Annotated in this window: 103 protein-coding genes, 1 tRNA gene and 1 pseudogene (1 of these 105 running past the window's edge); 49 read left to right on the top strand and 56 right to left on the bottom strand. The window is 65.6% G+C overall.

Going from position 1 to position 114,146, the window contains the following annotated elements; genetic code table 11:
• Window positions 1–329: 329 nt before the first annotated feature.
• The 10 genes and pseudogenes from msrQ to C4S70_RS08565 form a co-directional block, all read right to left on the bottom strand.
• Window positions 330–935 (bottom strand): protein-methionine-sulfoxide reductase heme-binding subunit MsrQ, encoded by a 606-nt coding sequence (gene msrQ, locus C4S70_RS08520; RefSeq protein ID WP_104007702.1) that lies wholly within the window; start codon window positions 933–935, stop codon window positions 330–332.
• Window position 936: 1 nt separating this feature from the next.
• Window positions 937–1,836 (bottom strand): protein-methionine-sulfoxide reductase catalytic subunit MsrP, encoded by a 900-nt coding sequence (msrP, locus tag C4S70_RS08525; RefSeq protein ID WP_104007703.1) that lies wholly within the window; start codon window positions 1,834–1,836, stop codon window positions 937–939.
• A 56-nt stretch (window positions 1,837–1,892) separates the two neighbouring features.
• The gene (locus C4S70_RS08530; protein WP_104007704.1) at window positions 1,893–3,386 is read right to left on the bottom strand and encodes an FMN-binding glutamate synthase family protein; all 1,494 of its coding nucleotides are present in this window, start codon (window positions 3,384–3,386) and stop codon (window positions 1,893–1,895) included.
• Window positions 3,387–3,548: 162 nt separating this feature from the next.
• Window positions 3,549–4,190: a NapC/NirT family cytochrome c gene (locus C4S70_RS08535; protein ID WP_104007705.1), complete on the bottom strand. Its 642-nt coding sequence runs from the start codon at window positions 4,188–4,190 to the stop codon at window positions 3,549–3,551.
• A 30-nt stretch (window positions 4,191–4,220) separates the two neighbouring features.
• Entirely contained in the window at window positions 4,221–4,574 is a 354-nt protein-coding gene (locus C4S70_RS08540) for a nitrate reductase cytochrome c-type subunit (protein ID WP_235003765.1), read from the bottom strand.
• Window positions 4,575–4,680: 106 nt separating this feature from the next.
• The gene (gene napH / locus C4S70_RS08545) at window positions 4,681–5,604 is read right to left on the bottom strand and encodes a quinol dehydrogenase ferredoxin subunit NapH (protein WP_104007707.1); all 924 of its coding nucleotides are present in this window, start codon (window positions 5,602–5,604) and stop codon (window positions 4,681–4,683) included.
• Complete coding sequence (gene napG, locus C4S70_RS08550; RefSeq protein WP_104007708.1) at window positions 5,601–6,422, bottom strand: ferredoxin-type protein NapG; 822 nt, start codon at window positions 6,420–6,422, stop codon at window positions 5,601–5,603. Before napG ends, napH begins: the two co-directional genes overlap by 4 nt.
• A gap of 30 nt (window positions 6,423–6,452) precedes the next feature.
• A pseudogene (gene napA / locus C4S70_RS08555) lies at window positions 6,453–8,954 on the bottom strand (nitrate reductase catalytic subunit NapA).
• Between the two features lie 14 nt (window positions 8,955–8,968).
• Window positions 8,969–9,238, bottom strand: a complete 270-nt coding sequence (locus C4S70_RS08560) for a chaperone NapD (protein ID WP_200822745.1) — start codon at window positions 9,236–9,238, stop codon at window positions 8,969–8,971.
• Window positions 9,232–9,798 carry a ferredoxin-type protein NapF gene (locus tag C4S70_RS08565; protein WP_235003766.1) on the bottom strand — a complete coding sequence of 189 codons (567 nt, stop codon included), beginning with the start codon at window positions 9,796–9,798 and terminating at the stop codon, window positions 9,232–9,234. Before C4S70_RS08565 ends, C4S70_RS08560 begins: the two co-directional genes overlap by 7 nt.
• 404 nt (window positions 9,799–10,202) lie before the next feature.
• Between C4S70_RS08565 and C4S70_RS08570 the strand changes: the two genes are divergently transcribed.
• A complete protein-coding gene (locus tag C4S70_RS08570) occupies window positions 10,203–10,910 on the top strand; it encodes a Crp/Fnr family transcriptional regulator (protein ID WP_104007709.1) in 708 nt (235 codons plus the stop codon).
• A gap of 52 nt (window positions 10,911–10,962) precedes the next feature.
• Here the strand turns inward: C4S70_RS08570 and clpB are convergent, their stop codons facing one another.
• A complete protein-coding gene (clpB, locus tag C4S70_RS08575; protein ID WP_104007710.1) occupies window positions 10,963–13,584 on the bottom strand; it encodes an ATP-dependent chaperone ClpB in 2,622 nt (873 codons plus the stop codon).
• A 215-nt stretch (window positions 13,585–13,799) separates the two neighbouring features.
• On the opposite strand from clpB, the gene C4S70_RS08580 reads away from it, so the two are divergent.
• The 3 genes from C4S70_RS08580 (at window position 13,800) to C4S70_RS08590 (ending at window position 16,384) form a co-directional block, all read left to right on the top strand.
• Complete coding sequence (locus tag C4S70_RS08580; protein ID WP_104007711.1) at window positions 13,800–14,072, top strand: hypothetical protein; 273 nt, start codon at window positions 13,800–13,802, stop codon at window positions 14,070–14,072.
• 72 nt (window positions 14,073–14,144) lie between these two features.
• Window positions 14,145–14,840 (top strand): orotidine-5'-phosphate decarboxylase, encoded by a 696-nt coding sequence (gene pyrF / locus C4S70_RS08585; RefSeq protein WP_104007712.1) that lies wholly within the window; start codon window positions 14,145–14,147, stop codon window positions 14,838–14,840.
• Between the two features lie 290 nt (window positions 14,841–15,130).
• Entirely contained in the window at window positions 15,131–16,384 is a 1,254-nt protein-coding gene (locus tag C4S70_RS08590; protein ID WP_104007713.1) for a DNA polymerase IV, read from the top strand.
• Window positions 16,385–16,390: 6 nt separating this feature from the next.
• Here the strand turns inward: C4S70_RS08590 and C4S70_RS08595 are convergent, their stop codons facing one another.
• A complete protein-coding gene (locus C4S70_RS08595; RefSeq protein WP_104007714.1) occupies window positions 16,391–17,251 on the bottom strand; it encodes an N-formylglutamate amidohydrolase in 861 nt (286 codons plus the stop codon).
• 148 nt (window positions 17,252–17,399) lie between these two features.
• On the opposite strand from C4S70_RS08595, the gene C4S70_RS08600 reads away from it, so the two are divergent.
• The 4 genes from C4S70_RS08600 (at window position 17,400) to C4S70_RS08615 (ending at window position 19,559) form a co-directional block, all read left to right on the top strand.
• A tRNA-Val gene (locus C4S70_RS08600) sits at window positions 17,400–17,474 on the top strand.
• 76 nt (window positions 17,475–17,550) lie between these two features.
• Window positions 17,551–17,676, top strand: coding sequence for a type B 50S ribosomal protein L36 (gene ykgO / locus C4S70_RS08605; protein ID WP_008562923.1), 126 nt, complete (start codon window positions 17,551–17,553; stop codon window positions 17,674–17,676).
• A 195-nt stretch (window positions 17,677–17,871) separates the two neighbouring features.
• A complete protein-coding gene (locus C4S70_RS08610) occupies window positions 17,872–18,885 on the top strand; it encodes a Fe(3+) ABC transporter substrate-binding protein (protein ID WP_104007715.1) in 1,014 nt (337 codons plus the stop codon).
• Window positions 18,886–19,016: 131 nt separating this feature from the next.
• Window positions 19,017–19,559, top strand: a complete 543-nt coding sequence (locus C4S70_RS08615) for a helix-turn-helix domain-containing protein (RefSeq protein WP_104007716.1) — start codon at window positions 19,017–19,019, stop codon at window positions 19,557–19,559.
• 4 nt (window positions 19,560–19,563) lie between these two features.
• Here the strand turns inward: C4S70_RS08615 and C4S70_RS08620 are convergent, their stop codons facing one another.
• The 10 genes from C4S70_RS08620 to C4S70_RS08665 all read right to left on the bottom strand — a co-directional run bounded on the left by C4S70_RS08620 (window position 19,564) and on the right by C4S70_RS08665 (window position 31,427).
• Entirely contained in the window at window positions 19,564–21,231 is a 1,668-nt protein-coding gene (locus C4S70_RS08620) for an ABC transporter permease (protein ID WP_235003767.1), read from the bottom strand.
• A 107-nt stretch (window positions 21,232–21,338) separates the two neighbouring features.
• On the bottom strand, window positions 21,339–22,559 hold the full coding sequence (locus tag C4S70_RS08625) for a phenylacetate--CoA ligase family protein (protein WP_104007717.1): 1,221 nt from the start codon (window positions 22,557–22,559) through the stop codon (window positions 21,339–21,341).
• A gap of 92 nt (window positions 22,560–22,651) precedes the next feature.
• On the bottom strand, window positions 22,652–23,488 hold the full coding sequence (locus C4S70_RS08630) for an ABC transporter ATP-binding protein (protein WP_104007718.1): 837 nt from the start codon (window positions 23,486–23,488) through the stop codon (window positions 22,652–22,654).
• 116 nt (window positions 23,489–23,604) lie between these two features.
• A complete protein-coding gene (locus tag C4S70_RS08635; protein WP_104007719.1) occupies window positions 23,605–24,891 on the bottom strand; it encodes an ABC transporter substrate-binding protein in 1,287 nt (428 codons plus the stop codon).
• 79 nt (window positions 24,892–24,970) lie between these two features.
• Window positions 24,971–26,047 carry a branched-chain amino acid ABC transporter permease gene (locus C4S70_RS08640; protein WP_104007720.1) on the bottom strand — a complete coding sequence of 359 codons (1,077 nt, stop codon included), beginning with the start codon at window positions 26,045–26,047 and terminating at the stop codon, window positions 24,971–24,973.
• Between the two features lie 3 nt (window positions 26,048–26,050).
• Window positions 26,051–26,314, bottom strand: a complete 264-nt coding sequence (locus tag C4S70_RS08645) for a hypothetical protein (RefSeq protein WP_104007721.1) — start codon at window positions 26,312–26,314, stop codon at window positions 26,051–26,053.
• Between the two features lie 45 nt (window positions 26,315–26,359).
• On the bottom strand, window positions 26,360–27,346 hold the full coding sequence (locus C4S70_RS08650) for a branched-chain amino acid ABC transporter permease (RefSeq protein ID WP_104007722.1): 987 nt from the start codon (window positions 27,344–27,346) through the stop codon (window positions 26,360–26,362).
• Window positions 27,347–27,375: 29 nt separating this feature from the next.
• Window positions 27,376–28,197 (bottom strand): ABC transporter ATP-binding protein, encoded by an 822-nt coding sequence (locus C4S70_RS08655; protein ID WP_104007723.1) that lies wholly within the window; start codon window positions 28,195–28,197, stop codon window positions 27,376–27,378.
• A gap of 90 nt (window positions 28,198–28,287) precedes the next feature.
• Window positions 28,288–29,271: a class I SAM-dependent methyltransferase gene (locus C4S70_RS08660; protein WP_104007724.1), complete on the bottom strand. Its 984-nt coding sequence runs from the start codon at window positions 29,269–29,271 to the stop codon at window positions 28,288–28,290.
• Window positions 29,268–31,427 carry an AMP-binding protein gene (locus C4S70_RS08665; RefSeq protein WP_104007888.1) on the bottom strand — a complete coding sequence of 720 codons (2,160 nt, stop codon included), beginning with the start codon at window positions 31,425–31,427 and terminating at the stop codon, window positions 29,268–29,270. The genes C4S70_RS08660 and C4S70_RS08665 overlap by 4 nt, the downstream gene beginning before the upstream one ends.
• Before the next feature lie 235 nt (window positions 31,428–31,662).
• On the opposite strand from C4S70_RS08665, the gene C4S70_RS08670 reads away from it, so the two are divergent.
• The 6 genes from C4S70_RS08670 to C4S70_RS08695 all read left to right on the top strand — a co-directional run bounded on the left by C4S70_RS08670 (window position 31,663) and on the right by C4S70_RS08695 (window position 37,508).
• Complete coding sequence (locus C4S70_RS08670) at window positions 31,663–33,564, top strand: hybrid sensor histidine kinase/response regulator (RefSeq protein WP_104007725.1); 1,902 nt, start codon at window positions 31,663–31,665, stop codon at window positions 33,562–33,564.
• Window positions 33,561–34,262, top strand: a complete 702-nt coding sequence (locus C4S70_RS08675) for a response regulator transcription factor (RefSeq protein WP_104007726.1) — start codon at window positions 33,561–33,563, stop codon at window positions 34,260–34,262. Before C4S70_RS08670 ends, C4S70_RS08675 begins: the two co-directional genes overlap by 4 nt.
• Before the next feature lie 43 nt (window positions 34,263–34,305).
• On the top strand, window positions 34,306–34,536 hold the full coding sequence (locus C4S70_RS08680) for a WGR domain-containing protein (protein WP_104007727.1): 231 nt from the start codon (window positions 34,306–34,308) through the stop codon (window positions 34,534–34,536).
• A 105-nt stretch (window positions 34,537–34,641) separates the two neighbouring features.
• A complete protein-coding gene (locus C4S70_RS08685; protein WP_104007728.1) occupies window positions 34,642–35,292 on the top strand; it encodes a histidine phosphatase family protein in 651 nt (216 codons plus the stop codon).
• A gap of 13 nt (window positions 35,293–35,305) precedes the next feature.
• A complete protein-coding gene (locus C4S70_RS08690) occupies window positions 35,306–36,361 on the top strand; it encodes a saccharopine dehydrogenase (protein ID WP_104007729.1) in 1,056 nt (351 codons plus the stop codon).
• 4 nt (window positions 36,362–36,365) lie between these two features.
• Window positions 36,366–37,508: a saccharopine dehydrogenase family protein gene (locus tag C4S70_RS08695; protein WP_104007730.1), complete on the top strand. Its 1,143-nt coding sequence runs from the start codon at window positions 36,366–36,368 to the stop codon at window positions 37,506–37,508.
• Window positions 37,509–37,670: 162 nt separating this feature from the next.
• Here C4S70_RS08695 and C4S70_RS08700 read toward each other — a convergent pair whose 3' ends face one another.
• From C4S70_RS08700 to C4S70_RS08730, 7 genes are all read right to left on the bottom strand, one after another.
• Window positions 37,671–38,000, bottom strand: a complete 330-nt coding sequence (locus C4S70_RS08700) for a DUF3775 domain-containing protein (protein WP_104007731.1) — start codon at window positions 37,998–38,000, stop codon at window positions 37,671–37,673.
• Window positions 38,001–38,146: 146 nt separating this feature from the next.
• Entirely contained in the window at window positions 38,147–39,400 is a 1,254-nt protein-coding gene (locus C4S70_RS08705; RefSeq protein WP_104007732.1) for a DNA recombination protein RmuC, read from the bottom strand.
• Complete coding sequence (gene mutL, locus C4S70_RS08710) at window positions 39,397–41,256, bottom strand: DNA mismatch repair endonuclease MutL (RefSeq protein ID WP_104007733.1); 1,860 nt, start codon at window positions 41,254–41,256, stop codon at window positions 39,397–39,399. The genes C4S70_RS08705 and mutL overlap by 4 nt, the downstream gene beginning before the upstream one ends.
• A 55-nt stretch (window positions 41,257–41,311) precedes the next feature.
• Window positions 41,312–42,241 carry a metal ABC transporter permease gene (locus tag C4S70_RS08715; RefSeq protein WP_104007734.1) on the bottom strand — a complete coding sequence of 310 codons (930 nt, stop codon included), beginning with the start codon at window positions 42,239–42,241 and terminating at the stop codon, window positions 41,312–41,314.
• Window positions 42,238–43,443: a metal ABC transporter permease gene (locus tag C4S70_RS08720; protein WP_104007735.1), complete on the bottom strand. Its 1,206-nt coding sequence runs from the start codon at window positions 43,441–43,443 to the stop codon at window positions 42,238–42,240. The genes C4S70_RS08715 and C4S70_RS08720 overlap by 4 nt, the downstream gene beginning before the upstream one ends.
• Before the next feature lie 6 nt (window positions 43,444–43,449).
• Window positions 43,450–44,253 (bottom strand): metal ABC transporter ATP-binding protein, encoded by an 804-nt coding sequence (locus C4S70_RS08725; RefSeq protein WP_104007736.1) that lies wholly within the window; start codon window positions 44,251–44,253, stop codon window positions 43,450–43,452.
• A 4-nt stretch (window positions 44,254–44,257) separates the two neighbouring features.
• The gene (locus C4S70_RS08730; RefSeq protein ID WP_104007737.1) at window positions 44,258–45,223 is read right to left on the bottom strand and encodes a metal ABC transporter solute-binding protein, Zn/Mn family; all 966 of its coding nucleotides are present in this window, start codon (window positions 45,221–45,223) and stop codon (window positions 44,258–44,260) included.
• Between the two features lie 169 nt (window positions 45,224–45,392).
• On the opposite strand from C4S70_RS08730, the gene deoC reads away from it, so the two are divergent.
• Both deoC and C4S70_RS08740 read left to right on the top strand, forming a co-directional pair.
• On the top strand, window positions 45,393–46,382 hold the full coding sequence (gene deoC / locus C4S70_RS08735) for a deoxyribose-phosphate aldolase (protein WP_104007738.1): 990 nt from the start codon (window positions 45,393–45,395) through the stop codon (window positions 46,380–46,382).
• Window positions 46,383–46,430: 48 nt separating this feature from the next.
• Window positions 46,431–48,773: an aldehyde dehydrogenase family protein gene (locus tag C4S70_RS08740; RefSeq protein ID WP_104007739.1), complete on the top strand. Its 2,343-nt coding sequence runs from the start codon at window positions 46,431–46,433 to the stop codon at window positions 48,771–48,773.
• Between the two features lie 135 nt (window positions 48,774–48,908).
• Here C4S70_RS08740 and C4S70_RS08745 read toward each other — a convergent pair whose 3' ends face one another.
• The 9 genes from C4S70_RS08745 to C4S70_RS08785 all read right to left on the bottom strand — a co-directional run bounded on the left by C4S70_RS08745 (window position 48,909) and on the right by C4S70_RS08785 (window position 58,876).
• On the bottom strand, window positions 48,909–49,250 hold the full coding sequence (locus C4S70_RS08745) for a hypothetical protein (protein WP_104007740.1): 342 nt from the start codon (window positions 49,248–49,250) through the stop codon (window positions 48,909–48,911).
• Window positions 49,250–50,221: a DnaJ C-terminal domain-containing protein gene (locus tag C4S70_RS08750; protein WP_104007741.1), complete on the bottom strand. Its 972-nt coding sequence runs from the start codon at window positions 50,219–50,221 to the stop codon at window positions 49,250–49,252. The genes C4S70_RS08745 and C4S70_RS08750 overlap by 1 nt, the downstream gene beginning before the upstream one ends.
• Before the next feature lie 105 nt (window positions 50,222–50,326).
• On the bottom strand, window positions 50,327–51,646 hold the full coding sequence (locus C4S70_RS08755; protein ID WP_104007742.1) for a M16 family metallopeptidase: 1,320 nt from the start codon (window positions 51,644–51,646) through the stop codon (window positions 50,327–50,329).
• Window positions 51,643–53,004, bottom strand: a complete 1,362-nt coding sequence (locus C4S70_RS08760) for a M16 family metallopeptidase (RefSeq protein ID WP_104007743.1) — start codon at window positions 53,002–53,004, stop codon at window positions 51,643–51,645. Before C4S70_RS08760 ends, C4S70_RS08755 begins: the two co-directional genes overlap by 4 nt.
• Window positions 53,005–53,096: 92 nt before the next feature.
• On the bottom strand, window positions 53,097–53,615 hold the full coding sequence (locus tag C4S70_RS08765) for a DUF3035 domain-containing protein (RefSeq protein WP_104007744.1): 519 nt from the start codon (window positions 53,613–53,615) through the stop codon (window positions 53,097–53,099).
• Between the two features lie 53 nt (window positions 53,616–53,668).
• Window positions 53,669–54,169 (bottom strand): signal peptidase II, encoded by a 501-nt coding sequence (lspA, locus tag C4S70_RS08770; protein WP_104007745.1) that lies wholly within the window; start codon window positions 54,167–54,169, stop codon window positions 53,669–53,671.
• Between the two features lie 4 nt (window positions 54,170–54,173).
• Window positions 54,174–55,763: a bifunctional phosphoribosylaminoimidazolecarboxamide formyltransferase/IMP cyclohydrolase gene (gene purH / locus C4S70_RS08775; RefSeq protein ID WP_104007746.1), complete on the bottom strand. Its 1,590-nt coding sequence runs from the start codon at window positions 55,761–55,763 to the stop codon at window positions 54,174–54,176.
• Between the two features lie 21 nt (window positions 55,764–55,784).
• A complete protein-coding gene (locus tag C4S70_RS08780; protein WP_104007747.1) occupies window positions 55,785–57,530 on the bottom strand; it encodes a heparinase II/III family protein in 1,746 nt (581 codons plus the stop codon).
• An 80-nt stretch (window positions 57,531–57,610) separates the two neighbouring features.
• Window positions 57,611–58,876, bottom strand: coding sequence for an RsmB/NOP family class I SAM-dependent RNA methyltransferase (locus tag C4S70_RS08785; RefSeq protein WP_104007748.1), 1,266 nt, complete (start codon window positions 58,874–58,876; stop codon window positions 57,611–57,613).
• Window positions 58,877–58,973: 97 nt separating this feature from the next.
• Here C4S70_RS08785 and C4S70_RS08790 point away from each other — a divergent pair, with 97 nt between their 5' ends.
• The 5 genes from C4S70_RS08790 (at window position 58,974) to C4S70_RS08810 (ending at window position 63,203) form a co-directional block, all read left to right on the top strand.
• Entirely contained in the window at window positions 58,974–59,171 is a 198-nt protein-coding gene (locus C4S70_RS08790; protein WP_104007889.1) for a DUF1674 domain-containing protein, read from the top strand.
• Window positions 59,172–59,238: 67 nt separating this feature from the next.
• Window positions 59,239–59,805, top strand: coding sequence for a helix-turn-helix domain-containing protein (locus C4S70_RS08795; RefSeq protein ID WP_104007749.1), 567 nt, complete (start codon window positions 59,239–59,241; stop codon window positions 59,803–59,805).
• A 137-nt stretch (window positions 59,806–59,942) separates the two neighbouring features.
• Window positions 59,943–61,130 carry a glycine C-acetyltransferase gene (locus C4S70_RS08800; RefSeq protein ID WP_104007750.1) on the top strand — a complete coding sequence of 396 codons (1,188 nt, stop codon included), beginning with the start codon at window positions 59,943–59,945 and terminating at the stop codon, window positions 61,128–61,130.
• 8 nt (window positions 61,131–61,138) lie between these two features.
• The gene (tdh, locus tag C4S70_RS08805; RefSeq protein WP_104007890.1) at window positions 61,139–62,170 is read left to right on the top strand and encodes an L-threonine 3-dehydrogenase; all 1,032 of its coding nucleotides are present in this window, start codon (window positions 61,139–61,141) and stop codon (window positions 62,168–62,170) included.
• 76 nt (window positions 62,171–62,246) lie between these two features.
• On the top strand, window positions 62,247–63,203 hold the full coding sequence (locus C4S70_RS08810) for a PLP-dependent cysteine synthase family protein (RefSeq protein ID WP_104007751.1): 957 nt from the start codon (window positions 62,247–62,249) through the stop codon (window positions 63,201–63,203).
• Between the two features lie 4 nt (window positions 63,204–63,207).
• On the opposite strand, the gene C4S70_RS08815 is transcribed toward C4S70_RS08810, so the two are convergent.
• Together C4S70_RS08815 and C4S70_RS08820 are read right to left on the bottom strand one after the other, a co-directional pair.
• Window positions 63,208–63,936, bottom strand: coding sequence for a metallophosphoesterase (locus tag C4S70_RS08815; protein ID WP_104007752.1), 729 nt, complete (start codon window positions 63,934–63,936; stop codon window positions 63,208–63,210).
• Between the two features lie 41 nt (window positions 63,937–63,977).
• Window positions 63,978–64,898, bottom strand: a complete 921-nt coding sequence (locus tag C4S70_RS08820) for a LysR family transcriptional regulator (RefSeq protein WP_104007753.1) — start codon at window positions 64,896–64,898, stop codon at window positions 63,978–63,980.
• Between the two features lie 135 nt (window positions 64,899–65,033).
• On the opposite strand from C4S70_RS08820, the gene C4S70_RS19065 reads away from it, so the two are divergent.
• Together C4S70_RS19065 and C4S70_RS08825 are read left to right on the top strand one after the other, a co-directional pair.
• Entirely contained in the window at window positions 65,034–65,171 is a 138-nt protein-coding gene (locus C4S70_RS19065) for a hypothetical protein (protein ID WP_235003768.1), read from the top strand.
• 1 nt (window position 65,172) lies between these two features.
• On the top strand, window positions 65,173–65,460 hold the full coding sequence (locus C4S70_RS08825; protein ID WP_235003769.1) for a hypothetical protein: 288 nt from the start codon (window positions 65,173–65,175) through the stop codon (window positions 65,458–65,460).
• Between the two features lie 15 nt (window positions 65,461–65,475).
• On the opposite strand, the gene serA is transcribed toward C4S70_RS08825, so the two are convergent.
• Together serA and C4S70_RS08835 are read right to left on the bottom strand one after the other, a co-directional pair.
• On the bottom strand, window positions 65,476–67,071 hold the full coding sequence (serA, locus tag C4S70_RS08830) for a phosphoglycerate dehydrogenase (RefSeq protein ID WP_104007754.1): 1,596 nt from the start codon (window positions 67,069–67,071) through the stop codon (window positions 65,476–65,478).
• A 101-nt stretch (window positions 67,072–67,172) separates the two neighbouring features.
• Window positions 67,173–68,327: a phosphoserine transaminase gene (locus C4S70_RS08835; protein WP_104007755.1), complete on the bottom strand. Its 1,155-nt coding sequence runs from the start codon at window positions 68,325–68,327 to the stop codon at window positions 67,173–67,175.
• Between the two features lie 159 nt (window positions 68,328–68,486).
• On the opposite strand from C4S70_RS08835, the gene serB reads away from it, so the two are divergent.
• The 11 genes from serB (at window position 68,487) to C4S70_RS08890 (ending at window position 81,191) form a co-directional block, all read left to right on the top strand.
• The gene (gene serB, locus C4S70_RS08840) at window positions 68,487–69,365 is read left to right on the top strand and encodes a phosphoserine phosphatase SerB (protein WP_104007756.1); all 879 of its coding nucleotides are present in this window, start codon (window positions 68,487–68,489) and stop codon (window positions 69,363–69,365) included.
• Window positions 69,366–69,519: 154 nt separating this feature from the next.
• Complete coding sequence (locus C4S70_RS08845) at window positions 69,520–70,209, top strand: TetR/AcrR family transcriptional regulator (protein ID WP_160114859.1); 690 nt, start codon at window positions 69,520–69,522, stop codon at window positions 70,207–70,209.
• Entirely contained in the window at window positions 70,206–71,240 is a 1,035-nt protein-coding gene (locus C4S70_RS08850) for an alcohol dehydrogenase catalytic domain-containing protein (RefSeq protein ID WP_104007758.1), read from the top strand. Before C4S70_RS08845 ends, C4S70_RS08850 begins: the two co-directional genes overlap by 4 nt.
• An 80-nt stretch (window positions 71,241–71,320) precedes the next feature.
• Window positions 71,321–72,196 carry a branched-chain amino acid ABC transporter permease gene (locus tag C4S70_RS08855; RefSeq protein WP_104007759.1) on the top strand — a complete coding sequence of 292 codons (876 nt, stop codon included), beginning with the start codon at window positions 71,321–71,323 and terminating at the stop codon, window positions 72,194–72,196.
• 4 nt (window positions 72,197–72,200) lie between these two features.
• The gene (locus C4S70_RS08860) at window positions 72,201–73,298 is read left to right on the top strand and encodes a branched-chain amino acid ABC transporter permease (RefSeq protein ID WP_104007760.1); all 1,098 of its coding nucleotides are present in this window, start codon (window positions 72,201–72,203) and stop codon (window positions 73,296–73,298) included.
• Window positions 73,295–74,059 carry an ABC transporter ATP-binding protein gene (locus C4S70_RS08865; protein WP_104007761.1) on the top strand — a complete coding sequence of 255 codons (765 nt, stop codon included), beginning with the start codon at window positions 73,295–73,297 and terminating at the stop codon, window positions 74,057–74,059. The genes C4S70_RS08860 and C4S70_RS08865 overlap by 4 nt, the downstream gene beginning before the upstream one ends.
• Complete coding sequence (locus C4S70_RS08870; RefSeq protein WP_104007762.1) at window positions 74,056–74,829, top strand: ABC transporter ATP-binding protein; 774 nt, start codon at window positions 74,056–74,058, stop codon at window positions 74,827–74,829. The genes C4S70_RS08865 and C4S70_RS08870 overlap by 4 nt, the downstream gene beginning before the upstream one ends.
• Before the next feature lie 5 nt (window positions 74,830–74,834).
• Window positions 74,835–76,727 carry an AMP-dependent synthetase/ligase gene (locus tag C4S70_RS08875; protein WP_104007891.1) on the top strand — a complete coding sequence of 631 codons (1,893 nt, stop codon included), beginning with the start codon at window positions 74,835–74,837 and terminating at the stop codon, window positions 76,725–76,727.
• 28 nt (window positions 76,728–76,755) lie between these two features.
• On the top strand, window positions 76,756–77,916 hold the full coding sequence (locus tag C4S70_RS08880; protein ID WP_104007763.1) for an ABC transporter substrate-binding protein: 1,161 nt from the start codon (window positions 76,756–76,758) through the stop codon (window positions 77,914–77,916).
• A gap of 114 nt (window positions 77,917–78,030) precedes the next feature.
• Window positions 78,031–79,116 carry a DUF2855 family protein gene (locus C4S70_RS08885; protein WP_104007764.1) on the top strand — a complete coding sequence of 362 codons (1,086 nt, stop codon included), beginning with the start codon at window positions 78,031–78,033 and terminating at the stop codon, window positions 79,114–79,116.
• Window positions 79,113–81,191, top strand: coding sequence for a molybdopterin oxidoreductase family protein (locus C4S70_RS08890; RefSeq protein ID WP_104007765.1), 2,079 nt, complete (start codon window positions 79,113–79,115; stop codon window positions 81,189–81,191). The genes C4S70_RS08885 and C4S70_RS08890 overlap by 4 nt, the downstream gene beginning before the upstream one ends.
• Window positions 81,192–81,581: 390 nt before the next feature.
• On the opposite strand, the gene C4S70_RS08895 is transcribed toward C4S70_RS08890, so the two are convergent.
• The 6 genes from C4S70_RS08895 to C4S70_RS08920 all read right to left on the bottom strand — a co-directional run bounded on the left by C4S70_RS08895 (window position 81,582) and on the right by C4S70_RS08920 (window position 88,381).
• The gene (locus C4S70_RS08895) at window positions 81,582–82,361 is read right to left on the bottom strand and encodes a carnitinyl-CoA dehydratase (RefSeq protein ID WP_104007766.1); all 780 of its coding nucleotides are present in this window, start codon (window positions 82,359–82,361) and stop codon (window positions 81,582–81,584) included.
• Window positions 82,358–84,391, bottom strand: a complete 2,034-nt coding sequence (locus tag C4S70_RS08900) for an acetate--CoA ligase family protein (protein ID WP_104007767.1) — start codon at window positions 84,389–84,391, stop codon at window positions 82,358–82,360. Before C4S70_RS08900 ends, C4S70_RS08895 begins: the two co-directional genes overlap by 4 nt.
• A 278-nt stretch (window positions 84,392–84,669) precedes the next feature.
• Complete coding sequence (locus C4S70_RS08905) at window positions 84,670–85,833, bottom strand: acyl-CoA dehydrogenase family protein (RefSeq protein WP_104007768.1); 1,164 nt, start codon at window positions 85,831–85,833, stop codon at window positions 84,670–84,672.
• 30 nt (window positions 85,834–85,863) lie between these two features.
• Window positions 85,864–86,571: an HAD-IA family hydrolase gene (locus C4S70_RS08910; RefSeq protein ID WP_104007769.1), complete on the bottom strand. Its 708-nt coding sequence runs from the start codon at window positions 86,569–86,571 to the stop codon at window positions 85,864–85,866.
• A gap of 6 nt (window positions 86,572–86,577) precedes the next feature.
• Window positions 86,578–87,591: a sterol desaturase family protein gene (locus tag C4S70_RS08915; protein WP_104007770.1), complete on the bottom strand. Its 1,014-nt coding sequence runs from the start codon at window positions 87,589–87,591 to the stop codon at window positions 86,578–86,580.
• A gap of 34 nt (window positions 87,592–87,625) precedes the next feature.
• Entirely contained in the window at window positions 87,626–88,381 is a 756-nt protein-coding gene (locus C4S70_RS08920; protein ID WP_104007892.1) for a class II aldolase and adducin N-terminal domain-containing protein, read from the bottom strand.
• A 97-nt stretch (window positions 88,382–88,478) separates the two neighbouring features.
• Between C4S70_RS08920 and C4S70_RS08925 the strand changes: the two genes are divergently transcribed.
• From C4S70_RS08925 to C4S70_RS08935, 3 genes are all read left to right on the top strand, one after another.
• Window positions 88,479–89,372, top strand: coding sequence for a LysR substrate-binding domain-containing protein (locus C4S70_RS08925; protein WP_104007771.1), 894 nt, complete (start codon window positions 88,479–88,481; stop codon window positions 89,370–89,372).
• A gap of 82 nt (window positions 89,373–89,454) precedes the next feature.
• A complete protein-coding gene (locus C4S70_RS08930) occupies window positions 89,455–90,597 on the top strand; it encodes a DUF819 family protein (protein ID WP_160114860.1) in 1,143 nt (380 codons plus the stop codon).
• A gap of 1 nt (window position 90,598) precedes the next feature.
• Entirely contained in the window at window positions 90,599–92,023 is a 1,425-nt protein-coding gene (locus tag C4S70_RS08935; RefSeq protein ID WP_104007773.1) for a pyridoxal phosphate-dependent decarboxylase family protein, read from the top strand.
• Window positions 92,024–92,118: 95 nt separating this feature from the next.
• Here C4S70_RS08935 and C4S70_RS08940 read toward each other — a convergent pair whose 3' ends face one another.
• The 3 genes from C4S70_RS08940 to C4S70_RS08950 all read right to left on the bottom strand — a co-directional run bounded on the left by C4S70_RS08940 (window position 92,119) and on the right by C4S70_RS08950 (window position 97,597).
• Window positions 92,119–95,727 carry a hydantoinase B/oxoprolinase family protein gene (locus C4S70_RS08940; RefSeq protein WP_104007774.1) on the bottom strand — a complete coding sequence of 1,203 codons (3,609 nt, stop codon included), beginning with the start codon at window positions 95,725–95,727 and terminating at the stop codon, window positions 92,119–92,121.
• A gap of 103 nt (window positions 95,728–95,830) precedes the next feature.
• The gene (locus tag C4S70_RS08945; protein ID WP_104007775.1) at window positions 95,831–96,715 is read right to left on the bottom strand and encodes a LysR family transcriptional regulator; all 885 of its coding nucleotides are present in this window, start codon (window positions 96,713–96,715) and stop codon (window positions 95,831–95,833) included.
• A gap of 426 nt (window positions 96,716–97,141) precedes the next feature.
• A complete protein-coding gene (locus C4S70_RS08950) occupies window positions 97,142–97,597 on the bottom strand; it encodes a VOC family protein (RefSeq protein ID WP_104007776.1) in 456 nt (151 codons plus the stop codon).
• A gap of 120 nt (window positions 97,598–97,717) precedes the next feature.
• On the opposite strand from C4S70_RS08950, the gene ade reads away from it, so the two are divergent.
• The 12 genes from ade (at window position 97,718) to C4S70_RS09010 (ending at window position 108,232) form a co-directional block, all read left to right on the top strand.
• Entirely contained in the window at window positions 97,718–99,523 is a 1,806-nt protein-coding gene (ade, locus tag C4S70_RS08955; RefSeq protein ID WP_104007777.1) for an adenine deaminase, read from the top strand.
• A complete protein-coding gene (locus C4S70_RS08960; protein ID WP_104007778.1) occupies window positions 99,520–100,983 on the top strand; it encodes an AMP nucleosidase in 1,464 nt (487 codons plus the stop codon). The genes ade and C4S70_RS08960 overlap by 4 nt, the downstream gene beginning before the upstream one ends.
• 133 nt (window positions 100,984–101,116) lie before the next feature.
• Window positions 101,117–101,404, top strand: a complete 288-nt coding sequence (locus tag C4S70_RS08965; RefSeq protein WP_104007779.1) for an HU family DNA-binding protein — start codon at window positions 101,117–101,119, stop codon at window positions 101,402–101,404.
• Window positions 101,405–101,551: 147 nt separating this feature from the next.
• Window positions 101,552–102,439, top strand: a complete 888-nt coding sequence (locus C4S70_RS08970) for a cation diffusion facilitator family transporter (RefSeq protein WP_104007780.1) — start codon at window positions 101,552–101,554, stop codon at window positions 102,437–102,439.
• A 68-nt stretch (window positions 102,440–102,507) separates the two neighbouring features.
• Window positions 102,508–103,395 (top strand): DMT family transporter, encoded by an 888-nt coding sequence (locus C4S70_RS08975; RefSeq protein ID WP_104007781.1) that lies wholly within the window; start codon window positions 102,508–102,510, stop codon window positions 103,393–103,395.
• 67 nt (window positions 103,396–103,462) lie between these two features.
• Entirely contained in the window at window positions 103,463–104,077 is a 615-nt protein-coding gene (locus C4S70_RS08980; RefSeq protein WP_104007782.1) for a ribonuclease D, read from the top strand.
• Window positions 104,074–105,036 carry a KpsF/GutQ family sugar-phosphate isomerase gene (locus tag C4S70_RS08985; RefSeq protein WP_104007783.1) on the top strand — a complete coding sequence of 321 codons (963 nt, stop codon included), beginning with the start codon at window positions 104,074–104,076 and terminating at the stop codon, window positions 105,034–105,036. The genes C4S70_RS08980 and C4S70_RS08985 overlap by 4 nt, the downstream gene beginning before the upstream one ends.
• 14 nt (window positions 105,037–105,050) lie before the next feature.
• On the top strand, window positions 105,051–105,650 hold the full coding sequence (locus C4S70_RS08990; protein WP_104007784.1) for a hypothetical protein: 600 nt from the start codon (window positions 105,051–105,053) through the stop codon (window positions 105,648–105,650).
• Window positions 105,651–105,653: 3 nt separating this feature from the next.
• Window positions 105,654–106,148, top strand: coding sequence for a lipopolysaccharide transport periplasmic protein LptA (gene lptA / locus C4S70_RS08995; RefSeq protein WP_380218876.1), 495 nt, complete (start codon window positions 105,654–105,656; stop codon window positions 106,146–106,148).
• On the top strand, window positions 106,148–106,906 hold the full coding sequence (lptB, locus tag C4S70_RS09000) for an LPS export ABC transporter ATP-binding protein (RefSeq protein ID WP_104007786.1): 759 nt from the start codon (window positions 106,148–106,150) through the stop codon (window positions 106,904–106,906). Before lptA ends, lptB begins: the two co-directional genes overlap by 1 nt.
• 238 nt (window positions 106,907–107,144) lie before the next feature.
• Window positions 107,145–107,714, top strand: coding sequence for a ribosome hibernation-promoting factor, HPF/YfiA family (gene hpf, locus C4S70_RS09005; protein ID WP_104007787.1), 570 nt, complete (start codon window positions 107,145–107,147; stop codon window positions 107,712–107,714).
• Between the two features lie 53 nt (window positions 107,715–107,767).
• Window positions 107,768–108,232 (top strand): PTS sugar transporter subunit IIA, encoded by a 465-nt coding sequence (locus C4S70_RS09010; RefSeq protein ID WP_104007788.1) that lies wholly within the window; start codon window positions 107,768–107,770, stop codon window positions 108,230–108,232.
• A 183-nt stretch (window positions 108,233–108,415) separates the two neighbouring features.
• Here the strand turns inward: C4S70_RS09010 and C4S70_RS09015 are convergent, their stop codons facing one another.
• The 5 genes in view from C4S70_RS09015 to galU are tightly spaced (at most 45 nt apart) and all read right to left on the bottom strand, a layout consistent with a single transcriptional unit that may run on beyond the window.
• The gene (locus C4S70_RS09015; protein WP_104007789.1) at window positions 108,416–109,849 is read right to left on the bottom strand and encodes a nodulation protein NodH; all 1,434 of its coding nucleotides are present in this window, start codon (window positions 109,847–109,849) and stop codon (window positions 108,416–108,418) included.
• Window positions 109,850–109,855: 6 nt separating this feature from the next.
• Window positions 109,856–111,553, bottom strand: coding sequence for a DUF5927 domain-containing protein (locus tag C4S70_RS09020; RefSeq protein WP_104007893.1), 1,698 nt, complete (start codon window positions 111,551–111,553; stop codon window positions 109,856–109,858).
• 20 nt (window positions 111,554–111,573) lie between these two features.
• The gene (locus C4S70_RS09025) at window positions 111,574–112,584 is read right to left on the bottom strand and encodes a glycosyltransferase family 2 protein (RefSeq protein WP_104007790.1); all 1,011 of its coding nucleotides are present in this window, start codon (window positions 112,582–112,584) and stop codon (window positions 111,574–111,576) included.
• Between the two features lie 45 nt (window positions 112,585–112,629).
• On the bottom strand, window positions 112,630–113,862 hold the full coding sequence (locus tag C4S70_RS09030) for a glycosyltransferase family 4 protein (protein ID WP_104007791.1): 1,233 nt from the start codon (window positions 113,860–113,862) through the stop codon (window positions 112,630–112,632).
• 22 nt (window positions 113,863–113,884) lie between these two features.
• Window positions 113,885–114,146, bottom strand: the final stretch of a protein-coding gene (gene galU, locus C4S70_RS09035; RefSeq protein WP_104007792.1) for a UTP--glucose-1-phosphate uridylyltransferase GalU. 632 nt of this gene lie beyond the right edge of the window; only the last 262 of its 894 coding nucleotides appear in the window; its start codon lies beyond the right edge, outside the window; it ends in the stop codon at window positions 113,885–113,887.

Here is a 114,146-nt window from a genome sequence, read left to right on the forward strand (position 1 = left end):
TGTCCAACCCGCGATCCCCTCAAGACCCTCGCCTCTCAGGCCCGCCGGCCGTCCCAACCGCGCCTCAGCGCCGCCGGTGAGCGCGTATTTACGGATTGCCCCCGGCACCTGCAAGCCCCTTTTTTGCGTTCAGCGCAAAAAATTCGAGATTTTTTGAATTATGTCGCAATTTCAATTAGTTAGACGGCCGAAAACATTCCCCGAGCGCCTTGGCGTTGCTGACGAACTGCGCCAGGGCAACCGCCCGTGCGCCGCTCCGGCGCGTTATCCACAGGACTTTCCACAGAATCCGGGTCCAAACCCTACCGAGTCAGGTGAATCGCTCCCTCTCAGACCCGACTCGGGCGCCCGAACGGCCTGAGCCGCAGCATGAGCAGGAAGGAGATGGCCGCGAGCCAGGCAATCGGTTGAATCGGCAGCCCCTTGACCAGCGTCGCATAATGCAACCCCGCCAACAGCACCGCCGGATAGACCAGCCGGTGCAGCCGCCGCCAGCGCACCGGGCCGAGCCGCCGCAGGCTGCGATCGTTCGACGTCGCCGCGAGCGGGATCAGCAGAACGAAGGCAGCCATGCCGATTGTCACATAGGGCCGCTTGACGATATCGGCCCAGATCAGGGGCAGGCTTTGCACATCCAGCACCAGCCAGACCAGAAGGTGGACACAGACATAGCCAAAGGCCAGCAGCCCGACCGCCCGGCGGAACCGCAGCAGGTTCACCCCCGCCAGCCGCCGCGCGGGCGAAATCGCCAGACCCGCCACGAGCAGTTTCAATGCAAACAGACCCAACGCGCGTTCGAGTTCGCGGATCGGTTCAACCCCGAGACCACCCGTCGCGCCCTGCCAGAACAGATAGGGCGCATAAAGGCCGCCACAAAGATATACCGCCCAGATCGGGATGCGGCGCAGCCGGTCGTTGATCCAGACCACCACCACGTCAGTAGTTCTTCTTGAGGTCCATGCCCTCGTAGAGCGATGCGACCTCGGCTTCGTATCCGTTGAACATCAGCGTCGGCTTGCGGCGCGAGAACAGCCCGCCGCCGATGCGCCGCTCGGTCGCCTGGCTCCAGCGCGGGTGGTCCACGTTCGGGTTCACGTTGGCATAGAAGCCGTATTCGTCCGGGCCGATCGTGTTCCAGGTGGTGGGTGGCTGCGTATCGGTCAGCGTGATGCGCACCACCGACTTGATCGACTTGAACCCGTATTTCCAGGGTACCACCAGCCGCAGCGGCGCGCCGTTCTGGTTGGGGAGGGGCTTGCCGTAGATCCCGGTCGCCATGATGGTCAGCGGATGGCGGGCTTCGTCCAGCCGCAGCCCTTCGACATAGGGCCAGTCGAGGATCGGCAGGCGCTGGCCCGGCATCTCGGTGGGCCGGAACAGGGTTTCAAAGGCGACATAGCGCGCCCCGTCCTGCACCCCGGCCAGATCCAGCAGATCGGCCAGTTCGAACCCGTTCCACGGCACCACCATCGACCAGGTCTCGACGCAGCGAAAGCGATAGATGCGTTCCTCCATGGTCATCTTCCGCATGATCGTGTCGAAGTCATAATCGCCGGGACGGTCCACCATGCCGTCGATGCGCACCGTCCAGGGTCTGGTGGTCAGAGCGCCCGCATTCTCGGCCGGGTCGGACTTGCCGGTTCCGAATTCGTAGAAATTGTTGTAGCTGGTAATCTCTTCCCAGCTGTTGGGCTCCAGCGTCTCGGCCCGCCCCGGCCCGACCATCGCCGCCAGCCCCGCACCCGCAAGCCCGCCAATGATCTGCCGCCGGTTCAGCCAAGCGGTTCGGGGGGTGACGTCTTCATGGGTCAGATCGTTCCTCCAGCGATGGGCCATGCTGTCTCCTGCAGTTTGTCATCTCTGGATATACGAGAGAAAGCGACACGGACGAGTCACGTTTCAGCGACCGGCCTGTAGCCTGGGACAAGCTTGTCCATCGGAACCGAACGCCCGTCGGGCTGGACAATCCGCACATGACGTCGCCGCAGCAGGCGCGGTTCGGCCACGCCGACCGAATGCGCTATCGTTTCGACCTCGCTGATGAGACCGCGCGCATAGTTGGCGACACGCCGATACTTTGCCTCGGCCACCAGCCCCTTTTGCAGGGCCGGATCATGGGTGGTGATGCCGGTGGGACAGGTGTTGCGGTTGCATTTCAGCGCCTGGATGCAGCCCAGCGCAAACATGAACCCGCGCGCGGATGTCGCGAAATCCGCCCCGGCCGCCAACGCCCAGGCCACATCGCCGGGATTGATCAGCTTGCCGCTGGCGATCAGGCGAATCCGGCCCTTCAGCCCGTGTTCGTCGCGCAGGTCCGCCACCATCGGCAGAGCCTCGCGGATCGACATGCCCACAAGGTCGATCAGCGGCATGGGCGCGGCACCGGTCCCACCTTCACCACCATCCAGCGTGATGAAATCCGGCGCACAGGCAGCTCCGCGCGCCTTGATGAGTTCGAAAAACTCGCGAAACGCCTCTTCGGACCCCGCAACCGTCTTGATTCCCACTGGCTTTCCCGTGACTTCGCGGACGTGGCAGACCAGATCCAGAAGGTCGTCGAAACTGTCCACCTCTCGGTGGCGGTTGGGCGACAGGCTGTCCCGACCGGGCTGGATCCCCCGGATGCGGGCGATCTCTTCGGTCACCTTGGCGCCGGGCAGGATGCCGCCCTTGCCCGGCTTGGCGCCCTGAGCCAGCTTGATCTCGAACATCCGGACCTGTTCATGCGCGCCCACCTCGCGCAGCTTGTCATCGTCCAGGCCGCCCTCGGCATCCCGGACCCCGTATTTGGCGGTGCCGATCTGGAAAACGATATCGCACCCTCCGGCAAGATGGCAGGGGCTGAGCCCGCCCTCGCCCGTGTTCAGCCAGATCCCCGCCTCTTTCGCCCCGTGGCTGAGCGCATCCACCGCCGGTTTCGACAGCGCGCCATAGCTCATGCCCGAGATGTTGAAGAAGGACGGTGCCAGATAGGGTTCGCGCGCCTCCGGCCCGATCAGCAGCGGTTCGGCAATGGAGAACTGATCGTGCAGCGGCGGGAACGGGTCATTGACGAAGATCGACGTCCCCGGAACGGCCAGACTGCGGGTGGAACCAAAGGCAACCGTGTTGCCGCGCCCATCGGAGGCGCGATTGACCCAGTCCCTCTGCGCGCGGTTGAAGGGCAGCTCTTCGCGATCCATGGCAAAGAAATACTGGCGAAAGAATTCGCCGAGTTGCGTGAATAGGTGCCTGAACCGGCCGATCACCGGATAGTTGCGCCGGATCGCGTCCGCCTTCTGGGATCGGTCGATGACGAACAGGACGGCCACCGCCAGCGCGGCCAGACCGGCGGCGAAAATGAACAGAAAGGCCAGAAACTCAACGATGCTGAACGCAGATCCCATGATTTTCCCGGCCCTCGCGTTTGGAAAGATGTTCCGTGCCACAGTGTTCCCGCCCGGCCGGCAAGGCAAGTCACAGGTTGCGGAACCGCGGTCCGGAGCGACCGCGGAATCGAACGGGCCCGGACCGGGTGGTCCCAGCCCGCGCCTGACGTTGCACAGAGCTTACTTGCCCTCGACCTCGGCCACGACTTCCTTGTAGGCGTCAAGATAGTTCTTGGGCAGCCTGTGTGCGATGCCCTGGTGGCAGTCGATGCAGGTCTTGCCCTCGTCCATGGCCTGCTCGTGGCTCTTGGCCGCGCGGTTTTCCTGGGCCGTAAAGTCCATGAACTCGAAGCTGTGGCAGTTGCGGCACTCCTTGCTGTCGGTCTTCTTCATCCGCTTCCACTCGCGCTTGGCCATGGTAACGCGGTGCTCTTCGAACTTCTCGGGCGTCCAGATCGACCGCGTGACGAAGTGGCCCCACAGTTCCTTGGACGCCTGGATCTTGCGGATCACCTTGGGCCCCCAGTCCTTGGGAACGTGGCAGTCGGGGCAGGTGGCGCGCACGCCGGACCCGTTGTTCTGGTGCACGCTGCCTTGATATTCGGCATAGACGTTTTCCTCCATCTCGTGACACGAGATGCAGAAGGATTCGCGGTTCGTCATCTCCAGCGCCCAGTTGAAGCCGCCCCAGAACAGCACGCCGACCACGAAACCCACGATCAGCAGGGTTCCCGCCGCGATCGCCACCGCCGGTCTGGTGAGAAAGCTCCAGGTGCGCCGGATCGGGCCCGGGCGATCACCCTTGTTCATGTTGTCCGACATTTTTCCTGTCCTCGCGGTCTGTGGCCTGCATCAGTTTCTGGCGGTCGATTCAAAGGTGTTTTCGACCAGTTCGGGTGCGTCCGCCTGGGGCACGTGACACTGGTTGCAGAACCAGCGGGTTCCGGCGACCCGGTCCAGCTGGCGGCCTTCGCGGTCCATGTAGTGGGTCATGGACAGGGTCGGTGCGCCGCGTTCGCCGGCCACGGTCCAGTCATGGCAGGTCAGGCACTGGTTTGTGCGCAGGTCGATCTGATAGCGCGCGATGCTGTGCGGGATCAGCGGCGGCTGCTGCCGGTAGCTGCGCGAAAACCGTTTTTCGTCCTGGTGATAGATTTCCGGAACGGTACCTTCGCTGTCGATCGGCGCGATCCGCAGGGCGCGCACCGGCGAATTGGCGGACTGGGCAAAGGCGAAACCGGCGGCCAGCAGGGCAGAGGCCGTCAGGGTGCTTATGAGAGTGGTTTTTTCATGAGCTTACTCCGTTGCTTGCTCAGGCGGCGCGGCTGGCACCGGGCGTAGGTTTCGATCTGGCCCGATCGTCACGGGCGGGTGCCGGCGTGGCGTCGAACCGATGGGTAAAGGCGAAGACGTCCATGGCGCAGACGTCGATGCAGCGACCGCAATTGGTGCAGTCGTGCGAAAGGATGATGGGCGTGTCGCCGTCTTTCCCGCGCAGGGCGGGGGTGATGACGTGCATCTCGGGGCAGACGGCGAAACAGTCCATGCAGTCGTCGCAGGCGGCGCGGTTGGCGGCACTGACCCGCAACAGGGATTTCGCGCCCAGCAAGCCATAGAAGGCGCCCACGGGGCACAGGTGCCCGCACCAGCCGCGGCGAGACAGGAACACATCGAACAGGAACACCGCGACGACAAAGGTCCAGGCAAAACCCATGCCGAAGATCAGGCCACGATGCAGCATGGAAATAGGGTTCACGAACTCCCACGCGATCGTGCCGGTCAGGGCGCTGACCGCCAGCACCATCGCCAGCACCCAGAGCCGGGTGCCGCGCTTGGGCTGCCAGCCCTTCTGCATCCCCAGTTTCTCGTGCGCCCAGTGGGCTGCGTCGGTCACCGGGTTGATGGGGCAGACCCAGCTGCAATAGACCCGCCCACCGATCAGAGCATAGGCCACCGCGACGATGACCGCACCGATCAGCGCGGTCAGTTCCGGCCAGTGTCCGGCGACCATCGACTGAACCGTGATGAAGGGATCGGTCAGCGGCAGGATGCCAAAGGTCAGCGAGCCGCTGAGATTGCCCTTGACCCACCAGATGCCAAACCACGGCCCCAGCAGGAAAAGCGAGAGAAAGAACAGCTGCGACAGCCGCCGCAGGATCAGGAACCGATGCGCACGAAGCCAGCCGAATTTCTCGACGGCTTCCTGTCCGACGGGAAGACGGGCCTTGTCGTTCATGGGCGCGCTCCCGGCACTTTGAAAGCCGGCTCGAAGCCGCCCGGCGTTTCCAGATTGTCGGTGCCCGGCCCCGGTAGACGGTCGGGCAGGTCGGTGATCCCCTCGACCAGCGGACCGCCGGCCTTTTCCTTCTCTTCCCAGCCCAACCGGTAGTGTTCCGCCGCTTCGGCGCGGGCCAGCCGGGCGGGCAGCACCTTGATCGCGGCCTCGGGCAGCACGCAGGACTTTTCGCACTTGCCGCAGCCGGTGCAGGCGTCGGCGTGAACCGTCGGCATGAAGATCGCGTGATGGCCCGAGCGGGGGTTGTGCTGAAGCTCCAGCGTGATCGCCTCGTCGATCACAGGGCAGACGCGATAGCAAACGTCGCAGCGCAGGCCCAGCGCGTTCAGGCAGTGTTCCTCGTCCACCAGAACGGCGGTGCCCATGCGGGCGTCGTCGATATTCGTCAGGCCCTTGTCCAGCGCCCCGGTCGGGCATGCAGCGACGCAGGGGATGTCGTCGCACATCTCGCAGGGCACGTCGCGCGCGGTGAAGAACGGGGTGCCCGTGGCCGGCCCGTCCTCGCCCAGTTCGGCCAGTTTCAGCGTGTCATAGGGACAATCCCGCACGCACAGACCGCAGCGGATGCAGGCAGCCAGAAAGTCGTCCTCGGGCAGGGCCCCCGGCGGGCGCAGCGCCTCGGCCGGCAGGGCGCGGGCGTCCGAGATCAGCCAGGCCAGCCCCATGCCCGCCACCGCGCAGCCCGCCAAGCCGCGCGCCGAATCCTTCAGGAAACGGCGCCGGTCGATCGGCGAGTTTATGCGTTTCGCGGCGGACATGGGTTTCTCTTTCGTCCCTCAGAGTTCAGATCAGGCGCGTTCGACCTTGCAGGCGCATTTCTTGAAGTCCGTCTCCTTCGAGATCGGACAGGTCGCGTCCAGCGTCAGCTTGTTGGTCAGCTGGCCTTCGTCGAACCACGGGAAGAACACCACCCCGCGCGGCGGTTTGTTCCGGCCGCGGGTTTCGACCCGGCTCGGCACCTCGCCGCGACGGGTCGAGATCACGATCTGCTGACCGCGCTTCAGACCGCGGTCCTTGGCGTCCTCGGGGTGCATGTAGACCACGGCCGCGGGGAAGGACCGGTGCAGTTCCGGCACCCGCCGCGTCATCGAGCCCGAATGCCAGTGCTCGAGCACCCGGCCGGTGACCAGCCAGAGGTCGTATTCCTCGTCGGGGCTCTCCGCAGGCGGCTCGTAGGGGGCAAAGATGATGTTCGCGCGGCCGTCGGGTTTGCCGTAGAACTTCACGCCCTCGCCCGGCTTGACATAGGGGTCATAGCCCTCGCGGAAGCGATAAAGCGTCTCCTTGCCGTCCACCACGGGCCAGCGCAGACCGCGGGTCTGGTGATAGACATCGAAGGGGGCCAGGTCATGCGCCTTGCCGCGCCCGAATTCGGCATATTCTTCGAACAGCCCCTTCTGGACGTAGAACCCGAAATGGTGGCTTTCGTCGTTGTCAAAGCCCTCGGGCAGTTCGTTCAGCGGATACTTGTTCACCTTGCCGTTGGCAAAGAGCACCTCGAACAGCGTCTTGCCGCGCAGCTCGGGCTTCTGGCTCAGCAGCTCCTCGGGCCAGACCTCGTCGGTGGTGAACCGCTTGGAGAACTCCATCACCTGCCAGACATCCGACCGGGCCTGACCCGGCGCCTTGACCTGCTGGCGCCAGAACTGGGTGCGGCGCTCGGCGTTGCCATAGGCGCCTTCCTTTTCGACCCACATCGCCGTGGGCAGAATCAGGTCGGCCGCCATGGCGGTCACTGTCGGATAGGGATCGGACACGACGATGAAGTTGTCGGGGTTGCGATACCCGGGCCAGGTTTCCTCATTGAGGTTCGGCGCGGCCTGCACGTTGTTGGTGCACTGCACCCAGTAGCAGTTCAGCTCGCCATCCTTCAGCTTGCGGTTCTGCAGCACCGCGTGGAAGCCCGGCTTGGCCGGGATGGTGCCCTTGGGCAGGCCCCATTTCTGTTCGCAGATGTCGCGGTGCGCTTCCTTCATCACCACCATGTCGGCGGGCAGGCGGTGGGCAAAGGTGCCAACCTCACGCGCGGTGCCGCAGGCAGAGGGCTGTCCGGTCAGCGAGAACGGCGAGTTGCCGGGCTCGGCGATCTTGCCGGTCAGCAGGTGCACGTTGTAGAGCAGCCCGTTCACCCAGGATCCGCGGGTGTGCTGATTGAAGCCCATGGTCCACAGGCTCATCACCTTGCGGTTCGGGTCGGCATACTGCTTGGCCAGCCGCTCCAGCTTGGCCGCCGGCACGCCGGACATTTCCGACACCTTTTCCAGCGTGTATTCGCTGATAGCCTCGGCATATTCCTCGAAGCTGATCTTGGTCAGCTTGCCATGCTTGCCCGAATGTGCCGGGTTTGCGGCGTTCTGTTCGCGCGGGTCGTTGGGGCGCAGACCGTAACCGATGTCAGTTGCGGTCTTGGTGATGTTGACGTGGTTCTTGACGAACTCCTCGTTTACCGCGCCCGACTGGATGATGGAGTTGGCGATGTAGTTCAGGATCGCCAGGTCGGTCTGCGGCGTGAACACCATGGCATTGTCGGCCAACTCGAAGCAGCGATGTTCGAAGGTGGACAGGACATGCACCTCACAGCCCGGCTTGGTCAGGCGGGTGTCGGTCAGACGCGACCACAGGATCGGGTGCATCTCGGCCATGTTCGACCCCCACAGCACGAAGGTGTCGGCGTGCTCGAGGTCGTCATAACAGCCCATCGGTTCGTCGATGCCGAAGGCGCGGATGAACGCGGCCACGGCCGAGGCCATGCAGTGCCGCGCGTTGGGGTCGATGTTGTTGGACCGGAAGCCCGCCTTCATCAGCTTGGCGGCGGCATAGCCTTCCCAGACCGTCCACTGGCCGGATCCGAACATGCCGATCGCGGTCGGACCCTTCTTCCTGAGAGTTTCCTTCCACTTCTGCGCCATGATGTCGAAGGCTTCATCCCAGCTCACCGGCTCGAATTCGCCGTTCTTGTCATAGACGCCGTTGGTCTTGCGCAGAAGCGGCGTGGTCAGGCGGTCCTTGCCATACATGATCTTGGACAGGAAATAGCCCTTGATGCAGTTCAGGCCGCGGTTCACGGGCGCGTCCGGGTCGCCCTGGGTGGCGACCACGCGGCCGTCCTTGACCCCGACCAGAACAGAACAGCCTGTGCCGCAGAACCGGCAGGGCGCCTTGTCCTAGCGGATGTCGGGGGCGGAAAGCTGCGCGTTGGCGCCGTTGGGCAGGGTGATGCCGGCGGCCGAGGCCGTCGCGGCGGCTGCGGTGGCCTTCAGGAAAGATCGGCGGGACGTGGACAGGGTCATGGGTGGTCTCCCGTTCAGAGTGTCGGTTCGGCGAGGGGCTCGGGCGTTTCGTCCAGCTCCTCGAAATGGTGATAGGTCAGCGTCACGGTGATGACGCCGGGGATCTGGTGCAGGTCCATGATGATCTCGGAGGCCAGCCGGCCGTCAGTGTCCTCGACCGTGACGACGATGCGGCCGTCCTCCTGGGCGTGGACCTCGGCGCCGTCCGTGGCATTGATGGCCTCGACGACCTCGGCCATCCGGGCCGGAACGGTGTGCACGAGGCATCCGCAGATGTTCAGCATGCCAGCGCCTCCTGTTGCTGTTTCGGTTCGGCCAGACGAATCGCGCCGACCGGGCAGGGCACGACGCATTCGCCGCATCCGGTGCAGGCCTCGGCGTCGAATTGCGGTTGCGACCGGCCGCCGGGCATCAACCGGAACCGGATTGCCCGCGCGTCGCAGTGATCCTGGCAGGCCCTGCACTGGACGCCGTTCATCGACAGGCAGGTCGCCCCTGCCGAAGCCCGCCAACGCCACGCAGCCCCTTCGGCAAGAGCGCCGCTGTGACAGGCTTCAATGCACGCCCCGCAGAAGGTGCACCCCCCCAGGCCGGGGTCGAAGACGGGGTAGCCGTCGCGGTCGGCGCGCAGGACGGCCTCGGTGCAGGCGTCGAGACAATCGCTGCATTTGGTGCAGCGGTCGGCAAATCGGCCGCCGCGCCAAAGGGGCGCGGAACAGGCGCCTCGTTGAAGGCGCCGCGCAAAAAGGCTCGTCTGGAGCTTTGCGTCGTCAATGCCGGTCTCCTGTCTCAAGCTGGGGCCTTCGGCCGCCAGTCCGGGCTTGACAGTGGCAAATCGACGCATTCGATTTAATCTGGATCATGGTTCTGAAGAAAATCACCGGATCCGAGGCATCTTTTTAAGCATTTGTTTTTTCGAATGTTTTTTCGAAACCCGGACGTCCTGGCGCAACGCCCACCCAAGATACGGCATTGATTCCGCGACCACATCCACGCGCGCGCCCTACCTCTGCACACGCCCGAGGCAAGCGATCGGAGCCGCCCGCCCTGCATCTGACACCATGCGCCGCACCCCGAGAACGTCCCGCGTCATGCCATGGCGATGTCGTCACCTGTCGCGCTCCGTGAATGGTTGGCATCGGCGCCGCCGAGACCTCGGCGCCGCCCGGCGAGTCTGTTGTCCTGCCGTTGCAATAGCTGTATCGAGGATGGGCAAGTTTGCGGCGGAACAAACTTTGTCGGGATTTTTTGAAGAGCCTCGACGAAAGCCTTCTCGCACCTCTGGCGCCCTTTCGACGGCTTGACCGGCGCCAGATTCGGGAAATCCTGGATCACGCTCAGCCATTGCGAACCGAGCGGGGACACGACGTGTTCACCCAAGGCGACGAGGCCGCGCGATTCTTTCTGCTGCTGGATGGCTACATCCGCGTCGAACGCCTGACCGCCGAAGGTGACCGCGTGGTGCAACTTCACATCCCGCCCGGGCAACTTTTCGGCATCGCCCGCGCCTTGGGGCGCGACACCTACCCCGCCAGCGCGGTCGCGGCTGCGGATTGCGTGATGCTGTGGTGGCCGGCCTCGCTGTGGGACGCATTCGAGGCCCGGTATCCGGGCTTTTCGGCCGAGGTGCACCGCACCGTCGGACAGCGTTTCGAAGAGATCAACAGCCGCGTCATGGAACTGGCCACGCAGCAGGTCGAACAACGCGTGGCCTCGGCGCTGTTGCGGCTCAGCCGGCAAAGCGGCCGGCAGACCGACAGCGGCGTCGAAATCGCCTTTCCCATCACCCGCAAGATCATCTCGGAAATGACTGGCGGCACTCTGCACTCGGTCAGCCGACTGCTGGCGGCATGGGAGAAAGCCCGGATCGTCGAAAGCCGCCACCGACATATCAGCGTGCGTGATCCGGCGCGGCTCGAGGCGCTCAGCCGCACCGGAGGCGGTGCCCAGGCATGAAAATGGCCCGCCAGAACGGCGGGCCACTTCATTTGCCACGGGCGATGGGCGATTACTGCGCCGCGACCTCTTCGGGCTCGGCGCCGGTATCGGCATCGCGTTTCGTCCGGATTTCCAGACCATCGGCGCTGACCGTCACCAGAACGGTGTCGCCATCCATGATCTCGCCGGCCAGCAGTTTTTCCGCCAGCGGGTTCTGCAACGCGGTCTGGATCACCCGCTTGAGCGGGCGCGCGCCATAGACCGGGTCGTAGCCCTTGTCGGCGAGCCATTGCAGCGCGGCGTCGTCCAGCTCCAGCGCGATGTTGCGCCGTTCCAGACGCTGGCGCAGACGGCCCAGCTGGATATCGACGATCGCACCCATCTGATCGCGGGTCAGCCGGTCAAAGATGATGATCTCGTCCAGCCGGTTCAGGAACTCGGGCCGGAAGTGGCTGCGCACGGCCTCCATCACCTCGCGCTTGGCATCGCTGGCGTCGGCACCTTCGGGCAACTGGCTCAGCGCCTGAGAACCGAGGTTCGACGTCAGGATGATCAGCGTCTGCTTGAAGTCCACCTTGTGGCCCTGCCCGTCGGTCAGCACACCGTCGTCAAGCACCTGCAACAGCACGTTGAACACGTCCGGATGCGCCTTTTCGACCTCGTCGAACAGAACCACCTGGTAGGGCCTGCGCCGGACCGCTTCGGTCAGCACGCCGCCTTCCTCGTAGCCGACATAGCCCGGAGGCGCACCGATCAGCCGCGCGACCGAGTGTTTCTCCATGAACTCGGACATGTCGATCCGAACCATGGCATCCTCGTCGTCGAACAGATACTCGGCCACGGCCTTGGTCAGTTCGGTCTTGCCGACGCCGGTGGGGCCGAGGAACAGGAACGACCCCAGCGGACGGCCTTCATCGTTGAGCCCCGCGCGCGCCCGGCGCACGGCGTTGGCGACGGCGCGGATCGCCTGATCCTGACCGACCACGCGCTTGTGCAGCTCTTCTTCCATCTTGAGCAGCTTCTCGCGTTCGCCCTCCAGCATCTTGGAGGTCGGGATGCCGGTCCAGCGTTCGATCACCTGGGCGATGTGCTCGGGACGGACCGCCTCTTCGACCATCAGGCCCTGGGCCTCGCGCTCTTCGGCCTCGGCCAGCTTGCGCTCGAGCTCGGGGATCACGCCATAGCTCAGCTCACCCGCGCGTTGCAGGTTGCCCTCGCGCTTGGCGATCTCGAGCTCGGCCCGCGCCCGGTCGAGTTGCTCCTTGATGTCGCGGGTCGCGGCCAGCTTGTCACGCTCGGCCTGCCACTTGGCGGTCAGCTCGGCGCTCTTCTGCTGCAGCTCGGACAGTTCCTTTTCGAGCTTTTCAAGCCGCTGCTTGGACGCCTCGTCGGTTTCCTTGCGCAGCGCCTCGGCCTCGATCTGCAGCTGCAGGATCTGACGGTCCAGCTCGTCCAGTTCCTCGGGCTTGCTGTCCACCTGCATCCGCAGACGGCTGGCGGCCTCGTCCATCAGGTCGATCGCCTTGTCCGGCAGGAACCGGTCGGTGATGTAGCGATGCGACAGGGTCGCCGCCGCAACCAGCGCCGAGTCGGAGATCTTCACGCCGTGGTGCAGCTCGTATTTCTCCTTGATGCCGCGCAGGATGCTGATCGTGTCCTCGACCGTCGGCTCATCCACGAACACCGGCTGGAACCGGCGGGCAAGCGCCGCGTCCTTCTCCACATACTTGCGGTATTCGTCCAGCGTGGTCGCGCCGACGCAGTGCAGCTCGCCACGGGCAAGCGCGGGCTTGATCAGGTTCGCCGCGTCCATCGCGCCGTCGGTCTTGCCGGCGCCCACCAGCAGGTGCATCTCGTCGATGAACAGGACGATCTCGCCGGCGGCAGCCTCGATCTCCTTCAGGATCGCCTTGAGCCGCTCCTCGAACTCGCCGCGATATTTCGCACCGGCGATCAGCGCACCCATGTCAAGCGCCAGCAGCTTCTTGTCGCGGAGCGATTCCGGCACGTCTCCGTTGACGATCCGCAGCGCGAGGCCCTCGACGATCGCAGTCTTGCCGACGCCCGGTTCGCCGATCAACACCGGGTTGTTCTTGGTCCGGCGGCTCAGCACCTGCATGGTGCGCCGGATTTCCTGGTCGCGGCCGATGATCGGGTCGATCTTGCCCTCGCGGGCGCGTTCGGTCAGGTCGATGGTGTATTTCTTCAGCGCGTCATAGCCTTCCTCGGCGCTGGCGCTGTCGGCGGTGCGGCCCTTGCGGATGTCGTTGATCGCCGCGTTCAGCTTCTGCGCGGTCACCGCGCCGGCCTCCAGCGCCTCCTTCGCGCCGGACTTGACCATCGCCAGAGCCATCAGGATCCGCTCGACCGGAACGAAACTGTCCCCGGCCTTGGTCGCGATCTTCTCGGCCTCGTCCAGCACACGGCCGGTAGCGCTGTCCATGTAGACCTGACCGCCGGTGTCGCCGCTGACCTTGGGCAGCTTGGCGATCATGGCCTCGAGCGCCTCGACGACGCGCTCCGGCGCCCCGCCCGCGCGGGCGATCAGGTTGCTGGCCAGCCCCTGATCGTCATCCATCAGCGCCTTGAGAATGTGTTCGGGTTTGAGTTGCTGGTGCCCCTCGCGCATCGCGATCGTCTGCGCGGCCTGCAGAAATCCGCGTGCGCGGTCCGTGAACTTGTTGAAATCCATGGTTCTCTCCTTTCAAGCGCCCGATATTCCGGCACCCGCTTGGCGGCATGCCCCCGTTCCGGGCCTCGCCATTCAATTTGGGTATGGCCCTTCGGCCTTCAAGACTTCGTGAACCAAGGAATCGAGAAAAACTGCGCTCCGGCCGAAATTGCCGCAGGCCGGCCGCAATTTGGTTACTTTTCGATGCCAGCCTGTCGTCGAAGCAGGAGGCGAACATGCTGGTGACAGACATCGAGATCACCCATTACCACTACAACAAGGACCGCGCCCGCCATGTGGCGAACGTGTGCCTGACGCTCAAGGACCGCGTGGTCAGCCTGTTCTGTCAGACCGACCTGCCGGAAGCCGAAAACCCTGCCGCACGCACCCGGGCGCTTCTGGGCGATGCCATGCGGCAGCTTCTGCGCATGCCGGAATTCCGGACCGGCCAGGCCACCCTCGAATTCGCCGAGCCGCTGAGGGACCGCCTGCCGCCGGAGCTCGCCTGACCCACGGCGGGGCTTGCCTCGGGCCGGGACCGGTTCTAGACAGGCGCGACTCCAGCCAAGCAGGATCGCGCCGTGACCGATGACCGCCTGATTGTCGCCCTCGACGTTCCCAATGCCATCAAGGCCCTTGAACTGACCGATACGCTGGGCGATGCGGTCGGGTTCTACAAGATCGGTCTTGGTATGCTGACGGGCGGCGGGCTGGCGCTGGCCAACGAGCTCAAGCATGAACACGGCAAGCGGATCTTTCTGGACATGAAGCTCTTTGACATCGGCGCCACGATCGAGGCGGCGGTGCGCGGGCTGGCCCAGTTCGGCCTTGACTTCCTGACCGTGCATGGCGACCCGCATGTGGTGCGCGCGGCAAGGGAAGGGGCGGAAGGCAAGGGGCTGAAGATTCTCGCCGTCACCATCCTGACCTCGCTGGACCGCAACGATCTGGACGAGGCCCTGATCAAGCCCGGCGAGATCAGCGACCTCGTGCAGGAACGCGCCGGACGGGCATTCCTGGCCGGCGCCGATGGCGTCATCGCCTCGCCGCAGGAGGCCGCGATGATCCGCGCCCTGCCCGAGGCCGAAGGCCGTTTGATCGTGACCCCCGGCGTGCGTCCCGCCGGCGCCGCGCTGGGCGATCAGAAACGTGTGGCCACCCCGGCGCAGGCGATCCGCGACGGCGCCGATCACATCGTGGTCGGCCGTCCGGTCTGGCAGGCCGCCGATCCCAAGGCCGCCGCCCAAGCCATCCTTCAGGAACTGAGCGCGGCCTGAACCCGCCCTGTTCCTCGGCCGACACGCCCTGTGCCCGAAAAGGCACAATCTCGATGGCTGTTTCCCGCCCGGGCAAGGTTCGCTCTTCAAACGTCGCTCGGACTGAGGGAGTCTGAATGTGAGACACTCCCCGACGGACCTTCTCTTCCTGTGGTTCGTTACCTCCCCCCGGCTGACGTTCAGACGGGGGGACTCTTTGCCCGGTCGTTGAATACGGTTTCGGGATGCCGGTCGATCTCCGGCTCGCTAAACTGGCCTTGAACGGATTTCCTGACTCGCTAGGCCGATTCATGCCCGCCTTGTGCCGCGACTGCCTGTCCGAACTGCAAGACAACCGCCGCTGTCCGAACTGCGGCAGCCCCCGCGTGGTGTCGCACCCGGAGCTGTTCGATCTGACCATCGCCCATATGGACTGCGATGCCTTCTACGCCTCGGTCGAAAAACGCGACAACCCGGAACTGGCGGACAAGCCAGTGATCATCGGCGGCGGCAAACGCGGCGTGGTTTCGACCGCTTGCTACATCGCGCGTATCCGGGGCGTGCGCTCTGCCATGCCCATGTTCCAAGCGCTTCGGCTGTGCCCGGATGCGGTGGTCCTGCGACCCCGGATGGACGCATATGCCGAGGTGTCGCGCAAAATACGCGCGATGATGGAAGAGCTGACGCCGGCCGTCGAGCCATTGTCGCTGGACGAGGCGTTCATGGACCTTTCCGGCACCCGGCGCCTGCACGGAGCGCCACCGGCGGTCATGCTGGCGCGGCTGGTCCGGCGAATGAAGGACGAGCTGGGCGTGACGGGCTCGATCGGGCTGTCGCACAACAAGTTTCTGGCCAAGGTCGCCTCGGATCTCGACAAGCCGCGAGGGTTTTCCGTCATCGGCCGCGCCGAGACCGCCGATTTCCTGAAGGACAAGCCGGTCAGCCTGATCTGGGGCGTCGGCCCGTCTGCACAGGCCGCACTCGACCGCGCCGGGATCCGCACCATTTCCGATCTGCTGCGCTGGGACCGATCGGCGCTGCATGAACGCTTTGGCAGCATGGGCGACCGGCTGTGGCATCTGGCACGGGGCCAGGACCGACGGGCGGTTTCGGCCAATGCGCCGGTCAAGTCGATCTCCAACGAAACGACCTTTGCCGAAGACATCGCGGACCCGGACATCCTGGACGGCCACCTCTGGCGCATGTCCGAAAAGGTGGCGGATCGGGCCAAGGCCAAGCGCCTTGCAGGCCGTGTCGTGACGCTGAAGCTGAAGCGCGCCGATCACGCCCTTCTGACGCGGCGCGTGGCGCTTCGCGATGCGACTCAGATCGCGGACCGGATCTATCGCACCGCCCGCGCCCTGTTCGCGCAGGTCGCCGATCGCGCACCGTTCCGGTTGCTGGGCGTGGGGCTGTCCGAGCTTTACCCCGAGGCACAGGCGGACATTTCCGGCGATCTGCTTGACCCGGATGCCGCCCGCCGGGCCAGGGCCGAGCGAACCGCCGACGAAATCAGACGCAAATTCGGCCCGAACGCAATCATCAAGGGACGGGCACTGCGCTGACGGTCGCTATTCGGCGGCCAGCGGCTGCCGTTCGGCGCCGATCTGGACGAGGTCGCGAATCACGCGCCGCATCAGCGCGTGGAACTGATCGAAATCCGGCCTTGGCGTCACGGTTCGCTCGTCCATGTAGAGCGACCGGTCGATCTCCACCTGAATCACGTGCTGGTTTCGCGCCGGTCGCCCGTAGGCCTGGGCCACATACGCGCCGGCAAAGGGCGAATTGCGCACGACCGTGAACCCCTGGGCGACAAATGCGGCCTCGACCCGGTCCACGATGTGGGGACTGGCCGCAGCCCCGAACCTGTCGCCCAGAACGACTTCGGGGCGGCGGATGAAACTGCGGCTCACGGCATCCATCGCCTCGTGCGGCATGGAATGGCAATCGATCAGCACCGCCTGCCCGAACAGCTCGTGCGTCTCGCGCAAAAGCCCCTTCAAGGCGTCGTGATACGGCATCCAATAGCGGGAAATCCGCCGCTGCGCCTCGGCCAGAGGCAGCTTGCCCCGGTAGATCGGCCGGCCATTGGCAACGACACGGGGAATCACCCCCAGCCCCGATGCCACGCGCGGGTTGCGCCCGAAACGGCTGACGCCTTCGATAAGCGCCGGGTCCAGCTCGTCCGCCGCGCGGTTGAAATCGACGAAACATCGCGGCGCACCCGCCGCCAGCAGCGGCGCGCCCGCTTCGGGCGCCGAATCGAACAGAACGTCTACAAAGGCATCTTCGGACGACCGAATCTCGCGGCAATCCAGAACCGTCCGGTTCAGGAAATCCTCCGGGTAGTCGTGGCCGCTGTGGGGCGAGGCGAACACCACTGCGGACAGTCTCTGCTCGGGTCGGAAAATGTGATACGCAGCCTTGGGCATTCTTTCCCCTTTCGGCCCGAACATAGACCGGAAAGACAATCTGCCAAAAGCCCTTGATCACCCTGCCGACTCCTTTTATAGAGCGCGCACCCGGCGCGGTCATCCGCGCCCCATTCGTTTGGGGCGCCACGTCTGCAAAGGTCTTCATGGGCGGTTAGCTCAGCGGTAGAGCACTACGTTGACATCGTAGGGGTCACTGGTTCGATCCCAGTACCGCCCACCATGAACACACGGTCCCGGTTCGCCGGACCACCCGCCAACCCGGCGCTGGCCCGCGCCACAGGAACAGGAGACAGACCATGAAGGTCAAGAACTCGCTCCGCTCGCTGAAGAACCGGCACCGTGACTGCCGGGTCGTGCGTCGCAAAGGCCGCGTCTACGTCATCAACAAGACGCAGCGCCGCTTCAAGGCCCGCCAGGGCTGACGCCGGCGACACCGGATCAGAAAAAGAACCGCATCAGAAAAAGAACCGCGCCTTCCGGCGCGGTTTTTTTGTGCGCATGCCGTTTCCTGTCGAGACCATTTCTTATAAATTCAGTCAGAAATGGGTTGCATTCGCAGAAACATTTGGTATCCGATCAATTCAGTCAGGAATTGATTCTCGGAAAGGACGGGACAGATGCGCAAACTTCTCCTCACGGCTGCCGCGGTTCTGACCGGCTTTGCTGCCCATCCGGCAGGAGCCCAGGAACTCAACCTCTACTCTTCGCGTCACTACGACACGGATGAACGGCTCTATACCAATTTCGAAGAGATGACGGGCATCCGCATCAACCGGATCGAAGGCAAGGCCGACGAGCTGCTGGCGCGGATGAAGGCCGAGGGGCGCAACTCGCCGGCGGACGTGCTGCTGACGGTGGACACGTCGCGGCTGGCGCGGGCCAAGGACATGGGGCTGCTGCAGCCGGTCGAAAGCGACGTGCTGGAGCAGAAGATCCCCGCCAACCTGCAGGACACCGACAACCAGTGGTTCGGATTCTCGCAGCGGGCGCGGATCATCTTCTACGACAAGAAGGATGTGGCCGAGCCGCCGCAGACCTATGCCGACCTGGCCGATCCGAAATACAAGGGACTGATCTGCATCCGGTCGTCCACCAACACTTACAACCAGACGCTGCTGGCGTCGATCATCGCCCATGAAGGCGAGGACTTCGCCCGCGAATGGGCTGCCGGCGTGGTGGCCAACATGGCCCGTCCGCCGCAAGGAGGCGACACCGACCAGCTGCGCGGGATCGTGTCCGGCGAATGCGAAATCTCGGTGGCGAACACCTATTATTTTGCCCGCGCGCTGCGCAAGAACGTCAAGGGCGTGACCGATCATGTGGACATGATCGGCTGGGTCTGGCCCAACCAGGACAGCTATGGCGCGCATGTCAACCTCAGCGGCGGCGGGGTGGCGGCCCATGCGCCACACAAGGACGCCGCGGTGAAGTTCCTCGAATATCTGGCCAGCGAAAAGGCCCAGGAATATTTCTCGGCCGGAAATGACGAATATCCTGCCGTGAAGGGCGTCAAGCTCGCCCCGTCGGTGGAAAAACTGGGCAGCTTCAAGGCGGACGAGATCAACCTCGCCGAAGTCGCCAAGAACATCCCACTGGCACAGAAGATTTTCAACGAAGTCGGCTGGAAGTAAGGCGGAAAGGCCGTCGGGCAGTTCGGGGCGCGGATTTTCCGCGCCCCTTTTTCATTTTCGGCGTGATTTGTTGTTGCTGATCCTATACTTTCATTTTTGAAACACTTTCTCAGTTTTGGACATACACCTGCATGCCCCATCAGCTCGCGCGCGTTCTGAAAAATCTCCGCCAGGACCGGGGCTGGACCCTTGATCGTCTGGCGGCAGCCAGCAGCCTCAGCCGGGCGACATTGTCGCGCCTGGAGAACGGGCAGGTGAGTCCGACGGTCGAGGCACTCTCCGCGCTGGGGCATGCGTTTGGGCTGTCGGCCTCGCGCCTGCTGGCCATGGCCGAGGACGATTTCGGCCCGCTTGTACCCTACGCCGACCAGAAAGAGGCCGAAGACCCGCGCACCGGCTTTGCCGTGCGTATCGTCTCGCCAATGAACGGCGGGCTCAGCGCGGATGTCGTGGAATGCCATCTGCCCTCGGGCCGGAGCGCGACCGACGCCGCGGTGACAGCGCCGGGGCGCGAACATCACCTTGTGTTGCTGGATGGCGCCCTGACAGTTCTTCTCGAAGGGGGGCAACACGATCTGACCGCGGGGGACTGCCTGCGCTTTCACCCCTCCGCGCCCGCCGAGTTCGAAACCGGCCCAAACCGAGGCGCACGCTTTCTGGTGCTGCGCGTGTGACCGATCAGCGCCGACCGACCTGTCGGCAGATCAGGATCACCGGCACCAGCCCGACCGCGACGATCACCAGCGACGGCACGGCCGCGCCTTCCAGCCGTTCGTCCGAGGCCAGCCGATAGGCCTGCACCGCCAGCGTGTCAAAGTTGAACGGCCGCATGATGAGCGTGGCGGGCAGTTCCTTCATCACGTCCACGAACACGATCAGCAGCGCGGTCAGGAGGCTCGGTGTCAGGATCGGCAGATGCACGCGCCTGAGCGTCGCCAGCGGCGAATGCCCCAGCGACCGGGCGGCGGCATCCATGTTGGCATGCACCATGCTCTGTCCGCCTTCGTAGGCACCGATCGCCGAGGCAAGGAACCGCACCATGTAGGCGCCGATCAGCAGCCAGATCGAGCCGGTGAGCAACAGTCCGGTCGAGATCCCGAATGTCTGCCGCATCCAAGCATCCAGCGCGTTGTCGAAGGCGGCGAATGGCACCAGCAGACCGACGGCGATCACCCCGCCCGGCACCGCATAGCCCAACCGGGCCACATAGGCAGCCATGGCCGACCGGCGCCCCGGCTGCAGGCGCTGGTAGAAGCCGATGCAGATCGCGGCGGCCACGGTCACGACCGCCGCCGTGCTGGCAAGGATCAGAGAATTTCGGATGAAGCCAAGATAGCGATGGCTCAGCAGGTTCTGTTCGGATCCCAGCCCCATGTTGAACAGGGCGATCGCGGGGATCAGGAACCCCAGCGCCACCGGAACCGCGCACAGAACAAAGGCGGCGGCAGCGGCCATCCCGCTCAGCTCTTCCGGCGGCATCCTTGTGTGGCGCTTGCCCGCCTCGTGATAGCGCGCCTTGCCGCGCTGGATCCGCTCGGTCACCGCCAGCAGCAGGGCAAAGCCCAGCAGAAACAGGGCAAGCTGCGCGGCAGCCGCCCGGTCGGCCATGGAAAACCAGGCGGTGTAGATGCCGGTGGCGAAGGTCTGAACGCCGAAATACGCGACCGTGCCGAAATCGGCGATGGTTTCCATCACCGCCAGCAGCACTCCCGCTGCGATCGCCGGCCGCGCCATTGGCAGGCTGACCCGAAAGAACGCACCCCACGCGGTACGGCCCAGCGCGCGGGCAGCGAGGAACGCCGTGGCGCTTTGCTGGATGAAGGCCGCTCGGGCCAGCAGATAGACATACGGATAAAGAACCAGGATCAGCATCACCGCCGCGCCCGGAAGCGACCGGATCTCGGGGAACCAGTAGTCGCGCGGCCCCCATCCGGCGACCGCCCGCAGAGTGGATTGAACGATACCAGCGTGATCCAGAAGATGGGTGTAGGCATAGGCCAGCACATAGGCCGGAAAGGCCAGCGGCAGGACCAGCGCGATCTCGAACAGGCGCACGCCGGGGAAACGGGTCATCGTGACCAGCCACGCCGCCCCGACGCCCAGTGCGAAGGTTCCCGCCGCCACCATCGCCACCAGCGCCAATGTCGTCAGCGTATAGCGCGGCAGCACAGTCTGCATCAGGTGCGATATGGTCTCGGTCCCGCCGGTCAGCGCCGTGATCGCCACCGCGACCATCGGCAGCAGGCAGGCCCCTGCAATCAGGTAGGCCATCACCCCCATGAACCGCGTCCCGCCCGCGTGGCGGCTGAACGAGCCATGTTCGGCATATTGTGTCCGATCGGTCACCTGAGACCACCCTCACCCGAAACAGGGAAATGGAAAACGGGACGCACAGAATGCGTCCCGCCCTTGTTCGACCATTTCAGTCGGAATTTCCAGTTCGAAACTGCAAATCAGTCGTATTTGCGCCGATCCTCGATCACCAGCCCGTCCTTGGGAAGGGTTCCGGGGGGCACGATCTCGATCGCGCCCTTCAACTTCAGCACTTCGACAACCGATTTGGCAAAGGTCGACGGATCCTGAGCGGTCGATTCGATTTGGACCGTCATCGCGTCCATCTCGCCGTCACGGGCGGCAATCACGCGGGCCTTGAGGATTTCGTCATGCTTTTCCACAAGCTGCGCCACCTGTTCGGGGCGGACGAACATCCCCTTGATCTTGGTGGTCTGGTCGGCGCGGCCCATCCAGCCCTTGATCCGCATGTTGGTGCGGCCGCAGGGGCTCTGGCCCTCCATCACTGCCGACAGGTCGCCGGTGGCGAACCGGATCAGCGGATAATCGGGGTTGAGCGTGGTGACGACCACCTCGCCCACCTCGCCGGGCGCGACCGGGTTTCCGGTGCCGGGGGTGACGATTTCGACGATCACGCCTTCGTCCACGATCATCCCTTCCATCGCCGGGCTTTCATAGGCGATGTTGCCCAGATCCGCGGTGGCATAGTTCTGCAGGCAAGCAATGCCGCGATCGGCATATTCCTGCCGCAGCGACGGAAACAGCGCACCGCCTCCCACGACCGCCTTGGAGAAGTTGAGCTTCACCCCCATTTCGTCGGCCTTGTCGAGGATGATCTTGAGATAATCCGGCGTGCCCGCGTAAGCCGTCGAACCCACGTCATGCGCCGCCGTCACCTGCAGTTCGGTCTGGCCGGTCCCGGCGGGCAGGACAGCGGCACCCACCGCGCGCGCGCCGTTTTCAAAGATCATGCCGGCGGGCGTCAGGTGATAGCCAAAACAGTTCTGAACGATGTCGCCCTTTCCGATCCCGGCGGCGTGCAGGAACCGGCCCATCCGCCACCAGTCATGCCCGACGCCGCCCGGTTCGTAGATTGGACCCGGCGACTGGAAGATATGCGCGAATTCATGCGCCGGCTTTGCCGTGAACCCGCCAAAGGGCGGGTTGGCCTTCTGCGCGCGGCTCAGTTCCGATTTGCGCAGCACCGGCAGTCGGGCCAGCGCCTCGACCGTCGCGATCTGATCGGCGTCAACGTCATCCAGCGAACCCGCATAGCCCGGCGCTGCCTGGGCAAGACGGATCTGCCGCGGCAGCGCCTCGGCAATGGCTGCGGCGCGTTCGTCGGCCGACCGGGTTTCCAACGCATCGTAATACTGGCTCATCGCTCACCCCTTTTGGCGCCGCGACAATGCGCGGCCCGCCAGTCATTCCCGCCCCGGCATGGCCGCCGGGCACGATGTTCAAAGTTTCGCCGTCAGCTCAGCCAACGCTTGCGGCGGCGGTAGGAACGCACATCGCGGAACGACTTGCGCCCTTCCTCGGACATGCCGAGGTAGAATTCCTTGACGTCCGGGTTCTCGCGCAGTTCGGCCGCCGGGCCGTCCATCACCACGCGGCCGTTTTCCAGGATGTATCCGTAATGCGCGAACCGCAGTGCCACGTTGGTGTTCTGCTCGGCCAGCAGGAAGGACACGCCTTCCTTTTCGTTCAGGTCACGGACGATTTCAAAGATCTCTTCCACCAGCTGCGGCGCAAGCCCCATGCTGGGCTCGTCCAGCAGGATGGTTTCGGGGCGCGACATCAGCGCGCGACCGATGGCCACCATCTGCTGTTCACCGCCCGAGGTATAGCCGGCCTGACTGCGCCGCCGCTCTTTCAGGCGCGGGAAATAGGTATAGACCATCTCGAGATCGCGCTCCATTTCCGCGCGGCTCCCCTTGCGGGTGTAGAACCCCGTCAGCAGGTTTTCCTCGACGGTCAGGTGTTCGAAACAGTGGCGTCCCTCCATCACCTGTATCACGCCCATCCGGACCAGTTCGGCCGGATCGAGATCCTGCACCTTCTGGCCCCGATAGTAGATGCTGCCCTTGGTCACCTCGCCGCGTTCCGAATGCAGCAGGTTCGACACCGCCTTTAGCGTCGTCGTCTTGCCCGCGCCGTTGCCGCCCAGAAGCGCGGTGATCCCGCCCTTGGGCACGCTCAGCGACACGCCCTTCAGCACGAGGATCACATGGTTGTAGATCACCTCGATATTGTTGATGTCCAGCAGGGTTTCAACCTGCGTGTCCGTGGTGTTGGCTGCATCCAGCATCAGCGGTTTTCCTCATGTCGTCCCGACCGGGCCGGGGCTGTCAGGGGTCGGCGCGGCGGCGTCCGCCGCACCGGGGTTCGGACCGGCCCCGGATACGCGCCGGGGCCGGGCATGGATCAGTTGCAGTCACGCAGCTCGATGTTGTGTTCCTTGGCATAGGCCATGGCGTCTTCCTCGATCAGCGCGCCGATCACTTCGCCGTCGGTCGGTTTGAAGTCCGAGATCAGATTCCACTTCTGAGCCTTGGCATCCCATTGGCTGACGCCCACCAGTCCCGGGCCGCCGTGGTTTTCACAGGATACCTCGAAGGTCGGGCCAAAGCCTTCCATTCCCAGTTCGGCCATACGCTCCTTGGTAATTACAAGTGCTTCCATTCCGTCGCGCATCTGGGCAGCGTTGATGTCGGCGACACCGTGAATTTCTTGCGCTTTTCGGACAGCTTCCGCAGCCAACATGGCTGCATAGACGGCGCGGTTGTACTGCACCGTGCCCAGTTTATCGCCATTCCCAGCTGCTTTTCCGGCATCAATCACGTATTTCTTGATGTCATCGAAAACCGGGAAATCGTCACCAGTTGCGGTAAATGTCAGCGCCTTGTATCCATGAGCTCCTTCTCCGGCCGGCAGAACGTCCGGCTCGGCGCCCGACCACCAAATGCCGATGAAGTTTTCCATCGGGAAGCGAATGTTGGCAGCTTCCTGGATCGCAACCTGGTTCATGACTCCCCACCCCCAGAAAAGTACATAGTCTGGACGGTCGCGGCGGATCTGGAGCCACTGCGATTTCTGCTCCTGACCGGGGCTGTCAACCGGAAGCAAAGACAGTTCGAAACCGTGCTTCTTGCTCAGTTCCTCAAGCGTACGAATTGGTTCTTTGCCGTAGGCGGAGTTGTGGTAAAGCAGCGTAATTTTCTTGCCCGCTATGTCGCCATCGTTCAGTTCGAGGATGTGATTGATCGCTCCGGACGCGCCGTTCCAATAATTCGCGGGATAATTGAAAACCCATTTGAACACTTTGCCATATGCGGCTGATGTACGACCGTAACCCATTGTGTGAAGCGGGATACCGTCAGCCGTGACCTTGGGGATCAACTGGTAGGTGATACCAGTCGACAGCGGCTGATACAGAAGCGAGCCTTCATTCTTTGTCGCTTCGTAGCATTCGACACCCTTCTCGGTGTTGTAGCCGGTTTCGCATTCGATGACCCGGACAGGAACGCCACCTATCCCCCCATCCCGCTCGTTCAGCATGGTGAAATAGTCGGCATATCCGTCCGCAAACGGAATGCCCCCTGCGGCGAACGGCCCGGTGCGGTAGCTGAGCGACGGGAACACCAGGTCGGCCATCGCCGGGCCTGCGGCCATCAGGGCGCCCAGCGCCAAGGTTGCCAGTTTCATTTTCATCGGGTTTATCCTCCCTTGATTGGTCCGATGTAATGGTGGGGCGGAATTGCTCACCCCGCTTGAATTCGGGCCATCCCCATCAGTAGGGGAAGGGCCAGAGCCGAAGCTTCTCCTTCGCCACGCGCCACAGCTGCGCCAGCCCGTGCGGCTCGAGGATCAGGAACATGGTGATCAGGGCGCCGACGATCACCAGCTGCAGGTGGGCCACGATGTCCGTGGGCCAGCCCAACCAGTCGGCGCCGAATACTTTGAGCACCACCGGCAGCAGCACCAGGAAGGCCGCCCCGGCGAAAGAGCCGAAGATCGAGCCCAGACCGCCGATGATCACCATGAACAGCACCAGGAACGATTTCTGGATGCCGAACGCCTCGCCCACCTCGACGGCGCCCAGGTAGAGCGCAAAGAACAGCGCCCCCGAGATGCCGATAAAGAACGAACTGACCGCAAAGGCCGTCAGCTTGGCCTTGAGCGGATCCACCCCGATGATTTCGGCGGCGATGTCCATGTCGCGGATCGCCATCCAGGTCCGACCGACCGACCCGCGCGTGAGGTTCCGCGCAACCAGCGCGCAGGCGGTCAGAAAGATCAGGCAGAACAGGTAGGCCGCCCAGGCCGGCGCGTTGGGGCCGGTGATGATGATGCCCATCACGTCGCGTTCGGGCGCGCTGATCTGGCCCGAGGCCGAGTAGTTGTAGAACCACGGCACCCGGTTGAACACCCAGACCAGAAAGAACTGCGCCGCCAGCGTGGCCACCGCGAGGTAGAAGCCCTTGATCCGCAGGCTGGGCAGACCGAACAGGACGCCGACCGCGGCGGTGATGCCCCCGGCCAGCAGGACGTGAACGAACATGCTGACCTCGGGAAAGGCGGTCATCAACTTGTAGACCGCGTAGGCCCCAACCGCCATGAACCCGCCGGTGCCCAGGCTGACCTGCCCGGCATAGCCGGTCAGGATGTTCAGGCCGATCGCCGCGATCGCGTAGATCAGGAACGGCAGCAGCAGTGCGTTGGCCAGATAGTCGTTGATGACCAGGGGAATGATCAGAAAGGCGACCGCGAGCGCAACGTAAAACCCATACCGATCGAACTTGATCGGAAAGGTCTGGCTGTCCTCTTGATAGGATGTCTTGAAGTCCCCGGCTTCACGATAGAACATGGCTTACAGGCCCTTTTCGGCTTCTTGATGCGCGCGATTGCGGGCCGCGGCATCGAGTTGATTGGTTTTCTTCGCGTATCCGCTTTCTTCTGCGGCACGGACGAGTTTCTGGTAGGCCAGCAGCCCGGTCACCAACCCGGCAAAGGCCAGAACGGCGGCGGTCACGAGCTGCGCGTCTGTCAGTCCCTCGGCCGCAAGGGCGAGGTAGCCAAAGGCCCAGAACCCGGACCAAGCGATGACGTTGACAATCGCGATCAGCTTCTTCATGCCGCCATTCTCCTCCCCTTGGCGACGCGCGGCCGCGTCCCCGCGTCAGACCCTTTCGATGATCTTCTCCCCGAACAGCCCCTGCGGGCGGAACACGAGGAAGATCAGCGCCAGCACATAGGCAAACCAGTTCTCGGTCGCGCCGCCGACCAGCGGGCCGACCCAGAATTCGAACAGCTTTTCGCCCACCCCGATGATGAGCCCGCCGACGATGGCGCCCGGGATCGAGGTGAACCCGCCCAGCATCAGCACCGGCAGCGCCTTGAGCGCGATCAGCGACAGCGAGAACTGCACGCCCGACTTGGCGCCCCAGATGATCCCGGCGACCAGCGCCACGAACCCGGCGACCGACCAGACCATCACCCAGATGAAGTCGAGATTGATGCCAACCGACAGTGCGGCCTGGTGATCGTCGGCCACCGCGCGCATCGCCCGGCCATGCTTGGTATATTGCGAAAACAGCACCAGCGCGACCACAAGCAGCGCCGCGATCACGGTCGCCACGATGTCGAGATTGTCGATGAAGAACCCGTAGCCGAAGATGTTGTAGGTCACCTCGTCGATGGTTTCGTTCAAACCCTGAGGCAGACCGACATCCAGCGTCTTGATCTCGGACCCCCACATCAGATCGGCAAAGCCTTCCAGGAAATAGGCCAGCCCGATGGTCGCCATGAACAGGATGATCGGCTCCTGGCCGACAAGGTGGCGCATGACGAAGTGATGCACCGCCCAAGCCAGCAGGACCATGACTCCGGCGGTCAGCAAGATCGACAGCAACGCCGGCAGTTGCCAGCCGAAATGGTGCACGTCGGTGCCGAAAGTCGCGTTGATGAGGTGGCTGAACGGCACCTGCCCGTCCATGATCCCCACCAGCGTCATCGCCGCGAACAACGCCATCACGCCCTGGGCATAGTTGAAGATGCCGGACGCCTTGTAGATCAGCACGAAGCCCAGCGCGACCAGCGAATAGAGGACCCCCGCCATCAGGCCGTTGAGGAACACCTCGATCGAGAAAATCAACTGCTCAGGCATCCGAGCCCCCCTCCCAAGTCTTCGATTGATCAGTCATGGCTCACCCCCAGATAGGCGTCGATCACCTCCTGGTTGTTGCGCACCTCGTCGGGCGTGCCGTCACCGATCTTCTTGCCGTAATCCATCACCACCACGCGGTCGGACAGGTCCATGACCACGCCCATGTCATGCTCGATCAGCGCGATGGTGGTGCCGAATTCGTCATTCACGTCCAGGATGAAGCGGCTCATGTCCTCCTTTTCCTCGACGTTCATGCCAGCCATGGGTTCGTCCAACAGCAACAGTTTCGGCTCGGCCGCCAGCGCGCGCGCCAGTTCGACCCGCTTCTTCAGGCCATAGGGCAGACGCGCCACCGGCGTCTTGCGGATGTGCTGAATCTCGAGAAAGTCGATAATGTGCTCGACCACTTCGCGGTTGGCGACCTCTTCCTCCTCGGCCTTGCCCTTCCACAGCGCCTGCTGGAACAGGCCCGACTTCATGTGCGTCAGCCGCCCGGTCATCACGTTGTCCAGCACGGACATGCCCTCGAACAGCGCGATGTTCTGGAAGGTCCGCGCGATGCCCTGGCGCGCCACCTCGTAGGGCTTCATGGGCGGGCGGCGCTCGCCGCGGAACCAGATCTCGCCCTCTTGGGGCACATAGAACCCCGAGATCACGTTCAGCATCGACGACTTGCCGGCGCCGTTGGGGCCGATGATCGCGCGAATCTCGCCTTCGCGGATGTCAAAGCTGATGTCCTTGATCGCCACCACGCCGCCGAACCGCAGGGTGATGTTCTTCATCTCCATCACCACGCCGCCGATCCGGCGGCCGTCCTCGGTGATGTATCCGTCCTGGGATGCGTCAAGCATGATCAGCGATCTCCCCCTGACAACGTTTCTTCATTTCGTGCCCCTCCCGGGCGACGGCGCGGACGCCGTGATCCATATTGCCCGTCTCTTTCATGCCGACGCCTCCGACCCGTGCGCCGGCGCCGATTTCCTGGCGATCCAGGCGATTGCACCGGCCATCGTGCTGCGGACGGTGTGCAGATCGTCCAGCCCTGGCCAGCGCCGGTTGCCCAGAAAGAACTGCATCTGTTTCGGAAACAGGTAGAACCGGTTCATCAGCCGCCCCAGCCAGGCGACCGGGCGCGTGGCCTTGTTGCCCATCACCAGCATCGCCCGGAAACCCGGCCAGTTGACCTCGGGCCATATGAACAGCACGTCCAGCCCCGCCAGCTGCAGCGTCATGTGCGTGCCATTGGGCGTCATGTGGTAATAGCTCTCGTCGTGCCACGGCTCGAGGAACGAGGCCGAGCCCAGGAAATAGCCGCCCGGTTTCAGCACGCGCCGCACCTCTTGGGCGGCCAGTTGCGGAAAGGCGAGGTGTTCCCACACCGCGACGGCGTAGACCGCATCGACGCTGTTGCTCCGAATCGGCAGGGCATGGGCGTCGCACAGGATGTCCGGACCGCCATGCTGTGCCAGCCAGTCATGCACCCGCTCGACCGACACGTCGGTGCCCAGGTAGTCCAGCCCGCGGTCCTTGACCCATTTGCGCATCTGCCCACCGCCGCAGCCGATCTCGAGCACCAGCGACCCTTTGGGCAGACCGTTCAGCACGTCCTCATGCGCACGATCGAGGTGATAGACGCCAGAGGCCTCCTGCCCCGAACGCTCGGGATAGCGATAGGCGCGGTCCTTGGGGATCGCCCCGGGGTCGAACGCCGCGACGGGAATGCGCCAGACCGCGTCGCGCGGCTGCTCGGGGAACAGCGCGGGGCGGCCGTCGCGCAGCGCAAAGCTGCGTCCGCAGGCCGTGCAGCACGCGAACTCCTCAAGCTCCGCGCCGCAGTCACAGCACATGAACAGCCCGTCGGCAAGACCGCGGCTGGCGCCGTCGGTCGCGGCCGGGCGGCCGTATGTCCCCCCCGAAAGGCTCATTCCGCCGCCATCTTCTGCCCGGTCGGAACCACCTTGGCATCGCGAATCTCGAGCGTCGCCTTGATCGAGCCCTTGCGGCCGTCCTCGTAGGTCACCTCGGTCTCGGTGCTGACGGTCTTGGACCCGTCGTAGAGCGCGTCGATGATGTCGGCGTATTTCTCTTCGATGATCCGCCGGCGCACCTTGCGGGTGCGGGTCAGTTCGCCGTCGTCGGCGTCCAGTTCCTTGTGCAGCACCACAAAGCGGTGGATCTGGCAGCCCGACAGCATGGCGTCCTGCGCCACGCTTTCGTTGACCTCTTCCACATGCTTCTGGATCGTGTCCAGAACCTGCGGATGCCCGGCCAGTTCCTGATAGGACGCGTAGGGGATGTTGTTGCGTTCCGCCCAGTTGCCGACCGCGGTCATGTCGATGTTGATGAAGGCCACGCAGTAATCCTTGCCGTTGCCGAACAGAACGGCCTCAAGGATGTCGGGATAGAACTTCAGCTTGTTCTCGACATATTTGGGCGCGAACATGCTGCCGTCGGCCATCTTGCCCACGTCCTTGGCGCGGTCGATGATCCGCAGATGCCCGGTGCCTTCCTCGAAGAAGCCGGCATCGCCCGTGGCCACCCAGCCCTCGGCATCCTTGGTCGAAGCGGTGGATTCGGGGTTCTTGAAATACTCCACGAACACGCCGGGGCTGCGATAGTAGATCTCGCCCTTTTCGTCGATGCGGACTTCGACGTCGGGCGCCGGAACGCCCACCGTGTCGGCCCGCACCTGCCCGTCGGGCTGGACGGTGATGAACACGGTCGCCTCGGTCTGGCCGTAAAGCTGCTTGAGGTTGATCCCCAGCGAGCGGAAGAACTCGAAGATCTCCGGCCCGATCGCTTCGCCCGCTGTATAGGCGACCCGGATCCGGCCAAAGCCCAGCGTGTCCTTGAGCGGGCCGTAGATCAGCACGTCACCCATGCGATACTTGAAATAGCTCTTCAGCGGCTCGGGATAGATCATCAGGCCCAGCGGATCGCGGGCCTTGAAATGCTTGCGCGCGTCCTTGCCGTATCGCAGCTTGTAGAAGAACAGCCGGATCGCGTTCTCGATCAGCGTCTCGATGGCGAACCCGACCCCCATCGCATAGCGCCAGGCCCGCACCATACGGCGCTTGAACGTCAGCACGCTGCGCTTGCGCCTGGGCATCCCGTATTTCTCGCCCGCGCCGCCCTTGGCGAATTCCAGGAAATGGTGGAACAGCGCGTATTTCAGCGCGCCGGCATCCTCCATCCGGATCATCACGTTGGTCAGCTGGGTTTCGAACACGCGCGGCGGGGCAAAGAAATAGGTCGGCCCGATCTCGCGCAGGTCGGTCATCATAGTGTCCTGGCTTTCGGGGCAGTTCACGCAGAACCCGCACCAATAGGCCTGACCGATCGAGAAGATGAAGTCGCCCACCCAGGCCATCGGCAGGTAGGACAGGATGTTCTCTTCCTCGGTCAGGTTGTCGAACTCGGCGGAGTTCTTGGAGCTTTCGATCACGTTGCGGTTCGACAGCACCACGCCCTTGGGCTTGCCCGTGGTGCCCGAGGTGTAGAGCATCACGCAGGTGTCGTCATAGGTCAGCTTCTCGCGCCGCCGCTTCAGCTCGCCGATCAGCTCGTCATGGGCGGCGCGGCCCTGGGCCTGGATGTGGCTGTATTGATGCAGCCGGGTGTGGTCGTATTTCCGCAGGCCCCGCGGGTCGAGATAGATGACATGTTCGAGGTTCGGCAGCTGCTCCTTGACCTCGATGACCTTGTCCACCTGCTCCTGATCGCCGGCCACGACGAAGCGCGCGCCGCAATGCGCCAGCACATAGGCCATCTCTTCGGCCACCGCGTCCTGATACAGCGGCACCGGCACCGCCCCCACCGACTGGGCGGCAACCATCGACCAATACAGATAGGGACGGTTGCGCCCGATGATCGCGACGAAATCGCCCGGCTGGACGCCCAGGTTGATGAACCCCAGCGCCAGCGCCTCGATTTCCTTTTCGGTTTCGGCCCAGGTCCAGCACTGCCAGATGCCGAATTCCTTTTCCCGATAGGCCGGCCGGTTGGCGAACCTGGTCGCGTTGCGTTGAAGCAGCGCCGGCAGGGACTGAAGCCCCTCGGCGCCCGACTGCGTCTGAGCCAATTGTCTTTCCTCCCCTTCCGGCCACTCCCCCGGGCCGGACAAGAACGCTCTCACGATTCCCTCGCGAAACAGATCAGGCAAATTCCTGCGCGTCAATTTTTTCCTGATGTTTTCCCAAATCTTACGAATTGTTTCAGCGCTCCGGGGGCGGGCGGGTCGCGCCATCGAACCCTCTGCCCGCCCCCTTTGCCCCGCCGTCAGAGGGTGCTAGCAAAGAGCCGGGGAGAGACCGGGCATGGACTACGCGGAACAGCAGAAACGGGCGATGACCGAGGCCGGTCTGAACCTGATCGCACAGGCCCTGTCGATCTATGACAAGGATCTGCGGCTGGCCGTCTGCAACCGCCGGTTCAAGGAGATGTTCGATCTGCCCGACCGGCTGGTGCAACCCGGCGCGCGGTTCGAGGACACGATCCGCCACCTTGTCGAAACCGGAGAATACGGCGAGGTCGCCGAGCCCGAATCCTTCATCCGCGCCCGCGTCGAACAGGCGCTGGCCTTCGAGCCGCACTATGTCGAGCGCACCCGCGCCAACGGACAGGTGATCTCTATCGAGGGCGCGCCGCTGCCGCAGGGGGGCTGGGTCGCGGTCTATACCGACATCACCCGCACCAAGCGTGTCGAACAGCTGCTGCGCGCCCGGTCCGAGGAGTTGTCGGATCAGCTTCTGGCCCATGCCGAAGAGCTTTCGGCAACCAACCGCAAGCTCGCCGCGACCATCACCGCGCTGGAAGAGGCCAAGCGCCAGCTGACCGAGATCGAGGCCCGCACCCGCCTGACCACCGAGATGATGCCGGCCCATATCGCCCATGTGGACGCGAGCGGCCACTACACCTATTCCAACCGGCGCCTCAGCGCGGTGTTGCCGGGGCGGCCCTCGGACATCCTCGGCATGCATATCCGCGACGCGCTGGGCGCCTTTGCCTATCAGCGGATCGAACCGCATCTTCAGGCGGCCTATGCCGGCAAAAGCTCGGTCTTCGAATTCACCGAGAATCACAATTCCCGCCGCATCCGCGTGGCCTTTACCCCCGACCGGGCCGGCGGCGTCTACATCCTGTCGATGGACATCACCGAGGAGACCCAGGCCCGCGTGGCGCTGCAACAGTCGCGGCGCCGGGCGCTAGCGGCGCAGATGACCAGCGGGCTGGCGCATGATTTCTCGAACCTTCTGACCATCATCACCGGCATGCAGAACAAGCTGGAAAAGATGGACCTGCCCGAACCGGCCGCCGAACTGGTCGCCGGCACGCAGGCGGCGGTGCGGCGCGGTGCGCGGCTTCTCAACCGGATCGCCGACATCACCGGCCGGCGGACCCTGCGCCCGCGCGCCACCGACCTGCACATGCTGCTGCAGGATCTTAAGCTGATCGCCACCCCCACCCTGCCGCGGGGCGTCGGCCTCAGCGTTCTGGACCACACGCCGGACGTGACGCTGCTGCTGGATGCGGGCATGTTGCAGGATGCGCTTCTGAACCTGATCCTGAACGCGCGCGATGCCTGCGGAACCTCGGGGCTCATCACCGTCAGCGCCCATTGCGTCGGCCGCACCTGGGTCGAGATCTCGGTCGGCGACACCGGCCCCGGCTTTTCCCCCGAGGCGCTGAATTCGGCGCTGGATCCGTTCTTCACCACGAAGGGCGGCGAAGGCTCGGGGCTGGGCCTGCCGATGGTCTATGACATGGTCAAACTGGCCGGCGGCGACCTGCAGATCGGCAACACGCCCACCGGCGCGCAGGTCACGCTGCGCCTGCCCTACCGCGAGGCGCCCGTCGCCGATGGCGGCATCGCGCTGCTGGTCGAGGACAGCCCGGAACTGCGCGAAGGCTTCCGCGACATGCTGATGGAACTGGGCTATTCGGTGATCGAGGCCGAAACCGTGGACGAAGCCGTCGCACTGGCGGCCGATCTCGACGACATCCGGCTGGTGCTGTCCGACATCCGCCTGCGCGGGGACGCCACCGGCATCGACCTGAAACGACGGATCGAAACCCCCGACCGCCCCTGCATCCTGATGACGTCCCTGCCGCAGGACGACCCGCTGTTCATCTCGGCGCAGGCCACCGGCGCCGTGCTGCGCAAACCCTTCACCACCGCCGACCTGTCGGCCCTGATCCGACCCGAGGCCGCCGCATGACCGCCCCGCTTGTCACCATCCTCGACGATGAACCCGAGATTCGCCAGATCCTGACCGAGGCGCTGGAAGAGGCCGGATTCCGCACGCAAAGCTTCGCTCGCGCCCGCGAATTCGAAGCCTTCCTCAAGGGCCTGACCCCCGACGTGTGCCTGGTGGACCTGTCCCTGCCCGACACCGACGGGCTGGCGCTGGTGCACCGGCTGGCACTGGAACAGGGCGCCATAGTGATCATCATCTCCGGCCGCGCCGAGGTGCAGGATCGGGTCACGGGTCTTGAACTGGGGGCCGACGACTACATCACCAAGCCCTTCGACCCCAGCGAGGTCGTCGCCCGCATCCGCGCCCGCCTGCGCGGCAACCGCGCGGCGCAGACCGCCGGCGACACCGCGCATTTCAACGGCTGGACCGCGCATTTCGACCGTTACGTGCTCGAGGACGAAACCGGCGCCGAAACCCCGTTTTCCCATGCCGAAGGCGAAGTGCTGCGCCTCTTTCTGGAAAGCCCCAGACGCCTCATCTCCCGCGCCCAGATGCAGGAATCGCTCGGCGGCGCGGCAGGCGAAAGCTTCGACCGGGCGATGGACGTGCGCATCTCGCGCCTGCGCACCAAGCTGCGGGAAGATCCGAAAAACCCCCGCCTCATCAAGACGATCTACGGCGCGGGCTACATCTTTCTGGGCGACGTGCGCTGGTCCTGACGCCCCCGTTGCGCGCCCGATTCGCCACGGCTAGAAATGGCCCATGCCTGTCTGCCTGCTCTATCGCGATACCACCGACAAACCCCGGCGCTTCTACCGGGTCGAGATCGCCATGACCCTTTTTGCCGAGGTGTCCGTGCTGCGCGAATGGGGCGTGGCGGGCCGGCGCGGCCAGTCGGTCATCCGCCTTTACGGCAACCTGCGCGAGGCCTCGGTTGCCGCCGACCGCGCCCGTGCCACCGCCCTGCGCCGCGGCTATGTCCGCGCCGCCTGACCCTTCGCGCCCCCGCTTCTTTCTGGTTCCAAATACCCCCGCCGGAGGCGCCCGCCCTTTCCACGGGCGCAAAGCTTGCCTAGGAACGCGCCATCAGGAGCAGCCATGTCCCACATCACTCTGATCCGCCACGGCCAGGCCAACACCCAGGCGCGCGACGAAACCGGATACGACCGGCTCAGCCCGCTGGGCCACCAGCAGGCGCGCTGGCTGGGCGACCACCTGCGCGCCGCACGCGACCACCACCCGCGCGTCTATTGCGGCACGCTTACCCGGCACATCGAGACCGCCCGCGCCATGGGTCACCCCGACGCCACCCCCGATCCGCGCCTGAACGAGCTGGAATATTTCCGCCTCGCGCAGCTCTTGAAACAGCAACACGGCATTCCGGTCCCGACCGAACGCGAAGGCTTCATCGCCCACCTGCCGACCGTCTTCACCGCCTGGCGCGAAGGCCGGATCGAGGGCGCCACCGAAACCTTCGAGCAGTTCGAAGCCCGTGTCCGCGACGCGCTCTCCGAAATCGCCGCCGGCCCCGGTCCTGCGCTGGTCGTCACCTCCGGCGGGCTGATCGCGATGGCCATGCGGCAGGTGCTCGACCTCGACATCCCGGCGATGGCGCGAATGGCTCTTGCCATCATGAACACGTCGATGCACCGTCTCTACCCGATCGGCGACCGGCTCAGCCCGGTCCTGTTCAACGCCGCGCCCCATCTGGAACATCCCGACCGGCATTTCGCCCGGACGCATCTGTGAAAAGGAACGCCGCATGACACATCTCTGGGTCCGCGCCGAACAGCGCCCCAACGAGGAACGGGTCGGCCTGACGCCCGAAGGCGCCCGCGCGCTGATCAAGGCCGGGATCCGGGTGACCGTGGAAGAAAGCACTACCCGCGCCATCCCGATCGACGGCTACCGCGATGCCGGATGCGAAATCGCCCCCGAAAACAGCTGGCCCGACGCGCCCGCCGACGCCATCATCTTCGGGCTCAAGGAACTGCCCGACGACGGCACCCCGCTGCCGCACCGTCACATCATGTTCGGCCATGCCTTCAAGGGCCAGCATTCCGGCCGCCGCCTGCTGGAACGGTTCAAGGCCGGCGGCGGCACGCTCTACGACCTGGAGTATCTGGTGGACGAAACCGGCCGCCGGGTCGCGGCCTTCGGCTACTGGGCAGGCTTTGCCGGCGCCGCCGTCTCGCTCAAGGCCTGGGCGGCGCAGAGGCGCGGCCAGATCTGCGGGCCGGTCGGCGCCTACCCGGACAAGGACGCGCTGCTGACCGATCTCGGCGCGGAACTCGACGCGACCGGCACGGCCCGGCCCCGCGCCATCGTCATCGGGGCATTGGGCCGGGTCGGCACCGGCGCCTCGGACCTGTGCGAGGCGATGGGCGTTGCCGTCACCCGCTGGGACATGGCCGAGACCGCCCATGGCGGGCCATTTCCCGAAATCCTCGACCATGACCTGTTCCTCAACTGCATTTTCGCCCGGCCGGGCACGCCGGTCTTTGTCCCGCGCGCGGCGCTCACCGCCCGGCGCCGGCTGTGCGTGATCGGCGACGTCGCCTGTGACCCCGACAGCGACTACAACCCGGTGCCGATCTATGACCGCGCCACCACCTGGGACGCACCCGTGATCCGCGTTCATGACGACCCGCCGCTCGATGTGATGGCGATCGACAACCTGCCGTCCATGCTGCCGCTTGAAAGCTCGCGGGACTATGCGGAACAGCTCCTGCCCTCGCTGCTCACGCTGGGCGACCTGGACGCCGGCGTCTGGGGTCGGGCCAGGGCGACTTTCGAAGAACACATGAAAGGGATCTGAGACCATGACCATCCACTGGTGCGGAACCGGCCTGTCGGCCATCCCCGGCCTGCGCCGGCTGATCGAACAGGGCCACGATGTTACCGTCTGGAACCGGACGGTGGACAAGGCGCGCGAAGCGGTGGGCGATCTCACCGACGACATCCGTGCCTATGACATCGAGGCGCTGTCGCAAGCGGTGCAGAAGGGCGACGTGATCGTGTCCATGCTGCCCGCCGACTGGCATGTGCCGCTGGCCGAACTGGCGATCGAAAAGGGGGCGCATTTCGTCTCCTCGTCCTACATCGCGCCCGAGATGCGCGCGCTGGACGACCGCGCCCGCGAGGCCGGCGTCGCGCTGGTCAACGAGGTGGGGCTCGATCCCGGCATCGACCACCTGATGGCGCATGCGCTGGTCGCCGATTACCGCGCCTCGGACGCCTACGACCCGGCCAACCATCTCAGCTTCATCTCCTATTGCGGCGGCGTGCCGAAGTTCCCCAACGCCTTCCGCTACAAGTTCAGCTGGTCGCCGCTGGGCGTGCTCAAGGCACTGCGCTCGCCGTCGAGGTCCATCCGCAACTATGCCGAACTGCGCGTGGACCGCCCTTGGGACGCGATCTCGACCTATACCGCGCCCCTGCCCACGCCCGAAAGCTTCGAGGTCTATCCCAACCGCGACTCGATCCCCTTCATGGAACAGTACGAGTTCGACCCGAACTGGACCGTGCGCGAATTCGTCCGCGGCACGTTGCGGCTCAACGGCTGGGCCGAAGCCTGGTCCGACGTCTTCCGCGAGGTGGAAACCCTCTCGGGCCCCGAAGGCGATGCCCGGCTCAAGGAAATGTCCGACCGGTTCTGGGAGGAAAACGCCTATGACGAAGGCGAGCCCGACCGCGTCGTGCTTTGCGTCGGGCTCAAGGCCGAACGCGACGGGCAGGAGGTCTGGCACAAGACCTGGGTGATGGACGCCTGGGGCGACGAACGCGGCACCGCCATGGCGCGCCTGGTGTCGATCCCGGTTTCACTGGCGGTCGAGGCGGTCCTCAACCGGCAAATCCCCGCGGGCGTCCACGCCGCGCCCAGCGATCCGAAACTGGTGCAGGCCTGGCTCGACGAGGTCGGCCACCTCGCCCAGCATCTGCAACTGGTGGACCGCCGCGTCTGAACGCCTCCACTCTTCATCTTGCGAAAAATACTCCCGCCGGAGGCATGAATTCTTCGGCGGGACATCACCGCACGCACCTTCGCGCCGAATGCCGCCGCGATCGTCACGGATACCGATCGAACGAAAAACCTTGCCGCGCGCCGCGCGCGCGGCGCCGCTGGATCACATCAGGTCGTTTTCCACGTCCTCGGCGGAAATGCCCAGCGCATCCAGCCCGTTCTCGAGATGATCCGACACATGCGGCGTGCCGATCAGATAGTCGGCGCAGGGCGTCGATGCCTCGGCCTTGGCCGTGGCAATCGCCTCTTCCAGATCATCGGCAAAGAAACTTTCCCGCCCGATCCACATGATCGCCACCAGTTCGGCCTGCTCGTCCTCGCTCATCCGGTCGATGAAGGCGCGCAGTTCGTCCTCTGCCCGGTCCAGTTCGCGCGCCATCAGCGCGACCTGCGCGACCTTGCGGGGCGAAATCTCCAAGTCATTTACGTCCATCCCTCTCTCCGGTTGCCGGAATCCTCGTGACCCGTGGCTCATGCCATTGCCCGCGATCTTACGCAATATCGCCCTACAAGTTCCAGACCAACCTTTTCCCCGGCGCAAGAGGCAGGCCGGTCAGCCCGGTGGCGCAGCTGTCGGGATCAGCGGGACGTGGCGGGCTTGTCCAGGGACACGACATGCCCCGCATCCTGCGGCGCCAGCTCCTCGAAATCGAAATTGTCGAGCCGCAGCGCCCGCCGCCCCGCCTTTTCGGCGCTGATCTTGATTTCGGCCACGTCTTTCGCTGCCTGCCCGAAATGCCGGTCGAGATTGGCGACCCGGTCGCCCAACCGTTCCACATCCTTGTGCAACAGGCTCAGTTCCCGGCGGATGGCGCCGGCCTGTTCGCGCATCCGCGCGTCCTTCAGGATCGCGCGCATCGTGTTCAGCGTCGCCATGCAGGTGGTCGGCGACACGATCCAGACCCGCGCGGCGAACCCTTCGCGCACCACGTCCGCGAAGTTGGCGTGAAGCTCGGCATAGACCGCTTCGGATGGCAGGAACATGATCGCCCCATCGGCGGTCTCGCCCTCGACGATGTAGCGTTCGGAAATCGCCTTGATGTGACCCCGCACCGCCGCGCGCAACGCCTGCGCGGCCTGTCTGGCCTCGGCCTGAGTCTCGGCCCGCCGCAGCGCCTCGTAAGCTTCCAGCGGGAATTTCGAATCGATCACGATCGGCCCCGGCGGATTGGGGAGATGAACCAGGCAATCCGCCCGACGCCCGTTCGACAGCGTGGCCTGAAAGGCGTAAGAATCCGCCGGCAGCGCCTTGGACACGATGTCATTCAGCTGGATTTCCCCGAAGGCGCCGCGCGTCTGCTTGTTCGACAGGATGTCCTGAAGGCTCAGCACCTCGCCCGACAGTTTGGTGATGTTGTCCTGCGCCTTGTCGATGGCGGCCAGCCGTTCCTGCAGCGCGGTCAGCGAGGTCGCGGTCTGTTTCGACGTGCCGTGCAGGGTCTCCTTCATCCGCTCCTGCATCTCGGTCAGCGCGCGCGAGGTGCGCATCACGTTGTCCGCCAGCCGGTCGTTCATGTGCTGCTGCACGTCCGACAGGCGCATCTCGACGGTCTGGATCAGCTGCACCTGTGCGTTGGCCTGCTGGTCCGACACATGCTGAAGCCCGCCGCGCAGATGCTCCTGCCCCTGCGCCAGTTGCTGCACGCTCTGCGCCATCAGCGCGACCTGCTGCGACAAGGGCTCCACCGCCCGCGCCGACCGCCGCGCGGCAGCCAGCGCGGAAACCAGCAGAACCAGCAGAACCAGCACCAGCAACGCGACCCCTGCCCCCGCCAGAACCGCGACCACCGCCGGGTCGCCCAAGGCGTAGCTCTGTCCGCCGATCTCGATCATGTGCGCCCGAACAGCCTTTCGATATCCTTCAGCTTCAGCTCGACATAGGTCGGGCGGCCGTGGTTGCACTGGCCGGAATGCGGGGTCGCCTCCATCTCGCGCAACAGCGCGTTCATCTCGTCCGCCTGCATCCGTCGCCCCGACCGGACCGAACCGTGACAGGCCACGCGGCTTAGGATCGCTTCGATCCGGGCCTGCACGGTGATCGTTTCGCCCTGGTCGTCCAGCTCGTCCAGAATGTCGCGGATCAAGGCGGCCGCATCCACCTCGCCCAGGATCGCGGGGGTTTCGCGCACCGCCACCGCGCCACCGCCGAAGGGCTCGACGGTCAGGCCCATCCGGGCAAGGTTGCCGGCCTCGGCCAAAAGGCGGGCGCAGTCGGCTTCGGAAAGCTCCACGATTTCCGGGATCAGCAACGCCTGCGCGGCGACGCCGTTCTCGGCCATCTGGCGTTTCAGCTTCTCATAGACCAACCGTTCATGGGCGGCGTGCTGGTCCACGATCACGATGCCGTCCGCCGTCTGGGCGATGATGTAGTTTTCATGCACCTGCCCCCGCGCCACGCCCAGCGGCAGGGCTTCGATCGGCACTTCCGGCGCGGTTTCAGCCGCGGCTTCGGGTGCCACCGCTGGCTCGACCCGGCCGCTGAACGCGCCGCCCAGTTCCGCAAAGCCCGGCGCCTGCGCCTGATACGCCGCCTGCCGCGCCGCGACCGACGGGCGGCGGTCCATCTGGTAGATGCGCGGCGCCTGCGTCTCGGGCGTCATCGCGCCCAGAGTCGCCCCGGCCACGGTGGTCGAGGCCCGGTGCCCCGCCTCGGCCAGCGCATGCCGCAGGCCGGACACGATCAGCCCGCGCGCCACGCCGGGGTCGCGGAATCGGACCTCGGACTTCGCCGGGTGCACGTTCACGTCCACAAGATGCGGGTCGCAGTCGATGAACAGCGCCGCCGCCGGGTGACGATCTCGGCTGAGAAAATCGAAATAGGCGGCCCGCAGCGCCCCGGTCAGCATCTTGTCGCGCACCGGGCGGCCGTTGACGAACAGGTATTGCGCCACCGCCGCGCCGCGCGAATAGGTGGGCAGCGCAGCATAACCGTATAGCCGCAGCCCTTCGCGCGTGGCGTCGATCCGCAGGGCATTCTCGGCAAACTCGCGCCCCATGACGCGGGCCAGCCGGGCATGAAGCGCATCGAACAGATCGCCCGATTCGGGATCAGCGCGGAACACCACGCGCCCCTCGCCCCCGCCCGAAACGTCGCGCAGGGTGAACCCGATCGCCGGTTCCGCCATCGCCAGCCGCTTGAGCGTGTCGCCGATCGCCTGCGCCTCGGCCCGGTCGCTGCGCAGGAACTTGAGACGCGCCGGGGTGGCGTAGAACAGGTCGCGCAGCTCGACCACCGTGCCGGCGCGCAGGGCGGCCGGCTTGACCGGATCCATCCGGCCACCGCTCACGCGGATCGTGGCGGCCTCCTCGCCCTCGGCACGGCTGGTGATGGTCAGCCGCCCCACCGCGCCCAGCGACGGCAGCGCCTCGCCGCGAAAGCCGAAGGTGTGGATGTCCAGCAGGTCGGACCCGTCGATCTTGGAGGTTGCGTGCCGCGACAGCGCCAGCGGCAGCTGGTCGGGCGGGATGCCGCAGCCGTCATCGGTCACGCGGATCAGGGTTTTGCCGCCATCGGCGATGTCGATGCCGATCCGGGTCGCGCCCGCGTCGATCGCGTTCTCCACCAACTCCTTGACGGCCGAAGCGGGGCGTTCGACCACCTCGCCGGCCGCGATGCGGTTGATCGCGGCGTCGTCGAGTTGCCGAATGACGGGGCGGTGCTGGCCTATATTGGGGTCGTGCTGGGTCATACCGCAAAACCTAGCACGCACCTGCGCGATTCTGCCAGCGGGGAAATCCAGGCGGTCAGCCTTCGGCGGGCGCACCGGCGCGGGTGCGGCATGGCCCAAAGCGTGCGGCCAGCACGAGGATCACGCCCGAAACAGTGGCGATCATGCCTGCCGCGCTGACCGCGTCGTCGGCCCCCAGCCACAACGGTCCGTAACCCGCCAGCACATAGCCCAGAACGGCGGAAACGGCCGCAAAAACCACGCTCCAGCCCACTTGCACCTCGAGCCGGTTGGTCATCATCCGCGCCGCCGCGGGCGGGCAGATGAACATGGCGATGACGATGATCGACCCCACCGCGTCGAATGCTGCCACTGCCGCGATCGCTGCCACCACCACCAGCGCCAGCCCAAGCGCGGCGGTGGGGATGCCGACCGAACGGGCAAAGCCTTCGTCGAAGGTCGAGATCTTGAGCGGCCGCCAGAACAGGAGGATGAAAGCTGCCACCCCCAGCAGGGTGAACCCCATGCGCGGCAACTCGGGCGGAAGATAGCGCAGCGCATCCGTATCCAGCAGAGACCCCCAACCGGTCGCGTCCAGCCAGATCAGGCTCTCGAGATTGCCATACAGCGCGTGCTGCACATCCAGATGCACGCTGGAGGTATCGGACTGTTCCAGCAACAGCACGCCGCCGGCGAACATCGCGGTGAACACCACGCCCATCGCGGCGCCGGGCTCGATCCGGCCCAGGCGGCGGATCAGCTCGATCAGCACCACCGCGACCACGGCGGCCCCCATCGCGCCCAGCATCATCGGCCAAGTGGACACCGCCCCGGTCAGCAGGAACGCGACCACGATGCCGGGCAGGACCACATGGCTGATCGCATCCCCGATCAGCGCCTGCCGCCGCAGCACCAGGAAATTGCCCGGCAAGGCACAGGCGATCGCAGCGAAAGTGCCGATCAGCAGCGGTGGCAGGGACAGGGGGACGAATTCCTCGCCGCTCATGTGCGCACCTCCTTCGGTCCACCGATGCGCCGGTCGATTTCTTCGATCTGGTCGCGGGTCAGCACGGTTTCGATGTCGCGCAGCCCGTCATAGAGCGACGCCGCGCCCTCATGCGCCGGATCCGCGCGCACCGCCTGCCATCGGGTTTCATCCAGCAGGGCGCGAGCCGCGCGGACGCGCCCGCGATCGGTGGGCACGCCATCGGCACGCATCAGCCCCGCCCGCCGCAGCAACCGCCGGGTCAGATTCTCATAGACCGGCTGCCCCTGCGCCAGCGCCAGAAGCCCCTGCCGGAGATGCACCCGCCGCTGATAGCGCAGGTGGCGCACAGTCGCGGCCAAAACGCCCCGCCCCGGTGCCACCAGCATCGACAGGACGAAGAATCCGAACGCCACCAGCACGATGATCGGCCCGGTGGGCAGCGCCGGCGTCGTGGCCGAGATCGCCGCGCCGACATAGCCCGACAGCGCTCCAAACGCGCCGGCCAGCAGCACCACGCGTCCCGAACGGTCAGACCAGAACCGCGCGGTGACGGGCGGGATGATAAGCATTGCCACGATCAGGATCAGCCCCACGACCTTGAGCCCGATCACCGTGACCGCCATCACCAGCCCCATCGTCGCCATGTCCACCCGATGCACGGAAATGCCTTGAGTTGCGGCGAATTCCGGGTCGAAGGCCACCATCGTCATCGGCCGCCGCAAGATAACGACGGCCACCAGCACCAGTGCGCCGCTGATGGCTATGACCAGCGCATCCACCCGCAGCATGCCGGCGGTCGAACCCAACAGGAAGCTCTCCAGTCCCGCCTGCCGGCCCGCCGTCATGGTCTGGATGACCGTCAGCAGCACCACGCCGAACCCGAAAAAGACCGACAGCACCGCGCCGATCGCAGCATCCTCGGCCAGCCGCGTGTGCCGTGTCAGCCAGGACAGCGCCCAAAGCCCCGCGCCCGCCGACAGCGCCGACCCCAACAGCAGACCGGCCAGATTGCGCCCGTCGCCGCCCAGCGCCACCATGACGATAAAGGCCAGCCCCACCCCCGGCAGTGTCGCGTGCGATACCGCATCGCTGACCAGCGCGCGCTTGCGCAGGAACAGGAATGTGCCGGTGGCGCCGGCGGCAAAGCCCAGCAGCGCGGCCCCGATCGCCACCAGCGCCGCGTTGTAGCCCAGCTTCAGCAGCAGCGCATCCCACAGCATCGCCGATCAGCTCCGGTTTCGGGAAAACAGGTCGTGCTGGGAAATCGCCAGCCGGCCGCCATAGGCCGCCTGCAGGGTTTCGGGGGTGAAGGCCTCGTCCACCGGGCCTTCGGCGATCTTGCGGACGTTCAGCAGGAATACATGGTCGAAATAGTCCCGCACCGTGGACAGGTCGTGATGCACCGCGACCACGGTGCGACCGGCCGTCTTGAGATCCTTCAGGACCGCGATGATCGCCTTTTCCGTCGCCGCGTCCACCCCGGCAAAGGGTTCATCCAGAAGATACAGCTCCGCATCCTCGGCCAGGGCGCGGGCCAGGAACACCCGCTGCTGCTGGCCGCCCGAGAGCTGGCCGATCTGGCGTTCGGCGAACTCGTGCATGCCGACCCGGCGCAGGCAGTCCATCGCCCGCGCCATGTGCCGCATCCGCACCCGGCCCAGCAGCCCCAGTTCGCGATAGAGTCCCATCAGCACCACGTCGATCACCCGGGTGGGGAAGTCCCAGTCCACGCTGGCCCGCTGCGGCACATAGGCGATCTGGTCGCGGACCTCGTCCAGCGGTCGGCCGAACACCGTCACCTGCCCCGACAGGGGGCGCAGGATGCCCAGCGCGGCCTTGAGCATGGTGGACTTGCCCGCGCCGTTCGGCCCGATGATTGCGGTCATGGATCCTTCGGGCACCGTCATGTCCACCGAGAACACCGCCGGTTTCTCGCCATAGGCGACTGTCAGGCCCCGGATCGCAAAGGGGCTTTTGCCCAGATCCGCGTCGGTGGTCGCACGGCCTTCTCTGGCGGCCAGTTCCAGCATCGCGTCACATCCCCGCCGAAAGCTTGCCGTTCATTCCGCGTTCGGGCGCATCCGCGCCCAGCGCGCGGGCAATCACGGTTACATTATGGTCGATCATACCGATATAGGTGCCTTCGTATGTGCCGGGCGTTCCCATTGCATCACTGAACAACTCGCCGCCGATCCTCACAGCGTGACCCTTCGCCGCGGCACCTTCGACCAGGGCGCGGATATTGCGGTCGGACACCGAGCTTTCGACGAACACGGCACCGATCCGACGGCTGACGAGGATGTCCACCAGTTCGCGGATCCGCGCAAGCCCCGCCTCGCTTTCAGTCGAAATGCCCTGAATGCCCATGACCTCGAACCCGTAGGCCCGCCCGAAATAGCCAAAGGCATCATGGGCCGTGACCAGCACGCGCGATTGCGCCGGAACCCTGGCGAGCGTTTCGCGGGCGTAGGCACCCAGCCGGTCCAGTTCTTCCATATGGGCCGCGGCATTGGCGGCGAATCGCCCGGCCGCCTCGGGCCGGGCCTCGCTCAGGGCGCGCTGGATCTCGGCCACGACATGCTTCCACAGATCGGGCACCATCCAGACATGGGGATCGAACTTGTCGGCATAGTCGTCATGGGCCAGCAGCAGCTCGCGCGGCAGCGCTTCGGCCACCGCCACGACGCGACGCTTGCGCGCCAGATTGTGCAGGAACTCCTCCATCTGCGCCTCGAGATAGAGCCCGTGCCACAGCACCAGGTCGGCCCGGGTCATCGCGACGATGTCGCTGCGGGTCTGGCGATAGGAATGCGGGTCCACGCCGGGCCCCATCAACGCGCGCACCTCGACCTGATCGCCACCGACGCGCCGCGCGGCGTCGGCGATCATGCCGGTCGTGGCCACCACCCGCAAAGGCGCCGAAGCCCGCCCCGAAATCGCAAAACCGGCACTCAGCAGAAGAGCCGGCAACCCCAGAACCACGTTTCGGCGTCGAATCATGTCCCTGCCCTTCCGTTCCCGTCCTGGCCAATATGCGCGCCGGGACATCTTTCGTCAATGCAATTGCGAATTATTCGCAATAAGAGTTGCACTTTCCGCGCCGGCATGTCTTGCGCTGCACTGAGGGAACATGCGACTTTTGCGGGTCTGAACCTTTCGGGGATAGAGGATGGATACCGCAACCAAGGACCGCACCGCCCAGCTGCCGCAGGTTACCGATCCCCGCAATGCGGGGATCGAACTGGACCTGGCCTGGGTTCGTGCCGCGCAGGCCAATACCTCGGCGATCGAACGCCGCGCGGCGACGCTGCCCGCCCGGCGCAGTGTGAAAAAGGACCATCAGGCCGCATGGCTGCTGAAGGCGATCACCTGCATCGATCTGACCACGCTTGCCGGCGATGACACGCCCGGCCGGGTGCACCGGCTGTGCGCCAAGGCCCGCCAGCCGGTGCGCCGCGACATTCTGGAGGCGCTGGGCATGGGGCCGATCACCGTGGGCGCCGTCTGCGTCTATCACGAGATGATCGCCCCCGCCGTAGAGGCCCTGCGCGGCAGCGGCATCCCCGTGGCCGCAGTCAGCACCGGTTTTCCGGCGGGTCTGTCGCCGTTTCACCTGCGGGTCGAAGAGATCCGCGAAAGCGTCAAGGCCGGCGCGCGCGAGATCGACATCGTGATCTCGCGCCGTCATGTGTTGACCGGAAACTGGCAGGCACTTTATGACGAGTTGCGCATCTTCCGCGAGGCCTGCGGCGAAGCGCATATGAAGGCAATTCTGGCGACGGGGGAACTGGGCACCCTGCGCAACGTGGCGCGGGCCTCGCTCGTGGCAATGATGGCCGGGTCGGACTTCATAAAGACCTCGACCGGCAAGGAGAGCGTCAACGCCACCCTGCCGGTGTCTCTGGTGATGATCCGCGCGATCCGTGAGTTCCACGAACGCACCGGCCACCGTGTCGGCTACAAGCCGGCCGGCGGCATCTCCAGGGCGAAGGACGCGCTGAACTATCTGGCGCTGATCAAGGAAGAGCTGGGCAACCGCTGGCTGCAGCCGGATCTGTTCCGGTTCGGCGCCTCGTCGCTGCTGGGCGATATCGAGCGACAGCTGGAGCATCACGTCACCGGGGCCTATTCGGCCGGCTGGCGCCACCCGATGGGCTGACGCGCGCGGCAGGCGCGGCGCAGTGAGTATTTGGAGCAAGATGAAGAGATGGGCGTGAAAGAGATCTTCGAGACCATGGACTACGGTCCCGCCCCGGAAAGCGCCGCCGAGGCACTGGCCTGGCTGGTGGATCAGGGCGACCGGTTCGGTCATTTCATCGAAGGCGGCTTTACCGCCACCGGGGAAGGCTTCGAGAGCCGCAACCCGGCGACGGGCGAGGTGCTGGCGCTGCTCAGCCAGGCGACGCAGGCGGATGTGGACGCGGCGGTGCAGGCCGCCCGGCGGGCCCAGCCGAAATGGGAGCGGCTGGGCGGGCCGGGCCGCGCGCGGTATCTTTATGCGCTGGCGCGACTGATGCAGAAACATGCGCGGCTGTTCGCGGTGCTGGAAACGCTGGACAACGGCAAGCCGATCCGCGAGAGCCGCGACATCGACGTGCCGCTGAGCATCCGGCATTTCTATTACCACGCGGGCATGGCGCAACTGATGGAGGCGGAACTGCCCGACCGCGCGCCGATCGGGGTTTGCGGGCAGATCATCCCTTGGAACTTTCCGCTGTTGATGCTGGCCTGGAAGGTGGCGCCGGCGCTGGCGATGGGCAACACGGTGGTGCTGAAACCGGCCGAGTATACCTCGCTGACCGCTCTGTTGTTCGCCGATATCTGTCGGCAGGCCGGGCTGCCCAAGGGGGTCGTCAACATCGTCACCGGCGATGGCGCGGTGGGCGAGATGATCGTGGCGCACCCCGGTATCGACAAGATCGCCTTTACCGGATCCACCGAGGTGGGTCGGAAGATTCGCGCGGCCACGGCCGGGTCGGGCAAGGCGCTGACGCTCGAGCTGGGGGGCAAGAGCCCCTACATCGTGTTCGACGACGCCGATCTGGACAGCGCGGTCGAGGGTCTGGTGGATGCGATCTGGTTCAACCAGGGCCAGGTCTGCTGTGCCGGCTCGCGGCTGATCGTGCAGGAGGGGATCGCCGAGACCTTTCTGACGCGGCTCAAGGCGCGGATGGACAGGCTGCGCGTGGGCGATCCGCTGGACAAGAGCATCGATGTGGGCGCGGTGGTCGATCCGGTGCAGCTGGCGACGATCACGCGGATGGTCGAGGCGAACAGTTCGGGCGAGGTGCATCACGCGGCGGTGGAGATGCCGAAGGCGGGGTGTTTCTACCCGCCGACGCTGATCACCGGGCTTGAGCCCTCCGACCCGCTGATGCAGGAAGAGATCTTTGGCCCGGTGCTGGTGTCCACTACCTTCCGCACTCCGGCCGAGGCGGTGCAACTGGCCAACAACACGCGTTATGGTCTGGCGGCGACGGTCTGGACAGAGAACGTCAATCTCGCGCTGGACATCGCGCCCAAGCTGGTCGCGGGTGTGGTGTGGGTGAACGCCACCAACCTGTTTGACGCCGCCGCGGGGTTCGGTGGCGTGCGCGAGAGCGGCTTTGGCCGCGAAGGCGGCTGGGAGGGGCTGAGCGCCTATACGCGACCCCGGGGGCGCACGCGGCCTCTGCACAAGGTCGAGCCGTTCACTGGGAATGGCGGGGCGCCCGTGGATCCGATCGACCGGACGGCCAAGATGTATGTGGGCGGCAAGCAGGTGCGGCCCGACGGCGGCTATTCGCGGCCCGTGTGGTCGAAGTCGGGTGCGCTGCTGGGGCATGTGGGGCTGGCCAATCGCAAGGACGTGCGCAACGCGGTCGAAGCCGCGGCGGGCGCCTCTGGTTGGGCGAAGACAACCGGGCACCTGAGGGCGCAGATCCTCTATTACATTGGCGAGAACCTGTCGGCACGCGCGGACGAGTTCGCGCGGCGGATCGACGCGATGACCGGCAGGCAGCGGGGCGCGAAAGAGGTGGAAGCCGCGATTCAGCGGATGTTCACCGCCGCCGCCTGGGCCGACAAGTATGACGGGCAGGTGCATGGGGTGCCGATCCGCGGCGTGGCGATCGCGATGAAGGAGCCGGTGGGCATCATCGGCGCGCTGTGTGCGGACGAGGCGCCATTGCTGGGACTGGTGTCGGTAATGGCGCCGGCGATCGCCATGGGCAACCGGGTGGTGCTGGCAGCGTCCGAGCCGTTCCCGCTGGCGGCGACGGATTTCTACCAGGTGCTGGAGACCTCGGACGTGCCGGCGGGTGTGGTCAACATCCTGACCGGTTGTCACGCCGACATCGCGGGGCCGCTGGCGGCGCATATGGGCGTGGATGCGGTCTGGAGCTTTTCATCCAGCGATCTGTCGGCGGAGATCGAAAGGGCCTCGGCCGGGAACCTCAAGCGGAGCTGGGTCAATAACGGGAAATCCTTCGATTGGGACAAGGATCACACCGGCCGTTTCCTGGAGGCCTCCGTGGAGATCAAGAATATCTGGGTGCCTTACGGGGAGTGAGGCGCGGGGAGTCGTCGTTCCCGCTGGAGACAGGGTTTCGGATCGCTTGCGCGATCCGACCGAAGCGAGGGGGCTTTGCCCCCTCGCGCTCCCCCAGGATATTTCGGGCAAGAGGAAGCGGTAGGGCGGAGTGGCCTACCAGCCGCGCCGCGCGGCCCAAAGCGTTTCGCTGACGCGGCGGCGCACATCTTCGGGTTCGGCTTCCAGCGCTTGGAGCACCGCGCGCAGTTCGGCGCGCACACCGTGCAGCTGGTCGATCAGCGACAGCATCATCGACAGCGCGTCCTCGTGCAGGTCGAAATCGTCGGCCAGGTCGCAGGCCAGGGCGGCCCGAGCCCGGTCGAGCCGGCGGAACAGGCGGCCCTGCTCCGATTCCATCGGCGCGAGGATGTCGGCCTCGATGAGGGCGCGGAGCCTTTGCCGGGTCAGGCGCGGGATGGCGTCCAGAAGGTCGTCTTCGGTCAGGTAACGGGTCATCAGAACATCCCCTTGCGCGGATCATAGGCGTGGGTCTTGCGCCATTTCTCCATGAAATCGGCCAGGTCGTCATCGACCTTGGGCGGGGAGACAATGTTCAGGATCACCTTCTGGTCGCCGCGCTTGCCGTCACGCGTCTGTACGCCGCGGCCGCGCAGGCGCAGCACCTGGCCGCTGCTGGCGCCCTTGGGGATGGTCAGGTTCACCGTGCCCGAGATCGTGGGCGTCGGCACCTTGCCGCCGAGGATCGCCTCGTCGATGGTGATCGGCAGGGTCAGGATGATGTCATTGCCTTCGCGGGTGAAGAACTTGTGCGGCCGCACGGTCAGCGTCACCAGCGCGTCCCCCGCCGGCCCCTTGCCGATGCCGGGCGCGCCCTTGCCGCGCAGCCGGATGGTCTGGCCGTCGCGGGTGCCTTGGGGGATCTTGACCTCGAGCGTCTGGCCATCCGGCAGCGTGATCCGCTTGGTCGCGCCATAGACCGCGTCCAGAAAGTCGATCTCCATCGTATAGCGCCGGTCCGCGCCGCGGGCGTGGAATTCACGCCCACCACCGCGGCGTTCGAACCCGCCGAAGCCGCCGAAATCGGCGCCTTCTCCGGCGCGGGCGCGCATGAATTCGGCAAAGATGTCGGAGGCGTCGAAGTCGAAATCGCCGCCGTCGGCGGTCGTGTAGCGGTAGGTGCGCCCCGAGCGGTAGGGGTTGCCCGGTTCCTCGGCATATTCGCGGTAGAAGCCGTGCGGCGCGCGCTCCTGCCCCTGTTCGTCGATCTCGCCGCGATCGTAGCGGGCGCGCTGTTCGGGATCCTTGAGCAGGTCATAGGCGGCCGACGCTGCCTTGAATTTGGCCTCGGCTTCGGGGTCGTCGGGATTGAGGTCGGGGTGGCAGGTCTTGGCGATCTTGCGGTAGGCCTTGCGGATCTCCGCATCTGTCGCCGTCTTTTTCACCCCGAGGGCTTCGTATGGATCCATGTGTTCCGGTCCTTGATGACTCACAAGCAGTTGTTACCACTGAATGAAGGATCGGGGGGGCACTTTCGCAACCCCCGGTGGACGCAAAGACCGCGCGACAAATGGTCAGTTCGTTCCGGTGCTTGCCAGCCCCTGCGGGCGACCCACCACCACGAAATGCAGCTTGTCCGGCTTCAGAAGCCGTCGGGCGACGCGGTTGACGTCCTCGAGCGTGACAGCGTTGATCCTGTCGTTGCGGGTCGCGACATAGTCGATCGGCAGGTCATCCAGTTGCATGCCGACAAGGATGCTGGCGATCCGGGAATTGCCGTCGAAGCGCAGCGGGTAGGCCCCCGTCAGGTAGGTCTTGGCGTTCTTCAGCTCTTCTTCGGTCACGCCTTCCGTAGCCATCCGCTGCCATTCGGCGTGGATCACCTTGATCGCCTCGGCAATCCGGTCGTTGGCCGACGCCACCCGCCCCATGTAGAGGGCTGCCAGATCCTTGGGCATGAGGTAGGAATAGACGCCATAGGTCAGGCCGCGCTTTTCGCGCACCTCCTGCATCAGCCGGCTTTCGAAGGATCCGCCACCCAGGATCTGGTTCATGACGTAGGCGGCAAAGAAATCCGGGTCGTGCCGTTCGATCCCCGGCTGGCCGAACAGGGCCACCGATTGCGGCGTGTCGAATTCCACAACGGTCACGCCGCCGTCGATTTTCACGTCCGCCTTGGGCGGCATCGGCGCGCCGGCTTCGGGCAGCTCCGCGAACAGACGGTCCAGAATCCGCCCCAGTTCCTGCGGCGCGATGTCGCCTGCGGCACCCACATACAGCCGGTCACGGGCGAACACGCCGCGATGGGCGGCCACGATGTCATCACGGGTCAGGGCAGCGACGCTTTGTTCGGTCCCCTTGCCGTCGGTGGCATAGGGGTGGTCGCCATAGACCATCGCGGCGAAGGTATTGCCGGCAATCGCGTCCGGGTTCTTGGCGTCGAACCGAATCGAAGAGATCACCTGTGCCCGCACCCGGTCGATCGCGTCCTGATCGAAGCGCGGCCGGTGCAGGGTGGTGCGCAGCAGGTCGATCACGTCATCGCGGTTCTCGGTCAAAAACCGCGCGCTGACCGACACGGCGTCGTCGCTGCTGCCGAACCGGAACGAGGCAGCGAGCGATTCCAGTGCCCTGGCAAAGGCCTGCGCGTCCAGGTCGCCCGCGCCTTCCTCGAGCAGCGCCGTCATCAGATGGACCGAACCGCGCTTGCCCGGCGCGTCCAGCGAGGTGCCGCCCCTGAACCGGATTTCGAGCGCCGTGAAGGGGATAGAGTGATCCTCGACCAGCCAGGCGCGAATACCGCCGGGCGAGGTGACCTCCTGGATCTTGACTTCGGCCAGAGCCGGAAGGACCGCGAAGACCCATGCGGCAAGCGCCGTGACAAAAGCCCTCATTGCGTCACCTCCTCCTTCGTTTTCTGCTCTGCGTCGCGCATCAGCCAGCCGGTGACCGATGCTTCGGGCCGCAGCACCTCGCGCGCGGCGGCCATGATCTGATCGGGCGTGATGGATTGCAGAATGCCGGGCCAGGCCTTCACGTCCGCGATCGTCAGCCCCGAGGTCAGCGCCCGGCCATAGCGGTTGGCGATGCCATCCACGTTGTCCAGCGCGTAGATTTCCGCCGCGCGCAGCTGCAGCTTGATCCGGTCGAGCATTTCCTGATCAACGCCTTCGCGCATGAAGTCGGCCAGCGCGCGGTCCAGAGCGGCTTCGGCCTCTTGCAGGCCGACGCCCTGATGCGGCACGATGACGAAATCAAAGGTCGTGTCGTCCAGCGAAAGCCCGTTGTAGAAGGCCCCGGTATAGACCGCGACCTGTTCCTGAAACTGCAGCCGGTCGGCCAGATAGGACGTGCTGCCGCCCCCCAGGAGCTCGGACAAAAGATAGAGCGCGGCGGCCTTTTCCTGCGCGCCGGGGTCGCGTTCGGGGGCCAGGTAGGAGCGGCTCACATAGGGCTGCGCCACGCGCGGATCCTTGAAGGTCAGCCGCCGCGCGGCGATCTGCGGCGGTTCCTGCGACCGCAGACGTTCCGGCAGGTTCGGGTTGGCCGGGATGACGCCATAGTATTTCTCGGCCAGCGCGCGCACCTGATGCGGATCCACATCGCCCGACACCACCAGGATCGCGTTGTTCGGCGCGTAATGGGTGCGGTAGAAATTCAGCGCGTCTTCGAGGTCCAGCGTCTCCATCTCGTGCTTCCAGCCGATCACCGGAACGCCGTATCGGTGGTTGAGATACTGCACCGCGTTCATCTGTTCATTGAACAGCGCGCGGGGGTTGTTCTCGGTCCGCTGGTTGCGTTCCTCGAGGATCACGTTGCGCTCGGTCACGATGTCGTCTTGGGACAGGCGGAGATTGACCATGCGGTCAGCCTCCATTTTCATCACCAGCTCCAGCCGGTCCGCCGCGATCCGCTGGAAATAGGCGGTGTAATCATACGAGGTGAACGCGTTGTCCTGCCCGCCATTGGCCGCGACCGTTGCCGAGAACTCGCCCGGTGCCATCGTGTCGGTTCCCTTGAACAGCAGGTGTTCCAGGAAATGCGCCACGCCTGACGACCCCACGGGTTCGTCCGCCGAGCCGGCCCGATACCAGACCATCTGCTGCACGACCGGCGCCCGGTGGTCCTCGACCACCACCACCTGCATGCCGTTGTCCAGGGTGAAATCGGTGACCTTGTCGTCGATGCCCTCGGCCGCCACGGGCAGGGCGAGCACGGCCAGTGCCGCGCCCAGCGCGAATTTCCAGATCATCCGTAAACCTCCGATTCTGTCGGGTTCAAACTACGTCGCCCGCCGCGCGGTTCAAGGCGCGGTTGCCGAGATTACGGAAATGTAATCGGCTATCACTGCGTCGCCGGCGGGGACGTCGGCGTCTCGTATCCCCTGCGCCGGAACGCTTCGGTCACCGGGAACGGGTCCAGCGCCTGCTTGCGGTAGGCCTGAGAATAGCGGTCCACCGGGAACAGCTTGATCCGGGTCATGCGTCCCTGCCGGCGGCGAAATTCGGCGTCTTGCCGGGCCAGCGTGTCGCGGATGTTCGGCTCGACCCCGTTGCGGCTGGCCGCGGTGACCAGCGCCCCGTCCGAGGCCGGTATCCCGCCCGAGGCCACCATCGCCTCGGGCCGGCCGCCCAGCGCTGCGATGGCTTCCTGGTCAGGGTGAATGTCGGTCAGGTTCCCGCCGCCCGGCGTGGGTGCCGGCAGAACCTTGTAATCGGGTGGCTGCGTGAGCGGTTTGACCGGCATGATCATGAACTCGTCCGGCCCAGTGCCGGGCGCGCGCAAGTCGCGCAAGCCCTTGTCGGAGCACCCCGCCACGGCGACGGCTCCGGCCAGAACGATCATGCTCAACGGGATCCGCATGGCCCCCAACTCCTGCCTGTTTGTCCGGCTTTTACCCCATTTTCCGCCCAAGGTCACGGGGCGTTTTGCCGTTGCTTGCCCCCGTCCTTTCGCCCGTCGAACAGCACCAGCCCCACCGCGCCGGCAAAGATGAACACGTCCGCGACGTTGAACACGAAAGGGTTGGAAATGCCGCAGCAGGACATGTTCAGAAAATCCAGAACATGCCCATAGAGCAGCCGGTCCAGCACGTTTCCCAGCGCCCCGCCGATCAGCAGCCCGGCGCTGACGCGCATCGTGCCCGACGCGTCGGCCCGCCGCCCGGCCCAGATCGCGACCACCGCGCAAACCAGCAGCGAAAAGCCGATCAGCGCCCAGCGCGCGGCATCGGCGTCGCTGTCCAGAAGGCCGAAATTGATGCCGCGGTTTTCGCCATAGCGAAAGTTCAGAAAGGGCGGGAACACGTCGATCGCCCGGCGCTGATCAAGCCCCATGCCATGCACGACCAGGAATTTCGATCCCTGGTCGATCACGAAGGCCACCACGGCAGTCCAGAAGATCAGGCCGGGCCGCATCGCGTCAGTGCCGGAAATGGCGCATGGCCGTGAACACCATCGCCAGCCCGGCCTCGTCGGCGGCGGCGATCACCTCGTCGTCGCGCATCGACCCGCCCGGCTGGATCACGCAGGTGGCCCCCGCGCCGGCGGCCTCCATCAGCCCGTCGGGGAAGGGGAAGAACGCATCCGACGCCACCGCCGAACCCACCGTCAGCGGCTGGGGCAGGCCCAGCGCCTCGGCCATGCGCTCGGCCTTCTTCGCGGCGATCAGGGCCGAATCGACCCGGCTCATCTGGCCCGCGCCGACGCCGACCGTGGCCTGATCCTTAACGTAAACGATGGCGTTGGACTTGACATGTTTCGCCACTTTCCAGGCGAACAGCAGATCGCGCATCTGCTTCTCGGTCGGGGCCTTCTTCGTCACCACCTTAAGATCATCCAGCCCGACGAACCCGTTGTCCTTGTCCTGCACGAGGAACCCGCCGGCGACCTGCCGGAAGGCCAGCCCGCCGGCGCGCGGATCGGGCAGGCCTTCGGTGGTCAGAAGCCGCAGGTTCTTCTTGGCGGCAAATATCTCCTTCGCCTCTTCCGTGGCGCCCGGCGCGATCACCACCTCGGTGAAGATACCGGTGATCTCGCGCGCGGTATCCGCGTCCAGCGGCTGGTTCAGCGCCACGATGCCGCCGAAGGCGCTGGTCCGGTCGCAGTCGAAGGCAGCCTTGTAGGCCTCGACCAGCGTCTTTCCGCGGGCCACGCCGCTGGGGTTGGCATGCTTGATGATCGCGCAGGCCGGACCTTCGGCGGGGTCGAACTCGGCGACCAGCTCGAACGCGGCGTCGGTGTCGTTGATGTTGTTGTAGCTGAGCTCCTTGCCCTGATGCTGAACGGCGGTGGCCACGCCGGGCCGGTCGGAGCCGTCCACGTAGAAGGCCGCGCGCTGGTGCGGGTTCTCGCCATAGCGCAGGGTCTGCGCCAGCGTCCCGGCGAAGGCGCGGCGGCGCGGGGCTTCGATCTCCAGCGCGCCGGCCATCCAGTTCGACACGGCCGCGTCATAGGCGGCGGTGCGGGCATAGGCCTTCTGCGCCAGCTTGCGGCGGAATTTCGGGCAGGTGGCGCCGCCGTGCTGGTCCATGTCGCCCAGAAGCTTGTCGTAATCCTCGACATCCACGACCACGGTGACGAAGGCGTGGTTCTTTGCCGCCGCGCGGATCATCGCCGGCCCGCCGATGTCGATGTTCTCGATGCATGTCGCCCAGTCCGCGCCCTTGGCCACGGTTTCCTCGAACGGATAGAGGTTCACCACCAACAGGTCGATGGCGCCGATCCCGTGTTCCTCCATCGCGGCGACATGGTCGGCATTGTCGCGCAGCGCCAGGAGCCCCCCATGCACCATCGGGTGCAGGGTCTTGACGCGGCCATCCATCATCTCGGGGAAGCCGGTCACTTCGGAGACGTCCTTGACGGTCAGCCCGGCGTCGCGCAGCGCCCGCGCGGTGCCGCCGGTGGAAAGAAGTTCAACGCCGCGGTCGGCCAGCGCGCGGCCGAGTTCGACAAGGCCGGTCTTGTCGGATACGGAAATCAGCGCGCGGCGCACGGGGATCTGGTCGGTCATCGGTTTCGGAGTCCCTTTGGGTCAGTCGTAAAGCAGCTCGGCATCGTCCCGGTTCAGGTCGCGCACGGCCACGGCGGTATCATGCGCCTTGGCCAGCGTCCACCGGATGCGCGTCACATACTCCATTGCCCGCCCGGATAGAACGATCTGTTTTGTCGCGCGTGGCTTGAGCCGCACTTTCTCCAGGTAAACACTGGGTTCCAGCGACAGTTTCGCCGCGCCGTCAAAGCGGAACACCCAGATTTCTCCGCTTTTCAGCACCATCGACACGGCCGACCCGCCCAGATCCAGTTCCGCGTCCACGTCCGGGTGCAGGTGGAACCGGATGTCATAGCGCAACCCGGCCAGCAGATTCGCGTCCATCGCACGGTCAAAGAGCCGCTTGTCGGCCTCCTCCAGCGCCAGCAGCATGTCCTCTCCCGCCAATTCGCGCCCGTCCTGCGACAGGTCCAGGATGCGCGCATGGGTCAGGCCGAAATGCCGCACATAGCCGTCATGCGCGCCCTCAAAGCGCATGCCGTCCGTCATGTCGGTGATCTCCACCGGCACCCGCGAGGGGCCTTCGATCAGCGCCTCGTGGCCAGTGAACCGTTCGGGCGCGGCCAGCCGGGCCGAGGAATAGCCCTCAAGGCACAGGGTCGAATGCGACGGCGTCGCCCGCCCCGCTCGCCGCCATTCGGGGCCGAAGGAAATTCCAGATCCGCAATTGACGATCAGCGGCCGCCGCCCCGAGGTCAGCTCGAACGCAAGCGTCGAGGCATGCGCGTTGTGCGAGGCCGCGCCCGAAGGCGGCGCGCTGGCATCGATGATGACACTGCTGCGCCGCGCCGAAAGCCGCGCATATCCCATCGACAGTCCGGCGGCCTTCCATTCGCGCACATGGCTGGCCGCCAGCGCGTGATCCAGCCGCCCTTCGAGCCCCCGGCCGCCGCCGTGGAACCGCGCCAGCCCGCCGTCGGCATGGCGCAGGGTGCGCAGCGCGGGCGCGATCCGGGCGATCGCCGCCTCGTGCGCGGGGGCCACGCCGCGCCCCACGTCATGCAGCGCCGCCGCCGCCCAGGTCAGCAGCGTGAACACCTCCAGCAGTTCCTCGGGGTTTCGCGTAGGCAGCCCGCCTTGCGCGTCGATCTGGCGTTCACATTCCTGCGCCAGCGCGCGGATCGCGGGATCGGCCATGTCCTCGCGCCCCTCGAGCGCGAGACCTGCATAGATCAGGCCGGTGAGCGCCTCGAACCTCGGCAGGCCCGGCGCGGCGCCCTGCCAGCGTTTCGAAAGGAACCAGGTCTGCTGCCCCAGCGCGCGGAAAAAGGCGTCGCTTTCGGCGCTTTCCGCCCCGCGCAGCAGAAACAGCGCGTGGTTGATCCAGCGGATCAAGCGCCGCCCGGTCAGGTCCGGGGTCCAGCCCGGACCGGTGCCGCGCCCATGAGATTCGATCCACCCCCACAGCCATTTCTGCGCCGTCTGCCGGGCGACCGGATCACCGACGGCGGCAAGGTCGTCGAGCCAGGCAAACCCCTGTCGCTCGGCCTCGAAGGCGGGGTTGGGCGCGGCCACCTCCCACAGGCCGGTGTCCCTGGCTTCCACCAGATACCCCGCGAACAGAAGGTTCCCGCCAATGAGCTGCCGCCCGCGGGCAAAGCTGCCGATGGTGCGTGGCTCGGGTTGCGAAACAAAGGCCGTGACCGCGCGCTGACGTCGGCTCAGCCGCGCATAGACCCGGTTCAGGAACCGGGTGCGCCGGCGGGCGATCGTTTCGAATGCGGACATGCGCTCGGCCTCTCACGCTCTCTGGCGTTTGTGGCGGATCATAGCCGTCGCTGCCCCCCGAGTCACCGGGGAATGCGGGGTCAGGCGGATTTGCGCAGGCAGGCGATGTAGAACCCGTCCATCCCGCCCAGATCGGGCCAGTAGTCGGGGCGCAGGCGCAACCCGCCCTCTTGCGTGATCCAGTCCGGGTCGATGCCGGGCAGGTCCAGCGCCGCGCGGTCCGCGCGCAGCTCCGGATGGCGGCGCAGCGCCTCTTCCACCTGCACCTCGCCTTCGTCCGGCAGCAGCGAGCAAGTGCAGAACACGACCCGTCCGCCCGGACGCAAAAGGGTCAGCGCGTGGTCCAGCATCCGCGCCTGCAGATCGAACAGCGTCGCGAATTCCGATCCGTCCTTTGCGTGCGGCAGGTCGGGATGGCGGCGGATCGTGCCAGTGGCAGAACAGGGCGCGTCCAGCAGGATCGCGTCATATGCGCCGCGATGGGCCAGCGCGTCGCCCACTTCCAACCGCGCGGTCAGGCCGGTGCGGTCGAGGTTCTCGCGCACCCGCTTCATGCGCGGCTCCGAGATGTCCAGCGCTGTCACATTCGCCCCGGCAGCGGCCAGTTGCAGCGTCTTGCCGCCGGGCGCGGCGCACATGTCCAGAACCGATTCGCCCGGCTTCGGGGCCAGCACCCGCGCGGGGATCGCGGCGGCGGCATCCTGCACCCACCAGTCGCCCGCCGCATAGCCCGGCAGCGCCGACACCTGCCCCGGAGCCTCCAGCCGCAGCGATCCTGTGGGCAGAGCCCGCGCGCCGGGCAGATCGACGACCGCGCCGGGTTTCAGCGTGATGTCCAGCGGCGCGCCCGCGAAATGTGCGGCCTCCATCGCCGCGACGGCGGGCGCCCCCCAGGCCGCAACCAGCGGTGCACGCAGCCATTTCGGCAGGCGCGGCACGCGCAGCTTGCCCCAGCCTTCCGGGCCTTCGGTGGCGATCTTGCGCAGCACCGCGTTGACCAGCCCCTTGAGGTGCCCGTGCCGCCGGTGGCGGCTGACGATTTCGACCATGGAATTGACCACGCCATGCGCGGCCGCGCCGGTGCACAGCTCCACCGTGCCCAGCCGCAGCGCGTTGCGCACCGTCAGCGGCGGACTCTTGCGCAGATTCCGCGCCAGCAGGCGGTCGGCGCGCTCCAGCCCGCGCAGGGTTTCCAGCGCCAGCCGCTGCGCCCGCGCCCGCTCCTGCGCCGGCAGCCGGTCCAGCGCCCCGGCCGACAGACATTCCGACAGCAACCGCCCCTCGCCCAGGATCTGGTCGAGCAGATGGATCGCGCTGCGCCGCGCCGCGGTTGCCGTGTCGGTCATCGTCTCTGGCCCATCGTCTCTGGCCTTGTTGTTTCCCCGTCCCTTGCATGGGTGGGACGAGGGCGTATATCACGGACGCAGCATAAAGGAACCGGTGATGAGCGAGCAAAGCGAAGCCGAACGCCGCAAGACCCTGCCCCCCGCCGCCCAGCGCGCGCTGGCCGAGGCGGACGAACGCCGCAGGCAAGCCGAGAAGAACGCCAGGCCGCTGCCAAAGGAATACGGCGGCCGCGACGGCCTGGAACCCGTGCGCTATGGCGACTGGGAAAAGAAGGGCATCGCCATCGACTTCTGACCGCCCGTTCTGATCGCTGGCGCGGGTGTGATTGACAAACCGGCCCGGAGCCGCCACAGAATCCGTCATGGCGGAGAAATCCGACGATATCCTGTCAAAACTGCCGGCGCGGCTGAAAGAGGCCCGCCGCGCCAAGGGGCTGTCGCTGGAAGCGGTGGCCAACCTCTCGGGCGTGTCGCGGTCGATGGTCAGCCAGATTGAGCGCGGCGAAAGCAGCCCGACCATTGCGACGCTGTGGAACCTGACGCGCGCGTTGCAGGTTGATTTCGCCGGGTTGCTGGAAGGCGACGACACCGCCGACCGGATCGAGGTGGTCCGTGCCGACGACGTGCCCCGGATCGAGAATCGCGGCCAAGGCTGCCGCATCCGCATACTGTCGCCGCCCGAAGAGGCCGGCCATCACGAAGTCTATGACCTGCGCTTCGACCAGGGCGGCGCGCTGGTCAGCCAGCCGCACGCCCGCGGCGCGCGCGAACAGCTCACCGTGCTGGAGGGCGAGATCGAGGTGACTTCGGGCACCGCGACCGACCGGCTGCGCGCCGGGGACACCGCCCGCTATGCCGCCGATGTGGCCCACAGCGTTATGGCGCCTGATGGCCCCGCCCGCGCCTTTCTGATCGTCAAGAACGCCTGAAGTCTGGCCACGCCCGGCATTGGCGAAATTCCACCCGGCGCATCCGATTTGACGGATTTTTTTCCGCCATTCTGAATTTCCCCTATTTCGGAATTTCATCCACTATGGTAGAAGCCGGGCAGCAAGGAGGGTTGCCCATGTCCGAATCGTTTCTGTCCCACATCCGGCAGACGCTGGCCGAGATCGAAGAGGAGGGGATGATGAAGCACGAACGTCTCATCACCTCGCCGCAGGGCCCCGAGATCGACGTGTCCGGGCACCATGTCATCAACCTGTGCGCCAACAACTATCTCGGCCTTGCCGATCATCCCGCGCTGATCGAAGCGGCCAAGGCAGCGATGGAGCCACGCGGGTTCGGCATGGCCAGCGTGCGGTTCATCTGCGGCACGCAGGACATCCACCGCGAGCTGGAGCAGAAGCTGGCGGCGTTTTTGAACAAGGACGACGCGATCCTGTTCGCGGCCTGTTTCGACGCCAATGGCGGGCTGTTCGAGCCGCTTCTGGGTCCCGAGGATGCGGTAATCTCGGATGCGCTGAACCATGCCTCGATCATCGACGGCATCCGGCTCAGCAAGGCGAAACGCTATCGCTATCTCAACAGCGACATGAACGACCTCGAAGCCTGGCTGAAACAGGCGCGCGAGGACGGGGCGCGGCACATCATGATCGCTACGGACGGCGTGTTCAGCATGGACGGCTATCTGGCGAAGCTGCCCGAGATCCGGGCGCTGGCGGACAAATATGACGCGGTGGTGATGGTGGACGACTGCCATGCCACCGGCTTCATGGGGCCCCGCGGGGCGGGCACGCCGGATCATTTCGGCGTGGACGTGGACATCCTGACCGGCACGCTGGGCAAGGCGCTGGGCGGCGCGATCGGCGGCTACATCGCCGGGCCGCAGCCGGTGATCGACCTGCTTCGGCAGCGGGCGCGGCCCTATCTGTTCTCGAACTCGCTGCCGCCGGCCATCGTGGCGGCGGGGATCGAGGCGCTGAAGCTGGTCGAAAACGGCGCCGAACTGCGCGCGCGGCTGTTCGAGAATGCCCGTTACTGGCGGGCGGGGCTGACCGATCTGGGCTTTGACCTGCTGCCGGGGGAACACCCGATCGTGCCTGTGATGCTGGGCGAGGCGCGGCTTGCGCAGGACATGGCGGCGCGGCTGTTCGACGAAGGCGTCTATGTTTCCGGCTTCTTCTATCCGGTTGTGCCGCGCGGGCAGGCGAGGATCCGAACGCAGATGAGCGCGGCGCTCACCCGCGACGAACTGGACCGGGCGCTGGCGGCCTTTGCCAGGGTCGGGCGCGAGATGGGAGTGATCCGATGACGAACGAGATGAAATGTCTGGTGAAGGCCCGCCCGGAAGAGGGGCTGTGGATGGAAACCCGCCCGGTGCCGGAGATCGGGCCGGATGATGTGCTCATCAAGGTGCACAGGACCGGGATCTGCGGAACCGACGTTCACATCTGGAACTGGGACGCCTGGGCGCGGCGGACGGTGCCGGTGGGGCTGATCACCGGGCACGAATTCGCCGGCGAGATCGTCGAGCTGGGCCGCCGGGTGGAGGATCTGAAGATCGGGCAGCGCTGTTCCGGCGAGGGCCATCTGATCGGGCATCATTCGCGCCAGAGCCGGTCCGGCAAGTTTCACCTGGACCCGGAAACCCGCGGCATCGGCGTGAACGAACCGGGCTGTTTCGCGGAATATCTGCGGCTTCCGGCGTTCAACGTGGTGCCGCTGCCGGATTCGATCCCCGACGAGATCGGCGCGATCCTCGATCCGCTGGGCAATGCGGTGCATACGGCGCTGAGCTATGATCTGGTGGGAGAGGACGTTCTGATCACCGGCGCCGGGCCGATCGGTATCATGGCCGCGGCGGTGGCGCAGCACGTGGGCGCGCGGCATGTCGTGATCACGGACGTGAACCCTTACCGGCTGGAGTTGGCCGAACGCGTCACCGAGGTGGTCGCCGTCAACGTCGCCACCACGGATCTTCGTGATGTGATGCGCGATCTGGGCATGAAGGAAGGGTTCGATGTGGGGCTCGAGATGTCGGGCAATGCGGCGGCCTTTGACCAGATGGTGGAGGCGATGGTCATGGGCGGGCGGATCGCCATGCTGGGAATCCCCGAGGGGCGCACGGAAGTGGACTGGAGCCGGATCGTGTTCAAGGCGCTCACGATCAAGGGAGTTTATGGGCGCGAGATCTTCGAGACCTGGTACAAGATGATCGCGATGCTCGAGGACGGGCTGGACATCTCGCGGATCATCACCCACCGTTTTCCGGCGGCGGAGTTCGAGAAGGGGTTCGCGGCGATGAAGTCGGGCAAGAGCGGCAAGGTGGTACTGGACTGGAGCGCGGCCTGAGGGGGCTTTGCCCCCGCCGCGCGGAGCGCGCGGCTCCCCCAGGGTATTTGGGACCAGAAAGAAGCAGGAGGCAGGCATGGCAGCGGGGTCGATCGTCGAAGTGATCGGGCGGACGCCGGCGGTGTGGCTGGACCGGATGGTCGCGGCGCGTGGGCTGGAGGGGCGGATCCTGGCGAAGCTGGACTATCTGAACCCTGGGTTTTCCAAGAAGGACCGCGTCGCGCTGGGGATCATCGAGGCGGCCGAGGCGGCCGGCGTTTTGGCGCAGGGGCAGGTGGTGGTGGAGTTGACCAGCGGCAACATGGGAACCGGGCTGGCCATTGTCTGCGCCGCGAAGGGGTATCCGTTCGTGGCGGTCATGTCGCGGGGCAACTCGCCCGAGCGCGCGCGGATGATGGCTGCGCTGGGGGCCGAGGTGGTGCTGATGGATCAGGCGCCGGGCAGCGTGGTGGGCGAGGTGTCGGGCGAGGATCTTGCGCTGGTCGAGGAGGAGGCGCGGCGGATCACGGAGGAACGTGGCGCCTTCCGGGCCGACCAGTTCCGCCATCCGGGCAATGCGGCGGCGCATTTCCAGACCACCGGGCCGGAGTTGTGGGCTGACAGTGACGGCACGCTGACGGCGTTTGCGGATTTCACCGGGTCGGGCGGCACCTTCGCCGGGACGCTGAAGGCGCTGAAGGCGCGGAACCCGGACCTGCGGGGATATGTGGTCGAGCCCGAAGGCGCGGCGGTTCTGGCCGGAGAGGCGGCGGTTCGACCCGGCCACCCGATCCAGGGCGGCGGCTACGCGATGGCAGATTTGGCGCAGATGGAGGGCGTGCAGGCGGACGGGTTCGTTCAAGTATCCGGCGACGAGGCGCGCGAGACGGCGCGAGCCCTGGCGCGGGAAGAAGGTATCTTTGCCGGGTTTTCCTCGGGTGCCAACGTGGCCGCCGCGCTGCGTCTGCTGGAGGGGCCGGAACGGGGTGGCGTGGTCGCCGTAGTGATCTGCGACAGCGGGTTGAAATACCTCTCCACCGATCTGTGGGCGTGACGGATCACGGGGTGAGCGGCTCGCGCCCCCGTTCCGTCAACAGCCAGCAGTCGCGCCCCTCGAGCACCGCCGGGCGGACCGGTCGGCCATAGCCCGCGCCGCCGTCGAGGTCGATGCGATTGCCGAAATGCCGCGGGTAATCCAGGGCCGTGTGGCCGTGCACCACAAGCCAGGGGTGCGGATCGCGAAAGTCCAGAAACGGATCGCGGATCCAGATCAGGTCTTCGGGATCCTGCTGCGCCAGCGGAACACCGGGTCGGATGCCGGCATGGACGAACAGAAGCGGGCCGCGTTCCAGGTGGCGGGGCAGCTCTGACAGGAACCGGACGTGATCGGCCGGGACCGCGTCGCGGGCCGCGTTCAGAAGAACGTCCAGCGAGGCATCCTCCTCCGCGTCGATGCCATAGGAGGCCAGCGTCGCCAGCCCGCCGAGGCGGCGGTGGGTCCAGGGCACCTTCGACATGATCCGGGGGTGATCGACCGAACCGTCCGCGAGAAACCGCAAGAACAGTTCGTCATGATTGCCCGTCAGGATGTGCCAGCGCCGGCCCTCGACCCGCCCCCGCATGAGCCGTTCGATCACGCCGCGGCTGTCCGGCCCGCGATCGACGAGATCGCCGAGAAAGACGATCTCGGCATCTGACCCGCCGTCGGCCTCGATGAGGCGCAAGGCGCGATCGAGTTCCTGCAGATGGCCGTGAATGTCGGGGATGGCGTAGATCAGGTCGGTCATGGAACCGAGCTAACTCAATGGGACACCGATGAAAAGACATGTCAGACCGCGGGCGTGTCCAGCGGCGCCAGAAGCATGGCGATCTGGTCGCGCAGCCAGCGATGCGCAGGGGTGCGCGTGGCCCGACGGTGCCAGACCAGCGCCAGCGAGGCCTCGGGCACCTCCATTGGCGGCGCATGGATCGAAAGCCCGAGCACCGGGGCGACGCGTCTGGCCAGCTGTTCAGGTATGAGCGCGATCAGGTCGCTTTGCGCCACCGCGCGGCAGACCCCGGAAAAGACCGGTAGGGTCATCACGACGCGGCGCTCCCGCCCCACGCGCGCCAGCGCCTCGTCCCCGATCCCGTGCGACTTGCCTTCAGGAGAAAACAGGATGTGGTGCACATCGCAATACACGTCCAGCGGGATCGCTTCTCCGGGCCGCACATGGGCCGTCTTCAGTTTCGGATGCCCGAGCCGGTCCATGACGACAAAGCGCGATCGGTGAAGCGGTCGGTGATCGATCCAGGGAGGGAACGTCGTGCCAGGTATCATCGCCATGTCCACGTCGTAACGGTCGATCGTATCCAGGTAACGATCGGGCACGAGATCCACGAGGTGAACCTGCATGAAAGGCGCGGCGCGCGACAGGTGGTCGGCCAGCTGCGGCATCAGGAACTCGGCGTAGAAGTCGCTGCCGGAGATACGAAAGACATCCTCTGCGGTCGCCGGGTCGAATGGGGCGGCGCCGGAAAGGAGACTTTCCGTATTTTCCAGCAGATCCCGCAGAGGGTCGCGCAGGGTCAGCGCGTGTCCGGTCGGCACCAACCGCCGCCCCTGCCTGACAAACAAGGGGGCGCCCAGCGCATGACGCAGCCGGCCGAGCGCCGCCGAAACCGCCGGTTGCGACAGTCCGATCTGGCGGCCTGCCGCCGTGGTCGAGCAGGTTTGCAAAAGCGCGTCCAGCACCCGCAGAAGGTTCAAGTCGAAATTTGCAAAATTCTTGAATCAAATTGGTATCATATCATCAATCAATTTCCCAAATGCGTCGCGCCAACACAGACTTGTCGCATGCCGCAATACGGCAATACGCGGAACATGCGGAAGGAGGGACAAGAGATGAGAGGACCAGCACTGGCATTCTTTGCGACAGGGGCGGTCGCGGTCACCATCGGCATGGCGTGGGGGATCGCGATGGCCGCCAGCGGGGACCATTCACTGGCCGGGGCGCATGCGCATCTGAACCTGGTGGGCTAGTGTGACGATGGCGCTGTTCGGTATCCATTACCACCTGAATCCGAAGATGAATGAACGCCTATGGGCACGAATCCACTATGTCGTCGCCCTGGCCGGGCTGGTGATCATGGTGCCCGGCATCGTGCAGTCGATCCGGCAGACCGGTGAGACGCTGGCCAAGCTCGGATCGGTTCTGACGCTTGCATCGATGCTGATGTTCCTGGTGACGGCCGTGCTGGGGGCGCGCGCGGTTTCACGATCGGCTGAAACGAAAACCGCCCCGCGAAAACGGGGCGGCGTCGTTTCATGACCTTCGGCCCGGTTTTCAGGCCACGTCGAATTCCAGCGGCTTGATCTGCCGGAACAGACCCGTTTCGGCCAGCTTGGCGCGGGCCTCGGCCGGGACGGGTTCATCCACGTAGAGCAGCGCAATCGCCTCGCCGCCCGGTTCCTTGCGGCCAAGGGTAAAGTTGGCGATATTCACGCCGTTGGACCCAAGCGTTTCACCCAGCGCGCCGATGATGCCAGGGACGTCCTCGTTCGAGGTATACAGCATGTGCTCGCCAACCTCGGCGTCGATGTTGATGCCCTTGATCTGGATGAAGCGCGGCTTGCCGTCGCTGAACACCGTGCCGGCGATCGAGCGTTCGCGCTTGTCGGTCACCACGGTCACCTTGATATAGGCGTCAAACGCGCCGGACTTGTCCTGGTTGGTGGTGCTGATCTGGATGCCGCGTTCCTTGGCGATGAAAGGGGCCGACACGAGGTTCACGTCGGGGTTGGCCTTTTTCATGATCCCCGCGATCACCGCGCAGTTCAGCGCGTCCAGGTTCATCTGCGCCACCGAGCCGTCATAAAGGATGTTGATCGCCTTGATCGGCTCGTCGGTCATCTGGCCGATGAAGCTGCCCAGGTGATCGGCCAGCTTGACCCACGGCCCCATGACCTTGGCCTCTTCGGCGGTCATCGATGGCATGTTCAGCGCGTTCTCGACCGCGCCCTCCAGCAGATAGTTCGACATCTGCTCGGCCACCTGGATGGCGACGTTTTCCTGCGCCTCGGTGGTCGCTGCGCCCAAATGCGGGGTGCAGACCACGTTGGGCAGGCCGAACAGGACGTTTTCCCTGGCCGGTTCCACGCTGAACACGTCAAAGGCCGCCCCGGCGACATGGCCCGACTTGATGAGATCGGCCAGCGCCTCTTCGTCCACCAGACCGCCGCGGGCGCAGTTGATGATGCGCACGCCCTTTTTGGTCTTTTCCAGTGCCTCGCGGGACAGGATGTTGCGGGTCTGGTCGGTCAGCGGCACATGCAGGGTGATGAAGTCGGCGCGCGCCAGCAGATCGTCGAGCTCGACCTTTTCGATCTGCATCGCCTGGGCCTTTTCCTCGCTGAGGAACGGGTCATAGGCGATCACCTTCATTTTCAGCCCGCGCGCGCGGTCGCAGACGATGGACCCGATGTTGCCGGCGCCGATCACGCCCAGCGTCTTGCCAGTCAGTTCCACGCCCATGAACTTGGACTTTTCCCACTTGCCCGCCTGGGTCGAGGCGTTGGCCTCGGGAATCTGGCGTGCACAGGCGAACATCATGGCGATGGCGTGTTCGGCGGTGGTGATGGTGTTGCCAAAGGGCGTGTTCATCACGATCACACCGCGCTTGGACGCCGCGACCTTGTCGATGTTGTCGGTGCCGATGCCGGCGCGGCCGATCACCTTGAGATTGGTGGCACGGTCCAGGATCTTTTCGGTGACCTTGGTCGCCGAACGGATCGCAAGGCCGTCATACTGGCCGATGATTTCGGCCAGCTTTTCCTTGTCCTTGCCCACGTCGGGCAGATAGTCCACCTCGATCCCGCGGTCCTTGAAGATCTGGACGGCGGTCGGGCTGAGCTTGTCGGATACGAGAACTTTCGGGGCCATGTCAGTTGGTCCTTGTCAATGGCTGTGTCAGTGGCTGTGTTTGATGAGCCAGGCGCGGCGACGGCGCCCGGCGGTCGATGTTCGAGGGTCTTTGCCCCAAATCAGGCGGCCTGTTTCTGCGCTTCGAGCTCGGCCTGATAGGCCCACTCGATCCACGGCATCAGCGCCTCAACATCCGAGGTTTCCACCGTTCCGCCGCACCAGATCCGCAGGCCCGCCGGCGCGTCGCGATAGGCGCCGATGTCGTAGGCCACGCCCAGATCGTCCAGCCGCTTGACCACCGCCTTGGAAAAGGCCGCCGGGTCGGCGATCGCAGGATCTGTGAACTTCAGGCAGACGCTGGTGTTGGATCGGGTGGCCGGATCCTCGGCCAGGTTGTCGATCCAGTCGCGGGTGTCGCAGAAATCCCACACGGCGCGGGCATTGGCGTCGGCGCGGGCGATCAGGCCCTGCAGCCCGCCCACGGACCGCGCCCAGTCCAGCGCGAACAGATAATCCTCGACGCACAGCATCGACGGGGTGTTGATGGTGGCACCGGAAAAAATGCCTTCGATCAGCTTGCCGCCCTTGGTCAGACGGAAGATCTTCGGCAGCGGCCAGGCAGGGGTGTAGCTCTCCAGTCGCTCGACCGCACGCGGGGAAAGGATCAGCATCCCGTGCGCCGCCTCGCCGCCCAGCACCTTCTGCCAGGAGAAGGTGGTCACGTCCAGCTTGTCCCAGGGCAGGTCCATGGCAAAGGCGGCGCTGGTCGCGTCGCAGATGGTCAGCCCTTCGCGGTCGGCCGGGATCCAGTCGCCGTTCGGCACCCGCACGCCGCTGGTGGTGCCGTTCCAGGTGAACACCACGTCATTGGCGAAATCGACCGCGCTCAGGTCGGGCAGTTGGCCATACTCGGCTTCGCGCACCACCGCGTCCAGCTTCAGCTGCTTGACCACGTCCGTCACCCAGCCCTTGCCGAAGCTTTCCCAGGCCAGCATCTCGACCCCGCGCGCGCCCAAGAGCGACCACAGCGCCATTTCCACCGCGCCCGTGTCCGAGGCCGGAACGATCCCGATGCGATAATCGGCGGGGATGCCCAGAACCTCGCGCGTGCCTTCGATCGCGGCTTTCAGCTTGGCCTTGCCGATGGCGGCGCGATGCGACCGGCCCAGCGCGGCGTCGGCCAGCTTGTTCAGTTCGAATGTCGGGGGTTTGGCGCAGGGGCCCGAGGAAAAACGCGGATTGGCCGGCCGCGTCGCCGGTTCTTGCATAGCCATGTTGTTGCTACCCTTCCAGATATGCGCCCCTCGTTGGGGAGGGGTGTCCCACTGACCGCATTACGGGCCGATCCGGGGTTTCGCAAGCGCAAAAATGCCGGTAGAGCGACGTTTGATTCGCCAAATGCGACCTTTGCGACGCCTATCGGAAACCTGCCCATGCATATCGTGACACTTCTGACCAACCCGGAAACGCCCTCGCTCGACCCTTCGCTGGTCGAGAATCTGCGCCGCGCCTGGGGCGGCGGACCGGCGGTGGCGCTGGCGCCAGGCGTGGCGTCCGAGTTTCCGATCCCCGAAGTGCCCGACAACCGCTGGCAGGTCTGGGAGGATCTGCAACCGCTGGGCGTGGACCTTGTCGTGCAACCGGCCGAGGGCCGGCGCAAGAAGATGCTGCTGGCGGACATGGACAGCACCATGATCCGGCAGGAATGCATTGACGAGCTGGCCGACATGGCCGGCGTCGGCGACCGGGTCAAGGAGATTACCGCCCGCGCCATGAATGGCGAGCTGGATTTCGAAAGCGCGCTGACCGAACGGGTCGGGCTGCTGAAGGGCCTGCCCGAATCGGTGATCGACGAGGTTCTGGCCCAGCGCATCACCCTGATGCCCGGAGGGCGCGAGCTGGTGGCGACGATGCGGGCGAACGGGGCCTATGCCGCGCTGGTCTCGGGCGGGTTCACGGCCTTCACCGCGCGGGTGGCGGAACTGCTGGGCTTTGACGAGAACCGCGCCAACACGCTGCTGGTTCGGGACGGCAAGCTTGTTGGCGACGTGCAGCGACCGATCCTCGGGCGCGAGGCCAAGGTGCAGGCACTGGCCGAGATCACCGCGCGGCTGGGCATTTCCGAACGGGATGTGATCGCGGTGGGCGACGGGGCGAACGACCTGGGCATGCTGCACCGCGCGGGCATCGGCGTCGCGCTGCACGCCAAGCCGTCGGTCGCGGCGCAAACGGATATCCGAATCAACCACGGCGACCTGACGGCGCTGCTGTATATCCAGGGCTATCGCCGGGACCAGTTCGCAACCGTCTGAAATCGCGGAAAACCGACGCAAAGACCCGGCCCGGCCCGTTCAAGGGCGTGCTTTCGTGTGCCCCAACGTCATGATTCTGAAAAATTGACAACATACCGGGTAGTATGTTCGCCTTTGCTTCGGAGGAGAATTCATCATCGAACATCGGACGGACGTGACCCAGGCTGCCCCAACAACCAGCGACCTCGCGCCGAACGAGCGGCTGGAGGAGCTGCTCCAAGCGGCCGCGATCTGCTTTGAACAACGCGGCTATGCGGCGACGTCCATCGACGCGGTTGCGCGCTTCATGGGCGCGACCAAGGGACGGGTCTATCACTATTTCCCGTCCAAGCTGGACCTGTTCAACGCGGTGCGCGAACGCGGCATGGAGATCGTGTTCGAGGCCACAGATCCGGGCTATCACGCCGACCTGCCGGCGGTCGATCGGCTGACGCTGATGGCGCTGGGCCATGTGCGGGCAATGCTGCTGCATCATTCTTTCATGCAGGTGCACAAGGAAGGGCTGCAGATGCACCGCTATGGCGCCACCACGCCGGAACAGCGCGAGGCCACGCTGCGCCATATCGAGCGCCGCGACGCCTACGAGGCGCGATTCCGCGAAGTGGTGCGCGAAGGCGCCAAGCAGGGCGCGCTGACGGTGGGCGAACCCTTCGGCATCACCATCCAGTCCTTTCTGAGCGCGCTGCACGGGCCGGTGACATGGTATTTCCCCCGCCCCGACGACACGCCCGAGAAACTGGAATCGCTCGCCCGCGAGGTGGTGCGCTTTGCCATGCAGGGACTGGGACACACGATCACGGCCCGCGACTGGGCCAGGCTGACACAGGAAGAAGAACGGACATGACAGAGATACCCCAAACCATGACCGCCGTGCTGCAAAAGGGCGACGGCTATTCCGGCAAGGCCACGGGGCCACAGATCGACGATGCTGCCGACTGGCTGGAACTGGGCGAGGTGCCGGTTCCACAGCCCGGCCCCGGCCAGGTTCTGGTGAAGATGCGCATGTCCTCGGTCAACCCGTCCGACCAGCATTTCATCAAGGGCGAATACGGCCAGCCCCGCATCAAGGGCGCGCCGGCGGGATTCGAGGGCTGCGGCGACGTGGTGGCCGCCGGCGACGGTGCGGAAAAGCTCGTCGGCCAGCGGGTCGCCTATGTGGTGACCGAACCGACCTCGGGCGCCTGGGCGGAATACGCGGTGACGAATGCGTCGGCCTGCATTCCGCTGCGCCCTGAGATCTCCGACGAGGACGGCGCGGCGCAGATCGTGAACCCGATGACCGCGATGGCGATGGTGGACATCGCCCGGCAGGAGGGCGACGCCTTCATCGTCTCTGCCGCCACCAGCCAGCTGGGCAAGCTGATGTGCGCGCTGGGCCGCGATCTGGGGCTGAAGCCGATTGCCTTTGTCCGGCGCGAGAACGCGGTGGACATCGTACGCAAGGCCGGCGCGGCCGAGGTGCTGGTGACATCCGACCCGGAGGCGCTGAAGAAATTCGCCGCGATCAGCGCCGAGCTGAAGCCGCGCGTGTTCCTTGACGCGGTGTCCGACCAGATGTCGGAGCAGATCTTCACGCTGATGCCCAAGGGCGCGCGCTGGGTGAGCTATGGCAAGCTGAGCCCGGAACTGCCCAAGCTGACCCAGATGGGACAGCTGATCTTCATGAGCAAGCGGATCGAGGGCTTCTGGCTGACCCAATGGATAATGACCACGCCGCCGCAGGATCAGGGCCGCGTGGTGGCCGAGGTGCAGGCGCGATTCGCCGACGGACGCTGGAAAACCGACGTGGCGGCGCATCTGCCGCTGCGTGACGTTGTGTCAGGTCTCGCTTCGGCGCTTCAAAAGCCCGACGGAAAGGTGATGATTACACCGTAACGACAACCCGGCGCCGGGCGGAGGAGGAGCCGCCCGCGCTGGCACCAGACACGCCGGACAACTGGCATGGGGAGGACAAGTTGGATACATTGCAGCTGTTAATCAGCGGCCTTGCGAACGGGTGCGTCTACGGCCTGATCGCGCTGGGCTTCGTGCTGATCTACAAGGCGACCGAGGCGGTGAACTTTGCCCAGGGCGACCTGATGATGCTGGGCGCGTTCATCGCGATCGGCCTGACCAACGCCGAATACATGGGCCTGCCGTTTCTGCCTTCGGTGATCCTGTCGATCGGGATCATGGGCGTGATCGGCTATCTGCTGGACCGGTTCGTGATCCGGCTGATGTTCGGCCAGAGCCAGGTGGCGGTGGTGATACTGACCATCGCGCTGGGATTCGTGATCCGGTTCGTCGCCGGTCTGATCTGGGGGCACGAGCCGCACGCGCTGGAAAACCCGATGGCGGGCGGCGAAGTGCGGTTGGGCGATCTCGTTCTGGGGATGGAGGACGTCGCGGTGATCGTCGTCACCCTCCTGCTGACCTTCGGCCTGTTCGCGTTCTTCGCCCGCACCAAGCTGGGCCTGGCCATGCAGGGCGCCAGCCAGAACCAGCTGGCGGCCTATTACATGGGCATCCCGGTCAAGCGGGTGCAGGGCCTCGTCTGGGCGCTGGCCGGCGCGGTGGCGGCGATTGCCGGCATCCTGTTCGCCGCCAAGGGATCGGTCGATCCCAGCACCGGGCTGCTGGGCATCAAGGCCTTTGCCGCAGCCGTGATCGGCGGGTTCGGGTCGCTGCCCGGCGCGCTGGTCGGCGGGCTGATCGTGGGGGTGATGGAGCCCTTTGCCGCCCGCTACATCGCCGCCGGATACAGTCAGATCGCGCCCTATGCGCTTCTGGTCGCCATGCTGATCTTCCGCCCCTCGGGGATCTTCAGCCAGACCCGCGTCAAGAAGGTGTAGCCCCATGCGGATCGTGTTCAAGACAGACTACATGCAGGACATCCGTCCCTGGAAGGACGGGCACCAGCTGAGCCTTTACCTGATCCTTCTGGCGCTGGTGGTGGTCGCGCCGTGGATCCTGAACGACTTCTATCTGGGCGAGCTGACCAACGTGCTGATCTGGGCCATTGCCGGGCTGGGGCTGATGATCCTGACCGGGCATACCGGACAGGCCAGCCTGGGCCACGCCGCGTTCCTCGCGATGGGCTGCTATGCCAACGTGATCCTGCTGGAACAGGGCGTGCCCTTCGTGCTGGCCTTTCCGCTGGCCGGACTCATCACCGGGATCGTCGGCGCGCTGGTCGCGCTACCGGCGATGCGGCTGCACGGGATCTACCTGGCGATCTTTACCATGGCGCTGTCGATCCTGGTGGACGACATCATCGTGCTGACCGAACCGTGGAGCGGAGGCGTCAGCGGCAAGTATGTCGGGCCGGTCAGCCTGTTCGGCCTCGAGATCGACCGCTGGGGCACGCCCTGGGCGTTCTACTGGCTGGTGCTGGGCGTCACCGTCGCCGTGACGCTGGGCTACATCAACCTGCTGCGCAGCCCGATGGGCCGATCCTTCATCGCCGTGCGCGACTCGGAGGTTTCGGCCCAGGCGATGGGGGTGGACGTGGCCCGGACCAAGACGATGTCCTTCGGGCTCAGCTGCATGGTCACCGGCTGGGCCGGGGCGCTGATGGGCCTTTATGCCACGGTGTTCAACAACGAAACCTTCACGGTGATCATCTCGATCCAGCTGTTGATGATGATCGTGATCGGCGGGCTGGGCTCGATCCACGGCGCCTTTCTGGGCGCGGTCGTGATCGGGTTCCTGCCGCAGTTCCTGTCGATCTCCAAGGAATATGTCGGCATGGTCTTCGGCGGCAGTTCGGTCGCCATTCCGGGGCTCGAGGTCGGCGTGTTCGGCCTGATCCTGATCGCCTTCATCCTGTTCGAACCGATGGGGCTCTATGGCCGCTGGCTGAAGATCCGCACTTGGTTCGAACTGTTCCCCTTCTACCGCAAGGACATGTTCAAGCGGCAGAAATCCTATCTCAAGACGGAGCGCCTGAGATGAGCCTGCTGGAGTTTGAAAACGTCACCCTGAAATTCGGCGGCCTGACGGCGGTGAACGACCTGTCCTTCGAGGTCGAAGAGGGCGAGGTCTTTGCCATCGTCGGCCCGAACGGCGCGGGCAAGTCTACGGTGTTCAACCTGATCTCGCGGTTCTACGACCCTTATGCGGGCCGGATCCGGTTCGACGGGCACGACCTGTTGCAGGTGAAGCCTTCCGGCGTGGCGGCCTATGGCGTGGCGCGCACCTTCCAGAACATCGAACTGTTCGACCACGCCACGGTGCTGGACAACCTGCTGGTGGGCCGCCACCGGCACCGCAGGACCAGCCTGCTGTCCGAACTGTTCTTCACCCCCTCGGTGAAAAAGCAGGAATTGCAGAACCGGCACGTGGTGGAAGAGATCATCGACTTTCTCGACCTGCAGCCCTATCGCGACAAGATGATCGCGGGCCTGCCCTACGGCGTGCGCAAGGTGGTCGAAGTGGCGCGCGCGCTCGCGACCGAACCCAAGCTGCTCTTGCTGGACGAACCGGCCTCGGGCCTGTCGGTGGAGGAGACCACCGACATGCGCTGGTGGATCGACGACATCCGCCGTCAGATGGGAATCACCGTGCTGATGGTTGAACATGACATGGGGTTGGTCAGCGGTGTGTCGGACCGCGTGCTGGCGATGGCCGACGGCGCGAAACTGGCGCTGGGCACGCCGGCCGAGGTGCAGTCCGACCCCGCCGTGATCGAAGCCTATCTGGGGAGGGCGGCATGAGCGACGCGCTTCTGAAAGTTCGAAACATCGAAAGCTTCTACGGCCCCATCATGGCGATCCGCGGCGTCAGTCTGGACGTGCATCAGGGCCAGATCGTGTCGATCCTGGGCGCCAACGGCGCCGGCAAGACCACGCTGATGAAGACGATCAGCGGCGTGATGGATCCCGAAAAGGGCCAGATCATCTTTGCCGATCAGGAAATCCAGGGACAGGAGCCGCACAAGATCGTGCAGGCGGGCATCGTCCACGTCCCCGAAGGGCGCGAGGTGTTCCCGCTGCTGACGGTGGATGAAAACCTCAGCCTCGGCGCCTATACGGATATCGACCGCGCCCGGGTCGAGCGCCACCGCGAGCTGGTGTTCAACTATTTCCCGATCCTCAAGGAGCGCCGCAACCAGGAGGCCGGCACCCTGTCGGGCGGCCAGCAGCAGATGCTGGCGATCGGGCGCGGGCTGATGGGCAACCCCAGGATCATGCTGCTGGACGAACCCAGCCTCGGCCTGTCCCCGCTTCTGGTGCAGGAGATCTTCGGCATCCTCAGGCGGCTGAACGAGGAAGAGGGCGTCACCATGCTGCTGGTGGAACAGAACGCGTCGGCCGCGCTGGAACTGGCGCATCACGGCTATGTGATGGAGGTCGGCCGGATCGTCATGGACGGCTCGGCCGAAGACCTGATGAAGTCCGAGGACATCCAGAACTTCTACCTCGGCGTGCAAGAGCAAGGCGTCCGCGAAACCCGGCGCTGGAAGCGGAAGAAGACGTGGAGGTGAGGGAGATGAACGCACAGACCGGAAACGCCCCTGCGGAAACCGTGCTGATCAACGGCGTGCGTTTCAACGCCGTCCCCGGCCACCGCCCCGTAACGGTGGACGGCGCCGACACGATCGTGGGCCTGTTCAAGCTGCGCTGCGCGGCCCTGGGCGACCGCACCGCGCATCGCGAAAAGGATCTGGGGATCTGGAAATCCTATTCCTGGGCCGATTACTGGAACCATGCCAAATGGATCGGCATGGGCCTGCGCAAGCTGGGCCTGAAGCGCGGCGAGGTCGTTTCGATCCTGTCCGAGGACCGCAAGGAATGGGCCTATTTCGATCTGGGCATCCAGTCGGTCGGCGGCATCGCCTCGGGTGTCTATACGACGGATTCGGCCAGCCAGCTGGCCTATCTGGTCAATGACAGCGACAGCCGGTTCCTGATCGTCGAGAACGAAGAGCAGCTCGACAAGTTTCTGACCGCCGAGGCGGACATGCCGGGACTGGCCGGCGTCATCATCCTCGAAGACGAGGGCCTGCACGATCTCGAACACCCCAAGTGCATGTTTCTGGACCAGCTCTACGAAATCGGGCGCAAGGCGGACGCCGATGAACCGGGCGTATTCGAGGCCGAGATCGACAAGGCCCGCCCCGAGGACGTGGCGCTCTTGATCTACACCTCGGGCACGACCGGGGCACCGAAGGGCGCGATGCTGACCAATGAAAACATCATGGCGGCGATCGAGGCCGGCGCGCACGGGCTGCCCGCCTATGAGACCGACGAACAGCTGTGCTTTCTGCCTCTGTGCCACATCCTCGAACGGGACGTGTCGATCTATTTCCCGCTGGCGGCCAAGGTCACGGTGAACTTTGCCGAAAGCCCCGAAACCGTGTTTGCCAACATGCAGGAGGTCAGCCCGCACACGTTCACCGCGGTGCCGCGAGTGTGGGAAAAGATCTATTCGCAGGTGCTGATCCTAAACCAGGAGGCGACCCCGCTGGGCCGCTGGGCCTTTGCCAAGGCGATTCAGGCGGGTCGGGCGCGCGCCGAGCACATGCTCAAGGGCGAACCGGTCCCCGCGGGCGTCCAGGCGCGCTACAAATTCTGGGACAGGCTGGTGCTGCGCAACCTGCGGCGAATGCTGGGCATGGACCGGATGCGCCGCGGCGGCACCGGGGCGGCGCCGATCTCGCCCGAGCTGCTGAAGTGGTACTGGTCGATCGGCGTGCCGCTGGTCGAAGGCTTCGGCATGACCGAAACCGCCGGCATCGCGACCATCAACACGCCCGAGGTCAACCGCATCGGCACCGTGGGCAAGCCGGTGCCGGGCGTGCAGGTGCGCATCTCGGACGAGGGCGAGATTCAGGTCAAGGGGCTCAACGTCTTCAAGGGCTACTGGCGCAACAACGAAAAGACCGCCGAAACCTTCACCGATGACGGCTGGCTGAAAACCGGCGACGTGGGTCGGATGGACGAGGACGGATTTGTCACCATCACCGGCCGCATCAAGGACATCATCATCACCGCCGGCGGCAAGAACATCACCCCGGCCGAGATCGAAAGCCGGCTGAAGTTCAGTCACTACATCTCGGACGCGGTGATCATCGGCGACCGGCGCAAGTATCTGACCGCGCTCATCATGATCGACCAGGAAAACGTCGAGAAATACGCGCAGGATCACAAGGTGCCGTTTTCCAACTTCGCCTCGCTCTGCGCGGCGAAGGAAGTGCGCGACCTGATCGCGGCCGAGGTCGCGGCGGTCAACAAGGAATTCGCCCGGGTCGAGCAGATCAAGGATTTCCGCTTGATCGACGTGCTGCTTACGCCCGAGGATGAGGAACTGACCGCAACCATGAAACTCAAGCGTTCCTTCGTCGAGAAGAAGTTCCAGAACCTGATCGACGAAATGTACTGAAAACCAGCTTGTTCAAAGGGAGGACAACATGAAGAAACTGTTGAAACGGCTCACGGTGGCCACGGCGCTGACCGCGGCGGCGACACTGGCGCAGGCCGAGGTGCAGGGCGTCACCGACACCGAGATCAGGATCGGTTCGGTCAACGACCTGTCGGGCATCTTCGCGGCGGTGGGCGCGCCGGCGACCAAGGGTGCCAACCTCTATTTCGACAAGGTGAACGCCGCCGGCGGCGTGCACGGGCGCAAGATCACCTTCATCACCGAGGACCACAGCTATCAGATGCCCAAGGCGATGCAGGGCTTCAACAAGCTTTTGAACCGCGACAAGGTGTTCATGTTCATGCAGAACCTCGGCACGCCGATGAACATCGCCGGGTTCAAGCTGATGGACCCCAAGGGCATCCCGAACGTCGCGCCGCTGTCGGCCGCGCGGCAGATGCTGCAAGAGCCGATGCACAACAAGTTCACCTCGTTCGCGTCCTACTATGACATGGCGCGGGTCGGCACCAAGTATCTGGCCAACGAATTCGGCGGCAAGGAAGCCTGCACCATGTATCTGCCGACCGATTTCGGCAAGGAGGTCCTCGAAGGCACCAAGGCCGGTGCCGAAGAAGCCGGCATCACATTCGCCGCCGAAACCACGCACAAGCCGGACGAATCCGATTTCGTCGGCTCCCTGTCCAAGCTGAAGGATGCCGGCTGCGACATCGTCAGCCTTGCCGTCGGCGTGCGTCAGGCCATCACCATCGTCGGCACCGCCAAGAAGATGGGTCTGAACGACATGAAGTTCCTGGGCACCTCGGCCAGCTTCCTGACCGTGGTCGCCAAGGTGCCGGGCGGCGTGACCGAAGGCTTCTATGCCGCCGCCAGCTGGCAGGATCTCTGGGCCCGCGCGGATGAGCCCGCGCCCAAGGCCTTCATCGCCGAATACAAGGCCGCCTATGGCGAGGATCCGGTGGGCTTTTCGATGCTGGGCTATGCCGCGGCCTCGATGGTCGTGAAGGCGCTTGAGGCCGCCGGACCCGACCTGACCCAGGAAAGCTTCATCAAGGCGATGGAGACGCTGGACTATACCGACGATCTGGTCGGCAACCACATCGACTATGGCCCGAACGATCACCAGGGCGCGGACAAGGTCTATGTCCAGGTGGTCGAGAACGGCAACTGGAAGAAGCTCTACGAAGAGTGATGCGTTTCGCGCGTCCGGGTCGAAACCCCGGGCGCGCGTGATCCCCGACCTGTGGCGCGGCGACCCCGCGCCACCTTTTTCCCCGCCGGCCCCTTTCCCTGACAGAGACTTTCCATGGAAACGCGCAATATCCTTGTCGCACAGGACGACATTACCCAAACCTCGCTTCAGACTCTGCCGGTGTCCGCGCTCGAGGACGGGCATGTCCGGCTCAAGCTGGAAAGCTTTGCCCTGACCACCAACAATGTGACCTACGCCGCCACCGGTTTCGTCATCGGCTATTGGAAGTTTTTCCCCTCGGGCGTCGAGGGCCAGGGCATTGCCCCCGTCTGGGGCGTGGCCGAGGTGGTGGAAAGCCGCTCCGACATGCTGGCCGCCGGCACACGGCTCTATGGCTTCTACCCGATGGGCGAAGAGCTGGTGATCACCCCGCAACCGGATTCGCCCGGCGTCTGGCTGGATACCGCCCCCCACCGCGCCGAGCTGCCGGCCGTTTACAACCGTTACACCGAAGTGCGCAAGGGCACGCCCGAACAGGATCATTTGCGCGCCCTGCTGCAACCGCTGCTGGCGACGTCCTACCTGCTGTTCGACTGGCTGATGGACAATGACCGGTTCGGCGCGGACCAGATCATCGTGGGTTCGGCCTCGTCCAAGACGGGGCTGGGGCTGTGCAAGTTCTTGGCCGAGCCCCAAAACCGCTCGTATCGCATCATCGGCCTGACCTCCGAGGCCAACCGCGCCTTTGTCGAGGGCCTGGGCGCCTGCGACAGGGTCGTGACCTATGACGACATCGAAAGCATCGACAACGTGCCCTCGGTCTATGTGGACATGGCCGGGAATGCGGAGGTGAAATACCGGCTGCACCACCACCTGGGCGACAACATGCGCCATTCGGCGGCCGTGGGCACCTCGCACTGGGACAAGTTCGCGCCGCAGAAGGACCTGCCGGGCGCCAAACCGCAGTTCTTTTTCGCCCCCGCCCAGATTGCCAAGCGGCGCGAGGAATGGGGGCCGGGCGTGATCGAGAAACAGATCACCGCCGCGTGGAAACGCATCGCCGCCGATGCGGGCGACTGGCTGACCGTGCGCACCCATTCCGGCATCGCCTCGGCCCCGCCGGTGTGGGAGGCGCTGGCCAAGGGGCAGGCCGACCCGCGCGATGGCCATGTGATCGTGCTGAAGGAGGCCACGGCATGACCCTGCACACCCATCACCGCACCTGCAATATCTGCGAGGCGATGTGCGGCCTTGTCATCGCCCATGACGGGCGCGATGTGATCTCGGTGAAGCCGGACCCCGACGACCCGCTGTCGCGCGGCCATATCTGTCCCAAGGCGGTCGCGCTTCAGGATTTCCGCACCGATCCCGACCGGATCACCGCGCCGCTGTTGAAAGTGAACGGCGAGTTTCGCGCGATCGGCTGGGACGAGGCACTGGACCTCGCCGCAGAGAGGCTCCGCGCGGTGCAGGCGGCGCACGGGACAGACGCGGTGGGGGTCTATCTGGGCAACCCCAACGCGCACAAGTTCGGCAACCTTCTGAACCTGCCGGGCCTCGTCAAGGCGCTGGGCACGTCGAACCGCTATTCCTCGGCCACCGCCGACCAGATCCCGCATCACGTCGCCAGCATCCACATGCTGGGCCACCCGATGCTGATGCCGATCCCCGACATCGACCGCACCGATTTCATGGTGATCGTGGGCGGCAACCCGCTGGTGTCGAACGGCTCGATGATGACCGCGCCGGGCTTTGGCCGTCGCATCGACGAGTTGAAGGCGCGCGGCGGGCGCGTGGTGGTGATCGACCCGCGCCGCACCGAGACCGCCGAACGCGCCGGTGAACACCTGTTCATCCGGCCCGAAACGGATGCCTTCCTGCTGCTGGCGATGATTCGGCAGGTGTTCGAAGACGACGCCGTGACCCTGCGCCACCTTGCCCCGCTGGTGGACGGGGTGGAGGCCCTGCGCGAGGCCGTGCGGCCCTTTACCCCCGAACTGGCCGCAAGCCGCACGGGCATCTCCGCAGAGGCAATCGTGGCATTGGCCCGTGACCTTGCGCAGGCCGACCGCGCGGTGGTCTATTCGCGCATGGGCGCCTCGACGCAGAGCTTCGGTTCGCTCTGCCTTTGGGCGACCTATGCGCTGAACATCCTGACCGGCAATTTCGACCGCGAAGGCGGGGCGATGTTCACCACGCCGGCGCTGGATTATGTCGGCATGACCAGCCGCAAGGGCAAGACGCGCAGCTACCCCGAGAAACGCTCGCGCGTCTCCGGCCAGCCTCTCTATAACGGCGAGTTTCCCGTCTCGGTCATGGCCGAGGAAATGGAAACCCCCGGCCCCGGCCAGATCCGGGCGCTGGTTACGGTGGCGGGCAACCCGGTGCTGACCGCGCCCAACGGGCGGCGGATCGAACGGGCGCTGGAAGGGCTCGACTTCATTATGTCGATCGACATCCACGTCAACGACACCACGCGGCATGCCGACCTGATCCTGCCGGGCACCGTGGCGCTGGAAGAATCCGTCTATGACATGGTGTTCCACGGCTTTGCGGTGCGTAACACCGCCGCCTATGCCCGGCCGATCTTCGACCCGCCGAACGGCAACCCGCAGGAATGGGAGGTGATCGCCCGCCTGACCGCGCGGCTGACCGGCGCGAACCGGATCGGCCCGTCGCCCGAAGAGATGCTCGCCGGGCTGCTGGCCGCCGGGCCGCACGCTGACAAGGTGACGGTCGAGAGGTTGCTGGAGGCCGGCGGCGCGGTCGATCTGGGGCCGTTGGTTCCCAACCTGGCCGAACGGCTCGAGACGCCCGACGGGCGGTTGCATGTCGCCCCGCAGGTGTTTCTGGACGACCTGCCGCGGCTGCTGGCGTTCCGCCCGTCGGACGCGCCCTTTATCATGATCGGGCGGCGGCAGGTGCGCAGCCACAACAGCTGGACCCAGAACAGCACGCGTCTGGTCAAGGGCCGCAACCGCTGCACGGTCCAGATAAACCCGGCCGATGCCGCGCGGCTGGGGGTTTCGGATGATGCGCCGGTGCGGGTCAGGTCGCGGGCGGGCAGCGTCACCATGCCAGCCGAGATCACCGACGCGATGGCGCCCGGTGTCGTGTCGATCCCCCAAGGCTGGGGCCAGAGGCACGGGCGGCTGTCGGCGGCGACGCAAAACGCCACCGTTTCGATCAACGACCTGACCGACGACGCGCGGATCGACCCGGTCAGCGGCAACGCGGCCTTCAACGGCGTGCCGGTAGAGATCGCACCCGTCTGAGGCGCGCCTCCGACCGCCCATGCCTCGGCCCCGGAAGAAGCGCCCGCAACAGCGTCAGCGCCGGATAGCCGGGCGGCCCTTGCCCTTGGCCACTTGAAGCCGAAGCGGCTCGATCCGCGACCGGTCATCACCGCCTCGGTCCCGTCAAGGGCGTGACTCGCAGGGTGATCTTCAAGTTCGGGACCAGCGAAACGGGCGGGCCGGAAGATGAATTCCTTCCGGATGGCCCTACGTTATGCCGCTTTCAACACAACCGGAATCCGTGGCTTTCGCCGAGGCCTGCCCGGAGTATTTTCGGGCAAGATGAAGGGGCGGCAGTTCGGAGCCAGTTTCCAGTTTCGTGGAAGGCCCCGAACCGGCGCGGAGGCGGCGATCTTCCGGACCCTTGCCTCAGCGGCCCTTCCAGACCGGGTCGCGTTTCTCGGCGAAAGCGCGGGCGCCTTCGATCTGGTCTTCGGATGAATAGAGGATGTCCACGGTTCGCAACTGCCGTTTGGTGATCCGGTTCATCGCGTCCTGGAACTTGCTGTCCTCGGCGTCGCGGACGATTTCCTTGATCGCGGCATAGACCAGCGGCGGGCCACTGGCGAGCAGCCGGGCCATGTTCCATGCCTCCTCCATCAGGGCGCCGGCCGGCACGATCCGATTCACCAGGCCCCAGCGATGCGCCTCTTCGGCATCGAACCAGCGCCCCGTCAGCAGAAGCTCCATTGCGATGTAATAGGGGATGCGCTTGGGCAGCTTGACGCTGGCCGCATCCGCCACGGTGCCCGACCGGATCTCGGGCAGGGCGAAGGTGGCATGATCGGCGGCCAGGATGATGTCGGCCGACAGCGCCAGTTCCAGCCCGCCGCCACAGGCGATGCCGTTGACGGCCGCGATCACCGGCTTGTTCATGTCGCGCAACTCCTGCAGGCCGCCGAACCCGCCGACGCCATAGTCGCCATCCACCGGATCGCCGTCGGCCGCGGCCTTGAGATCCCAGCCGGGGCAAAAGAATTTCTCGCCGCCGCCGGTCAGGATCGCCACGCGCAGGTCGGGATCGTCGCGGAAATCGCGGAACACCTCGCCCATGATCCGGCTGGTGGCCAGGTCGATCGCGTTGGCCTTGGGCCGGTTGAGCGTGACTTCGAGAATGGCGCCCTCGCGCCGGGTCTTCACTGGGGTCATGTTCTGGCCTCTCCTTTCCGGGCCCGTCGGATCAGGGCATCCACCGCCACGGCCCCGTCGGGCAGGCAGATCAGCGGATTGATTTCAACTTCGCCAACCGCATCGGCATTGGCAACGACATAGTTCTGCACGGCATCCACGGCGTCGCAGATCGCATCGAGATCCGCGGCAGGCTTTCCGCGAAACCCTTGCAGGACCGGCGCGTATCGCAGCCGTATCAGCGCCGCCCGCACCGCGCTGCGGCCCGATGGCACCAGCAGGGACACCGTATCCCGCAACACCTCGGTCAGCACGCCGCCTGCGCCAAGCGTCAGAACGAAGCCATGTGCCGGATCGCGGGTCACGCCGATCAGCAATTCGGCCACGCCGCCGCTGACCAATTCCTCGATCAGCACCTGTGGGGTGCCGATCCCACGCGCGACCCTGCCGACATCCGCAGCGTCTATACCCAGCCGCACCGCGCCGTGGTCCGACTTGTGCGCCAGCCCCACGCCCTTGACCGCGAACGGACCTTTCAGGCCGACCGTGGCCGACCCGGCGGCCTCCGCCTCGACGATCGCGTGGCGCGGAATGCGCAGACCATGCACGGCCAGCGCCGCTTTCGCCTCGACCTCGGTGAGGGTCTCGGTCGCGGCACCCGTGCCCGGAAGCAGCGCCGGCCGGGTCTCGGGCACCGGCACTCTGGCCGCCGCCTCGATGGCGGACAGGGCTTCGTGCAGACCGGCCAGCGGCACCACGCCGCCGGACAACAGCCGTTCCGCGACCTCCTCGGGCATCAGTTCCGGCAGGCTCGACACGACCGCAAATGGCGCCCCGGTTTCCGCGCGAACCCGCAGCGCCGCGCCGGTTGCACAGTCCCAGTCGGTCCGATCGGTGTGCGGATAATCCACGACGGACAGCGTCAGCCCGATTCCATCGCCGGTCATAGCCCGCCAAGCCCGTGCCATGGCAGCTTCATCGCGCCAGACATAGGTGTGGTAGTCCAGCGGATTGGCCAGCGCCACCATCGGCCCCAGCGCCGCCCGCAACTCGTCGCGTTGCCGTTCCGTCACCGGCGGGAACACGAGATCCCGCCCCACCGCCATGTCTGAGACCAGGCTTGCCTCGCCCCCCGAGCAGCTGATCGAGGCCACCCGGTTGGAGGCCAGCCGTCCTTCGCAATGCAAGAGCTTCAGCGTCTCCAGGAACTCGGGCAAGCCGTGCAGCCGAGTGATGCCCAGCCGGTCCAGAAAGGCCTGCGCCCCGGCGTCGCTGCCAGCGAGCGATGCGGTATGCGATACGGTGGCCGCTTGCGCCTGCTCGGATCGGCCGATCTTCAGCGCCACCAGCGGCACGCCGCGCCGGGCCGCCTTTGCGGCAAGCGACTCCCAGCGGCGGAGATTCCCGAACCCTTCGACATGCAGCCCGATCGCGGTCACGCGGTCGTCGTCGAGAAGGCTCTCCGCGATTTCCGCCTGGCTGGTCTGCGCCATGTTCCCGCAGGTGATCATGTAGGCGATGGGCAGGGCGCGGCGCTGCATGGTCAGGTTGATTGCGATGTTGGAGGATTGAGTCACGATCGCCACGCCGCGCGTCACCGGTTTCATCCCGTGCTGGTCGGGCCAGACGGCCACCCGATCCAGCGCATTGACGAACCCATAGCAATTGGGACCGAGAATGGGCATTTCGCCGGCCGCCTCGACCAGCCGCGCTTGCAGATCCGGTCCGCACCCATCCTCGGCGGTGGCTTCGGTAAACCCTGACGCAAAGCAAACCGCCCCGCCGGCACCCAAGCCGCGCAAGGCTGCGACAGCCTCGACCGTTGCGTGACGATTGATGCCGACGAAGGCCACGTCAACTGGATCCCGACAGTCCTCCACACGCCGAACCGCGTTCAGGCCGGCCACGTCGTCGCGCGATGGATGGACAGGGAGAATGGCACCCTCATAGCCGATGCGTCGTGCGGCTCCGATGATCGCTTCGCACCATGCGCCACCGCCGATGACGACCATGGAACGGGGATGGAGCAAGCGGGAAAGGTCGCGTTTCATGTTCTGCTCGTTGTGCTTGTGTCAAGCTCCGATGCCTCCGGCGGGGATATTTGAAGCAAGAGGAAGAAAGGGTTTGTTAACCGGAATCGGTCATCCTGTTTCCACGGTACAGGCGGGGACGCCGATGACCGTGCAAGGGGAAGAGGGTTGCTTCTTTCCAAAGGGGGGATGTGGTGCGCATCTCCCCTTTTCCTCTTGCTGAAAATATCCCGGGGGAGCGCGAGGGGGCAGCGCCCCCTCGCCCCGGTCGGATGGGCGCAGCCCATTCGAAACACCGGTCAGGCTCCCAGCGGCCGCAGCAGGTCGCGGCTGATGATATGGCGCTGGATCTCGGACGTGCCTTCCCAGATCCGCTCCACCCGCGCATCGCGCCAGATCCGCTCCAGCGGCAATTCGTCCATCAGTCCCATGCCGCCATGGATCTGGATCGCCTCGTCGGCCACATGCGCCAGAACCTCGGTCGCCTTCAGCTTGGCCATGGACATGTCGGCCTCAGTCACCGTGCCCCGGTCGAATTTCCATCCCGCCTCCCAGGTCAGCAGGCCGGCTGCCTTCATCTCCATCGCCATGTCGGCCAGCTTGAAGGAAACACCTTGAAACTTTCCGATCTGTTGCCCGAATTGCCGCCGCTCGGCGGCATAGGCCAACGCATGATCGAACGCCCGTTCGGCCCGACCGAGACACGTCGCCGCCACCTGCAACCGTGTGGCACCCAGCCACTGGTTCGCAACGTCAAAGCCCTTGTGCACCTCGCCCAGAACCTGAGAATCCGGCAATCGGCAATTGTCGAACTCCAGAACTGAGTTGGTATAGCCGCGGTGGCTGACATTCCGGTAGCCCTCGCGCACCGAAAAGCCCGGCGTGCCCTTATCCACGAAGAAGGCGGTGATGAGCTTCTTTTTGCCGCGCGGCGTGTCCTCCTCGCCGGTGGCCATGAACACGATGGCAAACCCGGCGATGTCGGCATGGCTGATGAAATGCTTGGTGCCGTTCAAGACCCAGTCGCCGCCATCGCGCTTCGCCGTCGCCTGCATCCCGCGCAGATCCGACCCCGCGCCCGGTTCGGTCATCGCAAGGCAATCCCACGTCTCGCCCCGGATGCAGGGATAGAGATACTTCTCCTTCTGCTCGTCCGTCCCGGCCAGAAGGATGTTCGAGGGCCGCGCCACCCCGGTCCAGTGCAGCGCATAGTTCGCGCGGCCCAGTCCCTTCTCGTAAAGCAACCATGTCAGCGTATCGAGGCCCGCGCCGCCCACCTCTTCGGGCATGTTGGCCGCATAGAGCCCCGCCTCCATGGCCTTGCGCTGGATGTCACGAATCACATCCATGTCCAGACGCCCGGTCCGCTCCACTTCCGCCTCGTAGGGATAAAGTTCCCGTTCCACAAAGGCGCGCGTGGTCGCGACGATCATCTCCTGTTCTTCGGTCAGGGCGAAGTCCATTTCCTGCTCCTTGAAGGATGTTCCGATGTATCAGGTGGGGGCCAGGGCGGCGTCGAGGTGGTCGGCCAGCTCGGTCAGCGTGGTGAAATGCAAATCGGGCTGCGTCACCGCCTCGGGCACCGGCGAAGCCCCGAACCCGTCCGCACCGCTGCGCCGTTCAATCCATGTGGTGAGATAGCCCAGCCGTTTCGCCACGCCGATATCGTGATACTGGCTCTGCGCCACATGCATCGTGCTGGCCAGCGTCACCCCGTGAATGCTCTGCCGTCCGCGGCAATAGGCGAACACCTGGGGGTCGGGCTTGTTCACGCCGACATCCTCGCAGGTCACGGTATCGTCAAACGGATTGTCGAGCGTCGAGGCCATGTGAGAGAGAGCCCTGTTGTCGGCATTGGTCAGAGCCACCAGCCGGAATCGCGAGCGCAGCCGCCGCAGCGCCTCGACCGAATCGGGAAAGGCCGGCCAGCCGGGGATCGAGGCGCGGAAGGCTTCGCCACGCCCCGGCGGCAGTCCCATCTCGGGTGCCATGCGGTCGTAGATCGGGCTCAGCATCTGGGTAAACGGCGTTTCCGGCGTCAGATCCTGCTGCACCGCCTCGGCCCGGCCAAAGGCGGCGAGGATTTCCTCGCGGTCCCGGTCGCAGCCCCGCGCCCTGAAAAACTCGACGATGCCGGCCTCGAAGTCGATGAGCGTGCCCACCACGTCGAAGGTCAGGCAGTTGATGCGGGACAGATCCATGAGCGGCTACCTCGTATACATCTGTTTCTTGTGTTCGCGGGTGCGGCGCGTGGCCTCGGCCGAACCGTCGTGGAACGTTCCGAACCATTTGTCGAAGGGGATTTCCGAGGTGCCGTAGTTGCACTCGAAATAGCGGTGGTGGAGCTGGTGAAAGAAATCGCCGGCCCGCGCCATTTCGGTATCCTTGGCGATCACCTTCTCGAACCCGGAATGGGAAAAGACCGGGCTGATCTGCTGGAAATAGGCATGGAACAGCAGGTGCAGCGGGTGCGACGGCACCACCAGATGCACGAAATAGGTGGTGAAGTAGAGTAGGTTTTCATACCAGTGGTTCGAGATCCCCGACCACGGGCCGGTATTGACGTTGCGATGATGCACCGCGTGGACCCGTTTGTAGAGTATGGGTGAATGCTCCAGCCGGTGCACCCAGTAGAAATGCAGCCCCGACCACATCGGGATCAGCGCCATCCAGAGCGCGAACCACGCGGGATGCGCGGCAAAGGTGATGACCGGCGCCCAGCCGTTCGCCATCGCCCAGAAGATCAGAACCTGATAAGCGGTGCAGACGGTCATCGCGCTGCCCAGCGTCCACCAGATGTTGTCCAGCACCTGGTTGTCGAAGGTGAAGGTGCCGTTCTTGCGGGTCAGGTCGCGCTTGTCGAACTTCTTGCGCATCCCCTGACTCTTGCGGATGTAAAGCCACCAGTGCAGCCCGCCCGCGACCAGTGTCTGCGGGATCACGTTCAACAGCCAGATGCGCAGGATCCAGCCCGGACGCAGCGTGGCCATCTGCTCCAGCGGCGGCAGGGCCACGGCATAGGCGGCCACGGCAATCGTCAGACATACGGTCAGTGCGGTGAGCGGCAGCCACGCGCCGCGATACCAATCCCACACCGCGCGCGGGCACAGCGGCCATGAAAACAACGGATTCAGCCTGACCGGCTCGGGCGGGCGATAGTTCCACCGCTCGGCCTCGCCGTCATTCCGATAGGCAATCAGGACATCGTCTGTCGCATTCATCGCCAATCTCCCTGATTAGAGACTGTTTTTACCTCTATTCAGCGTAGTTCGACCCTTCCTGGTCGAGGATCAGCTTCAGTTCGGCGAAGTGCCGTTCGGCCTGTCCGGGGTAGGTCTCGATCTCGCGCGCGGTCTTTTCCGCGATCTCGTCGGGCAGCACCCGCAGCGGCCGGCCGGTCTGCAGCGCGCGGATATAGGTCTCGGCGGCGCGTTCGAAGTAATAGAGCCGGTTGAACGTCTCGGCGACCGTTTCTCCCGTGACCATGACGCCGTGATTGCCCATGATCAGGGTCTTCTTCTTCGGATCGCTCAGCAGGCGGGCGCAGCGTTCGCCTTCTTCCTCGAAGGCCAGCCCGCCGAACTGGTCGTCGATCACATAGCGGTCGAAAAAGGTCGCGGTGTTCTGGTCGATCGGCGGCAGATTGGAATCGGCGAGGCTGGCCAGCACGGTGGCGTGGATCGAATGGACATGCATCGCGCACCGGACATGCGGGCAACGCCGGTGCAGAGACCCGTGCAGGCCCCAAGCGGTCGGATCCGGCGCGTTCGGCCCCTCAAGAGCGCTGGGATCGTTCGCGTCCAGCAGCAGCAGATCCGAGGCGCGGATGCGGCTGAAATGCACCTGGTTGGGATTCATCAGGAACTGCGTGCCGGCGTCGTTCACGGCAAGGCTGAAATGGTTGGCGACCGCCTCGTGCAGGTTCAGCCGGGCCGTCCAGCGGAACGCGGCGGCCAGATCCACCCGGTCCTGCCAGTGGTCCATGTTGGGGCGTAGAGTCGTCACAGTCATCGCGCGTCCTTTCGTTTCCGCGAGCCTGCCCGGCGCGCGGTTGCTTGACCAACGAAAAAAACGAAGGTTATCCATTAGCAAAACTGATAGGTCGATTATGCAACCGCAGAATCCGCTTCCGCCGCTGGGCTGGCTGCGCACCTTCGAGGCTGCGGCCCGGCACCTGTCCTTTACCGGCGCGGCGCGCGATCTGAACATGACGCAAAGCGCGGTCAGCCAGCAGATCAAGTCGCTGGAATCCTATCTCGGCCGGCCGCTGTTCCACCGCCGCCCGCGCGCGCTGGAACTGACCGAGGCCGGGATCACCTATCTGCCGGTGGTGCGCGAGGCGTTCCGCACGCTGATCCGTGGCACGCGGGCGGTGACCGGAGACACGGCCGGCGCGGTGCGGGTGCAGTCGAACCTGACCTTCGCCGTGCACTGGCTGGCGCCGCGCCTGCCCCGGTTTCGGGCCGCGCACCCAGAGGTGCTGCTCAACGTCTCGACCGAGCTGTGGGAGCCGCGCGAAATGGCCGAAGGGACCGATGTCGAGATCCGCTTTTCCCTGCGCCCGTCCGACACGGTCCGGGCCGAACTGTTGCGGACCGATCACTTCTACCCCGTCTGCGCGCCGGGCTATCCGGTGACGATGGAAACGCTGGCCGACCAGCCGCTGCATGACTGTTCGAACCTGCTGGCGAACTGGGCGGCATGGGCCGAGGATCAGGGTCTGAACTGGCCGAATCCGCCCGTCACCTATGCCACGACCTATACCGTCACCCTGGCCATCGCCGAAGCCGGAGGCGGTCTTGCACTGGCCCATGACACGATCGCGCGGCGGTTGATCGAACAGGGCCGGCTGGTCGCGCCCTTCGCCCACCGCGCACCGATGCCCGAGGCCTATTACCTGATCCTGTCGCCGCAGGCGGAACGCGCGCCGGCCTGCATGGCCTTTGCGGACTGGCTGAGGTCCGAGGTCAGGGCCGAGGCGGAAGAGCGCGCGCCGCGTTGACGTGGGGTCGGGGCGGCGGGCTGTTGCGTGGTTGCGCAAGCGCCGCATAATGCCATCGACCGTTCGGCCGGGAGGAGGCCCGATGACCCACGTTCTTGTCGCCGCGCTCTTCGTCGCGGGGCCGGTTCTTGTGCTGGTGCTGACCCGGCATGTGCCCGTCGCCCGCGCGCTTGGGCCGATCGTGCTGTGCTATGCGGCGGGGCTTGTCGCGGGGCTGTCGGGGCTGTTGCCCGGACAGGCCGACGCTGCGCGCGTCTCGGTCATGGAGGCGAGCCTCGCGCTGGCGCTGCCACTGTTGCTGTTCTCGGTGGATGTGCGCGCGTGGCGGCGGGTGGCCGGGCGGGCGATGTTGTCGATGCTGCTGGCGGTCGTGGCGGTGGTGTTCGTGGGCACGGTGCTGTTCTGGCTGTTCGCCGCGCGCGGCGTTGACCGGCCCGAGCAGCTGACCGCGATGGCGGTGGGCATGTATACTGGCGGCATTGCCAACATGGGCGCGATCAAGCTGGCGCTGGGCATCCCCGACGCGCGATACCTGCTGTTCGCCACGGTGGATACGGTGGTCGGAGCGGGATACCTGCTGTTCGTGCTGACCGCCGCGCCCAGGCTCTTCGCCCGGTTCCTGCCGCCCTTTCCCGGTGGCCGCACTGACGAAGCCGAGGACGAGGTGACCGAAACCCATGCGCAGCTGTTCGGCCGCGCGATGCTGGGACAGGGGGCGGTGGCGCTGGTGGCGGCGGCTGTGTGTGTCGGGCTCGCCGTCGGTCTGGCGCCGATGGTGCAGATCGGCAGCCCGCAGGTGATGGTGATCGTTCTGCTGACCACCTTCGGCCTGCTGGCATCGCTGGTGCCGGCACTGCGCCGCAACCGGGCCGCGCCGCGGCTGGGCATGTATCTGATCTATGTCTTTTCGCTGGCGGTGGCGGCCTCGATGGATCTGACCGCGCTGCGCGGCATGGAGCCGACCATCCTGGTCTTCGTGGCGGTCGCGACCTTCGGCAGCCTGTTGCTGCACGGGGTTCTGAGCCGGATCGCGGGAATCGACGTGGACACCTTCCTGATCACCTCGGTCGCGGCGATCATGTCGCCGGCCTTTGTCCCGATGGTGGCGCGCAGCCTGCGCAACCCCGCGATCCTGATGTCGGGCATGGCGACGGGGATCCTCGGCTTTGCGATCGGCAATTATCTGGGCATCAGCGTCGCCCTGTTCCTGACCTCCGGAGGATGAGATGACCCACAAGAGCCTGCCGCCCCGCGGACGCGATGCCGATGACGTGCTGGCGGACCTCAAGGCCTTTGCCGAAAGCGACCCGGACTACCGGTCGGGCCGGACCTGGAGCCTGGTCTATCATCTTGACGATGCGCATGACGATTTCGCCGCCGCGGCCTGGCGGCAGTATTCCTCGGCCAACGGGCTGAACCCGGCGGCGTTCCAGAGCCTGAAGCGGATGGAAAGCGAGATCGTCTCGATCATCGCGGGGCTGCTGCACGGACCGGAGGAGACTTGCGGCGTGCTGACGGCGGGCGGCACGGAGAGCTGCCTGCTGGCGGTCAAGACCTACCGGGATCTCGCGCGCAAGACCCGCCGGGTGCGGCGGCCGAACATGGTGATTCCGGCAACCGCGCATGTGGCCTGGTTCAAGGCGGCGGAGTATTTCGACGTCACGCCCCGGCTGCTGCCGATGACCCGTGACTATGCCACCGACATCTCGCGGCTGCGGCGCAAGATCGATCGGAATACGGTGATGGTGCTTGGCTCGGCGCCGGAATACCCGCATGGCACTATCGACCCGATTGCCGAAATGGGTGCGATAGCGGTCGAAAAAGGCATCCCGATGCATGTGGATGCCTGCGTGGGCGGGTTCATCCTGCCCTTCATGGAAATGAACGGCGAGACGCTGCCCGAATGGGACTTTCGCGTGCCGGGGGTCACGTCGATTTCCGCCGATCTGCACAAATACGGCTATGCGGCCAAGGGTGCGTCGGCGATCCTCTATCGCAATCTCGACCTGCTGAAGCACCAGATGTTCGTGTATCAGGACTGGCCCGGCGGGGTGTTCGCCTCGCCCGCGCTGCTGGGCACGCGGCCGGGCGGGGCCTATGCGGCCGCCTGGGCGGTGCTGCAGAAAATCGGGGTGGAGGGTTATCGCGATCTGGCGGCGCGCACGGTGCGGGCGGTGCAGGCCCTGAAGAGGGGAATAGAGCAGATCGAGGGGTTGCGGATTCTCGGGCATCCGCAGGGGCCGCTGTTGTCCTATGGCTCGTCCGATCCTGGGCTGAACATCTATGCGGTGGCCGATCAGCTGGAGGCGCGGGGCTGGGCGGTGAACCGGGTGCAGAACCCCGACGGGATCCATGCGATGGTGACGGCGCGGCATGAAGGGGTGACCGATCAATACCTGCGGGATCTGGCCGAGGCGGTGGAGATCGTGCGCGCCAACCCGGATCTGGCGCGCAAGGGGCACGCGGCGGCTTATGGACTGATGGCGCATGTGCCGCTGCGCGGGATGGTCAGGGAACGGGTGCTGGACACCTTTGCCCAGTTGTATCGCGCCGGCGGCGGCGAACTGACTCTGGATGAGCCAGGTGAGAAGGTGCCGATGCTGGAGCGCTGGATGGCACGCTATGTGGCTTGGAAAGCGCGGCGGGGATAGCGGTTTCGGGTCACTGACGTGACCCGACCGGCCGGGGGGCGCTGCCCCCCGGAGCCCCCCGGGGTATTTGGAACCAGAAAGAAGCCGGGACCGGGTCAGGGTTTTCCGTAGCCCCCGCCGCCGGGGGTTTCGATCACGAAGACATCGCCCGGGGCCATTTCCGTCGTGTTGGTGGCGCCGAGGTCGTCCACGCGCCCGTCGGCGCGTTCCACATAGTTGCGGCCGCACTGGCCGGGCTCTCCGCCCTTCATGCCGTAGGGGGGCACCGTGCGGTGGCCCGAAAGAATCGAAGCGGTCATGGGCTGGCGGAACTCGACCTTGCGCGTGGTGCCGTTGCCGCCGTGCCAGCGCCCGCGACCGCCCGAGCCGGGACGGATCTCGAAAGAGCGCAGCAGGACGGGGAAGCGGAACTCCAGCACCTCGGGGTCGGTCAGGCGCGAGTTGGTCATGTGGGTATGCACGGCGTCGGTGCCGTCAAAACCGTTACCCGCGCCCGAGCCGCCGCAGATGGTTTCGTAATACTGGTAGCGGTCATTGCCGAAGGTGAAGTTGTTCATCGTCCCCTGAGCCGCCCCCATCACCTGCAGCGCGCCATAAAGCGTGTCGGTCACCGCCTGGCTGGTTTCCACGTTCCCGGCGACCACGGCGGCGGGGTAGGTCGGGGCCAGCATGGAGCCTTCGGGGATGATGATGCGGATCGGCTTCAGGCAGCCTTCGTTCATCGGGATGTCGTCATCGACCAGCGTGCGGAAGACGTAGAGCACCGCCGCCCGCACCACCGCCGAGGGCGCGTTGAAGTTCGCAGGCAGCTGCGCCGAGGTGCCGGTAAAATCGACCGTGGCGCTGCGCGCGGCCTTGTCGATGTCGATCTTCACCCGGATCACGCCGCCGCAATCCATCGGGTATTCGAATTCGCCGGGGTGGAGCACGTCCAGCACCCGGCGGACGCTTTCCTCGGCATTGTCCTGGACGTGGCGCATATAGGCGTGCACCACGTCCAGCCCGAAGTGATCGACCATCTTCCACAATTCCTGCGCGCCCTTGGCATTGGCGGCGATCTGGGCCTTGAGGTCGGCAATGTTGTAATCGGGATTGCGCGCGGGATAGCGGCCCGAGGCCAGCAGCTCGCGCAGGGGGCCTTCGAGGAAGACGCCGCGATCCACCACCTGGAAGTCGGTGATCAGCACGCCCTCTTCGTCCAGCGTGGTCGAATCGGGGGGCATCGACCCCGGCGTGCGCCCGCCGATATCGGCCTGGTGCCCGCGCGAGGCGGTATAGAACAGAACCTCGCGGCCCTCGCGGTCAAAGACCGGCGTCACAACGGTCACATCCGGTAGGTGCGTGCCGCCGCGATAAGGGTCGTTCAGCGCGAACACGTCGCCGGGTTGCATGGTGGCGCGGCGGTCGCCGATGATGGTGCGCACGCTTTCGCTCATCGAGCCCAGATGCACCGGCATGTGCGGCGCGTTGGCAACGAGGTTGCCGTCCGCGTCGAACACCGCGCAGGAGAAGTCGAGCCGTTCCTTGATGTTCACCGAATAGGAGGTGTTTTCGAGCGTCGCCCCCATCTGCTCGGCAATCGACATGAAGAGATTGTTGAAGATCTCTAGCATCATCGGATCGGCCTGCGTGCCGATGGCAACGCGCGCAGGCCGCGGGGTCACGCGGGTCAGGACGAGGTGGTCGCGTGACGTGACCTGCGCCTCCCAGCCGGGATCGACCACGGTGGTGCCCACCGGTTCGACGATCACCGCGGGCCCCGTCACCCGGTCGCCGGGGCGCATCGCCGCGCGGTCGATGAAGGGCGTGTCCTGCGCGGCCCCTTCGAACCAGACCCTGTGGGTGGCAATCGCGGGCACCTCGCGCGGCTCGGACAGGGGGTGTTCGGGTTCCTCGATGCGGGTCATCTTGCCCACGACTTCGACCGACAGCGCCTCGATCACCAGCTCGCGCCCCTCGACGATGAAGCCGAACCGGGTCTTGTGCGCGTCGAGAAAGCCTTGCGCGATCGCGTCCGCATCGCCGCGCGGCACCTGCAGCGCGGTGTCGGTGCCGGCATAGCGCACATGCAGGCTGTGGCGCGCCTCCATGTCGGCGCGGTCGATGTCCTGGTCTTCCAGCTCGGCCATCGCGGCCTCGGTCAGGGCGTCGAAACGGGCGGCCAGATCCGCCACGGTGGCCTCGGTCAGCGGACGTTCCACCGCCTCGTCGCGCAGCGCGCGCACATCCGCCAGCCCCATGCCATAGGCGGACAGAACGCCTGCCAGCGGGTGGATGAACACCCGGTCCATCGACAGCGCATCGGCCACCTGGGCCGCATGCTGCCCGCCCGCGCCGCCAAAGCAGTTGAGCGTGTATTCGGTCACGTCATAGCCGCGCTGCACGGAGATCTTCTTGATCGCGTTGGCCATGTTCTCGACCGCGATCTTGAGGAAGGCCTGGGCGAGTTCTTCGGGCGTCATCTCCTTGCCCGTCGCGCGCGAGACCTCGGCGGCAAGTGCCGTGAACTTCTCCACCACCACGTCCCGGTCCATCGGCTGGTCGGCGTTTGGGCCGAAGACGTGAGGGAAGTGTTCGGGGTGGATCTTGCCCAGCATCACGTTGCAGTCCGTCACCGCCAGCGGCCCGCCGCGCCGGTAACAGGCGGGGCCGGGATTGGCACCGGCGCTGTCGGGGCCCACGCGGAACCGCGCGCCGTCGAAATGCAGGATCGACCCGCCGCCCGCCGCGACCGTGTGGATCGACATCATCGGCGCGCGCATCCGCACGCCCGCGACCTCGGTTTCAAAGGCGCGTTCATATTCGCCGGCGAAATGGCTGACATCGGTGGACGTCCCGCCCATGTCGAAACCGATGAGCTTGTCGAACCCCGCCATCTGCGCGGTGCCGACCATGCCGACCACGCCGCCCGCAGGCCCCGACAGGATCGCGTCCTTGCCCTGAAAACGGTGCGCATCGGTCAGCCCGCCCGAGGACTGCATGAACATCAGCCGCGTGCCGCGCAGCTCTTCCTCGACCTGATCGACATAACGGCGCAGGATCGGCGAAAGATAGGCATCGACCACCGTGGTATCGCCCCGGCTCACCAGCTTCATCAGCGGCGCGACCTCGTGGCTGGCCGACACTTGCGTGAACCCGATTTCACGGGCGATGCGGGCGGCCTCGGCCTCGTGCGCGGGATGGGCCCAGGCGTGCATGAACACGATCGCGACCGAACGGATGCCATCGTCGAAGGCCGCCTGCATCGCGGCGCGGGTGGCAGCGGCGTCAAAGGCCTCGCGCTCCTCGCCCTCGGCCGTGAAGCGGCCGGGCACTTCCTCGACCCGTTCATAGAGCATCTCGGGCAGCTTGATGTTCAGGTCAAAGAGCCGGGGCCGCGCCTGATAGGCGATGCGCAGCGCGTCGCGGAAGCCCTTGTTGACGACCAGCAGCGTGCGGTCGCCCTTGCGTTCCAAGAGCGCGTTGGTGGCCACCGTGGTGCCCATCTTGACCGCCTCGATCCGATCCGTGGGAATCGGCTCGCCCTTTTCCACGCCCATCAGGTCGCGGATGCCCTGCACGGCGGCATCCCTGTATTGCTCGGGGTTCTCGCTCAGCAGCTTGGCGGTGACGATCCGCCCGTCCGGCCGGCGGCCCACGATGTCGGTAAAGGTGCCGCCCCGATCGATCCAGAATTGCCACTTGGCGTCGGTCTGAGCGGTCATGGCGGTTTCCTCCGGCTGTCCTGTCGGTTCGATCGGCGCGAAGCTGACACAGGTTGGCGATCCAGTCCAATCGGCAATTTTTGGGTTTTGCGATAAGGGAAATCTATTCCCGACCCGCCTCCGCCATACGCACGGCCAGCCCGGCGAGGTGCTCCAGAAGCGGGCGGAACGGGGTGGCGGGATAGGCGGCGGAATAGGCGAAGTCCGACGGCCGCCAGGCACAGTCCAGCTCGCGCAGCAGGCCCAGGCGCAGTTCCTCTTCCACCGTGACGCGGGGCAGCACCGCGATGCCCATCCCGTCCACCGCCAGCCGCCGTATCGCCGACAGCGAGGCCGAGGCCGAGATCCGCGCCGGCGCCCCGTCCACCCGCCGCAGCCGGTCGCGCAGTTCGGCATAGACGCGGGTGTTGCGGGAAAAGGTCAGGATGCGATGGCGGGCAAGCTCCTCGACCGTCGCCGGCGTTTCGATCGCCAGCGCGGGGCTGGCCAGCCAGACCAGCGGATAGCTGGCCAGCGGCAGGGCCGCCACCTCGGGCGCGGGCACCGGGCCGAGCAGCAACGCCAGATCCAGACGCTGCGCCAGCAAATCGGCCTGCAACTGTGGGCTCACATCCACGGTCAAGTCCACGTCGAGACCGGGATAGCGGTCATGCACCTGACGCAGAAAGGCGGGCAGCCAGGTGTGGACGATGGTCTCCGACACGCCCAGCCGCAACACGCCTTCGGTTTCCCCCGCGCTGCCGGCCTGCGCGCGCATCCGGTCGGTCATGTAGATGATTTTCTCCGCATAGGGCACCATCGACTGGCCCAGCGCGGTCAGCGTCACCATGCGCGGGCCGCGCTCGAACAGCTTGCCGCCCAGAGTCTCTTCAAGCGCGGCAATGCGCGAGGAAATCGCCGGCTGGGTGGTATTGAGCCGCTCGGCCACCTTGCGAAAGCTGCCCAGAGTCGCGACCCACAGAAAGGTTTCCAGTTGCACCAGTTTCATGGCCGCCACGCTAGAGCAGATCGGAAATCATTTGAACCGGCCGGTGCGGAAACCGGCGGTCCGCCCGTTTCGTTGGTTCAGAACTTGAGCGCCACCCCCACGGTTCACGCCATTGACGGGATCGAGGCGGCGAGCGGCTGGTCTCGGATCGAACCGCGTCTGCCTCAAGACGCCGAGGGCTGGCCCGGTTATCCGGCGCTGACGCTGATGCACGGGCTGCAGGACGTGCGCCTGGAGGCAAGGTTCGGCAGATCCAGCCCGAATCCTTCCCTTCGCGTCGGATCCTGTCAAAAACCCGCCCGAGCCGGCGGATCCGCCCGTCATAGGGCACCCCCTGCCCGTTCGAAGACAACCGAAAATATCCCGCGCGCGGTCAGAAATTCGGAATACGGCGCCTTTCGCCGAGGCCCCCCGGGAAAATCGAAATCACGGCTCGCCCCGGCCTCCAGCGGCATCACGGTCGGCCAACGGACGACTTGGCACCCACGCATAGCCCTCGGGGCAAAGGATATAAGTCTCACGCAGCCCGTGCGGCTTGTCCCCGGGCCGCTGCAGGAGCGTCGCGCCGAACGCCTCGGCTTGCGCGGCGGCGGCGTCGGGATCGCTGTCGTAGAGCCGGATCTCCACCCCCGCCCCGCGCGGCGGCGCCTCCGGCAACAGCCCCAGCAGCGGGTTGGAATGATAGGTCGCGTCGGCGTGCAGCTGAAAGACCTGATCGCCATAGCGCGCAATTGCGAAATCGGCCGAAACCTGATGGCAGACCATACCGAAAACAGTCTCTAAAAAGGCGCATTCTGCCGGAACATCGCGCACCAGAAGATTGAGCCCAATCCCCCTGAGGGACCGCCCCAACGCATCGGCGGTGACCGTGTCGTAATCCATGCCGCCAGCGTGGCCCGAATCGCTCCCCGGCACAAGAAAATCGGTAATGGCGCCACCACCGACGGTCGGCGTGCAGGAAAACCGCTTGCGCCCACCGCTGCTTGCCCCACTATCTGTGGCATGACTGAAACCACGACCTTCCCAAGCTGGCCCGACGTCGCCCCCCGCCTGATCGCCGTTGCCGCCGGTCGCGAACCCGCCGACATGGTGATCCGCGGCGGCATCTGGGTCAACGTGCACACCCGCGAAACCCTTCCCGACCATGACATCGCCATCGCGGCCGGCCGCGTCGCCTGCGTGGTGCCCGATGCCGGCTATTGCACCGGGCCTGAAACGCAGGTGATCGAGGCGAACGGGCGCTACATGATCCCCGGCCTGTGCGACGCGCATATGCACATCGAATCCGGCATGCTGACGCCCGCCGAGTTCGCCCGCGCCATCATCCCGCACGGCACCACCACGATCTTTACCGACCCGCACGAGATCGCAAACGTGCTGGGGCTGGATGGCGTGCGATACATGCACGACGAAGCCCTGATGCAGCCGATCAACATCTTCACCCAGATGCCCAGCTGCGCGCCCAGCGCGCCGGGGCTGGAAACCACGGGCCACGAGATCACGCCCGAGGACGTGGCCGAGGCGATGACCTGGCCCGGCATCATCGGCCTGGGCGAGATGATGAACTTTCCCGGCGTGGCGGCGGCCGACCCCAAGATGCTGGCCGAGATCGCCGCGACCCAACGCGCCGGCAAGACGGTCGGCGGACACTACGCCTCGCCCGATCTGGGGCCTGATTTCGCGGCCTATGTCGCGGGCGGACCGGCGGACGATCACGAAGGCACCTGCGAAGCCGACGCCATCGCCCGCGCCCGTCTGGGGATGCGGTCGATGATGCGGCTGGGCAGCGCGTGGTATGACGTGGAAAGCCAGATCACCGCCGTGACAGAAAAGCGGCTGGACCCGCGCAACTTCATCCTCTGCACTGACGATTGCCACTCGGGCACGTTGGTGCATGACGGGCACATGAACCGGGTGGTGCGGCATGCCATCGCCTGCGGCTGCGATCCGCTGGTGGCGTTGCAGATGGCGACCGTGAACACCGCCACACATTTCGGGCTGGAGCGTGAACTGGGCTCGATCACACCGGGCCGGCGGGCGGATGTGATTCTGACATCGGATCTGCGCGACCTGCCGATCGAACTGGTGATCGCGCGGGGGCGGATCGTGGCGGAATCAGGCTCTATCAAGGTCGATTGCCCGCATTTCGACTGGCCCGGCAGCGCGCGGAATACCGTGCATCTGGGCCATGCGCTGACCGCGAAGGACTTCGAGATCGCCGCGCCTGAAGGCGCCAACACGGTTCGCGCCAACGTGATCGGCGTGGTGGAAAACCAGGCCCCGACCAAGGCGCTTCAGGCGGATCTGCCGGTGCGCGACGGGTTGGTTGAAGGCGACGGCGAGGTTTGCCAGATCGCCGTGGTGGAGCGGCATCGCGGCACCGGCCGGGTCAGCAACGGCTTCGTCTCGGGCTTCGGCTATACGGGCCGCATGGCGATGGTCTCGACCGTGGCCCATGACAGCCACCACATGATCGTGGTCGGCACCGACCGCGCGCAGATGGCGCTGGCCGCGAACCGGCTGGCCGAGGTAGGCGGCGGCATCACCATCTTCCGCGAGGGCGAGGAACTGGCGCTGGTGGAACTGCCGATCGCGGGTCTGATGTCCGACGCCCCCGCCGAAACCGTCGCCGCCAAGACCGAACGGATGGTGCAGGCGATGCGCGATTGCGGGTGTTCGCTCAACAACGCCTACATGCAGCATTCGCTGCTGGCCCTGGTCGTGATCCCCGAGCTTCGGATTTCCGACAAGGGGTTGATCGACGTGCGAACCTTCAAGGAAATTCCCTTGTTAGAGCCTGTTTCATGACCCTGATCGACCTGCCGGATGCGCCCCCGGCCGAAGCCTTCACCGACCCCGCCGCCGCGGTCGCGCGGCTCACCGAGCTTTACGAAACCGCGACCCGCCACCTGTGCGCGGGCTTCACGCGGGCGATGCGCGACGGCGCACCGCAGGGCCGGATCCGCGCCTTCTATCCCGAAATCCGGTTCAGCACCTCGACCTTTGCGCAGGTGGACAGCCGGCTGAGCTTTGGCCATGTCTCGGCACCGGGCACCTACGCCACCACCGTCACCCGGCCGGATCTGTTCGCGGATTACCTGGCCGACCAGATCGGTCTGTTGATCCACAATCACGGCCAGCCGGTCACGATCGGGCCCTCGGAAACCCCGATCCCGCTGCATTTCGCGGTCGCCGCGCAACCCGATCTGGTGGTGCCGCAGGACGGTTCCGCCGGGTTCACCCTGCGCGACGTGTTCGACGTGCCGGACCTGTCCACCATGGATGACGACATCGTCAACGGCACCCACCAGAGGGAGAACGGCTGCGGCCCGCTGGCGCTCTTCACCGCGCAGCGCATCGACTATTCGCTGGCCCGGCTGGCGCATTACACCGCGACCGACCCGGCCCATTTCCAAAACTTCGTGCTGTTCACCAACTACCAGTTCTATGTGGACGAGTTCGAGGCATACGCCCGCGCCGCGCTGGCCGATCCCGACAGCGGCTATACCGAATTCGTCGGCCCCGGCAACGCGGTGCTGACCGATCCGGGCGGGGAATGTCCGCAACCGTCGAAGCTGCCGCAGATGCCCACCTATCACCTGAAACGGCCGGATCGGTCGGGCATCACCCTGGTGAACATCGGCGTCGGCCCCTCCAATGCCAAGACCGCGACCGACCATATCGCCGTTCTGCGCCCCCATGCCTGGCTGATGGTCGGCCATTGTGCGGGTCTGCGCAACACGCAGGCGTTGGGCGATTTCGTGTTGGCGCACGCCTATCTGCGCGAGGATCACGTTCTGGACGACGACCTGCCAGTCTGGGTGCCGATCCCGGCGCTGGCCGAGGTGCAGATCGCGCTGGAACAGGCGGTGGCCGAGATTTCCAAACTGGAAGGCTATGACCTGAAACGCATCATGCGCACCGGCACCGTGGCCACCATCGACAACCGCAACTGGGAGCTGCGCGACCAGTCCGGCCCGGTGTTCCGCCTGTCGCAATCCCGCGCCATCGCGCTGGACATGGAAAGCGCGACCATCGCCGCCAACGGCTATCGGTTCCGGGTGCCCTATGGCACGCTTCTGTGCGTCTCGGACAAGCCGCTGCATGGCGAGCTCAAGCTGCCGGGCATGGCGTCGGATTTCTATACGACGCAGGTTGCCCGCCACCTGCGGATCGGCATAAGAGCGATGGAATTGCTGCGCACGATGCCGCTGGAACGCCTGCACAGCCGGAAATTGCGGTCCTTCGACGAACCCGCCTTCCTTTGAGGGGCGAAAAACAGCGGAAAATATGCGTTTTCGGCCCTTTTCGGCCCACTATTTGTTGTGTTAGGCCACAAGATGCCGTTAAATTCGTGCCGCGAGGCCCAAAGGTTCGGGCAGAAGATTGGAGACACATAAGATGGCAAAACCGATGACCAAGACCCAGCTCGTCGCCGCTCTGGCCGAAGAAATGGGCACCGACAAGAAATCCGCCGCGGCCGCGCTGGACGCGATCGCCAACATCATCACCCGCGAAGTTTCCGCCGGCGGCGCCGTCACCATTCCCGGCGTGGGCAAGATCTACTGCCGCGAACGCCCCGAGCGCATGGTGCGCAACCCCGCCACCGGCGAGCAGTTCAAGAAAGACGCCGACCGCGTGGTCAAGATGACCATTGCCAAGGCGCTGAAGGACAGCGTGAACGGCTGATCCTGATACGGCAGGAAACCTGCGAGCGGGCCGCCCCGGCAACGGAGGCGGCCTTTTTCTTGGTCGCGCCCTTGGCAAGCCTGCGCGGATCGGGGATACCCCCCGCGACCCCCCGCGACCCCCCGCGACAAAGGATTCTCGCGCCCCATGTCCGAGATCACCAAACTGGCCATAGGCAGCCTGATCGTCGGCGTGGTGGTGCTGGGGATCAAGTATGTCGCCTATCTGATGACCGGGTCGGTCGCGCTGCTGTCGGATGCGCTGGAAAGCATCGTCAACGTCGCCACGGCCATCGCCGCGCTGATCGCGGTGGAATATGCCAGCCGTCCGGCGGATGCGAACCACCCCTATGGCCACCACAAGGCCGAATTCTTCTCGGCCGTGCTCGAAGGCGTGCTGATCGTGATCGCGGCAATCCTGATCGCGCGGGAGGCATGGGACGCGATCGCCCATCCGCGATCGCTGGATGCACCGCTGGCAGGGCTTGCGGTGAATGTCGGCGCGAATGTCATCAACGCCGTGTGGTGCTGGATCCTGATCACGCGCGGGCGGCGGCTGCGGTCGCCGGCGCTGGTGGCCGATGGCAAACACCTGCTGTCGGATGTGGTGTCGTCGGTCGGGGTGACGGGCGGCGTTCTGGTGGCGATCCTGACCGGCTGGCCGCTGCTCGATCCGATCATGGCGCTGCTGATCGCGGTCAACATCCTGTGGGCCGGCTGGAAGGTGGTGCGCCATTCGCTCAGCAGCCTGATGGACGAGGCCCTGCCCGAACAGACGCTGGAAACAATCCGCCGGGTGATCGCGGAAAACGCCTCGGGCGCGGTGCAGGCCCATGACCTGCGCACGCGACACGCCGGGCAGGTGGTGTTCATCGACTTTCACCTGATCGTTCCGGGCGAGATGTCGGTGACGGACTCGCACGTCCTGTGCGACCGGGTGGAACACGCCCTGCGCGAGGCGATCCCCGGCAGCCAGATCACCATCCATGTCGAACCCGAGCACAAGGCCAAACCGCACGCGATCGAGATCGACTGACCGGGGTTGATCCCCGCGCCCGATTGCGAAAAGCTGCCCCCGGTCCCGGCCCGGCAGGAGAAGGCAACATGGACATTCGCGCCGTCGCAATGGGGCTGGCCTTTGCCTTGATGTGGTCTTCGGCCTTCACCTCGGCGCGGATCATCGTGGCCGATGCCTCGCCGCTGTTTTCCCTGGCGCTACGATTTCTGGTGTCGGGCCTTCTGGGCGTCGTCATCGCCCGCGCCATGGGGCAAAGCTGGCACCTGTCGCGCGCCCAGTGGCGGGCCACGATCCTGTTCGGGATCTGCCAGAATGCGCTCTATCTGGGGCTCAACTTCACCGCCATGCAGACGGTGCAGGCCTCGCTGGCCGCGATCATCGCCTCGACCATGCCGCTGCTGGTGGCGCTGGCCAGCCGCGTGGTGCTGGGCGACCGGCTGCGGCCGCTGGCCGCGCTGGGTCTGATGGCCGGATTCGCCGGCGTGGCGATCATCATGGGATCGCGCATCGGCGCGGGGGTTGACCTGTATGGCCTGTCTCTGTGCGTGATCGGCGTGATCGCGCTGACCTTTGCCACGATGGCGGTCAGCGGCGCGACCTCGGGCGGCAACTTCATGATGGTCGTCGGGCTGCAGATGCTGGTGGGCGCGGCCATCCTGTTCGTTGCCGCCCCGCTGACCGAGACGATCCGGGTCAACCTGACATGGCCGCTGGTCGCGGCCTTCACCTATACGACGCTGGTGCCGGGCCTGACCGCAACATATGTCTGGGTGCGGCTTCTGGACCGGATCGGGCCGACGCGGGCGGCGACCTTTCACTTTCTCAACCCGGTTTTCGGCGTGGCCATCGCTGCCGCCCTGCTGGGTGAGACGCTGAGCCTGGCCGACGCGGTGGGGGTTCTGGTCGTCACCGCCGGGATCCTTGCCGTTCAGATCGCCCGCCGTCCGGCGATGCCCGCGCGCGCCCGCAGTTGAGTTTGCCCCGCAAAGGGCCTATCTGGGCGCAAAGCCGCCGCGCCGGCCACAGCAAGGGATATTCCAAGTGGCGAACCACCTGTATCAGAACGACCTGCCCGACGGGCTGGACCTTGGCCCCGTCGTCGCCATCGACTGCGAAACCATGGGACTCAACCCGCATCGCGACCGGCTGTGCGTGATCCAGATGTCGGGGGGCGACGGAGACGCGCATATCGTGCAGATCGAGAAGGGCCAGACCGAGGCACCCAATATCTGCGCCATGCTGGAGAACCCCGAGGTGCTGAAGCTGTTCCATTTCGGGCGCTTCGACATTGCCGCGCTCTATCACGCCTTCGGCGCGCTGGCCGCGCCGGTCTATTGCACCAAGATCGCCAGCCGCTTGGTGCGCACCTATACCGACCGGCACGGGCTGAAGAACCTGTGCCAGGAACTGCTGGGCATCGACATCTCCAAACAGCAGCAGATGAGCGACTGGGGCGCCGAGGAACTGACCGAAGCGCAGCTGGATTATGCCGCGTCTGACGTTCTGTATTTGCACCGGCTGAAAGAGGCGCTGGATGCCCGCCTTGCCCGCGAAGGGCGGGTCGAGCTGGCACAGGCCTGTTTCGACTTTCTGCCCACCCGGGCGCGGCTGGATCTGGAAGGCTGGCCCGAGATCGACATCTTCGCCCATTCATGACGCAGGGTTTCGCGGATATCGGCCGGCGCGTGATCGGCATCGAGGCGGCGGCGCTGGACAAGCTGGCGGACAGCCTGAACGGCGACTTCGACCGAGCGGTGGAGCTTCTGCTGAACGCGCGCGGCCGGGTGATCGTCAGCGGCATGGGCAAGTCCGGCCATATCGGGCGCAAGATCGCGGCGACGCTGGCTTCGACCGGCACGCCGGCGCAGTTCGTCCACCCCGCCGAGGCCAGCCACGGCGATCTGGGCATGGTGGCGCGCGGCGACGTGGCGCTGGTTCTGTCGAATTCCGGCGAGACGCCGGAACTGGCGGACATCGTGGCGCATACCCGCCGCTTCGGCATCCCGCTGATCGGGGTTGCGGGGCGGGCGGATTCGACGCTTTTGCGGCAATCCGACGTGGCGCTGGTGTTGCCGCCGGCCGAAGAGGCCTGCGGCAACGGGATCGTGCCCACCACATCGACCACGATGACGCTCGCACTGGGGGACGCGCTGGCGATCGCGCTGATGGAACATCGTCAATTCACGCCCGAGAATTTCCGCGAATTCCACCCCGGCGGCAAGCTGGGCGCGCGGCTGGCCAAGGTGCGCGATTTGATGCATGACGGCGACGCGTTGCCGTTGGTGGCGCCCGGAACGCCGATGCCGGACGCCCTGATCGAGATGACCCGCAAGGGCTTTGGCGTGGTCGGCATCGCCGAACCGGGCGGGCCGCTCGACGGCATCATCACCGACGGCGACCTGCGGCGCCACATGGAGGGGCTTCTGGACATGACCGCCGCCGACGTGATGACCGCCGACCCCACGACGATCGGCCCCGACGCGCTGGCCGAACAGGCGGTTGCGGTGATGAACCGCCGCAAGATCACCTGCCTGTTCGTCACCCCCGAAGACGGCCCGCGCCGGCCGCTCGGCCTGCTGCACATCCACGACTGCCTGCGGGCGGGACTGGGCTGACGGCGGGGGCGCGGGTGGATTTCTATTCCCGCATGGTGGCCTTTCTGAAGGTGCTGCTGCCGCTGGCGGCGCTGGGAATCCTGTCCACGCTGTTCCTGCTGTCGCGCAGCATCGACCCGACCGCGAACATCCCCTTTTCGGAAAAGGACGTGACCGAACGGATCCGGGGCCAGCAGGTGACGAAACCGTTCTTTTCCGGCACCACCGCCAAGGGCGACGACATCATCGTTCAGGCCCGTGTCGCCCGGCCCGGCGGCCCCGGCAAGCCGGCCGAGGCCGAGGACGTGACCGCGCGGATGATCTCCCCCGACGGGGTGCGGATCGACGTGCGGTCGGACGTTCTGTCGGTGGATTTCGACCGGGAGGCCGCGACCTTCGCGGGCAATGTCAGAATTCGCAGTTCAGCGGGAATGGAGGTGATCACCGACCGGCTGGAGGCCGAAACCGATCGCGTTGCCGGCAGAACGCCGGGCGAGGTGCGCGCGACGGGTCCGATGGGTGATCTGACGGCGGGCCGGATGGCGTTCGAGGAACTGCGCGAAGGCGGGCCGATTCACATGGTTTTCAAGGGCGGGGTCAAGCTGGTATACGATCCCGCAGAACAGAAAGAGTAACCCGTGGCACCATTACGCGCCTTCATCATGAGCCTGTCCCTGCTGCTTGGCGCGGTGCCCGCGCGGGCCGAAGGCACGTCGGTGCCCTTCGGGTCGTTCAAGGCCGATCCGACCCTGCCGGTCGAGGTCGTGTCCGAAAGCCTCGACGTGAACCAGGCGGACGGGTCTGCCGAGTTCATCGGCAAGGTCGTCGTCACCCAGGGGCAGATGCGTCTGTCGGCCGACCGCGTTCTGGTGATCTACGATCAGGAGGCCAAAGGGATCGAACGGCTCGAGGCCGAGGGCAACGTCCTGCTGGTCAACGGCCCCGAAGCCGCGGCCGAGGCCGACAGGGCGGATTATACGATCGACAGCGGCATCGTGATCCTGACCGGCAACGTCCTGCTGACCCAGGGGCCAAGCACGCTGGCCTCGAACCGGGCCACTGTGAACCTCGTGTCCGGCACAGCCAGCATGGAAGGTCGGGTGAAGACCATACTCAGGACGGAACAGAACTGATGGCGCGGCCCCGACTGAAAGTGACCGAAGGGACGTCGGGTCTGCGGATCGAAAAGCTGCGCAAATCGTATCGCCGCCGCACGGTGATTCGCGACGTCACCATGAAGCTGGATCGGGGCGAGGTTGTCGCGCTTCTGGGGCCGAACGGATCGGGCAAGACCACGACATTCTACGCGGTCGCCGGGCTGGTCTTTCCCGAAGCCGGCACCGTCACCATCGACGGCCAGAACGCGACCACGCTTCCGATGTATCGCCGCGCGCGGCTCGGGATCGGGTATCTGCCGCAGGAAATTTCAATCTTTCGCGGCCTGAGCGTCGAGGACAACATCGCCGCCGTCCTGGACATCACCCAGAGCGACCGGCACAAGCGGCGCGAGCGGCTCGAGGAGTTGCTGTCGGAATTCTCCATCGAACATCTGCGCCGCGCGCCTGCGCTGGCCCTGTCGGGCGGTGAAAGGCGGCGGGTCGAGATTGCCCGGTGTCTGGCGGCGGAACCGAAATATCTGCTGCTGGACGAACCCTTTGCGGGGGTGGATCCGATTTCGGTCGGGGACATCCGGCATTTGGTCGCCGATCTGCGCAACCGCGGCATCGGGGTTCTCATCACCGACCACAACGTCCGCGAAACGCTGGAAATCGTCGATCGCGCCTATATCCTGCATGACGGTCAGGTTCTGATGTCCGGCACGCCCGAAGAGGTCGTGGAAAACGAAAACGTCCGGCGCGTCTATCTGGGCGAGAATTTCAGGATTTCCTGACCGGATCCGCGCGGCCGGCGCGGCGGGCGAAAAACTTGACCGGATTCATTGACTCTGACCGCCGTCCGGTTCTGAATGAACACATGGCACCAGAGCGGCTTGCATCGAAACATTGCCTGGCCTTCGAGGAAGGCGCCGACAAAGTGCAATCGCCTGCATTGCCATTCCCCGTCACCCGAATATAAGACCCGCCCATGCTCGGGCCTCGTTGTCGGGTGAGAATCGCGAAGGAGACAAGATGCGCTATAAAATCAGCGGAAGGCAGATCGATATCGGCAACGCGCTGCAGACCCATGTGCAGACCGAACTGAACGCAGTCGTCGAGAAATACGCCGAGCGGCCGACCGATGCCAATGTCGTGTTTTCCCGTTCTGCGCATGAATATGTGTGCGAGGCGACGGTTCACCTCTCCACCGGCCTGAACTCGACGGCCAAGGCCAGCGCGCCCGAGATCTACGCCGCGTTCGATGCCTGCTGCGCCAAGATGGAAAAACAGTTGCGCCGCTACAAGCGCCGGCTGAAGGACCATCACCGCGAGCGGACCGAACCGGTCGATTTCCTCGGGGCGTCGTCCTATGTGCTGGCCAGCGAGGACGAAAACGAAGGGGCCGAGACCGGATCGACACAGCCGATCATCATCGCCGAGATGGAAACGAAGATCCCGTCCCTGAGCGTAGGCGAGGCGGTCATGCAGATGGAACTGGCCGGCGCGCCGGTTCTGGTGTTCCGCAACGAGGCCAAGGATCAGCTCAACGTGGTCTATCGCCGCGAAGACGGCAATATCGGCTGGATCGAACCGCAGTTCTGATACGAATTCCTGCGCCCCCCCGGCGGGGGGCGCCAGACCGGAGCGAGCAGAAAATGCAGCTTTCAAGCATCCTCAAACCCGAGGCCATCAAGGTCGTGACCGCGGTTTCCAGCAAGAAACGGCTGTTTCAGGAGATCGCCGACCTTGCCCAGACGGCCTATGGCCTGAATTCGGAAGCGACGCTCGATGCGCTGCTCGAGCGGGAAAGCCTTGGTCCCACGGGTGTCGGCCACGGCGTGGCCCTGCCCCATGCGCGTCTTCCCGGGCTGGACCGCGTTGTCGGCGCCTTCGTATTGCTGGAGAAGGCGCTCGATTTCGGGGCGATCGACCGTCAGCCGGTGGACATCGCCTTTGCGCTGTTCGCGCCCGAAGAAGCGGGGGTCGAGCACCTCAAGGCGCTGGCCCTGGTATCGCGGACCCTGCGCGAGCCGTCGTTCTGCTCCAAGCTGCGGTCGAACCCGGATGCCACCAAGCTGTATGCGCTCTTGACCGAGTCGCACCCGGTTCAGGCGGCTTGAAGCCGCGGGTCTTGCCGTTCAGGTAGGATTTCAGGCCTGTTTGAACGGTTTCAGCCGGTCGCATCGGATTGGCTGCGCCAATCCGACCGAGGCGAGGGGGCGCTGCCCCCTCGCGCTCCCCCGGAGTATTTCCCGGCAAGATGAAGACATGCTCGCAGTCGGGATGGGACCGGGATCGGGGCGTTATTCCCCATTCCAGGGCCCGAAACCGAACAGAAGATAGTCGCGCTGGTAGACATCGGCCGCGCGCGCTTCGAGCGCGTCATCGTAGATGTCCGACAGGGCATACGGGCCTGCCAGTGCGGTCGGGCCGGGCATTGGCACCCCGTCTCGACCGAGCCTGCGTGCAAGGTCGGGAAGCCATTCGGCGATTTCCTCTTCTCTCAGCACGAGGTCGGGCACGGCAAATTGCGCGAACCCGGTCAGAACGGCGGCCTGGGTGGCCCATTCCGGATCGACGCGTATCGAAGTCTGCCCGGCGAGGTTCTTCGCCACGAAGTCCAGAAACGATTCGAACGCGTTGCGGTGGTCGGCGGGCGTGTAGTCTGATCCGGGCGCCTTGGCCGGGATCGGCAGCTTGTGGCGCCGACGCAATGTTTCGCGGATCTTCCGGTAGCTCCCGGGACCGGTCGAAAGGATACGCGAGCAGAATACCTCGTGCGCCCGGGCGAGCGGGTGGCGCAGAACCGTGAACCGCCGATGGCCGGGATGGTTGCGCATCCATTGGCGGGCCTGCTTTTGCGTCATGCCGGACAGAAGCTCGGCCGGTGCCACGCCATCGAGCACCGCCAGCCAGTCGCGGATCTCGCGGTCGGGGCCACCGCGCACCGGCATGAACATCAGCGGCGTGCTTTTGCAGGCGATGAAACTGGGCACGGCGGGTCCGCGCCGGGGTTCGAAATTCGGCGTCCGCGTCAGGTTGAACCGGTCCAGCCCGCCCAGCGCGGCGATCATCTGGTCGGGGTTTTCGACCTTGGCCGTCACCGGACCCGGATTCTGCGGCTTGAGCTTGTCATCCAGCGCCTTCAGCCGCCCCGGCGCGCCCAGCCATTGGGCAAGGCCATTGATGACCTCGACGTCGCGCAGATCCTCGTAGGCAATGTAAAAGGCGGTCTGTCCGCTGCGTTGCAGGCGGTTGAGCAGCGTCACCTGAAAATCCTGCAGCGCCTCGACATGGGCGGCAAACTCGGCCGGATCAAAGACCGCGCGGGCCTCCTTGCGCCGCTTCACGTCGGTCAGTTTCCACTGGCCGGTGGCCTGCGCGATCTTCCACGACACATAGCTGTCGAGCGGGTTGCGGGTCAGGATGATCTTGGCGCAGCGGGGATCGTCCAGCGCGATGTCCAGAACGCGCGGATCGTGGTCATGAAAGAACCGAAAGCCGCCCAGCACGCCGGGTTCGTCCCGGATCGCCGCGATCAGCCGCGCCGGGTCGGCCTCGCGTTCGTCCTGGGTGATGCCCAGCAGCGAATCCTTATTCGGATAGCCGATGAAATGCGGGTTGAACGCCTCGCCATGACAGGCCACGCCGTCGATCGCGTTCAGGTTCGCCTCGAGAAAATTGGACCCCGTCCGCATCTCGGCAAACATGATGAAATAGTCGAACCTGTCGCTCATGAGGGCTTACCGGACCAGATAGGGTTTTCGTTTGGGCCGCGACCGGTCGGCGCGGCTGTTTTCAACCGGGAAATCGCCCATCAGATAGGGGTGCATTCCCTGGTTCTTGAGGTTCTGCAGGAACTGGCCGAAACCGCGCAGATCGACCATGCGGGGCGCTTCGGTCAGGCGGGGGTGCCCGGCGGGGGTGATTTCGTCGATGATGGTCTGGATCGGCTCCATCGGGGCTTCGACGAATTCGGCCATGCTCCAGACTCGCACGCGGGCCTTGGTGGACTGCCAGTGCAGGACGTCCAGAAAATCCTTCTCGATCTTCTGCAGGCGCGCGGCCTCTTTCCTGAGATCGGCGAAATTGCGGTTCGACTTGAACAGCGGGATCGCCCAGGCGCCGGTGATGACGGACACCTGCGCATTGGGATCGCGGGCAAAGAATTCGGCGATCTTCTGGTTGTCGCGCGGCCCGAACTGAAAGCACTGGCGTTCGCCGCGGGTGTTCCAGATTAGGTTGGCCAGAAAGGATTCGGGCGCATAGTCGCGGGTGGCCGCGCCGTCGCTGAGCGCGCCGTTGATCATGCGTTCGCCGCCGGCGAATTCCGCCCGTTCCGGCGCGAAAAGGTGCCCGTGAACGCGCGCGCCGGTCGCCCTGGCCAGCCAGGTTTCGAAATCCTCGAATAGTTCGGCAAAGCCGTGAAACACCGAATAGGGGTTCGAGGTCAGGCCGTTTTCCCACCCCCAGTTGGGGAACCGGCTTTGCATGTAGAGCCCCGGCCGCCCCTTGGTGCGCCGGTCCACGGCCCGGGCAAAGATGCGGTCGATCTTGCCGGGGTTCGGTTCGGCCCGGTTGGCCTGACCCGCGTTGTCGGACAAAAACGCCTGATAGAGCCTTTCCGCATGGGGCCAGATCTTGCGCGCGACGAAACAGTCCGACCGGCGCAGCAATTGCAGGTGGTCGTCGTAGAAAATGTGCGGCTTGCCCTGAAAGTCGAACTTTGACAGCGTCAGCGACCGGCTCTCGATATTCTCGGAATAGAGCCGCGCGAGCGTCTGGAAATAGCTTTCGTCGGGGATCCAGACACGCCGGAAGTAGCGGTCATAGAGCGGCCGGTCGGGATCCTGCAGGATCGCCGTCAGGGTGCGGCGGGTCAGGCACCACCACTGGCTGCCCATGTGCGGAACGATCCCGTTGGGAATGCGGCGTTTGATCCGCAGGCGTCTTTGCAATTCGACATACCTGTCGAACAGGTAGCGGTGTTTCTTCCACGAGAACGGAAACCGCAAGGTGAACCGTTCTTCGTCCAGCCCGCCGACGGTCCAGGGCACATCGGCGGTAGTTGCGCTTTCGATGAAGTCGGTGCGGGGGCGTTCGGCTAGATAGGCGATCAGTTCCTCGACCGGACGCAGCGGCAGGCATGAGCCCGACGCAAGATAGACGTGCCGCACCTGCGGATACAGGCCCAGCAGCAGTTCGCAGGCCGACTGGGTGGCCGCGACGATGCCCCAGGTGCCCCATTCGCAGCGGTGGCGGCGGCTGAAATGGATCATCAGGTCGTCGGAAAGCGACTGGACAAAGGCAGCGTGGGTCTTGCGCGGCACCTTGGCATCCACGTGGATCACCACCGGGCAGCCCGCCGCGGTCCAGTGTCGCGCGACCTGTTCGGCCCGGTGCAGCGCGGTATGCACCAGCATCACGATGCCGACCGACATGAAGGTGTCGTCGCGCGCGCTCATGCCCAGTTCCCCTTGGACATGAGACCCAGAATCTCGAGCTGGCGCCAGTTGATGTATTTTTCGGACCACTTGCACCAGAGGTCGGGGTTTTCCTCCAGCTTTTCGGCATAGGCGCGGTATTCGACGGACGCGGCATAGTGCTGCTTGCGCTCGAGCTCTTCCTTGGCCTTCGCGGGAAAGGTGTTGAGGAACTTGGCGTGCAGCAGCAAGCCGCTGGCCTTTTCCCCGCCCCATTCGTCATAGACGAGGTTCAGCCCGCGCGGCAGCAGCATGTGGGTGGAGCTGACATAGACATAGTTGCGGTGCCACTTGACCAGCGGGATCTTGTTCAGCGCGGGCGCCTTTTCGGGCTGGTCGGGAAAGAACACCCGCGCCCGCGGTCCGCCCTGGATCCAGAGATTGCCGAACCTCTTGTTCCGCCGGATCGTGTAATTGCCGCTGTCGAACCAGCAGGCGATCTCGATCGGGTCCTGTCCGGGTTCATAGCCCTGCTCGTTCAGCCGTCCCTTGGGATACATGTCCAGCAGCATCGCCGGGAACGACCGGATCGACGATGCGTCCAGCCAGTCCGTCAGCGCCCGCAGCGGGCGCGTGTCGCAGAACGGGTAGATCAGGAATTCGTCGGGATCCACGGTCAGGCACCAGTGCCCATGCCCGTATTTCCGCGCCAGCCAGTTCAGCCAGTCCACGCCGAAACGCGACCGCTTGTAGCTGGCGCCGGTGTGCCAGACCGAAACGTCGGGCTGCTTGGCCAGATAGTCCAGCGACCCGTCGTCGCTGTCATTGTCCACGAACAGGAAATGGTTGATGCCGAGGCTGCGATAATAGCGCAGGAAATAGGGCAGACGGACCCGTTCGTTGCGCTGCGTGCACAACAGCAGCAGGTCGTCGGTGCGAATCTGGGCGGTCCGGTCGGCGATGCGCTTCAACTCGCGGCGTTTGCGGAACGCGCGAACCAGCCAGCGCTTGCGCTGAAGCCTGAGGCGATAGGACTGCCAGGCGCCCAAGTTCTGCTCCTCTGCCCCCGTTCCCAACCTGCCACGGGATCGCTATCAGGTGAACCTTAAGACGGACTTGAAGTGCTCTGCCCATGTCGGCGGGACAAAATTCTTCGCGACCGTTGCCGGTTCGACCCGCTTTCGGCCCTTTGACAGGCTCTCTATCGTGTTTTTCCATAGATAACGGTCTGTTTCCGGCAGGTAAACCGGGATCTCGCCCAAGACTTCGCGAACCGCGGGCAGATCGCTGCTGACCACCGGCACGCCCAGCGCCGCGGCCTCGGCCGGGGGCAGGCCAAAACCTTCGGCGCGGCTGGGAAAGAGCAGCGCGCGCGCGCCCTGCAGGATGGCGGCCACCTGCCTGTCCGAAAGGCCCGGCAATTCGCGGATCGGGCCGTTCCGATCCAGCCGGTCCAGACGGTCGAACACCGCGTCGTTGTTCCATCCGCGCGCGCCGCAGATCAGCAGTTGCGGCGGGTCGGTCATGTCCCCCCAGACATCCAGCAACAGATCATGCCCCTTTCGCGGCTCGATCGTGCCGAGAATGACGAACCAGGGCCGGGCCGGGTCCACCGCATCGGGAAGGGTTCCGGCCGTGGGAACGGTCACGCCCAGATGGGCCGCGATGCCCGGCGGCACCGGCCCCCACTGGCGCATCTGCGCTTCGGCCCGGGTCTGCGTGTCCCGCGTGTTGTAGATCACGATATCGGCCCCGTCCCGGACCCGTTTCAGCATCGCGCGGAACCGATCGGCCATGCCTGGGCGCTGGTAGTGCGGAAATTCCAGCGGGATCACGTCATGGATCATCACTGCGACGCGCCCGTCCGCCCCGTGACGCACGGCCCAGAATACCCGGTCGGTCAGGTTGGAATGGCCCACGTTCAGATAGGCCGTCCCGCGCGGAAGGTGCCGCGCCAGCATCGCCGGCAGCCGCTGCGGCAGGCACCGCGCCAGCGCCAGCCGCCGCAGGTCGCTTTCGGCGCGGCGGACGGGCAAGGGCCTGCCACGGGACAGGCGCGACAGGCGATCCGGCGCCCCCCACGACACAGTGCCATCGAACCGCGCCGCCATCGCCGCGGCCCCGTCGCGGTCCAGCAGCGCATATCCCAGAGATGTGCGCGCCAGCGCGAAGAGCGGCACGGGATCGGTCAGAAGATGGTCCAGATAGGCCTTTTCGACCCTGTCCACGCCGGTCGGCGCCCGCCCCGCCCGGCGGATCAGGCGCGTGATGTCCAACAGCCGCGCCGGCGGGTCGATGCGTTCAGGCTGTGCCCGCCCGGCATCCATCAGCCGCAGGCCGGGGTGACGCTCACTCGGCCGCGCGATCCACGCTCACGACCTCGCTGAGATACTTCATGAGATCGCCGCGCAGATCGTCCCGTGCAAGCGCAAAGGCAACCGTTGCCTGCAAGAAACCCGCCTTGGAGCCGCAATCGAACCGCTGCCCGCGGAAGCGATAGCCATAAACCGGCCGACCCGCTCGAATATCTTCGGCGATCGCGTCGGTCAGCTGGATTTCACCGCCGGCGCCGGCCTTCTTCCTGTTGAGGTTCTGCAGCACCGTGGGCGAC

The organism is Jhaorihella thermophila, from assembly GCF_900108275.1.
Lineage (GTDB): Bacteria > Pseudomonadota > Alphaproteobacteria > Rhodobacterales > Rhodobacteraceae > Jhaorihella > Jhaorihella thermophila.

Excerpts from the sequence above, each read along its gene's own strand:
- msrP (WP_104007703.1), bottom strand. The coding sequence starts at position 1,836 with ATGGCCCATCGCTGGAGGAACGATCTGACCCATGAAGACGTCACCCCC.
- C4S70_RS08530 (WP_104007704.1), bottom strand. The coding sequence starts at position 3,386 with ATGGGATCTGCGTTCAGCATCGTTGAGTTTCTGGCCTTTCTGTTCATT.
- C4S70_RS08535 (WP_104007705.1), bottom strand. The coding sequence starts at position 4,190 with ATGTCGGACAACATGAACAAGGGTGATCGCCCGGGCCCGATCCGGCGC.
- napH (WP_104007707.1), bottom strand. The coding sequence starts at position 5,604 with ATGAACGACAAGGCCCGTCTTCCCGTCGGACAGGAAGCCGTCGAGAAA.
- napG (WP_104007708.1), bottom strand. The coding sequence starts at position 6,422 with ATGTCCGCCGCGAAACGCATAAACTCGCCGATCGACCGGCGCCGTTTC.
- C4S70_RS08560 (WP_200822745.1), bottom strand. The coding sequence starts at position 9,238 with ATGCTGAACATCTGCGGATGCCTCGTGCACACCGTTCCGGCCCGGATG.
- C4S70_RS08565 (WP_235003766.1), bottom strand. The coding sequence starts at position 9,798 with ATGCGTCGATTTGCCACTGTCAAGCCCGGACTGGCGGCCGAAGGCCCC.
- clpB (WP_104007710.1), bottom strand. The coding sequence starts at position 13,584 with ATGGATTTCAACAAGTTCACGGACCGCGCACGCGGATTTCTGCAGGCC.
- C4S70_RS08580 (WP_104007711.1), top strand. The coding sequence starts at position 13,800 with ATGCTGGTGACAGACATCGAGATCACCCATTACCACTACAACAAGGAC.
- C4S70_RS08590 (WP_104007713.1), top strand. The coding sequence starts at position 15,131 with ATGCCCGCCTTGTGCCGCGACTGCCTGTCCGAACTGCAAGACAACCGC.
- C4S70_RS08595 (WP_104007714.1), bottom strand. The coding sequence starts at position 17,251 with ATGCCCAAGGCTGCGTATCACATTTTCCGACCCGAGCAGAGACTGTCC.
- ykgO (WP_008562923.1), top strand. The coding sequence starts at position 17,551 with ATGAAGGTCAAGAACTCGCTCCGCTCGCTGAAGAACCGGCACCGTGAC.
- C4S70_RS08610 (WP_104007715.1), top strand. The coding sequence starts at position 17,872 with ATGCGCAAACTTCTCCTCACGGCTGCCGCGGTTCTGACCGGCTTTGCT.
- C4S70_RS08615 (WP_104007716.1), top strand. The coding sequence starts at position 19,017 with ATGCCCCATCAGCTCGCGCGCGTTCTGAAAAATCTCCGCCAGGACCGG.
- C4S70_RS08625 (WP_104007717.1), bottom strand. The coding sequence starts at position 22,559 with ATGAGCCAGTATTACGATGCGTTGGAAACCCGGTCGGCCGACGAACGC.
- C4S70_RS08630 (WP_104007718.1), bottom strand. The coding sequence starts at position 23,488 with ATGCTGGATGCAGCCAACACCACGGACACGCAGGTTGAAACCCTGCTG.
- C4S70_RS08635 (WP_104007719.1), bottom strand. The coding sequence starts at position 24,891 with ATGAAAATGAAACTGGCAACCTTGGCGCTGGGCGCCCTGATGGCCGCA.
- C4S70_RS08640 (WP_104007720.1), bottom strand. The coding sequence starts at position 26,047 with ATGTTCTATCGTGAAGCCGGGGACTTCAAGACATCCTATCAAGAGGAC.
- C4S70_RS08645 (WP_104007721.1), bottom strand. The coding sequence starts at position 26,314 with ATGAAGAAGCTGATCGCGATTGTCAACGTCATCGCTTGGTCCGGGTTC.
- C4S70_RS08650 (WP_104007722.1), bottom strand. The coding sequence starts at position 27,346 with ATGCCTGAGCAGTTGATTTTCTCGATCGAGGTGTTCCTCAACGGCCTG.
- C4S70_RS08655 (WP_104007723.1), bottom strand. The coding sequence starts at position 28,197 with ATGCTTGACGCATCCCAGGACGGATACATCACCGAGGACGGCCGCCGG.
- C4S70_RS08660 (WP_104007724.1), bottom strand. The coding sequence starts at position 29,271 with ATGAGCCTTTCGGGGGGGACATACGGCCGCCCGGCCGCGACCGACGGC.
- C4S70_RS08670 (WP_104007725.1), top strand. The coding sequence starts at position 31,663 with ATGGACTACGCGGAACAGCAGAAACGGGCGATGACCGAGGCCGGTCTG.
- C4S70_RS08675 (WP_104007726.1), top strand. The coding sequence starts at position 33,561 with ATGACCGCCCCGCTTGTCACCATCCTCGACGATGAACCCGAGATTCGC.
- C4S70_RS08680 (WP_104007727.1), top strand. The coding sequence starts at position 34,306 with ATGCCTGTCTGCCTGCTCTATCGCGATACCACCGACAAACCCCGGCGC.
- C4S70_RS08685 (WP_104007728.1), top strand. The coding sequence starts at position 34,642 with ATGTCCCACATCACTCTGATCCGCCACGGCCAGGCCAACACCCAGGCG.
- C4S70_RS08690 (WP_104007729.1), top strand. The coding sequence starts at position 35,306 with ATGACACATCTCTGGGTCCGCGCCGAACAGCGCCCCAACGAGGAACGG.
- C4S70_RS08695 (WP_104007730.1), top strand. The coding sequence starts at position 36,366 with ATGACCATCCACTGGTGCGGAACCGGCCTGTCGGCCATCCCCGGCCTG.
- C4S70_RS08700 (WP_104007731.1), bottom strand. The coding sequence starts at position 38,000 with ATGGACGTAAATGACTTGGAGATTTCGCCCCGCAAGGTCGCGCAGGTC.
- C4S70_RS08705 (WP_104007732.1), bottom strand. The coding sequence starts at position 39,400 with ATGATCGAGATCGGCGGACAGAGCTACGCCTTGGGCGACCCGGCGGTG.
- mutL (WP_104007733.1), bottom strand. The coding sequence starts at position 41,256 with ATGACCCAGCACGACCCCAATATAGGCCAGCACCGCCCCGTCATTCGG.
- C4S70_RS08715 (WP_104007734.1), bottom strand. The coding sequence starts at position 42,241 with ATGAGCGGCGAGGAATTCGTCCCCCTGTCCCTGCCACCGCTGCTGATC.
- C4S70_RS08720 (WP_104007735.1), bottom strand. The coding sequence starts at position 43,443 with ATGCTGTGGGATGCGCTGCTGCTGAAGCTGGGCTACAACGCGGCGCTG.
- C4S70_RS08725 (WP_104007736.1), bottom strand. The coding sequence starts at position 44,253 with ATGCTGGAACTGGCCGCCAGAGAAGGCCGTGCGACCACCGACGCGGAT.
- C4S70_RS08730 (WP_104007737.1), bottom strand. The coding sequence starts at position 45,223 with ATGATTCGACGCCGAAACGTGGTTCTGGGGTTGCCGGCTCTTCTGCTG.
- deoC (WP_104007738.1), top strand. The coding sequence starts at position 45,393 with ATGGATACCGCAACCAAGGACCGCACCGCCCAGCTGCCGCAGGTTACC.
- C4S70_RS08740 (WP_104007739.1), top strand. The coding sequence starts at position 46,431 with ATGGGCGTGAAAGAGATCTTCGAGACCATGGACTACGGTCCCGCCCCG.
- C4S70_RS08745 (WP_104007740.1), bottom strand. The coding sequence starts at position 49,250 with ATGACCCGTTACCTGACCGAAGACGACCTTCTGGACGCCATCCCGCGC.
- C4S70_RS08750 (WP_104007741.1), bottom strand. The coding sequence starts at position 50,221 with ATGGATCCATACGAAGCCCTCGGGGTGAAAAAGACGGCGACAGATGCG.
- C4S70_RS08755 (WP_104007742.1), bottom strand. The coding sequence starts at position 51,646 with ATGAGGGCTTTTGTCACGGCGCTTGCCGCATGGGTCTTCGCGGTCCTT.
- C4S70_RS08760 (WP_104007743.1), bottom strand. The coding sequence starts at position 53,004 with ATGATCTGGAAATTCGCGCTGGGCGCGGCACTGGCCGTGCTCGCCCTG.
- C4S70_RS08765 (WP_104007744.1), bottom strand. The coding sequence starts at position 53,615 with ATGCGGATCCCGTTGAGCATGATCGTTCTGGCCGGAGCCGTCGCCGTG.
- lspA (WP_104007745.1), bottom strand. The coding sequence starts at position 54,169 with ATGCGGCCCGGCCTGATCTTCTGGACTGCCGTGGTGGCCTTCGTGATC.
- purH (WP_104007746.1), bottom strand. The coding sequence starts at position 55,763 with ATGACCGACCAGATCCCCGTGCGCCGCGCGCTGATTTCCGTATCCGAC.
- C4S70_RS08780 (WP_104007747.1), bottom strand. The coding sequence starts at position 57,530 with ATGTCCGCATTCGAAACGATCGCCCGCCGGCGCACCCGGTTCCTGAAC.
- C4S70_RS08785 (WP_104007748.1), bottom strand. The coding sequence starts at position 58,876 with ATGACCGACACGGCAACCGCGGCGCGGCGCAGCGCGATCCATCTGCTC.
- C4S70_RS08790 (WP_104007889.1), top strand. The coding sequence starts at position 58,974 with ATGAGCGAGCAAAGCGAAGCCGAACGCCGCAAGACCCTGCCCCCCGCC.
- C4S70_RS08795 (WP_104007749.1), top strand. The coding sequence starts at position 59,239 with ATGGCGGAGAAATCCGACGATATCCTGTCAAAACTGCCGGCGCGGCTG.
- C4S70_RS08800 (WP_104007750.1), top strand. The coding sequence starts at position 59,943 with ATGTCCGAATCGTTTCTGTCCCACATCCGGCAGACGCTGGCCGAGATC.
- tdh (WP_104007890.1), top strand. The coding sequence starts at position 61,139 with ATGAAATGTCTGGTGAAGGCCCGCCCGGAAGAGGGGCTGTGGATGGAA.
- C4S70_RS08810 (WP_104007751.1), top strand. The coding sequence starts at position 62,247 with ATGGCAGCGGGGTCGATCGTCGAAGTGATCGGGCGGACGCCGGCGGTG.
- C4S70_RS08815 (WP_104007752.1), bottom strand. The coding sequence starts at position 63,936 with ATGACCGACCTGATCTACGCCATCCCCGACATTCACGGCCATCTGCAG.
- C4S70_RS19065 (WP_235003768.1), top strand. The coding sequence starts at position 65,034 with ATGAGAGGACCAGCACTGGCATTCTTTGCGACAGGGGCGGTCGCGGTC.
- serA (WP_104007754.1), bottom strand. The coding sequence starts at position 67,071 with ATGGCCCCGAAAGTTCTCGTATCCGACAAGCTCAGCCCGACCGCCGTC.
- C4S70_RS08835 (WP_104007755.1), bottom strand. The coding sequence starts at position 68,327 with ATGGCTATGCAAGAACCGGCGACGCGGCCGGCCAATCCGCGTTTTTCC.
- serB (WP_104007756.1), top strand. The coding sequence starts at position 68,487 with ATGCATATCGTGACACTTCTGACCAACCCGGAAACGCCCTCGCTCGAC.
- C4S70_RS08850 (WP_104007758.1), top strand. The coding sequence starts at position 70,206 with ATGACAGAGATACCCCAAACCATGACCGCCGTGCTGCAAAAGGGCGAC.
- C4S70_RS08860 (WP_104007760.1), top strand. The coding sequence starts at position 72,201 with ATGCGGATCGTGTTCAAGACAGACTACATGCAGGACATCCGTCCCTGG.
- C4S70_RS08865 (WP_104007761.1), top strand. The coding sequence starts at position 73,295 with ATGAGCCTGCTGGAGTTTGAAAACGTCACCCTGAAATTCGGCGGCCTG.
- C4S70_RS08870 (WP_104007762.1), top strand. The coding sequence starts at position 74,056 with ATGAGCGACGCGCTTCTGAAAGTTCGAAACATCGAAAGCTTCTACGGC.
- C4S70_RS08875 (WP_104007891.1), top strand. The coding sequence starts at position 74,835 with ATGAACGCACAGACCGGAAACGCCCCTGCGGAAACCGTGCTGATCAAC.
- C4S70_RS08880 (WP_104007763.1), top strand. The coding sequence starts at position 76,756 with ATGAAGAAACTGTTGAAACGGCTCACGGTGGCCACGGCGCTGACCGCG.
- C4S70_RS08885 (WP_104007764.1), top strand. The coding sequence starts at position 78,031 with ATGGAAACGCGCAATATCCTTGTCGCACAGGACGACATTACCCAAACC.
- C4S70_RS08890 (WP_104007765.1), top strand. The coding sequence starts at position 79,113 with ATGACCCTGCACACCCATCACCGCACCTGCAATATCTGCGAGGCGATG.
- C4S70_RS08895 (WP_104007766.1), bottom strand. The coding sequence starts at position 82,361 with ATGACCCCAGTGAAGACCCGGCGCGAGGGCGCCATTCTCGAAGTCACG.
- C4S70_RS08900 (WP_104007767.1), bottom strand. The coding sequence starts at position 84,391 with ATGAAACGCGACCTTTCCCGCTTGCTCCATCCCCGTTCCATGGTCGTC.
- C4S70_RS08905 (WP_104007768.1), bottom strand. The coding sequence starts at position 85,833 with ATGGACTTCGCCCTGACCGAAGAACAGGAGATGATCGTCGCGACCACG.
- C4S70_RS08910 (WP_104007769.1), bottom strand. The coding sequence starts at position 86,571 with ATGGATCTGTCCCGCATCAACTGCCTGACCTTCGACGTGGTGGGCACG.
- C4S70_RS08915 (WP_104007770.1), bottom strand. The coding sequence starts at position 87,591 with ATGAATGCGACAGACGATGTCCTGATTGCCTATCGGAATGACGGCGAG.
- C4S70_RS08920 (WP_104007892.1), bottom strand. The coding sequence starts at position 88,381 with ATGACTGTGACGACTCTACGCCCCAACATGGACCACTGGCAGGACCGG.
- C4S70_RS08925 (WP_104007771.1), top strand. The coding sequence starts at position 88,479 with ATGCAACCGCAGAATCCGCTTCCGCCGCTGGGCTGGCTGCGCACCTTC.
- C4S70_RS08930 (WP_160114860.1), top strand. The coding sequence starts at position 89,455 with ATGACCCACGTTCTTGTCGCCGCGCTCTTCGTCGCGGGGCCGGTTCTT.
- C4S70_RS08935 (WP_104007773.1), top strand. The coding sequence starts at position 90,599 with ATGACCCACAAGAGCCTGCCGCCCCGCGGACGCGATGCCGATGACGTG.
- C4S70_RS08940 (WP_104007774.1), bottom strand. The coding sequence starts at position 95,727 with ATGACCGCTCAGACCGACGCCAAGTGGCAATTCTGGATCGATCGGGGC.
- C4S70_RS08945 (WP_104007775.1), bottom strand. The coding sequence starts at position 96,715 with ATGAAACTGGTGCAACTGGAAACCTTTCTGTGGGTCGCGACTCTGGGC.
- C4S70_RS08950 (WP_104007776.1), bottom strand. The coding sequence starts at position 97,597 with ATGGATTACGACACGGTCACCGCCGATGCGTTGGGGCGGTCCCTCAGG.
- ade (WP_104007777.1), top strand. The coding sequence starts at position 97,718 with ATGACTGAAACCACGACCTTCCCAAGCTGGCCCGACGTCGCCCCCCGC.
- C4S70_RS08960 (WP_104007778.1), top strand. The coding sequence starts at position 99,520 with ATGACCCTGATCGACCTGCCGGATGCGCCCCCGGCCGAAGCCTTCACC.
- C4S70_RS08965 (WP_104007779.1), top strand. The coding sequence starts at position 101,117 with ATGGCAAAACCGATGACCAAGACCCAGCTCGTCGCCGCTCTGGCCGAA.
- C4S70_RS08970 (WP_104007780.1), top strand. The coding sequence starts at position 101,552 with ATGTCCGAGATCACCAAACTGGCCATAGGCAGCCTGATCGTCGGCGTG.
- C4S70_RS08975 (WP_104007781.1), top strand. The coding sequence starts at position 102,508 with ATGGACATTCGCGCCGTCGCAATGGGGCTGGCCTTTGCCTTGATGTGG.
- C4S70_RS08985 (WP_104007783.1), top strand. The coding sequence starts at position 104,074 with ATGACGCAGGGTTTCGCGGATATCGGCCGGCGCGTGATCGGCATCGAG.
- lptB (WP_104007786.1), top strand. The coding sequence starts at position 106,148 with ATGGCGCGGCCCCGACTGAAAGTGACCGAAGGGACGTCGGGTCTGCGG.
- hpf (WP_104007787.1), top strand. The coding sequence starts at position 107,145 with ATGCGCTATAAAATCAGCGGAAGGCAGATCGATATCGGCAACGCGCTG.
- C4S70_RS09010 (WP_104007788.1), top strand. The coding sequence starts at position 107,768 with ATGCAGCTTTCAAGCATCCTCAAACCCGAGGCCATCAAGGTCGTGACC.
- C4S70_RS09015 (WP_104007789.1), bottom strand. The coding sequence starts at position 109,849 with ATGAGCGACAGGTTCGACTATTTCATCATGTTTGCCGAGATGCGGACG.
- C4S70_RS09020 (WP_104007893.1), bottom strand. The coding sequence starts at position 111,553 with ATGTCGGTCGGCATCGTGATGCTGGTGCATACCGCGCTGCACCGGGCC.
- C4S70_RS09030 (WP_104007791.1), bottom strand. The coding sequence starts at position 113,862 with ATGGATGCCGGGCGGGCACAGCCTGAACGCATCGACCCGCCGGCGCGG.